Raw genomic sequence first — 114,164 nt, forward strand, 5'->3', positions numbered from 1 at the left:
CGACGCGGATGGCGTTCCTGGCGAGCCTCGGGTCGTGCTGGAGGAGGCTCACCACCTCTCCTACCCGCAAGTATTCGAGCGCGACGGCGCGATTTGGATGCTGCCGGAGGCGAGCGCCGGCGGCAAGCTCACGCTCTACCGCGCGTCGGGCTTCCCGGACAGCTGGCTTGCCGAGACCGTGCTGGTCGAAGGCGAGATTTCCGATGCCACCTTGCTCGAGCATGAAGGCATGCTCTGGCTGTTCGCCACGGACCGTGACGGCCATGGAAGCACTTCTGACACGCTGGTGATTTTCTCCGCCCCCGCGCTTGCCGGTCCGTGGCGGTCGCATCCGGTGAACCCGGTCCTAATCGACCATCGCATGGCCCGCCCCGGCGGAGCCTTCGTCCGCAACCGCGACGGCCGCGTGCTTCTTCCGGTCCAGGACGGAACGCTGGGCTATGGCGGCGGGCTGGGCCTTTCGGAGTTGCTGGAGCTCAATCAGCAGACGGTGCGGCTGTCGCCGCCGCGGCCGATCGATGCGGCTGGCGACTTTCCTTATCCGAAAATCCACACACTCAATCGGGCCGGGCGCCTGGAAGTGATCGACGGGATCGCCGCCGTGCGCAAGCGGTCAGGCAAGCAGTAGCGCCTCGTAGCCCGCGCACATCCTGGCCGGCGAATACTTATCCCGCAGCCGCCGTCCCGCCTCCGAAAGCCTGGTCTTGGCTTCCGGCCGCGCAAACAGATCGCCAAGGCCCCTGGCCATGCCGGCAGCGTCGGCCTCGACGAACAGTGCGGCGGGAGAGCCGTCCTCCGCGGTCAGCACCTCGCGCAAGACGTCGAGATTGCTCGCCACGACCGGCAGCCCGGAAATGGCGGCTTCGACGCAGGCGAGGCCGAAGGTCTCCGTCATCGAGGCAAACGCATAGGCATCGCCGGCCGCGAGGAATTCGAAGATGCGCGCCGGCGGAACCTCGCCCACGAGATGCAGGCGGTCGGCCACGCCGCGGCTTTCGGCAAAGGCGACGAGCGCCTCGCGCTCCGGCCCGGCGCCTGCCAGCGCGACGTGGACGTCGGGCAGTCGATCGAGCGCGCCGACAAGCGCGATCTGGTTCTTCATCCGCGTCAGGCGGCCCGATGATACGGCCAGCCAAACGTCCTGCGGTAAGCCGAAGGTGGCGCGCGCCGCTGCCTTGTCGAATTCCTCGCCCGGCGCGGGTACGCCGTGATCGATGCGACGCATGCGCCGCCGATAGGAGCGCGGATAGCGATCGAACTGCGCGTGCGTCCAGCCGGAATTGACGACATTCGCCTGGTAAAGGCCAACCGTGCCCATCAGCTTGTCGATCTGGGAGAGCAGCCCCATGACGCCGATGCTTTGCGGGGCGCCGCTTTGGTTTGCGACGATGTGCCTGACGCCCGCCAGCCGAGCGCCGATCGTGCCGAAGATGTTGCCATAGTGTTGGTAAGTGATGACTGCGTCGGGGCGTGCCGCGCGCAGATATCGAGCCAGGCCGATGGTCGCCCGGATCTGCCCGGGCAATCCGCGCGGTCTGTCCGTCAGGACGAAATCCACATTGGGATCGCGGTCGTAGGCTTCGGTCTTGCGGTACATGAAGACGGTGCGCACCTCGTGCCCCCGCGCCCGCAATCCCTCGCCCACCATGTCGGAGATCCGCTGCGCCCCCGCAGCCTCCGCCTGGGTCTGCACTTGGACGATCTTCACGTGCGCCCTTTCAGGAGGGCATGAGGCACCAGCCCGATCCTGTCCAGGGACAATCCGAGGATCGACGGGTTGATGCCGATTCTGCGCCGGGCGATCAATACCCCGAAAGCCGTCCATGCGATGACGGTTCCGGCAATGCTGAGGGCCGCTCCTATGGACCCGAGGTAGTAAGTTGCCACGGCCGTCACGCAAAGTCCGACAACGTTGACGATGACCAGCACCTTGAAGAGCGCATGCTGCAGACCCGTCAACTGCAACAGGACTTCGATCGGGCCGCAAGCGGTGCCGAACGTCGCCCCGATGCCGAAGATGACGAGCGTCGCCCTCATGGTCGGCGTCGCATAGGCCGGATTGAAGATGGACAGGATGAAGTCGCCGAATATCCAGAAGGACGCCAGCACGCACAGCGCAATGGCCGAGCCGCCAAGCGCGGCGAGGCTGGTGATGCGCTGAACGTGAGCCCTGTCGCCGCTGTAGAAGGCCGCCGATATCTGCGGCGCCAGCGCCTGGTTGATGCCGTTGAGGGCAAGGGTCACGAAGCGCGTGGTCCGGTCCGCCACGAAGATCGCGCCTGCCGCCTCTGGCCCGAGGATCATCGCCACGAGCAGGGTGCTGACCTGGCCGAGCGCGGGCGGCAGCGAGGTGACGCCCCACAGGCCAAGCGTCACCGTCTTGAATTCCTGCTTTTGCCCTTCCGTGAGACCACCGCGATCTGCCCGCGCCGTGTCGCGCAACAGCACAATTGTTTGCGGGACGACCGAGAGGATGAGCAGCAGCGCCGTCAGATATGTCGCCGCGATCGCATCGATCTTCACTTGCATGAAGTGCAGCGCCGCAACGGCGGCGATTGTCGCCGCGCGCCAAATGATGTCCCGCGGCAGCAGGCCCGATATCAGCGCGTTCTTGGCCCGGAAGGCGCCCGAGGTAAACTCCGACCAGCCGAGCGAGAACGACAGCACCGCCGCCGCCACGCATAGCGGCAGCCATTCCGGCGTTCCCCTGCCGACGAAGGGCAGGAATCCCACCACGATGATGAGCAGGCTGGTGCCGACAAGCCCGGCCAGCGCCACGAGAATGGCACGCGCCATCAGCCCGTGAGCCGAGCCGAGATCGCCCAGCCCGGCATATTGAGGCCAGAACCTGAGCACGGTGCTCTGCTGGCCCACCGAAGCGAAGAAGGAAACCAGGCTCGCGCCGGCATAGGTAGCGCTGTAAAGGCCGAACTCGCGTTCGTTCGTCACCATCGCCACGGCCACGAACATCAGGAAGGACAGGCCCGCGCTGGCAAGCTTGATGATGCCGGCCACGGCGCCGCTCTTGGCAAGCGCCGTGACCGACATGCGTATGTCGGTCGCCGGGCTGGCCCCTGCCCCGGGGGCGGCCTCGCGGTTCCCTTTAGTGTCCTTCAACCTCGCCTCCTGAGACGATCGGCGATGGGCTACCCGCACCTACGACGACGCTCAAAACCCGATCCTGCATAAGCAAAATGCCGCAACCGCGCCAGCGCGAACGCTTCGCATGGTTACCGGCATCGCCAGCGCCGAGCGCATCGTCACGCCGCCAAGCTTAACGGATGGCTAACGATAATCCTTAATACTGTGGAGACGAGTGAGGTCGTGAAGTCGCGGCTCTCGACGAGGAAAATCGATGAAGCCAGCCAGTATCGACGAGCGCACTCTAACGCCGTTGTTCGACATAGGTGCAGTGTGGGCCATCCTTTGGGCGCGACGCGTGATGGTGCTTGCCATCGCCGGCGCGGCAGTGCTGCTGGCGCTCTCCTATCTTGCGGTGACCAAACCAAGCTATACCGCAACGGCCTCGATACTGATCGACCCCCGCGACACGCGCGCGACCAATTTCAACAACGTGCTTCCGGGGATCGGCTCCGACAGCGCCGCTATCGCCAGCCAGGTCTTCGTCATCCAGTCGCCAGACCTGCTCGGCGCCGTCTTCAAAAGCCAGAAGCTCGACAGCGATCCGGAATTCGCCGGCGGCGGCCTTGCTTCACGTCTGTTCGGAGCCGGCGCAAGCGCGCCGCAGGACGCCGCCTTCAAGCGCTTCCAGAGCAAGGTTTCTGTCGAGCGCGAAGGGCTGACCTACGTCATCAATGTCAGCTTCACGTCGCCGTCGCCGGAAAAGGCCGCGCGCATCGCCAATGCCATCGTCGATCAGTACCGGGCAGGCCTGGTGGGAGAACGCGAGAGCGCCAACAGCGACGTGAATACGCTGCTCACGGACAGGATCTCCGGCCTGCAAAAGGACGTCAGCGACGCCGAGCGGACGGTCGAAGACTTCAAGACGAAACACAATATCGTCAATTCGACGGACGGCGGCACGCTGCAGTCGCAGCTCGATCAGCTGACGACGCAGTTGATCGCCGCCCAGGGCGACGCTGACCAGGCCAAGGACCGCTACAATCAGGCGCTGGCTGCGGGCAGTTCGCCGGCCGGGCTCGCCAAGCTTGCGGATATTCTTACGTCCACCTCGGCCATCAAATTGCGCGACGACTACAACCAGCGCGCCACCGAGCTTGCCAGCCTGCAAACCATGTACGGGCCGCGCCACCCCACCATCGGGCGGCTGCAGTCCGAGCTGGATAGGTTGAAGCGGCTGATGGCCGCCGAGGCGGATCGCATAAGGCAGCAGTTGAAGGCCAGCTATGATCTCGCCGTGCAGAATGTCGGCAAGCTGCAGGACAAGCTCGAAGCCTTGCGCCAACAGTCGACGAATTCGAACATCGCGCAGGTACAACTGCGGCAGCTGGAATCGAAAGCCCAGGCGGCGCGCGCCGTGCTCGACGACTATCTCAAGCGGGCGCAGGAAACGTCGCAGATGCAGGGCGTGCAGACTTCCGAAGCGCGCAAGATCGGCGTGGCTTCGCCGCCTGTCCAGCCGACATGGCCGAAGCCGGCCCTGCTTCTCTTGGTGAGCGCCGTTCTGGGGCTCCTCGCCGGATGCGGCCTCGCTCTGGCGCTTGGTCCGGTCCCGCAGCCGCAAGAGGACCCGCAGGCGCCGAAGGCGGCCGTGCCGGAGCCGGTCGTGGACCGTAAGGACAGCGCGCCGGTCAGCCCCCGGCCATTGCCGATGCCAGCCAATTTCGGCGAGTACCGTCTGCCCGGCGTCGCCGGTGGGACCGCCTACTCAAACATCAAGGCGATCAGGAAACAGCTCTTCCAGACCGGAAACGAAACGCTGTCGCTCGCCGTCCTGAAGATCATGCGGCAGATGGTCTTGCACCTGAACGACCACGGCAAACCGTTCGTCATCCTCGTGTCTTCGATCCACAGCAGTTTCGAGGCAAGGATTGCGGGCGCGATGCTGGGCATAGGCATGCAACGGGCCGATCAGAACGTGCTGATGGTGGAAATTGGCGATCGTCTGTCCAGCGCGACGACAGACGGCGCCGGATTGTTCATCGATGGCGCGACCGGTCTGCAGACGGTCGTGTGCAGCTCAGTGGCGGAAAAAAGTCCCGGCGTTGCCGATCGCAACTCGTTCCGCGGCATTCTGGCCGAAGCCGGGAGCGCGTTCGATTTCGTGCTCGTGATCGCGCCCTCGCTCAATGAGAACGGCTGGAATCCGGAGCTCTTCGCCAAGGCCGATCTTGCGCTTCTGGCGCTCAGCCCTTCCGAGCAGCCTTCGGAAGCCGCCAGGCTGCTCGCGCAAAAATTCGGTGCCGGCCAGATCGGCCGCAGTGCCACTCTTGTCGTCGCGTCGGCCGACGCGCGGCCAGCCGCGGCGATCGACAGTCCGCGAGCGGCCGGCGAGCAGCGCCGCAGCGGCGCCGTCCGGGGCTAGACCGTGGAGGCGGTGCATCGATGACATCGCCGCCCAAGGTGTCGAGGCGACGGGCGCTGGCCTTTGCCGCCGGAGCCGTTTTCGCGGCCTCCCCTCTGCCGCAATCCGCTGCGCTCGCGACGGCCGGCCACGTTCCGTCGCACGGCTTCAACCTTCCCGGATGGCTCGACCGAAACGATGGGCTTGCTCCCGCCACGGCCACGCTTGAGAAGCTGCGGCAATCAGGCTTCGAAACGATCCGGCTGCCGGTCAACGGCGATCTCGTCTCCAGCGGCGACCCGGCAACGCTTCGCCGCATCCAGAACGGGATCAGGGATCTTGTCGGGCTGGGCTTTTCGGTCCTCCTCGACATGCATCCTTCTGGCGAGCTCGTAGCGGCTTTTCGAAACGATGCCGAGGCGGCCGCAGGAAGAGTGCTTCAGGCCTGGATGACGTTGCGTGCCGTCGTTGCCGATCTGCCTGCGGAGTGGGTCTATCCCGAGCTGCTGAACGAGCCCCCGATGGAACGGAGCGCCTGGCTGGCGCTGCGGGAACGGATCGCCGCGGCGCTGCGGGCGAAATGTCCGCGCCACACGCTGGTCTGGGGACCGGCACGGTTTCAGGGCATTTGGGAAATCGCCGACACGCCGCCGCTCGCCGACGACAACCAGATTGCCGCCGTTCACTATTACGCCCCCCTGGCCTTCACCCACCAGTGCGAGACCTGGGATGCCTCGCCGCTCGCCCGCATCGCGGACCTGCCCTTTCCCGCAAGCAAGGAAATGGCCCAGGTGAGCCGGCTTATCTCCAAATTGCGGTCGGCCGGCGACGAAGAAGCCGCCAACCTCGTTGAAGAGGAATTGTCGGCGCCTTGGACGGGCGCGCGGATCGGCTCCGATTTTGCCGATCTGGCGCGCTGGTCCACCACCAACGGCTGCCCGGTCATGCTGAACGAATTCGGTGTGCTCAACTTCTGCGTGGATGCAGAAAGCCGCGCCTCCTGGGTGCGCGCCGTGCGCAAGGCGGCTGAAGCGAACCATGTGGCATGGACCTATTGGGAGCTCGATCAGGGCTTCGGCTTCATCAGGAGCAGGCAGAGCGTCGAGGGCTTCGACGGCTCGATGATTGCCGCGCTCCTTGGAGGTTAGGCCGGAAATGGACGACAGGCGCCATCTACGCTTGCTGGGACAAGTGACGAGCGGAGCGGATCAGCGATGAGCACGACGCAGGTCTCTTCGCCCGTCAGACTGAGTTTGCCGGGCAGGGATACGCCCGAAACCTTGCTGCATGTCGGCACGGCCTTGCTTGTCGTTGCGCTGGCAGTCTCCGCATTTGCCGTGTGGACGCCGTTCGGGATTGCCGCAACATTCGTGCTGACGCTGATCGTTTCGAACGCGATGCCGGCGGGCGTTCCGGTGCTGATCATCTGCGCCTTTCTCTTTCAGAACCTCGTGGTCGCCTGGTTCACCCCCTACATTCCCGACAACGACACGTTCGACGCGCTGCGCGGCACCAATTTCATCATCCTGATGACAGCGTTCGGCATTTTCCTGGCCGCCTCATTTCAGGACCGCGTCCGCGCGCTGACCGAGTTGCGCCCGTGGCTGCTGCTGAGCATGGTCCTGTGCGGAACGATTTGTTTCTATTTCGCTCTCGGCGTCGTGCATGGCGGCCCCAAGGACGCGGTCGTCTATTTCCGCAACACGATCACGCCGCTCGCCTGCTTCCACGTCGCGGTCCTCGCCGCCAGCCTTTATCCCGTCGATCTGCGCAAGAGCATGCTGTGGCTCGGCGCCGGCGCGATCGTCTATGGCTATGCGGAACTGACCTTCACCATGGATTTCCTCGGACTGTTCCACGGCGACCAATATGTCGAGCGCAGCATCTCGCGGCAGGTCGAGACCGGCGTGTGGGAAAAAGCGCTTCAGGAAACCGGTTTCGTTTACCGTGGGATCGAAGACGTGATGACCACGACATTCTTCAACACGCCCCTGTTCAACGACATCCTGCCAAGCGTCTTCCGCATCGGCGGCCCGAATTTCCATCCGATCAGCTATGCTTACGCCTTGAGCATCATTTCGGCCTGGCTGCTCTTCAAAGGACGATGGGTGCTGCCTCTCGCGGCTCTGCCGCTGCTGCTCGTCATCGGCTCCAAGGGCGCGACCTTCATGCTTTTCGTCGCAATTGCCGTGCGGCTGATCTACAGCCCCTCCCGCGCCGGTCTGGCGCTCATGGCCGCGATGGCCCTGGCAGTGGTCTGGACGACGGCGGCGATCGGCTATGGCGCCACCCATGGCGACTATCACGTCCTCGGTCTGATTGCCGGCATGCGCGATTTCCTGGCCGATCCGCTCGGCCAGGGCTTGGGTCTCGGCGGCAACCTGTCGAGCACCAGCATCAATCTCAACTGGCAAACCGCCCAGGCCGAAGGCGCCGCCTCCGTGCCGGTCGAGAGCGCGGTCGGTGTCATGCTTTACCAGATGGGCGTGGGGAGCCTCGTCTTCTTCGGCTTCCTGGCGGCGCTGGCCGTGGCATTGCGACGGCAGCTTATCCAGACCGGCGACCCGGATTTCCTGTTCGGCTTTGTCGGCATCGTCACCATTTCGGCCAATGCCGTATTGCAGGAGGAGGCTTTCTACTCCCCTCTTGCCCTCGCCTTCTGTCTGCTGCTCGTGGGCGTCTCGCTGGGAACACGCTGGCGCATGGCCGCGGCGGCAAGAGCCGAAGCGGCGGGCTGACTTCGGATCGGCTGATTCCAGACCGGCTTCCCGATTTCGTTCAGGAACCGAACAGCACCATTTCGGTGAACGTCAGGTCTCCCGGAGAAGGCGATTTCGGACCCTTGAAATATTTGATTCCCTTGTTCGGAAAATACCTGCCGGACAGACCGGTAACCGGCCCCATCGCATCGACGAGGCAAAGCAGTTGTCCGCGCCGCAGGAGAAAGCGGCCCACGACCCCGGCGCACCTGACCAGATCCGCGTGGGATCGGCAGTAGACGATCTGGCAGCACGGCACGAGGCCATGCAATATCCGGCGCGGCTTCAGAACAAGCGGCAACGCCAGACCGTGGCAGACGCAGATCAGCGAAAGACAGCCCAACGCGGCGTGCTCGAGCAATATGTATCTTTCGTTGTCGGTGAGTTCAGCCATTTCGGCGAGGTCCGCATGGGCTTCCAACACCCGGTCCGGACGCGGCATACCGTTCAGAATGGGCAAGAAGGCGATCTGTCCGCCGGAAAACAGGCGAAAACCGAAGGCTTTGTTGAGCCTCACTGTCCCGGGCGATGGAGAAATATTGGTGTAGACCACGTCCTTGCGCAGGATAACCGTCGCGATCATCCGGCTGGCATAGGGCCGGAATTCCGCGTCCACGGACCAGCTCGAGAGATTGCAGCGGATTTCATCGCCTTCCAGGCTTCTGTGCCTGGCATAGAGCGTAAGCACCGCGCCGACGATCCGGCCCGACTTCTCTAGGACGAACCCATATCGCGGAAAATCGGCGACCGCGGGCCGCTGCGACAGGCGGGTCAGCGCTTCTATCCAATAGCTCCTGCTGCGCTCCGGAAACCCTCGGTGCAGGCAATCCGCCACGCCTCCCCAATCCCTCTCGTCGAAGGGCCGGCAACCGATACCGGGAGGGAATGCGCCGAGAACCGCCATAGTCGACTCAAGAGAAAAGTACTGGATGTCGCCGAAGTCAGTATTATCCTTGGCGATCGATTACCAACGAATTGCATCGTCACAGAAGTCAATTTTACTGACCCGTTTGGCGATGCTACGTCACTCTGCGCCCGTGCAACCGGCAAGCCAAGCTTTACAACCTTTTGGCAGTTAATGCTTGTACAATTAGCTAATATGTCTTCCCCGGGATTTCTCGCAAACCCGTCACATGGAGCCTGCTCTGACCAGCCCTAGCCCGCCGCGACCCCTTGCGCTGGAGTGCAAATGCATTCCGCCGCGAGGCACGGCCGAAGCGCTCGCTACGCTTTCACGCTGCCGGCGAGCCGGTTCTGCCAAGGCGCAAAATTTCTACCTGACCGGCTTGTGCGCAAATCTCATATGTGAATATAGTATTCACAAAAGAAGATTGGAGGATCGATCGCGTCCGACTCCGGCTTGCCGGAGCGGTGCGGCCATTCTCCGGAGCGGACGAACAGCGCAATGACCAGCTTCCCGCCCACCGTCGGCGTCGCTTCGACCTGCCCTGCCGACATGCCGGCCGATCACGCCCTGCTGCCGGTATGGAATGCCGAAAACTGGTTCTTTGAGGATTGGCCGATCGGTCAGAAAATCCGCTCGCTCCGGCGCACTATGGCCGAAGGCGACAGCCATCTCTTCAACACCCTGGTGCTCGACATCCACCCTTATGTGCAGGACCAGATGTTCGCCGAGCGCGAAGGTATCTTCGGCAAGCGCCTCGTGGCGGGCGCCTTCGTTTTCTCGGCCGGGCTTGGTCTAGTCGCCACCAACTGCGTCAATGCCTTTTCCTACGGCTATGACAAGCTCCGCTTCATCAAGCCGGTCTTCATCGGCGACACCATCTATTCGATCCGCACCAACATGGAAAAGAAGCCCCGCTACAAGGACATGGGGCTGATCCGCGCCAGCTATGAAGTGTTCAAGGGCGAAGGCGAGCTGGTGCTCTACTGCGAGCATCTGCAGACGGTGAAATACAGGGACCCGGCCGACTTCGCCGGCAAGACGGAGAAGCAATGATGGTCGCCGACCTGCCGCTGTCCGGCCTTGTCGTCGTCGACATGAGCCAGTTCCTGTCGGGACCTTACTGCTCGCTGAGGCTCCTCGACCTTGGTGCCCGCGTCATCAAGATCGAGCGGCCCGATGGTGGCGACCTGTCGCGCCGGCTCTATCTAAGCGACACCGAGATCGGTGGTGATTCCACCATCTTCCACGCCATCAACCGTGCCAAGGAAAGCTTTGCGGTCGATCTGAAGAACGACGACGACCTTAAAGCGCTGCGCGGGCTGCTCGCCAAGGCCGACGTGCTGATTCAGAACTTCCGCCCCGGCGTCATCGAGCGGCTCGGCCTCGATTACGAGCATGTGCGCACGATCAATCCGCGCCTGGTCTACGCCTCGATCAGCGGCTATGGCGAGGAAGGACCGTGGGTAAAGCGTCCGGGCCAGGACCTGCTTGCCCAGGCGCGCTCCGGCGTCATGTGGCTGAACGGCGACGAAGATCAGGGTCCGGTGCCGTTCGGCCTGGCAATCGCCGACATGCTGGCCGGCGCCGCCTGTGCGCAAGGCATCCTCGCAGCACTGGTCCGGCGCGGCATCACCGGCGCGGGCGGCCATATCGAGACCAGCCTCTTCGAAGCGCTGATCGACCTCCAGTTCGAGGTGCTGACGACGCATCTCAATGACGGCCGGCGGCTGCCGCGCCGTTCGTCGTTCCATAGCGCCCACGCCTATCTGGCGGCGCCCTACGGAGTCTATCCGGCCAAGGACGGCTTCCTGGCGATCGCCATGACGCCGATCCCGAAGCTCGCCGACCTGCTCGAGATCGAGGCGCTGGCGCCCTATCGCGACAAGCCGGCGACCTGGTTCACGGCGCGCGACGAGATCAAGGCGATCATCGCGCAGCGCATCGCGCAGAAGTCGGTCGACGAATGGCTGGCGATCCTCGAGCCCGCCGACATCTGGTGCGCGAAGGTGCTGAACTGGAAAGAGGTGCTGGAAAGCGACGGCTTCAAGGCGCTCGACCTGCTGCAGACCGTGACGCGCGAGGACGGTGTTTCGATCGACACCACCCGGTCACCGCTCAGGATCGACGGCATGCGCGCCAAAGTCGAGCAGGCGGCGCCGCGCGTCGGCGAGCACAGCGCAAAAATCCGCAAGGAGTTCGGCCTGTGACGACGCTCAAGGGCATGACCTGGAACCATCCGCGCGGCTATGATCCGATGGTCGCCTGCTCCCGGCTTTGGCGGGAAAAGACCGGCGTCTCTATCGAGTGGGAGAAGCGCTCGCTGCAGGACTTCGAGTCCTTCTCTGTCGAAGAACTCGCCCGCGCCTACGACCTGATCGTCATCGATCATCCGCATGTCGGCCAGATCACCGCCGAGAAGTGCCTGGCCCCGCTCGACGTGCCCGGCCGCGAGGCGGAGCGCGAAGCGCTGGCGAAGGCAAGCGTCGGCCGGTCCTATCCGAGCTACACTTGGCAGGACCGGCAATGGGCCTTTCCGATCGACGCCGCGACGCAGGTGCAGGCCTGGCGACCCGATTTGATAGACGCCGCGCCGAAGATCTGGACCGAAGTGCTGGAGCTTGCCCAGCGGGGCCGCGTGCTCTTGCCGCTCAGGCCGCCGCACTCGCTGATGTGCTTCTTCACGCTTGCCGCCGATCTCGGCCGGCCATGTGCAGTCGAAAGCCCGAGCGATCTGATCGATCCCGATACCGGCGAGACCGTCTTCGAAATGCTGCGTGAGATCGCGGCACTCCTCGATCCCGAGTGCCTTACGATGGATCCGATTGCGGTGTTCGAAAAGATGGCCGAGGCCGGCTCGCGCATCGCCTGCGCGCCGCTGATCTATGGCTACGTGCCCTATGCCACTGCAGGCTTCCGGCCGAACCGGCTCTTCTTTTGCGACATGCCGACTGTGGGCGGCAACGGCCCGGTCGGCTCCGCGCTCGGCGGCACCGGCATCGCCGTCTCCGCCTTTTCCGCTGCCGGCGAGGAAGCGATCGACTTCGCCTACTGGATCGCCAACGGCGACGTGCAGCGCGGCCTCTATGCCGCCGCCGGCGGCCAGCCCGGCCATGCCGCCGCCTGGGAGGACGAAGCCGTGAATGTCGCGACGGGCGACTTCTACCGCGGCACGCGGGCGACGCTGGAAGGCGCCTGGGTGCGCCCGCGCCACGACGGCTACATGGCGTTTCAGCAGGCGGCGTCCGATCGCCTCGACGAGGGTCTTGCCGGCCGGCAGGACGCCCCCCGCGTCGTCGCCGACATCAATCGCCTGTTCCGGCAGAGCTTCGCGGCGCCCCGCTAATACAGTCGGGCATCGGCCTTGCGGCTCACAGCCGCCAGAGCTTCTTCGCGTTGCCGGAGAGCAGTTTCGCGCGCTCGGTTTCGCTCGCCCCGGCAAGGAGCGCGTGCGTCGCCGCTACCCAGCCGAGCAGCCCGCCACCGAGCGTGCAGACCGGCCAGTCGCTGCCCCACACGACGCGATCCCAGCCGAAGCTGCCGATCGTGTGCTCGACATAAGGCCGCAGGGTCTCGACGGTCCAGCTCGCCGGATCGGCATAGGCGACGACGCCGGAGATCTTGCCGACGACATTGGGGCGCCGGGCGATCTCGGCGATCTGCTCGCGCCAGGGATGCTCGGCCTTGCCCCGGATGTCGGGCACGCCGCAATGATCGAGAACGAATTGCACGTCAGGCGCCAGATCGACCAGCGCGATCGCTTGGCTCATCTGTCGCGGCAGGACGCAAAGATCGAAGGTCAGCCCGCTGCCGGCGATGCGCCTGATGTTCTCGCGGAACAGGGCGCCCTCGGAGACGTCGTCGGGCACGACATGCAGCACGCGGCGGAATCCTTTGACAAATGGATCGGCCTTCACCTTGTCCAGCCAGGCGGCGAAGCCAGGTTCTTCCGGCCGGCACGACACGATCGCGCCCCGCACCAGGCTGCCGGGCTTCTTCGACAGGCCTTCGACAAGGGCTGTCTCGGCCGCGATATCGGCCGGGTGGACGTCGACCTCCATATGGAGCGCCAATTCTATGCCTGCGCGGCGCGCCTCGGTGGCGTATTCGTCGTGGGAAAAATCGCGGTCGAGGGCCGGCACGCCGGACAGCCAGGGATAGCGTAGCGCCGCCCTGTCGATGAGATGCAGGTGGGTATCGACGATCATGGCTTCCTCCCTTGTCGCGCTATCCACGTGGCCCGAATTGCGCAGCGGCTTTTGCGCAAACGACATGCATCAGACATGGACTCGATCATCTCACCGGAGAATTCGCCATTCAAATAAGAATTATTCCTTTGACCTGACATCCGACCCGGCGAGTTGCGACAGGCGGGCCGCTGCTGCCTGGAGCAGCGTGATGGTCCTGGTGATATCGGGCGCTGCCGGCGCGTTGACCAGAGTGATATAGGGTATGGTGAGCGCGGCAATGCCGTGCCCGTCGGAACCGAGCACCGGCGCCGACAGATTGTAGACGCCGGCGGTCTGCAGCGAAGCCATCATCTCGTAGCCACGATCGCGCACCTGGTCAAGGCGGGCGAAGAAGTCGGGCGACAACTTCATCTCCTCGTTGCTGCGCAAATGCTCGGCGATCATCATCTCGCGCTCTTCCGGCGAGCGGAAGGCCAGCAGCACATGTCCCGAGCCGGTGTCGAACAGGCTGATATGCGAGCCGACGCGGATCGAGATGCCCCAGTATCGCGGCGCTTCCTGCTGGGCAATGACCACGGCGCTGCCGCGGTCGAACACGACGAGCTGGTTTGCCTGCCAGGAGGTCTCGGCCAGCTCGCGCATGATCGAGGTGGCGTAGGAGACCAGCCTGCGCACCGGTGCATGCAGCTGGCCAAGCCCGAAGAGCTTCAGCGTCAGCGAATAGCGGTCGCCGTCTGGCCGGGTGACGTAGCCGCGTTTCACCAGACGGTCGAGCATCCGGTAAAATTCGTTCGGGCTGCGGTCGAGCCGCTTGGCGATCTCGGCCTGGGTCAGGCCGCCATCGACGCTGGCGAGCAGTTCCAGAATGTCCAGCCCCTTGTCCAGTGCCGGCGCGCGATAGCGGTCTTCCTCGTCGTCCTGCACCCGATGCCCTCTGGTGAATTGTGATCTTCATATACGCAAGACAGCCTTCATAGGGAAGAAGTTTCGGCTTGACGACTTATGAATAATTTGTTTGCATATGAATGAAGCATGGAGCTTCAGCCATGACGGCCTGCGGCCGTTCCAGGGAGGATATTCATGAACAGACTGCTTTCCGGCGTCGCCGCCGGCGCATTGCTCATGGCATCGGGTGCGGTCTTTGCGGCCGACCTGCCGGGCAAGTTCACCGGCGTCACGATCGACGCCAAGCTGATCGGCGGCCAGCAATACGAAAAACTCTACGCGCGCATCGGCGAGTGGGAGAAGGCGACCGGCGCCAAGGTCAACGTCATCTCCAAAAAGAACCACTTCGATCTCGACAAGGAGATCAAGTCGGACATCGCCTCCAACTCGATCACCTGGTGCGTCGGCTCCAACCACACCTCGTTCGCGCCCCAATATCCAGGCATCTACACTGACCTCGCCAAGCTGCTGCCGAAGGAGGAGATCGACGCTTTCGTCCCGGCCAACATCGCCGCCGGTACGCTCGACGGCAAGCTGGTGATGCTGCCGCGCGCGCAGTTCGACGTCTCGGCGCTCTACTACCAGAAGAGCCTCTACCAGGACGAGGCCAAGAAGAGGGCCTACAAGGAGAAGTACGGCGAGGAGCTCGCCCCGCCGGACACCTTCGACGAGATGGCTCAGCAGGCGGAATTCTTCGCCAGCCCGCCCGACTTCTACGGCACGCAATATGCCGGCAAGGAAGAGGCGATCAACGGCCGCTTCTACGAGATGCTGATCGCCGACGGCGGCGAATATCTCGACAAGGACGGCAAGCCTGCCTTCAACTCCGAGGCCGGCGTCAAGGCGCTCGACTGGTTCGTCAAGCTCTACAAGGCCAAGGCTGTGCCCGCCGGCACGACCAACTATTTGTGGGATGATCTCGGCCAGGGGTTCGCGTCCGGCACGGTGGCGCTCAACCTCGACTGGCCGGGCTGGGCCGGCTTCTTCAACGACCCGAAGTCGTCCAAGGTCGCCGGCAATGTCGGCGTCAAGGTGCAGCCGAAGGGCTCATCCGGCAAGCGCTCGGGCTGGTCCGGCGCGCATGGCTTCTCGGTGACCGAAAACTGCGCCAACAAGGAGGCCGCCGCCTCCCTCGTCTGGTGGCTGACCAACGAGGACAGCCAGAAGCTGGAAGCCGCGGCTGGCCCGCTGCCCACCCGCACCAAGGTGTGGGAATGGGACCTCGAGCAGGCCAAGTCCGATCCTTACAAAACCGAAGTGCTGCAGGCCTTCCAGGAAGCCGCCAAGAACGCCTTCCCGGTGCCGCAGACGCCGGAATGGATCGAGATCTCCAACGCCGTCTATCCCGAACTTCAGGCCGCCATTCTGGGCGACAAGACCTCCAAGCAGGCGCTCGACGACGCTGCCGCCAAGGCGACGCAGATACTCGAGGACGCCGGCAAGCTCTAAGGACTATCCTCCCAGCGGCGCCGGTCTTCGCGACCGGCGCCGCTTTGACCGAAGCGGCCGCCCTGCGATTGGATCGCCGGCCGTGCAAATTATTCTGGGACACTGCATGACGGCCAAGCGGCTTTCCGCGCCAACGCTTCTTCTGCTGCCGGCCGTGCTCGTTCTGGCGGCGGTGGTGGTCGTGCCGCTCTGCCTGTCCTTCTATTCGAGCTTCACGCCGTTCAGGCTGACACGGCCGGAAACCTTCTTCACCTTCATCGGCCTGCGCAACTATCGCAACATTCTGTCCGACGCGAATTTCTGGTGGGCCTTCGGCCGCACCGTGCTCCTGCTCACCATCGCGCTCAATCTCGAAATGCTGCTCGGTCTCGGCCTCGCGCTGCTGGTCGAGAAGGCTAGCCGCGGCCAGCGGTTGCTGCGCACCATCATGATGTTCCCGATGATGTTCTCGCCGATCCTGGTCGGCTTCCAGTTCAAGTTCATGTTCAACGACAATATCGGCCTGGTGAACAACGCGCTGCAGTCGCTAGGCATAACGCGGGACGCCATCCCCTGGCTAATCGAAGGCCATCTCGCCTTCATCGCCATTTCAGTCGCGGAGATCTGGTCGTCGACCTCGATCTTCGCGATCCTGATCCTCGCCGGCCTGCTCGCCATGCCGAAGGAGCCGGTCGAAGCGGCGCGCGTCGACGGCTGCACGCCGTGGCAAACCTTCCGCTATGTGACCTGGCCCTTCATCATGCCCTTCGCCTATATCGCCATGACCATCCGCTCGCTCGACGTTGCGCGCGCCTACGACATCGTCAAGATCATGACCGATGGCGGCCCGGCCGGCCGCACGGAACTGTTGTGGACGCTGGTCGCGCGCACCGCATACAGTGACGCGCGCATGGGCGTGGCCAATGCGATGGCCTATTTTTCGATCCTGCTGTCGATCGTCTTCACCGTCTATTTCTTCAAGAAGCTCGCAGCGGCGCGGACCCAGATCGGCGCGGAGTGGTGACGATGGACGCCAACGCATCCGCCCGTCTGAGGCGCCGCGCCGGCGTCGTCGCCCACCGCGTCGGCCTGTTCCTCGCCATGCTTTTGATCTGTCTGCCCGGCATCTGGATCGTGCTGTCCTCGCTGCGGCCGACGGTCGAGATCCTTGCCAAGCCGCCGGTCTGGATCCCGCAGCAGGTCTCGCTCGATGCCTACGTCGCCATGTTCAGCGGTGTCGGCAAGGGCGGCATTCCCGTCCTCGACTATTTCCGCAATTCCCTGATCATCTCGGTGACCTCGACCGTCATTGCCATCGCCATCGGCATGGCCGGTGGCTACGCTTTCGCGCGCTACCGTTTCCGCGGCAAGTCGGCGATGTTCCTCGGCCTGATGCTGACCCGCACCGTGCCCGGCATCGCGCTGTCGCTGCCGCTGTTTTTCGTCTATGCGCGGCTCGACATCATCGACACGCATTTCGGCCTGATCCTCGCCTATGTCGCGCTCAATGTGCCGTTCACCATCTGGCTGATCGACGGCTTCTTCCGCCAGGTGCCGAAGGATCTCGCCGAGGCCGCGCAAATCGACGGCTGCACGCGCTGGCAGGCCTTCTGGCAGGTCGAGTTTCCACTCGCCGGGCCAGGCATCGCGTCGGCCGGCATCTTCGCCTTCCTTACCTCCTGGAACGAATTCGCGCTCGCCTCGCAGCTGACGCGCTCGATCAATTCCAAGACGCTCCCCGTCGGGCTGCTCGACTACACCGCCGAATTCACCATCGACTGGCGCGGCATGTGCGCGCTGGCGGTGGTGATGATCATCCCGGCGCTGCTCCTTACCTTCATCGTCCAGAAACACCTCGTCGGCGGCCTGACTTCCGGCGCGGTGAAAGGTTGATCCGATGGCGATTGTCTCGCTCAAGAAACTGACCAAGCGTTACGGCAACATGGAGATCGTGCACGGCATCGACCTCGATGTCGCCGACCGCGAATTCATCGCGCTGGTCGGGCCGTCCGGCTGCGGCAAGTCGACCACGCTGCGCATGATCGCCGGGCTGGAAGACATCTCCGGCGGCACGATCGAGATCGGCGACCGCATCGTCAACGATCTGCCGCCGCGTTCGCGCAACATCTCGATGGTGTTCCAATCCTACGCACTTTATCCGCACATGACGGTGCGCGAAAATCTTGGTTTCTCCCTGAAGATCGCCGGCGCGCCGAAGGAAGAGATGGACCGTCGCGTCGCCGAGGCCTCGGCCATTCTCGGCCTCGACGCGCTGCTCGAGCGCCGCCCCTCCCAGCTTTCCGGCGGCCAACGCCAGCGCGTCGCCATGGGCCGCGCCATCGTGCGCGATCCGGACGTCTTCCTGTTCGACGAGCCGCTCAGCAATCTCGACGCCAAGCTGCGCACGCAGATGCGCACCGAGATCAAGAAGCTGCACGCCAAGGTGAAGTCCACGGTTATCTACGTTACCCACGACCAGGTCGAGGCGATGACGCTCGCCGACCGCATCGTCATCATGCGCGACGGCAACATCGAGCAGGTCGGCACGCCGGACGAGGTCTTCCAGCGGCCGGCGACACGCTTCGTGGCGGGCTTCATCGGCTCGCCGCCGATGAACCTGCAAGAGGCGACCGTGGACGACGGCAAGATCGTCTTTTCCGGCGGACAGAGCCTGCCGCTGCCAGGCCGCTTCAAGGCCAAGGTGAACGCCGGCGACAAGGTAGTGTTCGGCCTGCGTCCCGACGACCTCTACCCCGTGGGCCACGGCCTGCATTCGGGCGATGCCGCTGACGTCCACGAGATCGAGCTGCCGGTGACGGTGACCGAGCCGCTCGGCAACGAGACGCTGGTGTTCGCCGAGTTCGACCGCCGCGACTGGGTTTCGCGCATGCTGAACCCGAGGCCATTGAGGGCGGGCGATCGCGTGGCGATGAGTTTCGACCTGTCGCAAGCGCATCTCTTTTCCGCGGAAACCGGCAAATCCTTGAGGGCCTGACGATGGCGAAGATCGAGAAAGTCGAGCTTGCAATGGTCGATCTGGTGCCGAAGGTGAAGCGCACCGACGCCATCCAGAGTTTCGTCAGCCAGGAGACGCCGATCGTCACCATCACCGACGTCGACGGGGCGGTCGGCATCGGCTACAGCTACACGATCGGCACCGGCGGCTCTTCGGTGATGCGGCTTCTGGCCGACCACCTCGCGCCGCGCCTGATCGGTGAGGATGCCGACCGGATCGAGGCCATCTGGCACGATCTCGAATTCGCCACGCACGCCACCACCATTGGCGCCATCACGGCCATCGCGCTCGCCGCCATCGACACTGCGCTCTGGGACCTTCGGGCGAAGAAGCAGAAGCTGCCGCTCTGGAAGCTTGCCGGCGGCGCCAAGCACCGCTGTCCGCTTTACACCACCGAAGGCGGCTGGCTGCACATCGAGACTGAAGCGCTTGTCGAAGATGCGCTGGCCGCCAAGGCGAAAGGCTTCACCGGCTCGAAGGTCAAGATCGGCAAGCCGCACGGCGCCGAGGATTTTGCCCGGTTGTCGGCCGTGCGCAAGGCGGTCGGCGACGGCTATGAGATCATGACCGACTGCAACCAGGGTTTTGCCGTCGACGAAGCCATCCGGCGCGCCGAGCGGCTGCGCGATCTCGATCTCGCCTGGATCGAGGAACCGCTGCCGGCCGACGACATAGACGGCCATGTGCGGCTATCGAATTCGACGGCGACGCCGATCGCCGTCGGCGAGTCGCTCTATTCGATCCGCCATTTCCGCGAATATATGCAGAGGGGCGGCTGCAACATCGTCCAGGTCGATGTCGGCCGCATCGGCGGCATCACGCCCTGGCTGAAGGTGGCACATATGGCGGAAGCCTTCGACATGCCGATCTGCCCGCATTTCCTGATGGAACTGCATGTCAGCCTGGCCTGCGCGGTGCCGAACGGCAAATATGTGGAATATATCCCGCAGCTGGATGAGTTGACGGGCAAGAAGATGGTGATCGAAAACGGCCACGCCCTGCCGCCGGACGAGCCGGGCCTCGGCATCGACTGGGATTTCGATGCGATCAAGGCGCTGAGCGTCGTCGAATTCAGCGTCACCGTCACGGAGCGGAGGAACTGAGAATGCAGCGAATTGGCATGGTGCTTGGCCTGAAGCCGGAAAAGGTCGAGGAATATGTGCGCCTGCACGCCGCCGTCTGGCCGGACGTGCTCGAGATGATCTCCGCCTGCAACATCAAGAACTACTCGATCTACCTCAAGCGGCCGGAGAACCTGCTGTTCTCCTATTTCGAGTATCACGGCACCGACTATGCCGCCGACATGGCCAAGATGGCCGCCGATCCGAAGACCCAGGAATGGTGGTCGGTCTGCATGCCATGCCAGGAACCCTTGCCGACAAGGCAGGAGGACGAGTGGTGGGCGACGATGGATGAAGTCTTCCACCATGACTGATGCCTTCGATCCCGCCTCGCTGGCGCAATCCTGGCCAAGGCCTGCAAAGCCGCGTCCGATCGTCACCTTCGGCGCCGGCTCGATCGTCGGCGATGCGCATTTCCCGGCCTATCGCAAGGCTGGTTTTCCAGTGGTGGGTCTCTACGATCCGGACCAGGCCAAGGCTCGGAAACTGGCCGAACAATGGGGCGTGACGGCATTCGGCTCGGTGGACGAAGCGGCCGCCGTCAAGGATGCGATCTTCGATCTCGCAACGCCGCCCGGCCGGCACGCCGAGGTGCTGAAGGCCCTGCCCGACGACGCGGTCGCATTGATCCAGAAGCCCATGGGCAACTACCTTGGCGAGGCAACCGAGATCCTTGAAATCTGTCGCGCCAAGAAGCTCAAGGCTGCAGTGAATTTCCAGCTTCGCTTCGCGCCGATGACGCTGGCGCTGAAGGACGCGATCGCCAAGGGCTGGCTTGGCGAGGTCGTCGACTTCGATGCCTGGCTGGCGCTCGCAACGCCGTGGCAGCTCTGGGAATTCCTGCTCGCGGCGCCGCGTGTCGAGATCGCCATGCATTCGATCCACTATCTCGACCTGATCCGGCAGCTTCTCGGCGACCCGAAGGGCGTGCATGCCAAGACGCTCGGCCATCCCAATCACAAGGTCGCGCAGACCCGTACCAGCGCCATCCTCGACTATGGCGACACGGTGCGCTGCGTGCTCTCGATCAACCACGATCATAAGTTCGGACGCCGGCATCAGGCCTGCGAGTTCCGCATCTGCGGCACCGAGGGCGCCGCCTACGTCAGGCTTGGCCTCAATCTCGACTATCCTCGCGGCGAGCCCGACGTGCTGGAAATCTACCCTAAAGGCGGCTCCGATTGGGTCGCCGTGCCGCTCACCGGCGAATGGTTCCCCGACGCCTTTGTCGGGCGCATGGCCAATGTGCAGCGCTTCGCCTCCGGGGAAGACAAAGAGCTGGTCAGCTCCGTCGAAGATGCCTGGAACACCATGGCACTGGTGGAAGCCGCCTATCGTTCGAGCGCCGCGCCGGCGACGCCGCTCACCGCAAAACCGTAAGGAACGGCATGGAACAGGTCACCTATTTCGAGGACTACGAGATCGGCTCGTCGCGGCTGACCAGCGGCCGCACCATCACCGAGACCGACTTTGTCGTCCATGCCGGCCACACCGGCGATTTCTTTCCGCACCACATGGACGCCGAGTTCATGAAGACGACGCCCTTCGGCCAGCGCATCGCGCATGGCACGCTGGTGTTCTCGGTCGGCGTCGGCCTGACCGCGAGCGTCATCAACCCGGTCGCCTTCTCCTACGGCTATGACAGGCTGCGCTTCATCAAGCCGGTCTTTATCGGCGACACGATCCGCACGCGCACGACGATCGCCGCGAAGGAAGACGATCCGAAGCGGCCGGACTCCGGGCGCGTCATCGAACGCGTCGAGGTTTTGAACCAGCGCGACGAAGTCGTGCTGGCCGCCGATCACATCTATATCGTCGAGCGGCGCCCCCGGCTCGGCTGAAGACGGAGACAAAACAACATGGCTGATCTGACAGGCAAGGTGGTGGTCGTAACGGCCGCTGCGCAAGGCATCGGCCGGGCTAGCGCGTTGGCTTTCGCCAAGGCTGGCGCGATCGTCCACGCCACCGACATAAATGAAGCGGCGCTGGCCGAGCTCGGCAACACCTCGGTCATCAAGACTCGCAAGCTCGACGTGCTGAACGACGAGGCCGTGAAGGCCGCCTTCGCCGAAATCGGCCGCGTCGATGTGCTGTTCAACTGCGCCGGCTTCGTCCATTCCGGCTCGATCCTCGACATGAAGGACGAGGACCTCGACTTTGCCTTCAACCTCAATGTGCGCGCCATGATCCGCACTATCCGCGCCGTGCTGCCCGGCATGCTGGAGCGCGGCGATGGTTCGATCATAAACATGGCATCGGTCGCCGGCGCCCCGAAAGGCGTGCCCAACCGCTTCGCCTATGGCGTGACCAAGGCGGCCGTGATCGGGCTGACCAAATCGATCGCCGCCGACTATGTCGGTAAAGGCATTCGCTGCAACGCGATCTGCCCCGGCACGGTGGAGAGCCCCTCGCTCGAAAGCCGCATGCGGGCGCAAGGCGACTATGAGGCCGCCCGTGCCGCCTTCATCGCCCGCCAGCCGATGGGAAGGTTGGGCACGGCGGAGGAGATCGCCGATCTTGCCGTCTATCTCGCCGGCGCCACCTATACGACCGGGCAGGCCTATAATATCGACGGCGGCTGGTCGATCTGATGAGGCACCGAGCATGACCTGCATTACCGATCTTCGCGTCTTCGATCTGCGCTTCCCGACGTCGCAGAGCCTCGACGGGTCGGACGCGATGAATCCGGACCCCGATTATTCGGCCGCCTATGTCATCCTCGACACCGATAGCGAGGGGCTCAGCGGCCACGGGCTCACCTTCACCATCGGCCGGGGCAACGAGATCTGCTGCGCGGCGATCGAGGCGCTGCGCCATCTTGTTGTCGGGATCGACCTCGACTGGGTCAAGCAAGATCCCAGCCGCTTCTGGCATCACGTGACCGGCGACAGCCAGTTGCGCTGGATCGGCCCGGACAAGGGCGCCATGCACCTCGCCGTCGGCGCGGTTGTCAATGCGGTCTGGGATCTGTGGGCCAAGGAAGCCGGCAAGCCGGTCTGGCGCCTTGTCGCCGACATGAGCCCGGAAGAGATCGTGCGCATCGTCGACTTCCGCTATCTCACCGATGCGATCACGCCGGCCGAAGCGCTGGAGATCCTGAGGAAGGCCGAGGCCGGCAAGGCCGAGCGCATCGCCAGCCTCGAGCGCGAAGGCTATGCCTGCTATACCACATCGGCCGGCTGGCTCGGCTATCCCGACGACAAGCTGAGGCGCCTCTGCCAGGAAGCAGTCGACGAGGGGTTCAATCACATCAAGCTGAAGGTGGGCCGCGACCGCGCCGACGACATCCGCCGTCTCAGGATCGCCCGCGAGGTGATCGGTCCGGACCGTTACCTGATGATCGACGCGAACCAGGTCTGGGAGGTCGACCAGGCGATCGACTGGCTGCGCGATCTTGCCTTCGCCAAGCCCTTCTTCATCGAGGAGCCGACCAGCCCGGACGATGTCGCCGGCCATGCCAAGATCCGCAAGGCGGTGGCGCCGATCAAGGTTGCGACCGGCGAGATGTGCCAGAACCGCATCATGTTCAAGCAGTTCATCGCCGGCGGCGCGATCGATATCGTGCAGATCGATTCCTGCCGCATGGGCGGCCTGAACGAGGTGCTGGCCGTGCTTTTGATCGCCGCCAAGTTCGGCTTGCCGGTATGGCCGCATGCCGGCGGCGTCGGCCTGTGCGAATATGTCCAGCATCTGTCGATGATCGACTATATCGCGGTGTCGGGCACCAAGGATGGAAGGGTGATCGAATATGTCGATCACCTGCACGAGCATTTCCTCGAGCCCTGTGTCATTGAGAATGCGGCCTACATGCCGCCGACGGCGCCGGGCTTCTCGATCGAGATGAAGCCGGACTCGATTGCCGCCTACCTATTCCACAGTTGAATGCGAGCCGTAACGCAGGTGGCCTTGGCGGCGTTACGGCGTCGCTTCTACCTGGCGCGCTTCAGTCAACCTCGACGGCAAGCACCGCGACACAATCTCCGGCCTTGACGAGGCCGGGGAAATGGCGCGCGGCCAGGAGCCCTGACATCCTAGCCTTGATCTCCTGGGGCGCGGTGCCGGTGCGACCGGTCGAATGGATGCGCGCCACGACCTGGCCTTCCTCCACCTTCTCGCCGAGATCGATCATGGTCTCGATCATGCCCTCGTCTTCGGCAAATGCAAAGCAGTCGCCCGAAGGCATGTCGAGCCATTGGGTTTGGCTCTTCTCGACGGCGCCATCAACGATGCCGGCATGGCGAAGCACATTGAGGATGCCACGGCGAGCGATGCGCACGGTCTCGGCCCGGGCCGTGCCGCCACCGCCGAGCTCGGTGGTGACGAAGACCTTGCCCATCTGCTCAGCCGCGGTGTCATACATGCCAACGGTATCGATCTCGGTCATGCGCATCGAGAACGGAGCCGCGAAGGCCTCGACCGCGGCGAAGGCCTTTTTCTCCTGCTCCTTGTCCAGCAGCGTATGCGCGGCGCAGAACGGCACGAAGTCCAGCGTCTTTCCGCCGGAGTGGAAGTCGAACACGATGTCCGCCCGCGGCAACAATTCGCGCTGGAAATAGTCGGCGATCTTTTCCGTCACGCTACCGTCCGGCCGGCCGGGAAAGCTGCGGTTCATGTTGCCCTTGTCGATCGGCGAAGTGCGGCTGCCGGCGCGGAACGCCGGATAGTTCATCGCCGGCACGATGATGACGGTCCCGGTGACATCCTTCGGGTCGAGCGTGCGAGCGAGCTCGTAGAGCGCCAGTGGCCCCTCATACTCGTCGCCGTGATTGCCGCCGGTAAGCAGCGCCGTCGGCCCCTTGCCGTTGCAGATCACGCAGATCGGAATCATCACCGAGCCCCAGGCGGAATCGTCGCGGCTGTAAGGCAGGCGCAGGAAGCCGTGCTGGACACCGTCGCGCTCGAAATCGACTGTCGGCGTGATCGGCGATGGAGGCAGAGCTGACATAGGCCTCAATCCTTGACGAACAGCTTGCGCGGCACATAGGCCAGGCACTCGACGCCGGTCTCGGTGATCAGGATCGATTCGGTGATTTCAAGTCCCATTGTCTCGAGCCACAGACCCGTCATGAAATGGAAGGTCATGCCGGGCTTGAGCTCGGTGCGATCGCCGGGGCGCAGGCTCATCGTGCGCTCGCCCCAATCCGGCGGATAGGAAAGACCGATCGAGTAGCCGGTGCGGTTGTCCTTGACGATGCCGTACTTCTTCAGCACGGCGAAGAAGGCATTGGCGATGTCCTCGCAGGCATTGCCCGGCTTGGCGGCGGCAAGGCCCGCCTCCATGCCCTCGAGCGTCGCCTTCTCGGCGTCGAGGAAGGCTTGCGTCGGCTTGCCGAGGAAGACGGTGCGCGACAGCGGGCAGTGGTAGCGGTTGTAGCAGCCGGCGATCTCGAAGAACGTGCCCTCGCCCGCCTTCATCGGCTGGTCGTCCCAGGTGAGATGCGGCGCCGAGGCGTCGGCGCCCGATGGCAAGAGCGGCACGATCGCCGGATAGTCGCCGCCGATGCCCTCAACGCCGCGCGTGCCGGCATCATAGATCTCGGCGACCAGATCGCATTTGCGCATGCCGACCTCGATCTTGTCGACGATACGCTGATGCATGGCCTCGACGATGCGGGCGGCCTTGCGCATATAGTCGATCTCGGTCGGGCTCTTCACGGCGCGCCGCCAATTGACCAGCGCGGTGGCGTCGACGAAGCGGGCGTTGGGCAGGTGCTTCTGCAGCGAGGCGAAGGCCGCCGCCGAGAACCAATAATTGTCCATCTCGACGCCGATGGTCAGCTTGTCCCAGCGGCGATCAGCAAGCACGCTGGCGAGATAGTCCATCGGGTGCCGCTCGGTCGACTGCACGTAGTGGTCGGCGTAGCCGATGATGTTGTCATGCGCGAGATAGGCGGTGCGCTTGGCGCCGTTGGCGTCCTGGCCGCGGCCATACCAGACCGGCTCGCCCGAAGGCGGCACGATGACCGCCTGATGCACATAGAAGGACCAGCCGTCATAGCCGGTCAGCCACGCCATGTTGGACGGATCGCTGACGATCAGCAGATCGACCCCCTTGGCCTCCATGGCTTTCCGCGTCTTGGCGAGGCGATCGGCAAATTCGCCTCGCGAGAATTTCAGGTTCGGCTGCATTTTGTTGGTCCTCGTTTGTTGGGCCTCACGGCCCTATTCAGCTTTCGAAAATCGTTCCCGTCTTCGCCGCCCCAGCGCGGTCGCGGGCTAAGGTGGCGATCGCGGTGTCCTGCACGCCGGTGCCGGTGAGATCCGCGATGGTGATGTCGCCGGCCGATCGTCGTCCGTGCTTTTTCCCGGCGATGACCTGGCCGAGCTCAGTGACTTCCGCGTCGGCCGCCATCGCCCCTGCCTCGATGGCGTGGTGAAGCTCGCCCAAGCGCCGCGTCTGCTTCGCGCTGTCTGCGACATAGAGATCTGCCAGGCGAAGGATCGCCGGCGCGATCTCGTTCTTGTGCTCGGCATCCGAGCCCATCGCGGTGATGTGCTGGCCGGCCGAGACGAACCCGGCCTTGATCAGCGGCTCGGTCGAAGGCGTGGTGGTGACGATGATGTCGGCGCCCGCTGCCGCCCTCGCCGCATCCGGCTCGGCACGCACCATGATGCCCAGTCTCTCGCGCAAGCGGGCCGCGGTCGCCTCGGCCTTGGCCGCATCGCGCGCCCAGACGCGCGCCTCCGCGATCGGCCTGACGAGGCGCAGCGCTTCCAATTGCAGGCCGGCCTGCAAGCCGGCGCCGAAGATCGCCGCTATGCTGGAGTCTTCGCGCGACAGATGCTTGGCCGCGACCGCGCCGGCTGCGGCGGTGCGCACATCGGTCAGATAGCCATTGTCGAGCAGCAGCGCCTCGACCACACCGGTCTTGGCCGAAAGCAGCACCATCATGCCGCCGCCGCTCGGCAGGCCGAGCTTCGGATTGTCGAAGAAGCCGGAGCTTATCTTGACGGCGAAGCCATCTATGCCGGGCACGTAGGCGGACTTCACGTCGACCTCGCCGCGATGCTCGTGAATGTCAAGCCTCAAGATTGGCGGCATCGCCACCGGCATTGTCACCAAAGCCCGAAACGCGTTCTCGACGCAGGCGACCGCATCCAGATCGAGCGTCACGATCTTGCGCAGCTCGGCTTCGGTGAGGATGGTCATGCGGCTCATGTGGGGCGCTCCGTCAGTGCAGCGTTGCCGCAGACGATGCGGCGATGCAGGCTCATGTCGATGTTGCGGCCAGACAGGATGGCCACCACCGGTCCTTTCGCAGTGACCTTCCCAGCAAGCAGCGCGCCGATGCCGACCGCGCCCGCGCCTTCGACGATCTCGCGCTCTTCCTCATAGGCATGCCGAATGCCGGCGGCGATCTCGTCCTCGGAAAGCAGGATGACGTCGTCGAGCAGCTCACGGCACATGGCAAAGGTCAGCCGGTTATCGAGGCCGATGCCGCCGCCTAGCGAGTCCGCAAGCGTCGGCAATTCCTCGATCTGCACGGGGCGGCCGGCATCGAGGCTCGCCTTCATCGCGGCACCGCGCGACATCGACACGCCGACGACTTTGGTGGCCGGGCTCACCCCCTTGACCGCCGCGGCAACGCCGGCTGCCAGGCCGCCGCCGGAGAGCGGCACCAGCACACTTGCTGCGTCCCGAACCTGCTCCATGATCTCCAGCCCCAACGTGCCCTGCCCGGCGACGATGTCGGGATGGTCGAAGGGCGGCAGCATGACCAGCCGCTCCTCCGCGACCAGCCTGTCGACCTCCTGCTGGGCATCGTCCTGGCTGTTGCCGACGATGCGAATATCCGCGCCGAGGCGGCGGATTGCGTCGAGCTTGTTCTCGGGCACCAGCCTCGACATGCAGATCACCGCGCGCATGCCCTCGAGCTTCGCCGCATGGGCCAGCGCGCGGCCGTGATTGCCGGTCGATGCCGCGACGACGCCGCGCGACCTTTCCTCCGGACTCAACGCGGCGATCGCGTTGGACGCGCCGCGCAGCTTGAACGCGCCGGTCGTCTGGTGATGTTCCAGCTTGAGGTGAACGGGATGTCCCGCCCGATCCGAGAGGCTTTGCGACAACACAGTCGGAGTCCGCTCGACCTTTCCGGCAATGCGTTCGCGCGCAGCGCGGATATGCTGAAGCGTGACTTCCGTTTTGGTCATTGGCATGCCCGCTCACCGGGCCAATGGCTTCGTCATCAGCCGGCCGAACTGCGGCCGCGCCGTGTCGTCCCCGCAAAGCCGCAGGCAGTTCCAGGCGCTCGCCTGGTTGCTGGTGACGACCGGGCGGCCGATTGCCTCCTCCATGCCTGGAACGGCGAGCGCCGCGCGTAGCGCGGTGCATGAAACGAACAGCGCATCCGCCTGCGCATGCGTCGCCTTGCGCGCCAGATCGACGAGCGAGGTAAGCTCGATGCGTGCCATCTCCCGATCGTCCTCGAAGCCGAGGCAGGTGACGCTCTCGATGTCGAAGCCGTGCGCGGCGAAATAGGCGGCCATCGGCCGGCTGGTCTCGACAGTGTAAGGGGTGAGAATGCTGATCCGCTTCACGCCAAAAGCGTTGAGGCCGCGCACGCCGGCCATGGGCGGCGTGACCACGGGAACATTCGGCTTGGCCGCCTGGATCGCCTGCTCGATCTCGGCGTCGCCGATCACCACGGAAGCAGACGTGCAGGAATAGCAGACGGCATCGAGCGTCTCGTCCGGCAGGATCAGTGCCGCGCCCGCCGAAAGCGAGGGCTGCATCTTGCGCAGATTGTCCGGCGTCGTCGGATTGGCGTAGGGGATGCGCGCGACGTAGACGCCGATCCGCTCGCTCGCCACCATGCGGCGGAAGTCGACCTCGCTGGTATGATCGGTGGCCAAAGCAATCAGCCCGACGCGCTTTTCGAGCGGACGCGCATCGAGTGCGGGCCGGGTCGATGCCAGCTCGATTTCGGGCAACAGTTTCATGACTTTCATCTCTCGATCCTGCCGTAACGACGCTCCAGCCAGCGCAACAGCACGACGGAGCAGAGGCTGATGACGAGGAAGAAGGCGCCAACCAGCGTCATCGGCTCGATGTAGCGGTAATAGGTATTGGCGACGCTCTTGGCTTGGTTCATCAGCTCCAGCACGGTGATCGCCGAAAGCAGCGGCGTCTCCTTGAACATGGCGATGAAGTAGTTGGCCAAGGCCGGGATCATCGGCGGGATCGCCTGCGGCAGGATGACATGCGTCCAGGTGTGGCGGCCGTTAAGATTGCAGGCCTTGGCGGCCTCCCACTGGCCGCGCGGCACATTGTCGATGCCGGCGCGATAGACCTCGGCCGTATAGGTGCCGTAGTGCAGTCCAAGCCCGATGACGCCCGCCACCAAGGGCGGCAGCAGGATGCCGATATCGGGCAGCACGTAGAAGATGAAATAGAGCTGCACCAGAAGCGGCGTGCCGCGGATGAATTCGGCGAACCAGCCGACGCTGCGCGACACCGTGCGGTTAGGCGAGCGCCGCGCCAGCGCGATCGCCAGACCGACGATCCCGGCCAGGATCGAGCCGAGCACGGTCGCCAGGATCGTGATCTTCACCCCCTGGATCATAGTCGGCATGATCTCCCAGACAAAGTTCCAATCCCATTCCATCAGCGGGCCCATTCCATCAGACACGCACTCCGTCGAGACCGCGCGCCATGCGGCGCTCCAGCGAGCGCACGCCCCAGGAGATGATCAGCGCGAGCGCGAAATAGATGACGAGAACGGAGAGGAAGGGCATCAGCGTGCTGCCCGTCTGCGAGCGCACCACTTGCGCCTGGAAGGTGAGATCGGCAAGCGAGATCAGCGATACGACCGAAGTCGCCTTGAGCAGCTCGATCGCGTTGTTGCCGAAGGTTGGCAGCATGATGAGCAGCGCCTGCGGCAGGATGACGTGGCGCATGCCTTGCCAGCGGCCGAGATTAAGCGCCGTGCAGGCCTCATATTGCTCACGGCCGATCGACAGGATGGCGCCGCGCACGACTTCCGCCGCATAGGCTCCGACATTGAGCCCCAGCGCCAGCACGCCGGCCTGCAAAGGCGTCAGCGACAGACCGGCGAAAGGCAGCACGAAATAGGCCCAGAACAGCTGCACGAAGATCGAGGTGCCGCGGAAGAACTCGATATAGGTCGTGGCAATCGCGCGCACGATGAAGAAGCGCGACACACGTCCCATGCCGGCGAGAAAGGCCATGACGAGCGCGAGCACCGACCCCATCAGCGTCAGCTCGATGGTGACAAGCGCTCCCTGCAATATCAGGCCGAGATAGCCGGACCACTGGGTCATTGAGTTTCAAATTTTCCTAACGTTTGCAGTCGTTGCGAGACGGCTCCGACAGCCTTGTCCCCGCCCACGGGGAGGAGATGACGGCAGGCAGATGAGGGGCAGCGCTGACCTTGAAATGCTGGCGCGCCGCCCCTCATCCGGCTCTTCGAGCCATCTTCTCCCCGCAGGTGGTAAGAAGGGAGATTACTTCGCCGCGCAGAGCTTCTCGCGCGTCGTCGACATCGCCGCCTTGGCCGAGAAGCCGTAGGGCTCGATGATCTTGGCGAACTCGCCGGACTTCTTCATCTTGGCGAGCTCGACGTCATAGGCATCGCGCAGCGCCTCGTCGCCCTTCTTGAAGGCGGCGCCGTCGCAATAGACCGGCGCGCCCTGCACCGGCGCGATCACTTCGAGATTCGGATCATTGGCCTTCTTGATGAGGTCGTTGATCGACAGAACGGGCAGCGAATAGGCGTCGATGCGGCCGTCCTGCACCATCTTCAGGCCGCTCTGGCCGTCCGGCACGACGATGACGCGGTCGCGCGGCACGCCGGCATTGAGCGCCAGCTTCTCCTCGGTGCCGCCGCCCGGCGCGCCGATAGTGGCCGACGTGTCCTTGGCGACGTCCTCATAGCTCTTGAAACCCTTCGGGTTGCCCTTCTTCACCAGCATCGCTTCCGCATCGCACAGCACCGGCTCGGAATAGGCGACAGCCGCGCAGCGCTCGGGCTTCATGAACAGGCCGGCGGTGACGACATCGAAGCGGCCGGCCTGCAGGCCGGGGATCATGGCGCCATATTCGGAGATGGAGGCGACGATATCGTTGACGCCGAGGCGCTTGAAGATCTCGCGCGCTACGTCGGGTGCGGCGCCCGAGACCTTGCCGTCCGCGGCGACCGCGGTGTAGGGCGGCTCGTTGGCAATGGCGACGCGGGCGAAGCCCTGCTGCTTGAGCTGCTCGAGCTTTGCGTCGTCTGCTGAACGCGCGCCGGAGGCGAGCAGCATGGTGCTTACGGCGAGACCGGCGACGCCAGCCAGGATGCCAAGTTTCTTCATCGTTCCCAACTCCTTGTTTCTCTTCTTGGTTCGCTCGGTTCGGATGGCGTACTTGCCACCCGTTTCTGGCTTTCGGGACGGCTTCGCCGCCCTGGCATGGCGGTCAGACGCGATGTCCGGCCGCGATGATCTTCTTCAGGAAGCCCTGCGTGCGTTCCTGCTTGGGATGGCGGAAAATCTCATCGGGCTTGCCCTCCTCGACGATCCTGCCGCGATCGAAGAACAGCACGCGATCGGCAAAGTCATGGGCAAAGCCCATCTCATGAGTGACGAGCAGCATCGTCATGTCGGTTTCGGCGGCGAGCTTACGCATGACATTGAGCACCTCCTCGACCAGCTCGGGGTCGAGCGCCGAGGTGACCTCGTCGAACAGCATGATCTTGGGCGACAGCGCCAGCGCGCGGGCGATCGCGACGCGCTGCTTCTGGCCGCCGGAAAGCTGTGCCGGCATGCTCTTCGCCTTATCGGCGAGGCCCACCATGTCGAGCAGTTCCATCGCCCGTTTTTCGGCGGCGGCTCGCGCCACGCCCTTGGTCAGCATCGGCGCCAGCGTGACATTGTCGATGACGCATTTGTGCGGGAAAAGATTGAAGAGCTGGAAGACCATGCCGATCTTCTGGCGCATCTTGGCCAAGTGCCGCTCGTCGGCCGGTACCAGCTGCCCGTTGCGCTCCATGTGATAGAGCTGCTCGCCGTCGATCTGGATATTGCCGCCGTCGATCTTCTCCAGCGTCATCAGGATGCGCAGGATCGTCGTCTTGCCCGATCCGGATGGGCCGATCAGCGCCAGCTTCTCGCCTGGCATGACCTGCATCGACAGGCCGTCGAGCACCTTGAAGGCGCCGAAGCTCTTCGAAATGGCGTCGACCTTGATGATGGGCGCGGGCAATCCATTTCCCCGTTCTGAAGCGGCCTATGCTCCTAACGATGCGAAACGCGCTAAATCATGTCAATTAGGAAAATAATATCATGACAATTTTTCGAGCGCTGCACAATTGGGGCAATTGGCGCTCCGCTTTTGCATCAGATGGCGAGCAGAAGATGCTCCGGATCGCCCAGCAGGAGCTTGGCGACAACGCTCAGGCCCGCGCGCAGTTCCCCTTCGGTGGTCGAGCCGAGCGAGATGCGCACGGCGGGATGCCACGGCGTGTCGGCGATGCGGAACGACGTGCCCGGCGCGATCGCCACGCCGCGCAGGCGCGCCTGCGCAACGAAGCTCTCCTCGGCGCGGTCGCCCGGCAATTGGAGCCACAGATGCAGCCCGTCGCGATGGGAGCGATAGTCGACGCCGGCCAGCATTTCGGCTGCGATTTCCTGCCGGCGTCTCAGCGCCCCGCGTTGCCAGTCGACCAACTCAAAAGCCGTGCCGTCGTTCACCCACCGGGTCGCGATTTCCGCCACCATCGGCGTCGCCATCCAATTCGAGACGAGATGGCGGTTGGCGACGGCCGCGACATAGCGGTCGGGCACCGCGAGATAGCCGATGCGCAGGCCGGGCACGGTGATCTTGGTGAAGGAGGTGACGTAGAGCGTCCGCTCGGGCGCGAAGGCGGCAACCGCCGGAGGCCGGCCTTCGACGAGCGGCCCGAGCACGTCGTTCTCGATGATGGCGATGTCATGTTTGCGCGCAACCGCGGCGATCTGCTCGCGCCGGCCGTCGTCCATCAAGCTCGCCGTCGGGTTGATGACCGAAGGCTGGACGAAAACGGCGCGAATGTCGGAGAGACGGCAGGCCTCATCCAACGCTTCCGGGATCAGGCCGTTGTCGTCGATCGGCAGGCCGTCGAGATTGAAGCCGAGATAGCGGGCGAGCGGCACCAGCGTGTGGTGGCCGATCGCCTCGGTGGCGACCGTCGAGCCGGGCGGTGCGACGCTCATCAGCGCTACCGTCATGCCGGCGGTGGCGCCGTTGGTGAGGCTGATGTTCTGCGGTGAGGCGTCGAGGCCGCAGAGCTTCAGCCATTCGACCGCCACCGTGCGATGACGCGGGAACACCATGTTCGGCCGGAACGACAGCGCCGAACTCGACGGCAGGTTCTCGGCCAGCCACCCCAACGCCTGCTTCAGCTTCTCCAGATGCATCGGCTCGCAGACCGGCTTCAGGATCGAGAGGTCGATGACCTCGCCCAACCGTTCCGGGAGGTAGGGCGGCTCCGGCTCCCGGCGCTGCGTCTGCACGAAGCTGCCGCGCCCGACCTCGCCGGCAATCAGACCGCGGCGGATCAGTTCCTCATAGGCGCGGCTGACCGTCTGGACCGAAAGTTTCAGGTCGTCGGCAAGCCGCCGGTGCGTCGGCAGTCGCGCGCCATTGGCGAGCTTTCCATCATGGATGGCGCGCGCGAACTGATCGGCCAGCGAGAGGTAGGCCGGGCGGCGGATGAGCGCAGGATCTGGCTGCCATAATGTCATGACTTTATTAGAGATCGAAATCAGTGCAATTGACAATCGAAATAATGCATCGTCATGGTGTCCGGAACAAAAAGGCGGAGCATGGCGGCAGCGAAACTCGATCCGATCGACCTCAAGATCCTCGACGCCATCCAGCGCGACGGGCGCATCACCAAGCTGGCGCTGGCCGAGAAGGTCGGCCTGTCGCCGACGCCTTGCTGGATGCGGCTGCGCAAGCTGGAGAAGGCTGGCATCGTCTCCGGCTACCACGCCGCAATCGCCATGCGCGCGATCGCGCCGGTGGCGACCGTGCTGATGGAGGTGACATTGGCCAGCCACCGGCAAGCCGATTTCGACCGTTTCGAGCGGGTCATCCGCGACGTGCCCGAGATCGTCGCCTGCTGGTCGGTCGGCGGCGGCGTCGACTATGTGCTGAAAGTGATGGCGCGGGACATCGACGCCTATCAGCGGCTGGTCGACGCCCTTCTGGAACGCGAGATCGGCATCGACCGCTACTTCACCTACATCGTCACCAAGACGGTGAAGGAGGAGTCCGTGGTGCCTGTCGCCGACCTGTTGCCAGGCTGAAGCCGGAGAGATCGTCTGGCCCGGCGGGCGATGGCAGACAATCTCTCTCCTGGCGGCTGCCGAAAAAGCCTCTCTGTCTCGATCGCGCGGCTAATCTCTCCGCATCGACTGGCACCGGGAGACAAACGATGTCCGCGCATTTTGCACGCCCACACCGCCACGAAGCACTGGATCGTCTCGCCGATCGCCGGCTGCTGCGCGATCTCGGCTATATCGGGGGACATTGGACGGCCGGCGACTCGGCCGCGAGCTTCGCAGTCACCGATCCGGCCACCGGCGCTACAGTCGCCTTCGTTGCCGCCCTCGGCGCAAGCCAAACGGCGGAGGCTGTCGACGCTGCAGCGCGTGCCCTGCCGGCCTGGCGCTCCGCGCTGCCGCAAGAGCGTTCCAGAATCTTGCGAAAATGGTTCGAGCTGATCGTCGCCGCCAAGGACGACCTGGCGCTGCTGATGACGCTTGAACAGGGCAAGCCGCTAAAGGAATCGCTGGGCGAGATCGACTACGCCGCCTCCTTCGTCGAGTGGTATGCCGAGGAAGCAAAGCGCCTCAATGCCGAAAGCGTCACCAGCCATCTGCCGAATGCTCAGATGACCGTTCGCCGCGAGCCGCTCGGCGTCGTCGGCGTCGTCACCCCATGGAACTTTCCGTCGGCCATGCTCACCCGCAAGGCCGCTGCGGCGCTTGCCGCCGGCTGCACCATGGTGGCGCATCCGTCCTCGGAAACGCCGCTTTCGGCGCTGGCGCTGGCCGAGCTCGGCGAGCGTGCCGGCCTGGCCGCCGGGGTCTTCAACGTTGTCACCGGGGATGCGCGCACCATCGTCGGCGCGATGTGCGCTGACGCCCGGGTGCGCGCCATGAGCTTCACCGGTTCGACCGACGTCGGCCGGCTGATTGCCGCGCAGAGCGCGCCGACGATGAAGCGGCTGGTCATGGAGCTCGGCGGCCATGCGCCGCTGATCGTCTTCGGTGATGCCGATATCGAAAAGGCGGTGACGATCGCGCTCGACGCCAAATTCGCCACCTCCGGCCAGGATTGTCTTGCCGCCAACCGCATCTATGTGCAGCGCCAGAGTTATGACCGCTTCTGCGCCGCCTTCGGCCGTCGCATCGAGCGCCTGCGCACCGGCAACGGGCTTTCACCCGACGCCGATATCGGCCCGCTGATGCATGAGCGCGCCGTCAAGAAGGTGGAGGAGCAGGTCGCAGACGCGCTGGCTCGCGGCGCGCGCTGCCTCATCGGCGGCAAGCGCCATGCGGCCGGGCCGCTGTTCTATCAGCCAACGCTGCTCGTCGATGTGCCGGACGAGGCGCTGATCATGCATGAGGAAACCTTCGGCCCGGTCGCCGCCGTCACCCCGTTCGACGAGGAAGCGGAAGTCGTCGCCCGCGCCAACGCTACCGAATATGGTCTCGTCGCCTATGTCGTGACCGAGAACGGCGCGTGCCAGGCGCGCATGGGTCGCGCGCTGGAATACGGTATGGTCGCGATCAACCGGGTGAAGATCACCGGCGCGCCGATCCCGTTCGGCGGCGTCAAGCAGTCCGGCATCGGCCGCGAAGGCTCGCGCCATGGCCTCGAAGCCTTCACCGATCTGAAATACCTTTGTCTGGACGTCGCCTAGCGCACGCCGGAAGAATTCCCTGCAAGGAGAAAAAAGATGCTCGAACAGTCCAACGAACTTTCGGCCTGGGATCGCGACCACTTCTTCCATCCCTCGACGCATATGGGCACGCATGCGCGGGGCGAGTCCCCGGCGCGCATCATGGCCGGCGGCGAAGGCGTCACCGTCTGGGACAACACCGGCAAGAAGAGCATCGATGCCTTTGCCGGGCTCTATTGCGTCAATGTCGGCTATGGCCGCCACAAGATCGCCGATGCCATTGCCGATCAGGCCAAGAACCTCGCTTATTATCACGCCTATGTCGGGCACGGCACCGAGGCCTCGATTACGCTCGCCAAGATGATCATCGACCGCGCGCCGAAGGGCATGTCGAGGGTCTATTTCGGCCTCTCCGGCTCCGACGCCAACGAGACCAACATCAAGCTGATCTGGTACTACAACAACGTTCTCGGCCGGCCGGAGAAGAAGAAGATCATCTCGCGCTGGCGCGGCTACCACGGCTCCGGCGTCATGACAGGATCGCTGACCGGGCTCGAGCTGTTCCACAACGCCTTCGACCTGCCGCGCGCGCCGATCATGCACACCGAGGCCCCCTATTATTTCCGCCGCGCCGACCGCTCGATGAGCGAGGAGCAGTTTTCGCAATATTGCGCCGACAAGCTCGAGGAGATGATCCTTGCCGAGGGCCCGGACACCGTCGCGGCCTTTATCGGCGAGCCGATCCTCGGCACCGGCGGCATCGTGCCGCCGCCCGCCGGCTATTGGGAAAAGATCCAGGCGGTGCTGAACAAATACGACGTGCTGCTTGTCGCCGACGAGGTGGTGACCGGCTTCGGCCGTCTCGGCACCATGTTCGGCTCCGACCATTACGGCATCAAGCCGGACCTGATCACCATCGCGAAGGGCCTGACGTCTGCCTATGCGCCGCTTTCCGGCGTCATCGTCTCCGACAAGGTCTGGCAGGTGCTGGTCAGGGGTTCCGACAAGCTGGGCTCGCTGGGCCACGGCTGGACCTATTCGGCGCATCCCATCTGCGTCGCCGCGGGCGTCGCCAATCTCGAACTGATCGACGAGATGGATCTGGTGAGGAATGCCGGCGAGACCGGCGCTTATTTCCGCGCCGAGCTGGCCAAGGCCGTCGGCGGCCACAGAAACGTCGGCGAGGTCCGCGGCGACGGCATGCTGGCTGCGGTCGAGTTCGTCAGGGATCGCGACGATCGCGTCTTCTTCGATCCGGCGCTCAAAGTGGGCCCGCAGATCGCCACGACGCTCGCGGCAAGCGGCGTCATCGGCCGCGCCATGCCGCAGGGCGACATCCTCGGCTTCGCGCCGCCGCTTTGCCTGACGCGCGAGGAGGCCGACACCATCGTCGCCAAGACCGCCGACGCCGTGAACAGCGTGTTTGCCAGCCTCTGAAGCAATCCAGGAAAGGTGTGAACGGTTTTCCGTCCGGAGTTGCGTGAAAGCAAAGGAACAGACCGACATGAATGCCATGACCAGAACCGTCCCCGCCACGATGGCCGCCGTGCAACTCACCGGCCACGGCGGCCTGGAAAAACTCGTCTACCGCACCGATGTGAAGGTGCCGTCGCCGGCTGCCGGCGAGGTGCTGGTCAAGGTCAGCGCCTGCGGCATGAACAACACCGACGTGTGGGTGCGCCAGGGCGCCTACGGCACGGAAGAAGATGCGGCTGCCGTGTCGACCTGGCGCCGGCAAAGCAACACGCTGACCTTTCCGCGCATCCAGGGCACCGATACGGTCGGCACCATCGTCGCCGTCGGTGACGGCGTACCCGCCGAGCGCATCGGCGAACGCGTCATGGTCGACTTCTCCATCTACAACCGTGACGACGATTCGCTCGCCGACATCGACTATATGGGCCACGGCCGTGACGGCGGATATGCCGAATACCAGGCGCTGCCGGCCGAGAATGCGCATGTCGTCGATACCGATTTGAGCGATGTCGAGCTCGCCACCTTCTGCTGCGCCTATCTCACCGGCGAGCAGATGCTGGAACGTGCAGGCTTGAAGGCCGGCGAACGGGTGCTGGTCACCGGCGCCTCCGGCGGTGTCGGCTCCGGCATCGTGCAGCTGGCGCGGGCGCGGGGCGCCATTCCCTATGCCGTGGTCGGCAAGGGCAAGGAGCAAGCAGTGCTCGACATCGGCGCCGAGAAAGTGGTCACGCGCGGCGTGGCCGACCTGCCTGCCGCCGTCAACGAAGCGACCGCTGGCCAACCCATCGACGTGGTCGCCGACCTTGTCGGCGGCGCCATCTTCAATGATCTGCTGCGCATCCTGCGGCCCGAGGGACGCTACACCACCGCAGGCGCCATCGCTGGGCCGGTGGTGCAGTTGGACCTGCGCACCATGTATCTCAAGCAGCTTCAGCTGCACGGCTCGAGCCAGGGCACCAGGGCCGATTTCCGCCGCATCGTGCGCTACATCGAGGAGAAGAAGATCCGCCCGCTGGTCGGCGGCGTCTACAAGCTGTCGGACTTCCACCGCGCCCAGACCGACTTCATGGCCAAGGACTTCGTCGGCAAGCTGGTGGTGGTGCCGGACGCGATTGCCGACACGAACAAGTAGCGACCGATGGCGGCGGCCGACCGGTTGACCTCGCGGTTAGCCCTTGCGCTCCTGAAGGATGTTGCCGCCATCCACGACGAGGACGGCTCCGTTGACATAGCTGGCGCCGTCGGACGCCAGGAACAGCACAGCCGCGGCGACCTCTTCCGGAGCGCCGGCGCGTCCAAGCGGCGTGTTTTGCGCGGCGACGAGCTCTTCCGGCGTCGAGGCGCCCGTCGCGATCCAGCCCGGCGCCACGGCGTTCACGGTGACGCCGCTGCGGCCGACCTCCAGCGCAAGCGCATGCGTCAGCCCGACCATGCCTGCCTTGGCGGCGGAATAGGCGGCCTCGCCTTCGTTGGAGACGTAAGGGCCGGTGACCGAGGCCATGTTCACCACGCGTCCATGACCGCGTCGGACCATGCCGGCCAGAAATGCGCGTGTGGCAAGGAATGTGGTCTTCAGGCTGACATCGATGCCGCGGTCCCAGTCGCTCTCGCTGAGATCGAGAAATCGCCGCTGCAGCGCCGGCTGGGCGACTGTTCCCATCCCGGCATTGTTGACGAGGATATCGATTTCGCCGACCTCCGAGCAGAGCCGCTCGACATCCGCTGCACGCGTCAGATCGGCCACCACCGCACGAACGTCGAGCCCCTCCGCCCGCAGCTCTTCGGCGCGCTGCTCGACGCGATGCGACGAGGCGGTGATCGCGACCGCAAGCCCGGCGTCTCCGAGCGCACGCGCCACCGCGGCGCCGATGCCGTCGGCGGCGCCCGCGCCGGTCACCAGCGCCGTGCGGGATTTGCGAAACGTGGTCATGAGCCCTCCAAGGCGATGACGCCAATGCCGCGAGTCAGTATCCGGCGCTGATGCCAAAATCGATCGAAAGCGCGGCCCCGGTGATCGGCGCCGCGCCGGGCTGGCAAAGATAATGGATGAAGGAGGCGATCTCTTCCACGCCGATGAACCGTGCTCTTTCCCCTTGCGGGTAGTGCCCAAGGAGCCGGCGCTTGTAGCCGTCCGGGTCATCTCCGCCATAGGTCCTTGCCTGATACTCGATCATCGGCGTCGCCGTGTCGCCAGGACAGACGGCGTTGACCCTAATGCCGTGCGGCGCAAGCTCCAGGGCGAGAGCCTTGGTCAGCAGCACCAGCCCGCCTTTGGAGGCGCAATAGACCGCCGCGCCGCTGTTGCCGACGATGCCCGCGTCGGAGGCGATATTGATGATAACGCCCTGCGCCGCCGACAGGTGCGGAATGGCGGCCGAGATCAGGAAGAAGGCGCCTTTGAGATTGACATCCAGCACCAGGTCCCATTGCTCTTCGCGGACCTCGCTTGCCGCTCCCTCGAGCCAGACGCCGGCGGCGTTGACGAGAATGTCCAGGCCGCCTCCCCACTCGCGCGCCTTGTCCACAACCTCCCGGCAGGCGGCGACGGAACGGACGTCGAGCGGCAGACCGATCGCGTTCGCACCGGTCGCAGCAATCTTTGACACGGCCTCGTCGAGTTTCGCGCCGGGAAGGTCGGCGAGCACGATCCGCTCGTCGTCAGCCGCCAGGCGCAGCCCCGTCGCAAGACCCATTCCCCCGGCGCCGCCCGCGATCAGGACGGTTCTTCCAGCCATTCGATAACCTCCGCTGTGCGATGAGCGTTGCGGCGAGACACAGTCCGGCATCCGAACCACGTCGGAGAGACATCTCGCATGCGCCACGCCGGACAAACGATGATCACAGCACCGAAGCCATTCGCTTCGCGATCACCCCAGCTCCAGCGTCGTGATGCCGAAAACCTTCGACGGCACATTGCCTGGTTTGCCGCCCCGATACATGCGGGTCGTCGTGAATCCGGGGACCATGCCGACAGCCTGAAGCACGGCGGTGAAGCCGATCTGGGTGGCCGGCACGTCGATATGCAGCGCCTCGCCTGCCGTCCTTCCCGTCAGTTCCGCCATCAAAGCCAGGGCTGTCTCCATGTCGTCCGCGAACAGCGGACCGATCTTGAAACCTTCGCGGCATCGGCGCGCCACGCCGTAGCCGGCAAGGCCGGTCGAGCCAGTGGACATCATCGCGATCCGGGGCGGCCGCAGCCATTCCCGCAGGAAGGCCTCCCGAGGCGCCGGGAAGCACTGGCGGTCATAGGCCAGGATCTCGGCTGTCTCGGCGGCGGCAACGGACCGGATTTCCCGACCCCCGGTCAGTCGGGCCGGACGACCGCTGAAGCGGACGGTCTCATAAGCCGGCACGAAGCCTTTGTGTTGGTAGTTGGCGCGCTGCTCGGCTACGCCGTCGAGGCCGACAATGCGGTCGCCGAGCCGAGCCATGCCGGCATCCCAGACCGCCTTGCCATGGCCTTCACCGCGCCGATCGGGCCGGCAGATATAGAGGCCGATGAAACCGAACTCCGCGCCATAGGCGACGGCCGAGATGCCGGCCACCATCTCGCCGGTGACGAAGGCGCCGATGAACCCTTCAGGATCGGCAGCCCTGAGCGCGGCGGCATCGTCGATGCCCGGATTCCATCCCTCCCTCGCCGCCCACTCGACGAGCGTTTCCACCTCGCTGGCGGTCAGCGTCCGGATCGTTCTCGGCATGGCTTCACTCGGCGCGGCAACGGATTTTAAGTCGCCAGGATAGGTCGCCGCCAGCAGGTTGCAAAGACCGGTTTTGGACGTTGCCGACCTGTCCACGCCACGAAGCCCAACCGTCGATGCTCCTTCGCCGATTCGGCGAAGAGGCCGCCCATTGAACGCTAGACCGTCGAGCGGATTACTATCCGGGTTTTTCGAATCGATGCAAAGGGTTAGCAAGAACACGCCCGAAACATCAGCCGTTGTTCCAATGGGCAACTGGACACGACCGTCGAAGGCGGGGAATCTTCTTTCGTCGTTGCTTGGAATCGAATGGAGTGCCGCAGGAAATGCCCTTGAGCGCCGAAGAAATCGCCAGTCATCCGGCAGCTCTGCGCGGTGTCAAGGAGCAGTCGCGCGCGCTCATCCATATCTACGAAACCAGCCCGCGCCTTGCCGCCGTTTTTGCCACTCAGCAGCGCTGGCTGCTCGGCCATGTCGGACTTGCGCTGCATTTCAGGCGCGACCCCGATGACCGTCGCACCGAAATGACCGTAGCGCGTTTCATCGAGGTCGTGCGCCGCAATTCAGTTGCCAGCCGCAACACCGCCGAAGCGTTCGTCAAGGAAATGCTCCGTTACAACGTCGCCGAATATATTTCGTCGCGTGGCGATGGCCGGGCTCATCCGTTGCGGGTGACCGCGGCCACCATCGAGACCTTTACCGGCTGGATCCATGCCCATTTGCGAACGCTCGACCGCATCGATGGCGGAGCCCGGCTGACGACTTTCCTCGGACACCCCGATATGCTGGCCAAGCTGCAGCCATTGATCTGCGACGGATTGCTCGCATCCATTCCGGTGCGGGAACCCCAGCAAACCTTCTCGTTGTTCATCTGGCTCAACAACGGCGGCATCGTCATGGACTGGCTGATGTCGGGTATCGATCCGGAGGACGCCAGCCTCGAGAAGATTCCGACCGGCGTCATCTCGATCAGCGAATTTGCGCATTGGCTGAAGCTGTCGCGCACGCATCTGGCGCGCAAGCTCCGCGACGCCGAGGCGCTCGGCAGCATCGGCTGGGTCGGCCAGCGCGGACATTCCGTCATGTGGGTGTCGCGGCAGTTCTTCGACGAATACATGGCCGTCCAGGCAGCCAAGCTCGCCATCGTCGACGCAGCCTTCGAGGCGAGTTTTTCCGGCGCGAGCGAAGGCTGAGCGCCGCGGCGCCTGCTCCGAGCTTGCCGTGACGGCGCGCAAAGAGACGCGCCGTTGAGCCGCTTCGACCATGACGCGGCGCTCAGAGCAATTCCAGGAAAGTGTGAAACGGTCTCCCGTCCGGAATTGTCAAATCAAAGAGATAGGGCGGCTTGCCGTTTCCGTGGAACGGTGAACCGCTCTATGTCCTCAGTCGATGTCGAACGACACGCCTTGCGCCAAGGGCAGGGCCTTGGAGAAGTTCACCGTGTTGGTGGCGCGCCGCATATAGGCCTTCCAGGCGTCCGAGCCGCTCTCGCGGCCGCCGCCGGTTTCCTTCTCGCCGCCGAATGCGCCGCCGATCTCGGCGCCCGACGTGCCGATATTGACATTGGCGATGCCGCAGTCCGAACCGTCGACGCCGAGAAAGCGCTCCGATTCCTGCAGGTCGCGTGTGAAGATCGAGGACGACAGGCCGGCGCCGACCGCATTGTGCAGGTCGAGCGCCTCGTCGAAATCGGCATATTTCATCACATAGAGGATCGGCGCGAAGGTCTCTTCCGTCACCGGCGAAACCTGCTTCGGCATTTCGACGAGCGCCGGATGCACATAGTAGGCCTCGGGATGGCCGTTCTCGAACCGCGTGCCGCCGGTCACCTTGCCGCCATGCGCTTCCGCTTCTTTCAATGCCTTCTGCATATTGTCGAAGGCGGCCTTGTCGATCAGTGGACCGACCAGCGCCGAGGTCTCCAGCGGATTGCCGACCGAAACGCTCTGATAGGCCTTCTTCAGGCGCGGCAGCAGCGCGTCATAGACGCTCTCGTGCACGAACAAACGCCTAAGCGTCGTGCAGCGCTGGCCGGCGGTGCCCATGGCGCCGAACGCAATGGCGCGCAGCGCCATGTCGAGATCGGCGCTCGGGCAGACGATGCCGGCATTGTTGCCGCCGAGCTCGAGCACCGCGCGTGCAAAACGCTTGGCCAGCCGCGGACCGACCTCGCGGCCCATGCGGGTCGAGCCCGTGGCCGAGACCAGCGGCACCTTCGGATGGTCGACCAGCACCTCGCCGACGGCGCGGTCGCCGATCAGCACCTGGAGCAGGCCTTCCGGCGCATCGGCGCCGAATCGCCTAGCGGCGCGCTCGAAGATCGCCTCGCAGGCAAGCGCCGTCAGCGGCGTCTTTTCCGACGGCTTCCACACCACCGCGTCACCGCACACGAGTGCAAGTGCCGCGTTCCACGACCACACCGCGACGGGGAAGTTGAAGGCCGAGATCACGCCGACGACGCCGAGCGGATGCCAGGTTTCCATCATGCGGTGTCCAGGGCGCTCGGTGGCGATGGTCAGGCCGTAGAGCTGGCGCGAAAGACCGACTGCGAAATCGCAGATGTCGATCATCTCCTGCACTTCACCGAGACCCTCGGACGGGATCTTGCCGACCTCGATCGACACCAGCCGGCCGAGCTCCGCCTTGTGAGCACGCAACTCCTCGCCGAGCAGGCGCACCAGCTCGCCCCGCTTCGGCCCCGGCACCAGCCGCCAGGCGTGGAAGGCCTTGTGCGCGGCATCGATAGCCTTGCCGGCATCGACCGCCGAGATCGACTTCAGTGCCGCGATCTGCTCGCCCGTCACCGGGCTGCGCACGATGAGGTCGCCGCCGGAAAGCGTATCCTTGGCGACGCCAAGTTTCTCCAGAAGTGAGGCCGTTTCCTTCGCAATCGTCATGTTTGTTCCTTTTCAGATCTCGCCTTGGATATGGCGAGCGTCGAAGCCTTGCGCCACGTCTTGTCGGCGCCCTGAGGCACGACGGCGCTTTCATGGCGTGGCATTACTCGTTTCAGGGAAAAACCGCCACCCCGGGATGGTCCCCGGCGCGCAAAATTGGGCCAGCAGTGAAAGTGGGATCAGCGCGCCTTCTTGGCCTGCGACGTCTCGGTGCTTTCCTTGATCAGCCGGTCGATATGCATGCGGATATGAGCGGCTTCGGCGGCGGTATTGGCTAAAGCGATCGCGCGGTCGAAGGCCACGCGCGCCTCCTCGCTGCGGCCAAGCTGCATCAGCAGGCCGCCCTTCAGGCCGAAGAAGTGGAAATAGCCTGCCAGCCGATCTTCCAGCGGCTCGATCATTGCCAGCGCCGCTTCGGGGCCGCGCACCTTGCTTACCGCGACAGCGCGGTTCAGCGTCACTACCGGCGACGGCTGCATCTGCTCGAGCAAGCCGTAGAGCAGGTCGATCTCGGTCCAGTCCGTATCCTCGGGTGTTGCCGCCCGCGCATGCAATGCCGCGATCGCCGCTTGCACCTGGTATGAGCCAGGCTTGCGATGACGCAGCGCCTTGTCGACCAGCGCCAGGCCCTCGTCGATCATCTTGCGGCTCCAGAGCGACCGGTCCTGATCCTCGAGCAGCACGATTTCGCCATGCGCGTCGAAGCGCGCCGGCGCGCGCGCATGCTGGAGAAGCAGCAGCGCCGTCAGCCCCATGATCTCCGGTTCCTGCTGAAACAGCCTGAGCAGCAGCCGGGCGAGCCGGATCGCCTCCTCGCAAAGCGGCGCGCGGGCCGGCGCCTCGCCGCCATTGGTCGAATAGCCCTCGTTGAAGATCAGATAGATCATGGCCGCGACCGCCGCCAAGCGCTCGGAACGCTCGACCGCGCCTGGGGTCTCGAACGGCACGCCGGCATCGGCGATGCGCGCCTTGGCGCGGGTGATGCGCTGCTCCATGGCGCTCTCGCCGACGAGAAAGGCGCGCGCGATCTGCTTGACCGTCAGGCCGGAGACGATGCGCAGCGCGACCGCGATCTGCTGCGTCGCCGGCAGATCGGGATGGCAGCAGATGAACAGGAGCCGCAGGATGTCGTCGCGATAATGCGCGCCGTCGAGCCGCTCGGCCATATCGCCTTCGGCATCCTCGAGATCGGAGATCTGATCCTCTTCCGGCATCGGCGCTTGCTTGGCGCGCTTGCGCACCGCGTCGATGCCGCTGTTGCGGCCGACGAAGATCAGCCAGGCCGCCGGATCGCGCGGCGGCCCGTTTTTCGGCCAGTTCTTCAGCGCCCTCAGGCACGCATCCTGGAAAGCTTCTTCCGCGGCGTCGAGGTCGCGGAAATAGCGCAGCAGCGCGCCCATCGCCTGCGGACGGGCGGTGCTGATCGCGTTGCTGATCCAGGCAAGTTCGGTCATGCGGGAACCTTTGTCGGATTGAAGACCGAGATCGGCCTGATCTCGTAGGAACCACCGCTCGGATTGACCTCGGAGAGTTCGCGGGCGAACTCGACGGCTTCGTCCAGGTGATTGCATTCGAGCGTGTAGAAGCCGAGGAACTGCTCCTTGGTCTCGGCGAACGGGCCGTCGAGCACCACCGATTCGCCCTTGACCTTGCGAAGCGTCGTCGCGGCTGTGGTCGGCAGCAGGCGCGCCACCGGCCCCAGCCGGCCTGCCCTGGCGTATTTGTCCTGTACGTTGAGGAGCTTTGCCATGACCTCCTCGTCCTGTTCCTTGCTCCAGGAGCAGACCACGTCTTCGGAGGCGTAGCAGAGAATGGCATAGAGCATGGTGCGTCCTTTCCGTATCAAAGGACGCAACAGTAGGACCCTTCCCGACACAAGGTCGACAAAAAGTTGTAGGGCTATCGAGGGTTTACGCTATCCTCCTGTGGTCAGGCTTCGCGTGCCTGCAGCCATCTGAGCACCAGCGTCTCCTCCTCGTCGAGGCCCGGTATAAGGCGCTTTCGTTTGTTGGCTTCGGCCATTTCGCCGAGCAGCTTCCCTTCGGCCCACGCCTCGAAGACGAGCGGGTGGATATAGCACCGGCGGCAGACGGCTCGCGTGTTGCCGAGTCGTTCGGCGACCTTGTCGACGATACTGTTCATCACGCGGTTTTTCTGGGTGATGCTCTCGGGCAACTCCGCCTGCGCGAACAGGGATGCCGCATGGATGGTGCCGCCCCAGGTGCGAAAATGCTTGGAGCTGAACTCCGGGCCAGATGCCTCGCGAATATAGCGATTGACGTCCTCCGACCGCAGCGGCCGGCGGGTCCCCTCGTCGTCCAGATACTGAAACAGCTTCTGGCCAGGCAGGTCCTGCGCGCCGCGCACGATCTTGGCAATGCGTCGGTCGACGAGCTTCAGCTTCCATTCCTTGCCGGACTTTCCCATGAAGGAGAAGCGCAGGCTGGAACCGGTGATTTCGACATGGCGGTCGCGCAGCGTGGTCAGGCCGAAACTCTTGTTGTCGCGGGCATAGGCGGCATTGCCGACACGGATCATGGTGTTGTCGAGCAGCCAGACGACAGAGGCGACAACGCGCTCCAGCGGAAGTCCATGACGGCGCAGGTCGGCATCGACCTGGCGCCTCAAGGAGGGCAGGCTTTCCGCGAAAGCAACGAGGCTGGAGTATTTGACGCCGTCCCGTTCCTCGGTCCACTGCGGATGATAGCGGTACTGCTTGCGTCCGCGCTGATCCCGGCCGGTCGCCTGGATATGGCCGTTCGGGTCGGGCGAGATCCATACATCCGTCCACGCCGGCGGAATGACGATCGCCTTGATACGGTCGAGCGTCGCCGCGGTGACCGCACTCCCGTTCGGGCCGACATAGGAAAATCCCTTGCCTTTTCTCAGGCGCCGGATGCCCGGATCGGCATCGCTGACATAGCTGAGCGCGGCGCGCTCGGCGGAACTCTGCGCGCCGTTCCCTTGTATTTCCAGACCACCCGCCAGGCGGCCGAAGGACGATTGTGCTCGTTGCAGCATGGTAACTCCACGGAACTGGTCCGTAGATAAGCCGCGCGACAGCGGCTGGTTCCGCCGGTCCCCAGAGAGCGTCCTTCAGCTCCGCCGGTCGGCGGACACCTCAGCCATCCAAAGCCTGCCGTCGTCGACATGGGTGGGAAAGTAGTCTCGCCCGGCCGGTATCGCTTCCAGAACCGCTCCCGACTCGTCCGTCAGATAGTCGTAGCCGATCTGCTGCAAACGTTGCTCCGGATCGAGATGATTGTAGAGGTCGCGACGTGCCGCGCGCCGTTTCGGCTCGATCATCTTCAAATGATAAAGGTTAAGGCCGCTGTCCCGAAGTTTGAAGCGCAGATGTTCGGGGAACCAGGCGTCATGCAGCCCTTGCGACCGGCTCAGATCCGGGTGATAGGCGGGGAAAAGCCTGTGCTGCATCTTTTGGCCCCAGACGCCGTCGATGCGATAGCTTGCCGGCGTATACATCTCCCTTAGGCGAAATCCCCAGGCATTGCGCCTCGACCCGCTGGTCAGTTGGCCGATCCGGCTGGCCACGGCATCTTCCAGCCTTTCGTCCGGATCGATCGCCAAAAGCCAATCGGCACCCGCCTCATAGGCCGCGGCAACAAGCGCGCGCCGCCTCTGCGGTTCATTGCTGAAGACCGCATCCGCCGCCCGATCGTCATAGGCGATCCACCCATCGACGATTGCATCGAGATTGGCGAGGAGGTCTGGCACCAGATGCGCATCGTAGCGATAGCTGAAAATGGCGACGATCCTTTGCCGCGACCCAAGCCATCGACCGCGCCGCCGGCGCGGCTGCTTCATCTCCATGGTGATCATGGCCGCGTGCCTGTCCTATCGCCATGCGTTACGCCGACGGCTGCCCCCAGCGATTTTGCGAACAATGCCGCCCATACGATCGGCAGCGATAACATCGCGAAACGTCTATCCTCTTCGGCCAGGCCTTCTTTTGCGAACTTGCCGACATTGCGCCGGTCCCGAAACACCCCTTTGAAAATCCGCAATGGCTTTCGGTGCCCAACGGATTTGAGGTAGGTCCCATATCGGTATCCGCGCAGATACTGGTCGACAATCACTCGGATCAGCCGTGTCTCGTTGCGATGGACGGTAAGCACCGCCGGCTCCCATAGCGGCGCTATCGCCTTCGGCAGTCTTTCCAGGAATTCCGTGTCTTCTCCCGTCGCCATTTGTTCGTCGAATAGCCCATACCGATCGAACAATTTTCGGTCGAAAGAAACACCGTAGCGAAGTGCCTTATGAGCGGGAAGACCTGGCAGGCGCCGCATATAGGTAACGAGATGGGCCGCGCACGCGACCAGATTGCGCGGATGACTGTTGGCGATGGCGCTTGCCACGGCCGCGACGCCTTCCCGGTGATGGCGCAGCCGGACCTCTGCCCATCGCGGGCATGCCAGGCAATCATCCGCGAGAAAGGCGATGAAAGGAGCTTTCGTCGCCGCTATGCCGCGATTTCTCGCGGCCCCGGCAAAGAGCCTTTCTTCGCACTCGATGACTGGCACGTCGAGTCCGGCATTGGCCAGAAGCGCCTGGGCATTCCCGCCGCCGGAATTCACGACCACCACCTCGAGCGGGATGTTCTGGCCGAGCACCGACCTGACCGCCGCGACCAGATCGGTCGGAGCCCGAAAACCTATTACCACGACTGCAAGTTCCGGCCCGTCGGCCATCAGGCACTTTGCAACTGGACGCGATGAGCCGGGAACCGGCGCCGCGCCGCGATCTTGAGCCGATAACGCATGCAACGCCAGATATCGGTCGAAACCTTGGGCGCGGCTTCGGCAACCGCCAGGAATCTTGCCGCCGTTTCGAGATCGCCGCGGGCGTAGTGAACGCGAGCGATCTTGAGCGCCACAAGCCCTTCCCTCGCTTTCAACGACGATTTCGCAATGCCGCAGTCGGCGAGTTCGCGCAGCGCCAGGCGCCATTCGAGGAAGCGTCGCGCAGGCTTTATCGCGAAGCGGTCATCCGAACGGTCCGACGATACGAAGTAGATCATGATCGGTTGTGTCGCGACCGCGAGCGATGCCTTGCTCATAACCCGCGCCCAGAACAACGTGTCCTCATCGTAGGCAAGCCCGGTCGGGAAGCGCGTGTCGCCGACCGTATGCCGCGACACCAGCGCGCTGCCGACGGCAATCGACCGTATCCTGCCTTCCACATAGGCGGAGGCATTGGCGAGCCCGGCAGCCATGTAGCCGGCCGGCGTTTTGAACTGTCGGTCCCGGCCATCGGTCCGCCGGCGGTAAGCGCCGACCACCATGTCGGCGCCTGGCTTGGTCCTGGTCTTGGACAGCAGCGTCCGCAACCCACCCTCGATATGCAGATCGTCGGCGTCGATCATGTAAATCCAGGGGAAGCGCGCCTCGGCCAGCGCAAGATTGCGGGAGCCGCCCGCGTCCCGACAATTGGACCGGATGACCCGGAACGGCAGCGCCAGCCGCGAGGCTGCGTCCGCGGCCACGGCCGCCGTGTTGTCCGTCGAGGAATCGTCGACCAGTATCACTTCGCCGATGACCTCGGCTTCCGAGCGCAAGGTTGCCAACGTGTCTGCAACGGTTGCCGACGCATTGTGTGCTGGAATGATGATGCTGACCGATGTCAACAATTGAACTCCGCGCAAGTGCCCGGCAGGCCGGTCCACGGTCCGGCGGCAAGATAGCGGCGGGATCGCGATTTGAGAAGCAGCCGCATCACCGATCGTGCGCCTTCAGGCAGCGACCGGGATGACGTCGACCGCCTGCTCGCCGATCTGCTCGCCGGTGGTTTTCAGGACGCCGACAATCGGCGCCACGTCGGAATAGTCGCGGCCGTATCCCACCGTGATATGGTCGTTGCTCGCCCGCATGCCGTTGGTCGGATCGAATTCCTGCCAGCCGGCATCGCGCCCGCACCAGGCCTTGACCCAGGCATGCATGGCGTCGGCGCCTTCGAGCCTCGGCTTACCCTTGGGCGGGATCGTGCGCAGGAAGCCGCTGACATAACCGGCGGGGATGCCAAGCCCGCGCAGCCCGGCGATCATGATGTGCGAGAAATCCTGGCAAACCCCACGCTGAAGCGCAAAGGCATCGCTGGCGCGCGTCTGCACGGTAGTTGCCTTGCCGTCATAGGTGAAATCGCGGTGGATCCGATTGCAGAGATCGACCGCCGTGGCGATCGCCGAACCGGCGAGGCTTTCCCGCGCATAATCCGTGATTACCGGATCGATGCTGGCGTGGTCGCTGGCGGCGAGGAAGTGATGCGGCGCGTCGGGGGACAGCGAACGCACCGCGTCGAGTTCCGCCCTCAAGCCGTGAATGTCGGGAGAGACGTCGAGGCCGGCTTCCGGCCGCGACACCGACACACGGGCGCTCATCCTGACGTGGAGCTCCTCATGCGCGTCGCGAACGGCGATCGCAGTGACGTTGTTGCCGAAGAAATCGGAAAAATCCGCGCGCTCGGCCGGATTCGGCTGGAACGACAGCGAGGCGGCGATAACCCGCTGCACGCCGGCGATCGTCTGCGGCAGCACGCGCACCTGGTGCCTGCCGCCGCCGGCTGCGGCCGCATAGCCGTAATGAAGATGAAGCCTGATGTCGTAGAGCATTTATCCGAAATAGGCCTTGGCGAGACTGTTGTAGAGATCGCCGATCTGAATGGCGAGATCGTCCAGCACCTTCGCGGTCATGTCCTGAGGCTCCATCACGGCGAGCGCCGTGTTGAGCTGCAGGATTTCTTTCGCCGCGGGCGACATATGTCCCTCGCCGCCGACGGAAGGCAGCATGCCGATCTCGGCCTTGAGCCGCTCGAGCTGGAACAGGATCGAGCGCGGGTTGAGCGGATCGAGCGCCAAGAGGTCTATAACCGTGCGCCGGCCTGACTGAACCGGATATTGCCGGCGGTGGGTCATGACGCTGTCGCCGATCTCCAGCATCATGTCGAGTGCGCCGTCGGGCGCGTCTGCCTTTGTCAGCCTGGCTAGCGTGCGCGCGATCTGGATGCCACGTTCCAGTCGGCGGCCGATCTCCAGGAAGCGCCAACCGGTGAAGCGGTACATGTTCTCGTGCAGCAGCCCCGAGAAGCCCGCAAGCTTTCGCAGCATCACGGTCATCGCCCGCGTCGCGTCGTCGCCCGGCGCGACCGTCTCAGCGAATTTGTGGATGGTCTTCGACAGATCCTTCAGCGCCAGCCAGCCATCCGGCGAGAAGCGGTCGCGGATCTGGCCGGCACTGTAGACCGCGCTGTCCAATGTGCCGATCAATCCAAGCGGGATCGCGGTTTCGACCTCGATGCCGAACGGTTCGAGATAGTCTCTGATGTCGGCGAGCAGCGGCATCTCGGGATCGGATGTCTCCGCCAGCCTGACGTGATAAGCGCGCAGCACCCGCACCGTGTCTTCCGAGCGCTCGATATAGCGGCCGAGCCAGGTCAGGTTTTCCGCGGCGCGGCTCGGCAGGCTGCCGGGCATGGTGCGGGTGAAGCCGTCGCTCTCCTGCGGCAGCAGCGTCTCCCGCTCGACAGGCCTGTCGCTGACTACCCAGACATCCGCAGCCTGACCGCCGCGCTGCATGGCCATCGCGGTCGGGTCGAGCGAGAAGCCGACGCGTGCAAAGCCGCCGGGCATCACCGTCCAGCCTTCGTGTGTTCGCGCCAGGTAGACGCGCAGGCTGGCGGGCCGCGGCTCCAAGCGGCCGCCGGCAAAGACCGGCGTAGTCGAGAGCGTGACCGCCTCCTGGCCGACGAAGCCAACCCCGTCGGCTTCGATCCGCGCGATAAGCTCCGCCCGCTCGCCGGCCGAAAGCGCCGAACCGAGCCTGGTCGCGCCATCGTCCTCGAAGGCAAGCCGTGTCGACAGCGCCGGGCCAACCACCATGCGGTCGATATTGGCCAGCACATGGTCGCGTTCGGCCTGCTGTCCGCACCACCAGGTCGCAATGTTCGGCAGCTTGAGTTCCTCGCCATGCAATTCCCGCGCGATCCGCGGCAGGAAAGAAAGCAGCGCCCGCGTTTCCGCCAAGCCGGAACCGAGCCCGTTGACGGCCGAGACGGTGCCGCGCCGGATCGCCTCGACCAGCCCCGGCGTGCCGATCTGCGAGTCCGGTTTGAGCTCCAGCGGATCGGCGAAAGCGGCATCGAGCCGCCGCCACAAAACGCCGATCGGCATCAGGCCCGAAACCGTGCGCACCATCAGCCGGCCGCTGGACACCGTCAGGTCCTCGCCTTCGAGCAGCATAATGCCAAGATAACGCGCGATATAGGCGTGCTCGTAATAGGTCTCGTTGAGCGGTCCGGGCGTCAGGATGGCGACGCGGCCGCCGGAATCCTTCGCCATGCCGTTCAGCGCATCACGGAAGCGGCGGAAGAAGCCGGCCAGGCGATGCACATGCAGCTCGCCATAGATGTCAGACAAGGCGCGCGTGGTGGCAACGCGGTTCTCCAGCGCAAAGCCGGCGCCCGACGGCGCTTGCGTGCGGTCGCCCAGAACCCACCAGCGGCCGTCGGGGCCGCGGCCGAGCTCGAAGGCGACCATGTGCAGGAAATGGCCGCTGGCCGGACGGACGCCGACCACCGGGCGCAGATATTCCGGGCTCGCCGCGATCAGCCCCGCCGGCAGGATTCCCTTCTCGATCAGCCGGTTCGACCCGTAAATGTCGGCCAGTATCGTCTCGAACAGGTCGGCGCGCTGGACGAGGCCGGCACTGATCTCGGCCCATTCCTTTTCGTCGATCAGCAGCGGGACATGCGCCAGCGGCCATTCGCGCTCGTTGGCGCCGGCTTTGTCGTAGACGCGGTAGTAGACGCCGGCATCGCGCAGATATTGGTCGGCGCGGGCAAAGCGCTGTCCGAGCGCCTCAGCCCCCAGATCGTCCAGCGCTCCGATGAAGGACTGCCAGGCCGGGCGCGGATTGCCCGACGCGTCGACCATCTCGTCGACGACGCCTTCGATCGGCCGGTAATGCTCCAACAGGCTCTGCGCCCGCGGCCTGCCGCCCGCCCGTTTCTGATTCCCCTTGGCCATGCTCGATCAGAATCTCGCCGGTCGCCTGAGGTCAAGGGTCATGGGAAACTCTTCAGAACCTTGTTCTTCACGCAGCACATAGGCACCCGGCGTATGGCCGCGCGGCTCGAAGCGGGCCAGCCGCCGCGCCTCCGCCTCGTTGCCATTGACCGGGAAGGTGTCGTAGTTGCGGCCGCCCGGATGCGCGACATGATAGACGCAGCCTCCCAACGAGCGGCCCGACCAGCGGTCGTAGATGTCGAACACCAACGGCGTGTTGACCGGAAGGGCCGGATGCAGGCCGGAGGCCGGCTGCCAGGCCTTGAAGCGCACGCCTGCCACCGCGACCTCTCTGCTGTCGGTCGCCTTCATCGGTACGATGCGGCCGTTGCAGACGACCGCGTGACGCTCCGGATTGAGGCCTTGCGTCCTCACCTGCAGCCGCTCGATGGACGAATCGACGAAGCGGACCGTGCCGCCGATCGCGCCCTGCTCGCCCATCACATGCCAGGGCTCGAGCGCCTGCCTGAGCTCCAGCTTGACGCCGCCATGCTGCACCTCGCCGCAGAACGGGAAGCGAAATTCGAGTTGGGCTGCGAACCATTCCGGGCGGAAGTCGAAGCCGTTGAGCTTCAGATCTTCCAGCACGTCGAGGAAATCCGCCCAGACATAATGCGGCAGCATGAAACGGTCATGCAGCGACGTGCCCCAGCGCGCGAAGCGGCCGTCGAGCGGGTTCTTCCAAGCCCGCGCGATGATAGCGCGGACCAGCAATTGCTGGGCGAGCGACATCCGGGCATTGGGTGGCATTTCGAAGCCGCGGAACTCGACCAAACCGAGCCGTCCCGTCGGACCGTCCGGCGAGAACAATTTGTCGATGCAGATTTCCGAACGGTGCGTGTTGCCGGTCACGTCGGTCAAGAGATTGCGGAACAGCCGGTCGACCAGCCACGGCAACGGCGCCTCGCCCTTGTCGGGATGCGGCACCTGGGCGAGCGCGATCTCGAGTTCATAGAGGGAATCATGCCGTGCCTCGTCGATGCGCGGCGCCTGGCTGGTGGGGCCGATGAACAGGCCGGAAAACAGATAGGAAAGCGATGGGTGCCGCTGCCATTGCAGCACCAGGCTCTTCAACAGGTCCGGCCGGCGCAGGAACGGACTATCGTTGGGCGTCGCGCCGCCGACAACGACATGATTGCCGCCGCCCGTGCCGGTGTGACGGCCGTCGATCATGAACTTGTCGGTGCCGAGCCGCGACTGCCTGGCTTCCTCATAGATCGCCGCGGTCGTCGCGACGCATTCCCGCCAGTCGGCGGCCGGGTGGATGTTTACCTCGATGACGCCGGGATCGGGCGCCACGCGGATGACGTTGAGGCGCGGGTCGTGCGGCGGCCCATAACCCTCGATATGCACCGGCAGGCCGATCGCCTTGGCCGCGTTCTCGGCCGCCGCCACCAGCTCAAGATAGTCCTCAAGCGCCTCGACCGGCGGCATGAACACGCAGAGCCGCCCGTCACGCGGCTCGACGGTGAGCGCCGTGCGCACCGCACCGCCGATCTCGGTGATCTCCTGCTCGACGCGGTCCTGCTGGCCCGTCGCCGCGGTGAAGGACACTGCCAGCTGGCGGCGCGCCATTTCGTCGGGGCCCTCAAGTTCTGCCGGGGCAGGTTCCGGCAAGATAGCGTCGCGCGCCGGCAGCGTAGCGCGCGGCAGCGACGGATCGACCGGCACGATATAGGGGAACTGCGCCGGCGGCACGTAAGGCAGCGCGCCGAGCGGCAGCCGATAACCGACCGGGGAATCGCCCGGCACCAGGAACAGCCGGCCGCGCCGCGTCTTCCACTTTTCCGAACGCCAGCGCTGCCCGGCGGCCTGGCTGTTCCAGCGCTGCACCGGCAGCACATAGCCTGACGGCTTGGTCAGGCCGCGCTCGAACACACGTGCCATGCGGCTGCGCTCTTCCGGATCCTCCAGCTTCGAGTTGGACGGGTCGACATTATCCGGCAGTTTGCCTTCCTTGAGCAGCCATTCGGCCGGATCCTCATAGGCCTCGCCGACCATCGCCTTGTCGATGCCGAGCTCGGCGGCGATCGCCGTGAGCAAGCTTGCGGCCTGCTCAGGCCCGACAGAGACGGTGCTCGTTTCGCGCGCGATCAGCGACGGGTCGCGCCAGACCGGCTCGCCATCGGTGCGCCAAAAGAGCGAGAAGGTCCAACGCGGCAGGCCCTCGCCCGGATACCACTTGCCTTGACCGTAGTGGAGGAAACCGCCCGGCGCGAAGCGCTCGCGCAGCCGGCGGATCAGCTGATCCGCCTTGTCGCGCTTGGTCGGCCCGACGGCAGCCGTATTCCATTCGGCAGCCTCGAAATCATCGATCGACACGAAGGTCGGCTCGCCGCCCATGGTGAGCCGCACATCCTGTTCCTGCAAAACCGCGTCGACCTTGTTGCCCAAGGCGTCGAGCGCCTCCCAGCTTTCATCCGAGAACGGCTTGGTGATGCGCGGGTGCTCGGCGATGCGATCGACGCGCATGTCGAAGTCGAAATCGACATTGGCGAAGCTCGCCATGCCGGAGATCGGCGCGGCATTGCGGAAATGCGGCGTCGCCGCCAGCGGCACATGGCTTTCGCCGGTGAGCAAACCGGAAGTCGGGTCGAAGCCGATCCAGCCGGCGCCCGGAATATAGACTTCGCACCAGGCGTGCAGGTCGGTGAAATCGACCGAAGTTCCAGGCGGTCCGTCCAACGAGACGAGGTCCGGCTTCAACTGGATCAGGTAACCGGAGACAAAACGCGCTGCGATGCCGAGGTTGCGCAGGATCTGCACCAGCAGCCAGCTCGAATCTCGGCACGAGCCTTTGCCGGCGGCCAGCGTCTCCTCCGGCGAATAGACGCCGGTCTCCATGCGCACGATATAGGCGATTTCGCGCTGCAGCCGCGCGTTGAGGCCGACCAGGAAGTTGACCGTGTTTGTCGGACTGCGGTCGATGGTTTTCAGGAAGGCCGACAGCAACGGGCCGGCCGGCTCGGGCGTGCGGTATATGGCGAGGTCTTGCCTGATCTCTTCCGGGTACTCGAACGGGAAATTCTCGGCCGATTCCTCGACGAAAAAATCGAATGGATTATAGACCGTCATATCGGCGACGAGATCGACCTGGATCTTCAATTCCGTCACCGGCTCCGGGAAGACGAAGCGGGCGAGGAAGTTGCCGTACGGGTCCTGCTGCAGGTTGACGAAATGGTTCTTCGGCTCGACCTTCAGCGAATGGCTGAGCACCTTGGTGCGTGAATGCGGCGCCGGCTGCAGCCTGATCACCTGAGGGCCGAGAACGACCGGCCGGTCGTATTTGTAATGGGTCAGGTGGTGGACGGCTGCCAGAATTGCCATGGTGCCCCGGGGAACGGCGTTTCAATCGCCGAACCCTGACATAAGTGCTGGGCATTCTCCAAGCAGAGATGTTGCGCTGCACCTAATTTAAGCAGCGTTGCCGGCTTAGAAAAACGCCTGAAGCCCCGTCTGCGCCCTACCCAGTATCAGCGCATGCACGTCATGCGTGCCCTCATAGGTATTGACCGTCTCCAGGTTCTGGGCATGACGCATCACGTGATAGCCGATCTGGATGCCGTTGCCGCCATGCATGTCGCGAGCCTGGCGGGCGATGTCGAGCGCCTTCCCGCAATTGTTGCGCTTGACGATCGAAATCATCTCCGGCGCCATCTTGCCTTCGTCCATCAGCCGGCCGACGCGCAGCGAACCCTGCAGGCCGAGCGCGATCTCGGTCTGCATGTCGGCGAGCTTCTTCTGGAAGAGCTGCGTGCCGGCGAGCGGCTTGCCGAACTGCTTGCGGTCGAGGCCGTACTGCCGCGCGCGGTGCCAGCAATCCTCGGCCGCGCCCATGGCGCCCCACGAGATGCCGTAGCGCGCGCGGTTGAGACAGCCGAAGGGTCCCTTCAGGCCCGAGACATTGGGCAGCAGCGCCTCCTCGCCGACCTCGACGCCTTCCATCACAACCTCGCCGGTGATTGAGGCTCGCAGCGAAAGCTTGCCGCCGATCTTCGGCGCCGACAGCCCCTTCAGGCCCTTTTCCAGCACGAAGCCGCGGATCTGGTTGTCATGCGCGGCCGACTTTGCCCAGACGACGAAGACGTCGGCGATCGGCGCGTTGGAAATCCACATCTTGGAACCGGAAAGCCTGTAGCCGTTCGCCGTCTTCTCGGCCCGTGTCTTCATGCCGCCCGGATCGGAGCCGGCATCCGGCTCGGTGAGGCCGAAGCAGCCGATCCATTCGCCGGAGGCGAGCTTCGGCAGGTACCTCTTGCGCTGCTCTTCCGAGCCGTAGGCATGGATCGGATACATGACCAGCGACGACTGCACGCTCATCATCGAGCGATAGCCGGAATCGATGCGTTCGACTTCGCGCGCCACCAGCCCGTAGGTGACGTAGTTGGCGCCGAGCCCGCCATATTCCTCCGGAATGGTAATGCCGAGCAGGCCCGCCTCGCCCATCTCGCGGAAGATCGAGGGATCGGTTTTCTCATCGGCATAAGCTTCCTCGATGCGGGGCGCCAGCTTGTCGGCGGCGAACGCCGCTGCGCCGTCGCGCACCATCCGCTCGTCTTCGGAGAGCTGGTCCTCGATCAGGAAGGGATCGTTCCAGACGAAGGCGTTCTTCTCGGCGGCCATGAGGTGGGTCTCCCGGTAAAATCTTGGATGGCCCGGCTTATCCGCCTCCATCTGGAAAAAATCAAACGAAATTGCATCAAGCATCAATGAGCGATAGTAATAGATCATGAACGTCCAGCGCCGCCTCTTGCCAAACATCAGCGCGCTTGCCGCCTTCGAGGCGGTGGCGCGTCTCAGCTCCTTCACCGCCGCGGCCCGCGAGCTCGATCTCACGCAAGGTGCCGTCAGCCGGCAGATCAATCTGCTGGAAGAGCAGTTCGGGCGCCGGCTTTTCGAACGCGACAGCCGCAATGTCAGGCTGTCCACGGCGGGCGAAATCTACGCCGGCGCGGTGCGCTCAGCACTCGCGCAGTTGCGCGATGCAGCGCTTGGATTGATGAGCAATCGGCATAGCGGTGTTCTCAACCTTGCCATCCTGCCGACCTTCGGCACGCGCTGGCTGATGCCGCTCATTCCGGATTTCGTCGCCCGTCATCCGGACATCACAATCAATTTCGCCACGCGCATTGGCCGCTTCGACTTCGCGCGCGAGCGGCTCGACGCCGCAATCCACCACGGCATGCCTGATTGGCCGGACGCTGATTGCACGCTTTTGATGCGCGAGACCGTGATGCCGGTCGCCGCGCCCGAATTCCTGGCGCAGCGGAAGGTCGCGACGCCGGCCGATATCGGCCGCCTGCCGTTGCTGCACATGGCAACGCGTCCCGACGCCTGGAGCGAATGGTTCGAGCATCAGGAGCTCGACGCGCCGACCGGCCCCGGCATGCAGTTCGAGCAGTTCGGTACGGTCGCGCAGGCCTGCATGGCGGGGCTCGGCGTGGCGCTGCTGCCGCAGATCCTGATCGCCGGAGAATTGCAGCGTGGCCAGTTGGTGCCGGCGCCGGGCAAGCCGATGCAGAGCCGCAGTGCCTATTATCTCGTCGTGCCGCACGCCAAGCGCGGCCATCCGCCGGTTGCCAGCTTTCGCGACTGGCTGCGGGGCCAGGTTGAGAAGGAGCCGGCTGTTCTGGCGTGGTAGCTATTTCCGCTTCATCGCCTCGGCGAGCGCCGCGCCGAACGCACCCTGTGACGGCTTTTCAGGCTGGCGCTGCGGCGCCGGCGAGCGCGGTACGGGCTTGCCGCCGCCGCTGTCGCGCTGGCCGACCCGAGGCGCCCCACCCTGGCCGCCATCCTTGCGCATCGAGAGGCCGATGCGATTGCGCTTGATGTCGACATCGACCACTCGAACTTTCACGACATCGCCGGCCTTTACCACCTCATGCGCGTCCTTGATGAAGCGGTCGGCCAGCTGCGAGACATGCACCAGCCCGTCCTGGTGCACGCCGATGTCCACGAAGGCGCCGAAGGCGGCGACATTGGTGACCGTGCCTTCGAGCAGCATGCCGGGCTTCAGGTCCTTGATGTCGTCGACGCCTTCGGCAAAGGTCGCCGTCTTGAAGCCCGGCCGCGGGTCGCGTCCGGGCTTTTCCAGTTCCGCGAGGATGTCGCGTACCGTCGGCAGGCCGAAGCGCTCGTCGACGAAGACACAAGGGTCGAGTGCCTTGAGCGCGGCACTGTCGCCCATCAGCGCGCGCACGTCGCGGCCGCAGGCGGCGACGATCTTCTTTGCCACGCCATAGGCTTCCGGATGCACGGATGAAGCGTCGAGCGGCTCGGAGCCGTTCAGGATGCGCAGGAAGCCTGCGCACTGCTCGAACGCGCGCGGTCCAAGCCGCGCCACGTTCAGCAGATCGCGGCGCGTAGCGAACGGACCGCCGACGTCGCGATGCGCGACGATCGCTTCGGCAAGCGATGGCCCCAGTCCCGACACGCGCGCCAAGAGCGGCGCCGATGCCGTGTTGAGGTCGACGCCGACGGCATTGACCGCATCCTCCACCACCGCCTCCAGCGAGCGGCCGAGCCGGTACTGGTCGACATCGTGCTGATACTGGCCGACGCCGATCGACTTCGGCTCGATCTTGACCAGCTCGGCGAGCGGGTCCTGCAGGCGTCTGGCGATCGACACCGCGCCGCGCAGCGACACGTCGAGGTCGGGAAACTCGGCGGCCGCCGTCGCCGAAGCTGAATAGACCGACGCGCCGGCTTCGCTGACGATCACCTTGATCGGCTTCGGCCCGCCGTCGGACGGCAGGCTGGCGAGCATGTCGGCCACCAGCTTCTCGGTCTCGCGGCTGCCGGTGCCGTTGCCGATCGAGATCAGCTCCACCTTGTGGAAGCGAATGAGCCTGGCAAGTTCCGCCTGCGTGCCGCGCACATCGTTCTTTGGCGGAAACGGATAGACGGTGGTCGTCGCCACCAGCTTGCCGGTACGGTCGACCACCGCCACCTTGACGCCGGTACGGATGCCGGGATCGAGACCCATCGTGGGCCGCGAGCCTGCGGGCGCGGCGAGCAGCAGGTCCTTGAGGTTGCGGGCAAAGACATGGATGGCCTCGTCCTCGGCCCGCTCGCGCAGGTCGCGCATCAAATCAAGCGTCAGATGGAGTGATAGTTTTATCCGCCAGGTCCAGCCGGCGACCTCCATCAGCCAGCGGTTGCCCGGCAGGGTGCTACCAATCGCATAGGCGTTGGCGATCATCCGCTCGACCGGTCTCACCTGCGATTGATCGTCGGCATCGACTTCGATGTCGAGCGACAGCACCTCTTCGTTGCGGCCACGCAGCATGGCCAAGGCGCGATGGCTGGGCACGTTCGCCCAGCGCTCGACATGATCGAAATAGTCGGAGAATTTCGCGCCCGCCTCCTGCTTGCCGTCGACGACCCTGGCGCGCAGGAAGGCGCGCTCCTTCATATAGGCGCGCAGCCTGCCGACCAGCTCGGCATTCTCGGCGAACTGTTCGGACAGGATGTCGCGCGCGCCTTCGAGCGCCGCCTTGGCGTCGGGAACCTCCTCTGTGAGATAGGCTAGCGCGAGTTCGGCAGGCACCGCCGAACGGTCGGCGAGGATCGCCTCGGCCAGCGGCACCAGTCCACGTTCCCTGGCGATCTCGGCCTTGGTGCGGCGCTTCGGCTTGTATGGCAGGTAGATGTCTTCGAGCTCGGCCTTGGTGGTCGCCGCCGCGATTTTTGCCTCGAGGTCCTCGGTCAGCTTGCCCTGCTCACGGATCGAACCGAGGATGGTGTCGCGGCGCGCATCCAGCTCGCGCAGATAGGCAAGCCGCTCGGAAAGGTCGCGCAACTGCGTGTCGTCGAGGCCGCCGGTGACCTCCTTGCGGTAGCGCGCCACGAAAGGCACCGTTGCGCCCTCGTCCAGCAGCCCGATTGCGGCTGCCGCCTGCTCCGGCCGCGAGCCGATCTCGGCCGCGATGATTGCTGCGATGCGCTTGATGTCCGATGCCATGCTGGTTCCTGCCGAAAAGAGCGGCGACAATAGGCCGGGACGACGGCTGCGCCAACCGCGCTGTCTCCACCCGACAGGAAAGCTCCACAGGAAAGAGCTGCGAGGAACGACCAGCCGAACGGCTCAAACCATCCGGCTCAGGGCCTCGAAGAAGGCGACGACATCGAGATCAAGCTGATCGTCGACCGGTTCCGGCTGCGACGACATCTTGGCGATGACCACCTCGTCGCTCGGGTTGACGTAGATCCACTGTCCGTGAATGCCGATGCCGCAGAAGGCGCCGCTTGGCGTGCCCATCTGGTACCATTTGTTGCGGTAGCGGCCCTTGGGGAAGAGGAACACCATCGTACCGCGCCGCCAGGCTTCATGGCTGCCGCCGCTGGCAACCGTGTCGCGCACCCAGGCCTCCGGCACGATGCGGCGGCCATTGGCCGCGCCGCCCTGCCGCATCATTTCGCCGATACGGGCAAGGTCGCGCGGCGTCATCGACATGCCGCCGGCGGTACGCGCGGTGCCTTCCATGTCGACCGTCACTGACATCTCGCTCGCGGCGCCCAGCGGCAGCCACAGTTTCTCGCTGAGCAAGTCGCTGACACGTTTGCTGGATGCCCGCTCCACCAGGATGCCCAGCATATCCGAATTGGGTGAGCGATAACGGTAGGTCTGCCCATGCGGCTCGGCGAGGCGCGGCAACGTCAACAGAAAAGCAGCGAGGCTTTCCGAGCCGCCGCCCGGATTCCACAGTGTCGCGCGGCGATAGCGGGCGAAGGCGCTTTCCGGATCGAGATAGGCCTCCTCGAAGTCGAGGCTGACCGTCATGTCGAGCACATTGCGCACGCTCGCATCGCCATAGGCCGAGCCCTTGGCTTCGGGGATGTATTCTGTCACCGGCGCTTCCGGGTCGAACACCCCCTCGCCTTGCAGGATGCCGGCGAGGATCGCCGTCACCGACTTGCTGATCGAAAAGATGATGTGGCGCTGACCGAACGCCATATGCGGCGCCGACCAATCGCCGGCCAGCCTGCCGCCCTTCAGGATCGTCAGTCCGTCAGTGTCGGAGCGCTTCAGGAATGCTTCGACTGTTTCGGCGCCGCCAGCCAAGGTGACTTTCTCCTCGAGCAGCGCGCCGAGCGATTTCACCTCTTCCTCGCCGCCGGGCGCGGCGGCAACGTGGACGCTCGGCACCAGTTCGCCGACATTCTGGAACGACCATTGGCTGAACGGCCTCAGCCGCCAATTGTCGAGCCGCACATCCTTGCGGGCAAAGCCGTATCTGGTCTCGAACGCGGTGTTGCCGGTCACGATTGTCTCCCGGTCGTCTATCTCTGACTTTCAGCCTAGCGCGGCGGCTATGGCGTGCACGGCCTTAAGCGTCGCCACCGAATAGGCGGCGTTGAGGAAATCCGGATAGGTCGAAAGCTTCACGACGACCATCCTGTGCTCCCAGCTGATATGGATCATCTGGCCGAACACGCCCTTGCACATCAGTGCGCGAGAGCGTGGATCCTCGATCCAGAACTGGTTGCGGTAGCTGCCGTCCGGAAGGCTCGGGCTGAAGTCCGGTCCGTGCTTGCCGCTGCGCGTCGCCTCGATCCACTCGGCAGGGATGACCCCGCCGCCATTGTCGAGGATCAACTGGCCGAAGCGGCCATAATCGCGCAGCGTCGCGTTGAAGCCGCCATCGGCCAGCGCATAGCCGGCGCTGTCGACGGTGAAACAGGCGCTCTCGTCGGCGCCGAGCTTTTGCCAGAGTTCCTCCGAGACCAGCTGCGCCAGGCGCTTGCCGCTCACCCGCTCCATGATGAAGGCAAGCACATCGGTCTCGATCGAGCGGTACTCGAAGGCCTCGCCATGTTCGCGCACCTTGTCCTTCAGCCGCAGGATCAGCTCGAACAGATGCGCGGGCCACCGGAAATCAGGATCGCTGCCCGGCGGTATCGGCTTCCAGCCGGTGGCGACATCGACCTGGCCGATCTCGGAATAGCGATCCGTGTACTCTTCCGAGAAGCGCACGCCGGTCGTCATGTCGAGCACTTGCTGCACGGTGGCCCCGGTCCAGGCGGTCTCGCCGAGCTCCGGAAGATAATCCGTCACCAGCCTGGCCGGGTCGATCAGGCCGCGCCCGACCAGGATGCCGAACACCGATCCGGTGACCGACTTTGCCATCGACTGCGACAGATGCAGCGTGCGTTCGTCCATGCCGTTGAAGTAGCGCTCATAGGCGACCCTGCCGTCCTTCAACACCAGCAAACCGTCCGTGTAGGTCTCATCGAGCAGGCCCGCGAGCGTTGTCGGACGGCCCTCGCTATCCGCCACGGCCAGGTCGTCGAGATCGACGTCGGCGCGATCGAGCCGACGGCGATGACCTTGGCCGCGCCAGACCTCGACGGTCGGCAAAAACTCACGCACGTGCTGGAAGGCCCAGCGGTTCCACGGTGGCCGATCCCAGTCGAGCTTCGGCAGAGCCATGGCCGGCGGCGAGCCCTGCATGATCGGCGGCCGCGGATCGGAGTTGCGGTAAGATGCCATCAATCCTCCCTGCACATAAGAAAGGGAGGCCGGAGCCTCCCCTCCCTTCATGCGTTCCCGCTCAGTTACTTGCGCAGGTTGGTCCAGATCTTGTTGTAGATCTCCACCACATCTGGCGGGCACGGCGGCACGAATTCCGGCGTCGGCGAGCCGGCCGGCGGGCTGATTTCCGGCGAGTTGGCGAACTCTGCCGGCAGAAATTTGTGGCTGCCGGCGATGCCGTTGTCGTAACCGGCATACTCGGAGATCAGCGCCGCGTTCTCAGGCGCCATGACGAAATCCTGGAAGAGCTTGGCGTTCTCCAGGTTCTTGGCGCCCTTCAGCACGGCGACATTGTCCATCCAGCCCTCGATGCCTTCCTTCGGATAGGCATATTTGATCGCCGGGATCTTCTGACGCGAGCGGTAAGCCGCACCATTCCACTGTTCTGTCACGATCACGTCGCCGGAAGTGATCTTGGTGATCGTGTCGTAGCTGAACGTCTTCCATGACGGCTTGGCGGCCATCAGTATATCGTTGATCTTTTTCAGGCTGGCCTTGTCTGCGCCGCAGCGCGGCACGCCGGCATAGCGCTCGGCCGCGTGCATGACGGTGTTGACGTCGTCGAGCACGTTGATCTGGCCCTTCAGTTCGTCCGGCGGGTTGAACAGGATGGCCAGCGTGTTGATGTCGCCCTTGAACTTATCCGTATTGACGGAGAACGCCGTCGTGCCGAATTGCCACGGCGCGGTGTAATGGCGTCCGGAGTCCCAGTAGATTTCGAGGAAGCGCGGATCGATGTTCTTGCCGTTCGGCATCGCGTTGGGCTCGGTCTTTTCGAGCAGGCCCTCCTCGATCATGATCTTCACGGTGTAGTCGGACGGCACGACGATGTCGTAGCCCGAATTGCCGGCGCGCACCTTGGACAGCATGGTTTCGTTGGAATCGTAGTCGTCCAGCGTCACCTTGACGTTGTACTGCTTTTCGAACTTCTCGATCAGCTTGGGGTTGGTGTAGTCGCCCCAGTTGTAGATATGCAATTCGCCGTCGGCGAGCGCCGGAACGGCCCATAACAGCACGGCCGCGGAAACGGCCGCCATCAGTTTTCCAGACATTTTAATGTTCTCCTTGCCTTCCCATTGTTTTGTGTTGGAGCTCACGGATCATTTGGCGCGTCTGCGCGCGATCAGGAACGAGACCGAGACGAAAAGGATCGACACCAAAAGCAGGATGGTGGAGATGGCGTTGATCTCCGGCGTCATCGGCCGCCGGATCTGGTTCCAGATATAGAGGGGCAAAGTCGTCTGGCCGGGGCCGGCGACGAGCTGGGTGATGGTGAAATCGTCGAATGAGACGATGAAGGCGAGTGCTGCGCCCGACATGATGCCGGGAACAAGCAACGGCAGCGTGATGCGCCTGAAGGCCTTCCACGGCGTCGCGTAGAGGTCTGCGGCGGCATATTCCAGCGTCAGGTCCATGTCTTCCAGCCGCGCCCGGATCGGCATGTAGGCGAACGGAATGCAGAACACGGTGTGGGCGAGGATCAGATTGCCGATGCCGAAATTCAGCCCGAACGTGCCGGCGATCAGCGCGAAGAAGGAGAGCGTCGCCACCGCCGTGATGATTTCCGGCACCATCAGCGGCAGGTTGATGACCATGAAGGCCGCCGCCAGCCCGCGCCACGGCTTCACTCTTGTCATGCCGATCGCCGCGAGCGTCGCGCACACGGTAGAGATTATCGTGGCGCTGATCGAGATGATCAGCGTGTTGCGGGCAGCGTTGTGGAATTCCTCGTTGCGCAACGCGCTGCCGTACCAGCCGAGCGTGACGCCCTCCCAATGCGTGACCAGCGAGCCGCTGTTCAGCGAGAAGATCATCAGGATCAGCACCGGCACGTAGAGCACCAGCAGGCAGATGACAGCAATCGAGCGGAAGCCCGGCTGCTCCTTGATGTCGATGCTGCGGGGCTCAGCCATGCTGCACCTTCCCCGACGTGTTGCGAACGTAGAAGAACAGCGCCACCAGCACCGCGGCCATCAGGATCAGCGCCTGCGCGCAGCCGAGCGGCCAGTTGCGCCCCGATCCGAATTGCTGGGCGATGAGATCGCCGATCATCAGGTGGACGCCCCCGCCGAGGATCAGCGGCGTGACATAGGCGCCGAGCGCCGGGATGAAGACGAGCAGGCAGCCGGCGATGATGCCGGGCTTCGACAGCGGGATGATCACCCGCCACAACACCTGGCGGCGCGTCGCATAGAGGTCGTAGGCCGCCTCGATCAGCCGGAAATCGAGCTTCTCCAGGCTGGAATAGAGCGGCAGCACCATGAACGGCAGAAAGGCATAGAGCAGGCCGAGCTGGATGGCGAAATTGGTGTAGAGCATGGTGATTGGCTTATCGATCACGCCGAGCCCCAGCAGCGCGTTGTTGATCAGCCCTTCGTCGCGGATGATGAACATGATCGCCAGCGTGCGGACCAAAAGGTTCGACCAGAACGGGATGGTGATCAGAAGCACCCACCAGTTGCGCTGCGCCGGCGGTCGCGTCGCCATGAAATAGGCGGTCGGAAATCCGAGCAGCAGGCAGATGATCGTCGTCACCACCGCGAACAGGAACGAGCGCAGATAGATGATCAGGAAGTCCGGCGTGAACTGCAGGGTGTCGTCGAAGATGTCGCGCTGGAACAGGAAGTTCAGATAGGCGTCGGTCGAGAACCGCCACTGTACGCCGCCATAGGGCGCGGCGGCCAGAAACGAATACACGCAGATGATCAAAAGCGGCAGCACGCCGAAAATGCCGATGATAAGCAGCGCCGGCAGCGACAGCAGGCGGTTGCGTCGCGCGCCGGCTTTCACCGCCTGGGCTTCGAACAACGCGGCCTTGGAAGGCATGGTCGGGGAGAGCGTGGCTGTCGTCATCAGTCTTTCAGGACGCGCGCGGCGCCCTCCTCGAACTGGATGCCGACCTTGGCGCCGCTCTCGTAGGTCACCGGAGACGACCGGCTGTTCTGATGACGCACGATGAAGTTTTCACCGCCATCGAGCCTCACGTGGTAATGCGTATCGGTGCCGAAATAGACGATGTTGGAGAGCGTTCCAGCGATCGTGCCCTTGGTCGGATCGGGCACCAGGTCGGCATGCTCGGGGCGCACCACCAGCGTCACCTCGCCTGTCGGATCGAAGCCCTCCGGATAGCCGGCGGCGATCGTCGCGTTGCTGGCGAATTTGACCGTGGCCGCCCCTGGCTTCTTCGACACCACCGTGCCGGCCAAGAAGTTCGTCTCGCCGATGAAGTCGGCGACGAAGCGTTCCGCCGGCTTGTCGTAGATGTCGCGCGGCGTGCCGACCTGGAGGATCTTGCCGGCCGACATCACCGCGATGCGGTCTGACATGGTCAGCGCTTCTTCCTGGTCGTGAGTGACGAAGATGAAGGTGATGCCGGTCTCGTGCTGCAGACGCTTCAGTTCGATCTGCATCTCCTTGCGCAGCTTGTAGTCGAGCGCCGAGAGCGGCTCGTCGAGCAAGAGCACCTTCGGCTGTGGCGCGAGCGCCCGGGCGAGCGCCACGCGCTGCTGCTGGCCGCCCGATATCTGGCTGGTGCGGCGCGCCTTGAGCGTCTCCATCTTGACCAGTTTCAGCATCTGAGCGACCCGTGCCTCGATTTCGCCCTTGGGCTTGCCGAGCATCTCCAGCCCGAAGCCGATGTTCTGCGCCACCGTCATATGCGGGAACAGCGCGTAGCTCTGGAAGACAGTATTGACGGGTCGCTTGAACGGCGGCAGCGGCGCGATGTCATGGCCGTGCAGCATGATTTCGCCGGCGCTTGGGAAATCGAAGCCGGCAATCAGTCTCAAAAGCGTCGTCTTTCCGCATCCGGACGGGCCGAGCAGCGTGAAAAACTCGTTCTCGCGGATCGAGACGGACACCGTGTCGAGAGCCGCTACCTGGTTTTCACCGGTTCCAAAAACTTTGCGTACGCCGCGAACTTCGATCGCGTTCTTACCCGGTTGTTCCGGCACGATTACCCCATTGAGAGAGCCTGCTCTTGGCGGCAGGTGCGTTCCTGTTTGATTGTCACCATAAGCCGGCCGGCTTGGCAACTGCGGAGCTGCTACTCGTTTTTTTAACGCAATACCCATGCCAGCCTCAGGCCTGGACAATCCTAAGCTTGGAAAGTGATCTTGCCGCCACAGATGGTGGTAACCGGCCGCACGGTGTGCAGCGCCTCCGGCGCCGTCTTCTCGATATCGGCCGACAAAACCACGATATCGGCGAGGTATCCGGGCTTCAGGCGCCCCTTGCGGTGTTCCATGAACTCGGCATAGGCGCCTTCGACCGTGTAGCCGGCAATCGCTTCATGCAGCGAGAAGCTCTGGTCCGGCAGGCCTTCTGCCCAAGGTTTGCGCATCACCGCCGCCTGGATGCCCAGGATCGGGTCAACCGGCGAGACCGGCCAGTCGGATGCGAAGACGACCCGCGCGCCGGCATTCTTCAAGGTGCGCCAGGCATAGCTCAGCGGCCACTTATCGCGGCCGATGCGCGAGATCGTCGGCTCCAGCGGGAAATTCATCGCGCCCGGCGGATGCGGCGGCTGCATCGAGGCGAGCACGCCGAACTCGGCGAAACGCGGCACATCGGACGGGGTGATTACTTCGATGTGCTCGATGCGGTGCCGGCTGTCGCGCCTGCCGTTTTTCTTCACTGCCGCCTGGTAACCGTCGAGCACGGCGCGCACCGCTCCGTCTCCGATCGAATGAACGGCGATCTGCAGGCCGCGCCTGTCGGCTTCGGCCGCAACCTCGGCGAAATGCTCGGGGGAAAAAAGCGGCTCGCCGCGCCAGCCCGGACGGTCGGCATAATCGTCGACCATCACCGCGGTCCAGGAATCCAGCACCCCGTCGTAGAAGACCTTGACCATGCCGGACGACAGCCACTCGGAATTGTACGCCGCCGCCATGCGCGAGGCTTTTTCCAGCATGTCCAGCTTCATGAAATTCTTGAAGTGGAACGGGATCTTGGTGCGGCAGATGAGCCGTCCTTCCTCTTGCAGCCCGGCGAGCAGCTCGAGCTGGTAGAGGTTGCCGTCCATGTTCTGGATCGAAGTGATGCCGTGCTTTGCGCACCACTCGAGCCCGCGGTGCATGAGATCGCCGTCGGCGGCAAGCTCCGCTGCCGACGGATAGGGATCCGGCTCCGCACCTTCGAGGCCGAGCCGTGTCCGGTTCGCGCCGAAATGGTCGAGCACGGGACCGAACGCCTCGCCTTCGCGCAACTCGCCGGCGGCAAGCCCGTCCGCGCCCATGACGATTTCGTTGCCTGGTCCCACCTGCTTGCCATGCAGCAGGCCGGCCTCTTCCAGCGCCTTGGTGTTCGCCCACATCGTGTGATGGTCGGAGGCCGACATGGCGAAGGGCCGGTCGGGAATGATGCGGTCGAGGTGATGGCGGGTCACCGGCTCGGGCAGGATCGCATAGTCTACACCGGCGCCGATCAGCAGCCCAGCTTTCGGACGCTTCGCCGCAAAGCCTTGAATCGCGTCGCGAAGCGCGTCGAAGCCCTGCACGCCTGCAAGATGCAGATTGTCGAGCTCGGCCGCGCCGCCGAACAAATGCATGTGCGCTTCGATGAAGCCCGGCAGGACGGAGCCGCCCTGAGCATCGACGACACGAGTGGCAGGGCCTTTGCAGTCGCGGACGCTATCGCGATCTGCGATCGCAATAATCTTATCACCTTTGATGGCAATGGCCTGGGCGGCGGGGGTATCCGGATCCATCGTCAATATGCTGGCGTTCTCGACGATAAGATCGGCCGTTTGCGGCATCATTTTCTCCCATTTGTGCCTAGGCTAGCAGAGTATTGGCGCCTGGCAAGCCGTCCCATGCTGGCCCGAACGACAAATTTGAAATGCCCCTTGGCGGCGCCGGAACTCTCTGCCACAAAGCTGTTTGAGGCCCCGTAACCAGAACTCGAACAGCGAGCCAACTCCCAAAATGAAGACAGTTTTTTCGCCGCTTCACGCCGGTCACGCCGGCCAGATGGAACTGGTCACCTCGGCGATCGTGCCGGGTTTCGAGAAGCCCTCGCGGGCCGAATTCATCAAGGCAAGGGTGGAAAGCGAGAAGCTGGGGCCGATCATCGGGCCGGTCGAGCACGACCTTGCCGCCGCCAAGCGCGTGCATGAAGCGCACTACATCGATTTCCTGCCGACGGTTTGGCCGGAATGGGTCGCCGCCGGCTTCAAGGGCTCGGCGATGGGCTTCACCTGGCCGACGCGCGGCCTGCGCGGCGATGTCCCGCCGAAGCGCATTGACGCCCTGCTCGGCTACTATTCCTTCGATGCCGGCGCCACTTTCGTCGAAGGCACATGGAAGGCGATCAAGTCATCCTATGACGTCGCGCTGACGGCGGCCGCACTGGTCAAGGGCGGCGAGCGGACCGCCTTCGCGCTCTGCCGCCCGCCGGGCCACCATGCCGGCGCTGCCTTCATGGGCGGCTACTGCTTCATCAACAACGCCGCCGTCGTCGCGCAACGGTTCCGCGACCAGGGCGCAAGCCGTGTCTCGATCCTCGATGTCGATTACCACCACGGCAATGGCACGCAGGAGATTTTCTATCGCCGCGGCGACGTCCAGGTGCTCAACCTGCATGGCGATCCGATGGTCGAGTACCCCTTCTTCCTCGGCCATGCCGACGAGCGCGGCGAGGATGAAGGCGAAGGCTTCAACATCAACTACCCGATGCCCTTCGGCACCGACTGGGACGGCTGGAACGCGGCGCTGGAAGACGCCTGCACCAAGCTTGCCGCCTATGCGCCGGACGTGGTCGTGGTCTCGCTCGGCGTCGACACCTTCGAGAAGGATCCGATCAGCCAGTTCAAGCTGAAGAGCGAAGACTATCCCAAGATCGGCCGGCGCATCGCCAAGCTCGGCCTGCCGACGCTGTTCGTCATGGAAGGCGGCTACGCGGTTGAGGAAATCGGCATCAACGTCGTCGGCGTGCTGACCGGCTTCGAGGTCCGCTGAGCCATATCTGATCAAAAGGACGCGCTCCACCTGCAACGGAGCGTTATTTTTTCGATTTCACCGGGAAATCATCGGCTCGATGCAGCTCTGAAGCCACCCCCAAGCAACGCGATGAGCAGCCGCTGAGTCGCAACAAGAGTCCAGCGGATTCGATTTTGTCAAATCGCGTTTGATGTCGGATTCATCTGCGGGTAGATTAGACCCGAATCAGCCGGTCCACGGGGGGGCGCGGCGACCACCCAAAGTCTCAAGTTCCGGCGTCCTGCCGGTACCAGACGCGGACGGCTTCGCGTTCCCTGTAAGGATTCGGCTCGTTTGGGCGCTGTGCGCGCCCGTGAGTGTGTCTTCGTAAACGTGACGCGTTTCGGGTCCGAGCGCTGGCCAATGCCAGCACCGGGCGCAAGGATCGATTCCGGTCAGAATATCAAAATGAGCAGTCCCGCCGTGCTTCTTCAATCCGACGCTTCAGGCTCGCGCCTGGCGTCGCGCGGCGATCTCACCAGTTTCTTCATGCAGCTTTCAGCCGATATCGGCGCCGACAGCTATATGCTGGTCGCCATGGTGCACGATCAGGATCGAAACGACGCGCGTATCGTGTCGTCGAACTGGATTTTCGACGCCATCGAGCTGATCGGCAAGAGGCTGATCGCCAATCTTGCGCTCGGCCCGCTGACGGCAGCGCCGGGCGTACGTCCCAAGCCATTGGTCGCGGCTCATGCGCCCGATGCCGGCGCGCTACTGAACGGCGAGGAAGCGCGTCTGCTCGATGTGCTCGGCCACGCCGAGATCTATTCGCTGAGGTTGAATGTCGGCCGCCAGCGTCTTTTCGTGCTGTTTTCCGCCGCCGAGCCCGGCAAGATCGACCTTACGGCCCTGATGAAGGCGCAGCTGAAATGCTGCTACGCGCTGTCCAGCATCCCGCAATTGATCGCCGCGGCATCCATGCAGGATCCGCTGTCGGACCGCGAGCGCGAATGCCTGTTCTGGGTATCGGAGGGCAAGACCACCGACGAGGTGGCCCTCATCCTTGGCGTCTCGTCGAACACCGTCAACAGCTACATCACGCATGCCATCCAGAAATTCGCGGCCTCGAACCGGGCGATGGCGATTGCGACCGCGATCAGGAGCGGCATCATTTGAAGCACGCACAGATCAAAGAGGCCGCTGCCGCCCTTTTCAACGAGCAGCGCAATCCGTTCGGCGCCTTCTCGCTCGGATCGGAGACGCATCACGCGGTGACCATTCCGGACGCCGTGCGCCGCTGCCGCTGGATCGCGGTCGATATCAACGCTTCTGGTTTCGGACTGTTCTTCGTCAGCCCCTCGCTGGAGCGAGCGCGCCTGGTCGCCTGCTTCGATTCGGATTATCCGTCGACCGGCCTCACCACCAAATTCATCTCGGGCGCCAGCGGCGAGGAAATGGTGCGCCACAGCCGCATCTCGACGACGCCGCGCTGGTGGGCCGACAGCGGCATGGCCGTTTCGCAGCAGAGGTTGGAGAGCCTGGCATGGTCCGAACCGACCGCGCCGCTGGCGCCCGGCACCGACGGCATCGCCTTTCCGGTGCATGCGGAGCGCGGCCAGTGCGGGCTGGTCGTCTTCCTGGGGCCGGATATGACCCTTTCGGACGACACGCTATGTGAAATCCACGCGCGCTGCTTTGCCCTGTTTGCGTCGGTCGCCCGCATCCGTCCGAGCGAAACCGGCAGGACGCGCGCCATTTCCAAGCGCGAACTCGAATGCCTGAAGCTGACCGCCAACGGCAACACCAGCGAGGAGATCGCGAAGCTCCTGAAACTGTCGGTGCACACCGCCAACCAGTATCTCACCCAGTCGACGCAGAAGCTCAACGCTGTCAACCGCAACCAGGCGGTCGCGAAGGCGCTGCGCCTTGGCCTGATCGAGTAGCTCGCCCAGGCCAGGCGCCGAGACCTGAAACATCGTCAGGGAAAAGCGAGCGGCTCGGTCCTCCGGATGCGCGCCTCGTCGATCGCGTCCTCGAGCAGGGCGGTGTTGTGCTCCGGCGTCTCGCCCGGCTTCTCGAAAGAGACGTAATTGACGATTACGGACGTGCCCTGCCCGGTCAGCATCAGCTGGAAATAGACGGTTACGCCGCGCGGCCGAAGCTCGAGATCGAGCACGATGCGCGGGCTGCCGCTCCAGTCGACATGCGCTTCGCCGCCATGACCGAGCCTGAGCGTGCCCGGCTGGAAATAGAGCTCCGCAGCCGAGTCCACCAGGTCCGACAGGCAGGCGAAATGCTCCAGCCGGATAAAGGCGATATAGTCAGCGACCTCGATCAGGCGCAGCTCGCCCACCACGTCCTGGATGGCATTGGCGACGATCTGCTCGCGTGAATTGGCGTGTGGTTGCCGGTTCATGGATAGAAACAGCGTCCGATCATTGGGTTACTTTTCGCTCGGCCTTCTTCGAGTAGACGATCCGCACCAATTCGGCGACCGCCTGGTAGAATTGCGACGGGATCACGCTATCAACTGAAACTTGCTTGTACATGGAGCGGGCAAGCGCCACGTCCTCGAAGATCGGGATGTTGTTCTCTCTCGCGATCTCGCGGATTTTCAGCGCCACCAGATCCTGGCCCTTGGCGAGCACCAGCGGAGCGGAGTCCTCTTCGCGCACATATTTCAGCGCGATGGAATAGTGCGTCGGATTGGCGATGACGAGCGTCGCGCGCGGCACCGCCGTCATCATGCGCCGCCGCGCCCGGTCACGCGCCAGCGAGCGCAGGCGCGACTTCACGATCGGATCGCCTTCCGACTGCTTCAGCTCGTCTTTCACTTCCTGCTTGGTCATGCGCAGGTCACGCCGCCAGTGGAAGCGCGACCAGACGATGTCGGCGACCGCGATCACCCCCATGACGAACACGATCGCCACCAATATGTCGACGAAGATGCCGCGGATGACCATGCCGAACGACACCGGGTTGGTGATCATGCCGGCGAGCAGCCTGCGGTGATCTTCCGACAGCGTGAAGGCCAGCACGGCGATGGCGAAGGCAAGCTTGGCCAGCGACTTCGCGAATTCGACAAAGCCTTGCGCGCCGAACAGGCGGCTCCAGCCCTTGGCGATCGAAATGCGCGACAGCTGCGGCCGGATTCGTTCGCCGACGAATTGCGGGATGTTCTGGAACACCGAAGCGCCGACGCCGGCGACCACCAGCAGCACCAGCAGGCTGACGACGGCTCGACCGATTTCGAACAGCACGGTCTTGTAGAGCTCGATGACGTCGGTCTCGGTGTCCATCGGCCAAGCTTCCGGCTTTTCCAGGAACATGGCGAGGAACATGCCGAGATTGACGATGGCGTCCTTGGCGTAAAAGACGCTGAACACCAGTATGGCGAGGAAGGAAGCAAAGATCGCCGTCTCGCGCGAGTGAGGCAGCTTGCCCTGCTCGATCGTGTCGCGGATCTTCTTTTCTGTGGCTTCCTCGGTTTTGGAATCCTTGTCGACCGCCTCAGCCATGATGCCCTGACCGCATTGCTGTCGTCAGGCGGCTTCGGCAGTGGTCTGCATCGAGGGAAGCTCGAATGCTCCCTGCCGCGAGAGACGAATGGTCGCCACGGCGATCGTCTTTCGCGCCGCCATGATGTCGGCCAGCGCGATACCTTCCGATCCCTGTCCGAGCTCGGATTCGATCATGCGGCGCGAGCGTGCGCCGATCGCCGACAGCACGGATTCGGTAAGCTCCGCCGGCGCGCCGCGCAAAGCCAGTGTGACGAGCTCCGTCGACAGTCCGTCGAACAGAAGCACGCGCGCCTTCTGGGCGAGCAGCGGCAAGTCGTCGAAGGCAAACAGCCGCGACCTGATCCCGGCCAGATCCGGCGTGCCGGCTTCCTCCAGGTCCTGCATGAGTTCGTCGAGCTCGGGCTTGGCCATCTCGTTGAGCACGCTGGCGACGCGCTCCTGGCCGACCGACGTGTCCCTGGTCGCTTTTTGCGAAAGCACGTTGGCGCGCAACTGGTTCTCGACGATCCTGGCTGCCGCTTCCGGAATGTTGGCCATCGTCACCATGCGCTTGATGATCTGGCTGCGTATCGGCTTTTCCATCGTCAGCAGCACATTGGCCGCGGTCTGCGGCGCAAGCTTCGACAACACCATGGCGGACGTTTGCGGGTGTTCGCCGGCGAGGAAGGTGCCCAGGCGCGTCGGCTCGAGCTTTTCCAGATCCGGCCAGATCGGCGGCGGTCCCTCAGGAGCGGGCTCGAACTTCTTCTCGCCCATGATGGCGCTCATTTCCTCCGGCGACAGCGATTCGTTGAGGATCGTGTCCATCCGGTCCGCCGAATCCAGCAGGCCTGCGCCCTCGGTGAACTCGGCCTCGAATTCCGCAACGATGCGCTCCAGATCGGTTTGCGGAATGGTGCGCAGCAGCCGCGCGCCCTCGATCAACGCCTTCAGCTCCTCCTGCTTGAAGAATTTGAGCAGCCGGCTGGCCGAGGGCTTGCCCATCGCCACCAGGATGGCGGCGGCCTTTTGCGGGCGCGTGAGCGTCAACGACGTCATTGGGCCTGGCTCCGCTGCCGGTGAATGCTCTCGCCGTCCATGCTCAGGCGCTCTTGGTAGCAGCGTTGATTTCGGTAAGCCTGATGCCGAAGCGCGTCGGATCGTGTTCCAGCACCGTGATCTCGCCGCGCGCGATTCTGCGGCCGTTGACCACCACGTCGACCGGCTCGCCTATGCGGCGGTTGAGCGCTACCGTCGAGCCCTTCTGCAGCGCCATCAGCTCCGAGACCGGCATTTCGGTGCTGCCCAGAATGATCTGCACATCGACCGGGATCGTCATGATGATCGAGGAATTGGCGCCGGCCTGCAGGGCGGCTTCGGGGCGGTTCTCCTCCTCCCGCAGCACGCCGCGCAATTCCTCGATGGCGCGGTCGAGCTGCTCGTCCGGCTGGTCGGCTTCGGGTTCGGCTTCCAAGTTGGTCTTTGCCATGCCTCGTCTCCAATAATCCCAAGCCAGGCCTCAGCCCGGCACCAATCCGTCGATGAAATCCTGCCCGCCATCGTGGGGATGCCGGATGCGGACCGTGTAGTTCTGTCCGAGCTTGCCGAACTCGCAGACAAACAGCGTCTTGTCGCGCGCGCTGAGCTTTGCCTGCAGCTGCGCATCTTCCTCGAACTCGATCACCTGTCCGGGCTGGAAGGCGGCGAGATCGCCAAGCGACAGCCGGGCGAGCGGCATGGTGGCCTCGAGCCGCACGGCCGAGCGCATCACTTCTTCCGAAAAGCGGGCTCGCCAGTCGAATTCCGTCGTCTGGTCGCCGCCGTGATCGGCGGTGGCGCCGCGGGTCGCCAAAAGGATTCGCTGCGGGATCATCACCGTCACCGTGCCGGTGTCGGTCGGCGTCGAGATGCCATAGATGATGCGAACCGCCGCCCCGTCGCGCAGCACGCGCCGTTTCGCCTCGTTGCCGGACATCGCCCTCGGGAGAGGCTGGCGCAGCTCGAGAGAACGCCGGCCCGATCCGTTCAGCGCCATCGCGACCTCTTGGAAGACGGTGGTGGCGACGTCGGTCTCGATCTGTGACAGGTCGCGCTCGATCGGCGCCACCGGCTGATCCGGGTCGCCGCCGAACAGCGCCTGGACCATGACGGCGATCGCCGACGCGTCCATGACGAGCGTCATAGCGTCGGCCGACGTCGGCGACGGAACGATGGTCATGGCGAAGGTTTCGCCCGCGCGCATACGCGCATCGGGGACACGTCCCACTTCGACCGCCTGCAGGTCGACGGTGACCGGCGCGCCAAGCTCTCCAAGGGCTTTCTGCAGCAGCGGCAGCGAGCGCTCGGCCATGCCGCGGCCGACGCCGATCACCTGCGCGGCCTCGCCGCTGTCGCCGACGAGACGCTCGATGATGAGAGCCCGGGTTTGCGACGGACTTGCCGGACTGGTCATGACGCCAAACGGCCCCGGCTGAAGTTCTGCATGCTCAGGCCGCCTTCTTCTCGGCGGTGCCGGTGTTCATCGTGCTCTGCTCGACGGCATCGATCGTCGGACGCTCATAGGACGAGATGGTCTTGCGGCCGAACTCGATCGCGACCTGCGGCAAGGCGCCGTTCATGTAAGCGAGCAGCGTCTGCTTGACGATGATGTAGAGGCGGTTCTTCTTCTCGCGCACCGTCTTGATCTTGGTGGCGACCGGACCGACCACGGCATAGGACAGGAAGATGCCGAGGAAGGTTCCGACGAGCGCAGCACCGATCAGCCCGCCGAGAATTTCCGGCGATTGGTCGAGCGCGCCCATCGCCTTCACCACGCCGAGCACGGCCGCGACGATGCCGAGTGCCGGCAGGCCGTCGCCGACCGCGACCATCGCGTGATAGGCCTTCAGCTTGTCGGTGCGGATAGTCTGGATCTCCTCATCCATCAGCGCCTCGATCTCGTGCGAGCGCGCATTGCCGATGATTATGATGCGGCAATAGTCGCAGATGAAATGCGTCAGGTCGTGGTTCTTGAGCACGGTCGGGAACGCCTGGAAGATCGCCGACTCTTCCGGATTGTCGATATGCGCCTCGACCTCGCTGCGCGACTTCGATCGCAACTCGCGCATCAGGCTGTGCAGGACGCCCAGCGTTTCGAGATAGTCGCGCTCCTTCGGCACGGCCTGCTTGAAGGCCTCGAGAATGCCCTTGCCGGTGTCCTTGACCGTCTTCATCGGGTTGGCGACGAGGAAAGTGCCGAGCGCTGCGCCGCAGATGACCACCGCTTCCCAAGGCTGGATCAGCACATGCAGATGCCCACCCATGGCCATGAAGCCACCGAGCACGCAGCCAAGCGTCACCACAAGTCCGATCAGAATACCCACGACAGGTCCTTCCGCATGTCACGTCGGGGATCAGGGATAGTCCTCGTGCCTTGTGTGAGGCTTGAATCGCGATGCGGAAACCGATTCAGCCTCGCACAAGGAAGCATCGCTATCGTCACCGGAAAGCTTCGGCCGGAGGCGCAGATGTTGAACACCTATACGAGCTATCAGCTCATCGCCAAGGACATCCCAAAGGCAATCGACCAGGTCGAGTCGCAGCCCGTCGTCAAGCGTGAGACCGACTACTATTTGGCCAATATCGGCAACGTCAAAAGCATCGACGATTTCGTCAATAATACTCGGCTGTTCAACTACGCGATGAAGGCGTACGGGCTGGAAGACATGGCCTATGCCAAGGCCTTCATGGTCAAGGCGCTCAAGGAAGGCGTGTCCGACTCCGACAGCTTCGCCAACAAGCTGAGCGACAAGCGTTACGCCGACTTCGTCAAAGCGTTCAACTTTGCGGCTTACGGCTCGACCGCCACGCTCTATCCTTCCGCCCAGCAAGGCGCGGTCGACAAATACATGCGCCAGACGCTGGAGGAGAATGCCGGCGAGACCAATCAGGGCGTGCGGCTGGCGCTCTATTTCCAGCGTAAGGCGCCTGACATCAACAGCTGGTATGACGTGCTCGCCGACACGGCCCTTTCGAGCGTGGTGCGCACCGCTCTCGGCCTGCCCGACTCCATCGCGTCCGCCGACATCGACAAGCAGGCGCAGATGTTCGAGCAGAAGCTCGATATCGCCGACTTCAAGGATCCCGACAAGCTGAACACGTTCCTTACCCGCTTCACCAGCCTGTGGGAGATCAACAATCCGACGACCACTGCCGTGACCTCGGTCAGCGTGCTGTTCGCGCAACCGACCACGGTCGGCATCTCGACCGATCTGATGATGGCCATGCAGAAGCTGAAGTTCTGAGAACACCATGCAGGACAGTCTCTACGTCGCCCTCTCCTCGCAGATTGCGCTCGAACGCCGTCTCGACACCATCGCCGACAACGTCGCCAACGCTTCGACCATCGGCTTTCGCGCCACCGGCGTGAAATTCGAGGACGTGGTCTCCGGCACCGGGCCGAAGTCGGTATCCTTCGCATCCTCCGGCAAGACCTATCTTTCCAGCGCGCACGGGTCGCTGACCGAAACCGGCAATCCTTTCGATTTCGCCATACAAGGCGACGCCTGGTTCGCCATCGAGACGCCGGCCGGCACGGTGATGACCCGCGACGGCCGTTTCTCTATGAACGAGAACGGCGAGCTGATGTCGATCGAAGGCTATCCGGTGCTGGACAGCGGCGGCGCACCGATCCAGCTCGATCCGCGCAACGGTCCGCCCAAGGCCGGCGCCGATGGCTCGCTACGCCAAAACGACCAGCTCGTCGGCGCCATCGGCCTCTACGATTTCGACCCCGGCGCCAATTTCGTCCGCTACGGCAATTCGGGCATCGTTCCCGCGCGGACCCCGGAACCGGTCACCGACCGCTCCGATGTCGGCGTAGCTCAAGGGTTTCTCGAGGAATCCAACGTCAATCCGGTGCTGGAGATGACCCGGCTGATCCAGGTGCAGCGCGCCTTCGAGAATACGGCTGCGCTGATCCGGCAGAGTGCTTCGTCCACCGACGATGCGATCAAGACGCTCGGCGACAAGTAACGGGATGGCGAACGGCTCGTCCCTGCTCCGCGCGCCCGAGAAGCTTGCAGACGCCGGTCCCACGGATCGGCTGGCCGCGCTGGAACGCATCTGGCGGCGGTTCGACAACCCGGAAACGCTGCTCAGCCGCGGCGGCCGCGTCGTCGAGATCTCGCCCACTCACTACAAGGTGCACGGCCTTTCGGACATTGCCAGGCTCGGCGACATCGTCGAGCAGCGCGGCAAGACCGGCACGCGCCGCGGCGAGATCGTCAGGATAGGCCGCGACGAGGTGGTGGTCGCGCCGTTCGAGCGCCACGCCGATGCCGGCATCGGCGACACCGTTTTCCGGCGCGGCCCACTCGCGGTCGCGCCGGATGTTTCCTGGCGCGGGCGCGCCATCGACGCTTTGACTCGCGTCATCGACGGCGGCCCGCCGCTGGTCAGGCCGAATGCCGCCGGCAGCGCCGACACATTGACGCCCGGCGCCATGTCGCGGCAGCGGGTCGACACCGGCTTCCTGACCGGAGTGCGGGTGATCGACATCTTCACGCCGCTCTGCTTCGGCCAGCGGCTCGGCATTTTCGCCGGCTCCGGCGTCGGCAAGTCGACGCTGCTTGCCATGCTCGCAGGCGCCGAGGCCTTCGACACGGTGGTCGTGGCGCTGATCGGCGAGCGCGGCCGCGAGGTGCGCGAATTCCTCGAGGACACCATCGGCGCCGACAGCATGGCCAAGACCGTCGCGGTCGTCGCCACCAGCGACGAGAGCGCCATGATGCGCCGGCGCGCGCCCGACACAGCCATGCGCGTGGCCGAGCATTTCCGCGACCAGGGCCATCGCGTGCTACTGGTGCTGGATTCGATCACCCGCTTTGCCCATGCGCTGCGCGAGGTGGCGACGGGCACCGGCGAGCCGCCGGTCGCGCGCGGCTACCCGGCATCGGTCTTCACCGATCTGCCGAAGCTGCTCGAGCGCGCCGGACCAGGCGCCGAGGGCAAAGGCTCGATCACCGCCATCATCTCGGTGCTGGTGGACGGCGACGACCACAACGATCCGGTGGCCGATTCGGTGCGCGGCATCCTCGATGGCCACGTCGTGCTCGACCGCGCGATCGCCGAGCAGGGACGCTACCCGCCGGTCAATCCGCTGTCGTCGATCTCACGTCTCGCCGACAAGGCCTGGAGCGCGGAGCAGCGCATGCTGGTGACAAGGCTGAAAGCGATGATCGCGCGCTTCGAGGACACGCGCGACATCCGTCTGCTCGGCGCCTATCAGGGCGGCGCCGACGCCGAGCTCGACATCGCCGTGCGCCAGGTGCCGCTGATCTACGACGCGCTCACGCAGTCGCCGAGGGACCGCGCGTCGGCCGATCCGTTCACCGATCTCGCCCGCCATCTCAAGGGGAAGCAGAATGGCGATCAAGGAGACTGACCTGCAACAGACCGAGCGCATGCTGCGTGAGATGATTGCCGAGGCCAAGGCCGCCGAGGAGGCCGACGCCAGCCGCGACTCGCTCATCAACGGCCTGTTCCCGAAAAAGGTGGAGTGGCCCCAGCCGCCGCCGGCCCAGTTCCCCCGCCTGGCCAACAGGAAAGCGGACCGGCGCAGCGATTTCGTCGTCGCAGCGCTCGGCATCACGCTGGGCCTGATCTGCGCGCTGTTTCCCTGGTATATCTTTTTCAACCAGGAGCAGTTCGGCGTCCAGACCATCAAGTTCGGCGGCAGCGGCAGCAATTCGGGACGCGAGGGCGGCGGCGTCGCGGCCGAACGCAGCGGACCGCTGACGGCCAAGGACGTTCCCAACGCCGATATCGACCTCCTTGCCACTGGAACGGTGCAGGACGAACCCCCGCCGGCGCCTGGCGACCAGCCCTTCCCTGCGGCCGCGGCGGAATTCAGGATGGTGCATGTCGCCAATGGCCGCGCAATGATCGAGGACGACACCGGCCTGTGGATCGTCCAGCGCGGCTCCGTCCTGCCGGACTCCAGCCGCGTCGCCGCGATCGAGCAGCGCGGTGGCAAGTGGGTGATCGTCACCGATGCCAACAAGGTGATCCAGCTTTCCAGGTAATGGCCTCGTAACGGGCCGCGGGCTCGCTCCGCGCAAGGTCCGCGCAAGACTGGCGGCCTAGTCTTGTGCGTACTCGCCCGGAGAGTCCCATGGAATCCGTCAACCTCTTTGACCTCGCCACCCGGCAGTCGCAATGGCTGGCCGTGCGCCAGTCGGCAATCGCATCCAACATCGCCAATGCCAACACGCCGGGCTACACGGCAAACGACGTCGAACCGTTCGAAAAGGTCCTCGACCGGACTGCGGTGACGCTGGCGGCCACCCAGACCGGCCATCTGGGCGCCGAGGGGACCAATGCCGGCTTCAATCTCAAGCCGGAGGATGTCACGGGCTCGATAATGCCGTCGAAGAACACGGTGGTGCTCGAGGACGAGCTGATGAAGGCCGGCGAAGTGCGCCGCTCCTTCGAGCTCAACACGGCGATCGTCAAAGCCTTCCATTCGATGATGACGATGGTGGTGAAGAGCTGACCATGGACGCCCTGACCGCAGCCCTCAAAGTCGCGGCATCCGGCCTTGGCGCCCAGTCGGAGCGTCTGCGCGTGGTGTCGGAGAACCTCGCCAATGCGCAATCGACGGGCAACACGCCTGGCGCCGATCCCTATCGCCGCAAGACGATCAGTTTCCAGTCCGAGCTCGACCGGACGAGCGGTGGTTCGCTGGTCGAGGTGAGCTCGATCGCGCGCGACCCGTCGGACTTCCCGATCGAGTTCCAGCCCGGCAACGAGGCCGCCGACGCAAAAGGGTACGTGAAGATGCCCAACGTCAACGTGCTGGTCGAAATGGCCGACATGAGCGAGGCGAACCGCTCCTATGAGGCCAACCTGCAGGTCATCAAGCAGGCTCGCGATCTGATTTCCATGACCATCGACCTGATGAGGAACCAGCAATGATCGGCGGTATCGGGGCACTACAGTTCAAACCGGCAATCGACGGCGCGGAGGCCGCCTCGCCGGGCCTGCTTCAGGGCGGCGTCGGCACCAAAGCAGGCGAAAGCGTCGGCAGCAGCTTCGCGGAGGCTCTCGGCCAGGCTGCGACCAAGACCGTCAACACGCTGCAGAACGCCGAACAGATGTCGATCCAGGCGCTGAAGGGCGACGCCGACACCCGCCAGGTGGCCGATGCGGTGTTGAGCGCCCAGCAGGCCCTGCAGACGACGATCGCCATCCGCGACAAGGTCGTCTCGGCCTATCTCGAAATCAGCCGCATGAGTATCTAGGACCGCGTCATGAAAGCCCTTGCCATCGCCGCGACCGGCATGAACGCCCAGCAGACCAATCTGGAAGTCATCGCCAACAACATCGCCAACATCAACACCACCGGCTACAAGCGGGCGCGCGCCGAATTCTCCGACCTGCTCTATCAGGTCGATCGCACCCAAGGGGTGCCCAACCGCTCCAACACCTCGCTGGTGCCCGAGGGCGTTTCGATCGGCCTCGGCGTCAAGACGACGGCCGTGCGCAACGTCCACACACAGGGCGAGCTGACCAGCACGGGCAACAGCTTCGACCTGGCGCTGACCGGCCGCGGCTGGTTCCAGATCGAGGGCGCCGACGGCAGCACGCTCTACTCCCGCGCCGGCGCCTTCAACACCAATGCCACCGGGCAGCTGGTCACCGCCGACGGCGCCACCGTCATTCCGGCGATCACCGTGCCGACCGACGCGGTCGAGGTCATCGTCAACAAGACCGGCCAGGTCTTTGCCCGTATCGACGGCCAGACCGACCTTCAGCTTCTCGGCCAGCTTCAGATCGCCAACTTCGCCAATGAGGCGGGCCTGGCGCCGCTCGGCGACAATCTGTTCCAGGAGACGGCGGCCTCCGGCCCGGCCAATGTCGGCGTTCCAGGCGATCCGGGCTTCGCCACCATCGAGCAGGGCTATCTGGAGTCCTCCAACGTCGATCCGGTCAAGGAAATCACCGAGCTGATCTCGGCGCAGCGCGCCTATGAAATGAACTCGAAGGTCATCCAGGCCGCTGACGACATGGCCTCGGTGGTCTCAAAGAACATCAGGTAACCGACGATGGCCATGCCGGCTTCCTGCCCTGCTTTTCGTCGCGTCGTGCTGGCCCTTGCGCTGGTGGTCGTCGGCGTGCCGGCACTTGCGCAAGAGACGGGCCCATCTCCCTTGCGATCCGGGGAGTCGGCCAACCAGCTCGCCGCCAATCAAGCGGTCGGCGAAGCCGTGCTGATCCCCAACCGGGTCATCTATCCCGGCGAGACGATCGAACTTGCGGCGCTGAAGCAGGTGACGCTTGTCCCGGGCAAGCACAAGCCGGACGGAATGGCGACGCGCTCCGAGGAACTTCAGGGCAAGGTCGCCAAGCGCACCCTCGTGCCCGGCCGCTACATTCCGGCGGCCGCGATCCGCGATGCCTGGCTGGTCGAGCAGGGTGCCTCGGTGCAGGTCTATTTCACCGCCGGAGCGCTGACCATCTCGGCCGCCGGCGTCACGCTGCAGCCGGGCGCCGCCGGCGATCTCATCAAAATTCGCAATGTCGACAGCGGCAAGATCATTTCCGGCACGGTAATGGCCGACGGCACGATTCGGGTCGGCGCATCGTGAGGCGCGTCTTTGCCCTTCTGCTGAGCGCCGCGATCGGTCTTCAGCCCGCATTGGCGGATGGGCTCACGTCCAAGGCCAAGCGCGAACTTGCGCAGAAAAATGGCGGCGTCTACGACGACCCGGAATACGATCCGGCGACCACCACCCGCATGTTCCGCGTCTCGACGGGACCGAGCACGCTGCCGCCCGGCCAGGTCGCCGCGCGCATCAAGGACATTGCCCAGCTGCAGAGCGCGCGCGACAACCAGCTCGTCGGCTACGGCCTGGTCATCGGCCTGGCGGGAACCGGCGACAGCCTGCGCAACTCGCCGTTCACCGAACAGTCGATCCGCGCCATGCTGGAGAACCTCGGCATCGCCACCGAAGGTGGCAGCGCGCGCGCCAAGAACGTCGCCGCCGTCATCGTCACCGCCAACATGCCGCCCTTCGTCCAGTCGGGCGCGCGCATCGACATCGACGTCTCCTCGATGGGAGATGCCACCTCGCTTGCCGGCGGCACGCTGGTGATGACGCCGCTCAAGGCCGCGGACGGCGAGATCTACGCCGTCGGCCAAGGCTCGGTGATCGTGGGCGGTTTCACCGCCCAGGGCCAGGCCGAGCAACTGACGCAAGGCGTGCCCACCGCCGGCCGCGTGCCGAACGGCGCCATCGTCGAGCGCTCGGTGCCCGCCGAGTTCGACGACCAGGGCGTGCTGACGCTGCAATTGCGCAATCCCGATTTCTCGACCGCCATCCGCATCGCGGACGCGATCAACGATTACACCTCGCAGCGCTTCGGCATGCGCGTTGCGGCCGAGCGCGATGCCCGCACCGTGCAGATCAGACGGCCGAAGAACATATCGGCCGCGCGCTTCTATGCCGAGATCGAAAACCTGGTCGTCGAGTCGGATGCGCCTGCCCGGGTCGTCATCGACGAGCGCACCGGCACCATCGTCATCGGCAACAACGTCAAGATCTCGCGCGTCGCGATCAGCCACGGCACGCTCACCGTGCGCATCACCGAGGCGCCGAAAGTGGTTCAGCCGGAGCCCTTCTCCAAGGGCGAGACGGCGGTCGAGCCCTTCACCGCCATCGAGGCCTCGCGACCCGACGCCCGCGTCGCCGTGCTCGACGGCCCCGACCTTGAAACGCTCGTTTCCGGTCTCAACCGTCTCGGCGTCAAGCCCGACGGCATCATCGCCATCCTGCAAGGCATCAAGTCGGCCGGCGCCCTGCAGGCCGACCTGGTTCTCCAATAGGCATGCCGATGATCGAGCTCTGCTCCTCAAACCCGCATCGTCGCCCGAGACTTCATACGACCATGAAGCTGCTAGCCGCTGTCGCGATCGCTGCGCTGATGGGCGGCACTCCGGGTCGCGCGGAAGAAGTCCGCCAGGTGCTGCCCGGACAGGCCCCGGCCCAGCCGGCTGATCTCGCGCGCGGGAAGGCGCCGGACGAGAGCGAGATCCAGCGCTTCTGCTCCAACATCGCCGATGCAGCTCGCGACCGCCGCTACGCCTTGCAGGCCGAGGAGCTGAAGCAGCTCCAGGCAGGCATCGACGAGCGCATGAAAGCGCTGGAGACAAAACGCGCCGAGTACGAGCAGTGGCTGAAGCGCCGCGAGGTATTCCTGGCGCGCGCCGAAGATAGCGTCGTCAAGATCTATGCCGGCATGAAGCCAGACGCCGCAGCCGAGCGCCTGGCAATGGTCAACGCCGAGCTCGCTGCGGCCATCCTGATGAAGCTCGATGCGCGCAAGGCCGGCGTCATCCTCAACGAAATGGACCAGAAGGCGGCGGCGACGCTCACCGGCATCATGGCCAGCGCGGCGCGAAGGGTTGATCCGTCATGAAGTTGCAATTGCTCGTCCTTGTCGCGGCGGCGGCACTGTCCGGCTGCGGCACCGACCTCAAGGAAGTCGGCCGGGAGCCTGCGCTCTCACCGGTCGGCTCCGGCATCGGCAATGGCGGCGCTGCCCCCTACTCCTATCCGGAGCCGCCGGCGAGACCCGTCAAGAAATTCTCGCTTTGGGATGATCGCCAGAGCAGGCTTTTCACCGATCCGCGGGCGCTGCGCGAGGGCGATATCCTGACCGTCAACATCAAGCTCAACGACAAGGCTAATTTCAAGAACAAGAACGACCGCAGCCGCACCGCCGCGCGCAAGCTCGGCTACGACGTGACGCTCGGTTGGGACGGCAAGAGCACCAGCGGCAAGGGCGATGCCGGCTTGAGCTCCAGCACCGAGACCAACGCCGACGGCGAGATCAATCGCTCGGAGAATCTCGAGCTCAATGTCGCCGCCGTCGTCACCGAAGTGCTGCCCAACGGCAATCTGATGATCAGGGGGTCGCAGGAAGTGCGCGTCAATTACGAACTTCGGGTCCTCACCATCGCTGGCATGGTGCGTCCCTCCGATATCGGCGCCGAAAACACCATCCCCTACGAGCGCATCGCCGAGGCACGCATCTCCTATGGCGGACGCGGACGCGTGAGCGAGGTCCAGCAGCCGGCCTACGGTCAGCAGATCCTCGACCAGGTCCTTCCTTTCTAGGCCGGGGAGATCGCTGTCGTGGCAAATGTCGAGCAGGCTCAGTCCAAGAAGGGACCTTCCCTTGTGGTCCAACTCGCCATGCTCTTGGCCATGACGGGCGCGGCCGTCGGCATGGGCTGGTTCTCGGGCGGCTATCTCAAGCAGGGAGAAGCCCCGGCGCCGGTTCCTGCCGCACCCGAGAACGCTGGCAACCCGGAGAAGTCGGCCGAAGTGGGCAAACAGATCGCCGGACCGACGGTGGTCCAACTGGCGCCGATCACCACCAATCTCGCCGCACCCAGCGAAGTCTGGATAAGGCTGGAAGCATCGGTGCTCTACGACGCGCCGCAGCCGCAGGATATGACCGAGCAGATCCATCAGGACCTGCTGGCGTTCGTGCGCACGCTGAAGATGCATCAGATCGAAGGCGCCAGCGGTTACCAGCATCTCAAGGCCGATCTCGACGAGCGTGCGGCGCTGCGCAGCGGCGGCCACGTCAAACAGGTTCTCATCAGGACGATGCTGCTCGAATGAGAAAGTTCCTCATCGCCACGGCGCTCATCGTCGTCACCACCTCTGTCGCCGCGGCCCAGCAGCTCGATCTCGGCGGCATAGGCAAGGCCGACGGCACCACGGTCGGTTATCTCATCCAGATGTTCGGGCTGCTCACCGTGCTTTCGGTGGCGCCGGGCCTGCTGATCATGGTGACGAGCTTCACCCGCTTCGTCATCGCCTTCTCGATCCTGCGCGCCGGCATCGGCCTGCAGTCGACCCCGGCCAACCTGATCCTGATCTCGCTGTCGCTGTTCATGACCTTCTATGTCATGGCGCCGACCTTCGACCAGGCCTGGAACACCGGCGTCAAGCCGCTGATGGACAACCAGATCACCCAGGCCGAGGCCTTCGAGAAGATCTCGGATCCGTTCCGCAGCTTCATGCTGCACAATGTGCGCGACAAGGATTTCGATCTTTTTGCCGATCTCGCCCGCGAGCGCGGCCAGACCGTCTCGCGCGACACCGTGGACCTGCGCATTCTGGTGCCCGCCTTCATGATCTCGGAAATCAGGCGCGGCTTCGAGATCGGTTTTCTGATCGTGCTGCCGTTCCTGGTGATCGATCTCATCGTCGCCACCGTGACCATGGCGATGGGCATGATGATGCTGCCGCCGACGGTGGTTTCCCTGCCGTTCAAGATCCTGTTTTTCGTGCTGATCGACGGTTGGAACCTTCTGGTCGGCAGCCTGGTGCGATCCTTTACCTGACCGCCCCGCCGGGCTCTAGGAGGGCATTCAAAGCGCTTAAGGCTTCGCCTGCTAAAGCCCGCGCGAATTATTTTGGATTAACCGTCCAGTTTAGCCGTTTGGTAGGAAGTTGCCCGCATAGTCCGCTCCAGATGGCGGGTGATCGGGTCTCAGCGATCATTGGCATGATGCCGCACCGTCATACCGGACAAGCCGGTATGTCAAAAAAATCCGTGTAAAAACCAAGGTACGAGTATCATGTCCAGTATCATGACCAATTCCGCTGCGCTGACCGCGCTGCAGAGCTTGAACAACACCAACAAGCAGCTCGAGACCACCCAGTCCCGCATTTCGACCGGTTACCGCGTCGCCACCGCCAGCGACAACGCCGCTTACTGGTCGATCGCCACCTCGATGAAGTCGGACAACAAGGCGCTCTCGGCCGTTCAGGACTCGCTCGGCCTCGGCGCCGGCAAGGTCGACACCGCCTACACCGCCATCAACGACGTCAAGGATCAGGTGGACCTGATCAAGACCAAGCTGGTTACCGCCCGCGGCGCCAGCCAGGAAGACCAGCAGAAGATCGCGACCGAAATCAAGGCCATCCAGGATCAGATCAAGTCGTCGGTCACCAACGCCAACTTCGCCGGCTCGAACCTGCTGCAGAACGACGGCACGGCTGCTTCCGATCTGAACATCGTTGCTTCGTACAACCGCACCGGCTCGACCGTCACCATCGACACCATCAAGGTGGCCTCTGCCGACACGCAGGTCCTCGACACGGCGGGCACCGGCGGCATCGTCGGCGGTCTGCTTGCGACGACCTTCTTCGATCCGAGCTCCGCCGCCGTCGCCGACACCGCTATCGACACCGCGCTCGGCACCGTTGAAACGGCGCTCGGCAAGCTGTCCACCGGCGCCGCCTCGCTCGGTGCCGCAAAGTCGCGCATCGATACCCAGCAGAGCTTCCTGTCGAACCTGTCGGACTCGATCGACAAGGGCGTCGGCGCTCTGGTCGACGCCGACATGAACAAGGAATCGACCCGCCTGCAGGCCCTCCAGGTGCAGCAGCAGCTCGGCATCCAGGCGCTGTCGATCGCCAACGGCAACTCGCAGCAGATCCTGTCGCTCTTCCGCGGCTGATCGCCCAGCGAACTTCAGGCATCTTTGTCGGGTCGCGCCACCAGCGCGGCCCGATTTTCATTTTTGATGCTGCTGCCCCTCCGAGGCGCGCCTCTTCCCTCGAGAAATATTACCGCACCGCGGTTTCAAGGCTGGCTTTTAACGCGCCGTTAACTGTGACGCGCTAGCTATGGTTAACCAATCGCTATGACGGGCCGACCGACGGTCGACAGGCATGACCGCCCCCGCCAGAGAGTTGACCGGCATGCGCGAGGCATGCCTGCTTTGAGAAGGGGTGTATCTTGGCAAGCATCATGACCAACGCCGCCGCGCTCACCGCGCTGCAGAGCCTCAACGCCACCAACAAGGCGCTTGAGACGACGCAGGGCCGCATCTCGACCGGCTACCGTGTCGCCACCGCTTCCGACAACGCCGCCTACTGGTCGATCGCCACCTCGATGCGGTCCGACAACAAGGCGCTCTCGGCCGTCCAGGACGCGCTCGGCCTCGGCGCCGGCAAGGTCGACACAGCTTACACCGCCATCACCGACATCAAGGACCAGGTCGACGCGATCAAGGCCAAGCTGGTCACCGCGCGCGGCGCCAGTCAGGACAACCAGCAGAAGATCGCGACCGAAATCAAGGCCATCCAGGACCAGATCAGGTCGTCGGTCACCAATGCCAGCTATGCCGGTTCGAACCTGCTGCAGAATGACGGCACGGCCGCCTCGGATCTGCATGTCGTGGCTTCGTACAACCGCACCGGCACGACCGTCTCTATCGACACCATCGACGTAGCAGCGACCGACACGCAGGTTCTTGACACCGCCGGCACAGGCGGCATCGTCGGCGGGCTGCTTGCGACGACGTTCTTCGATCCGAGTGCCGCGGCCGTTTCCGACACCGCCGTCGACACCGCGCTCGACAGCGTTGAAACCGCGCTTGCCAAGCTCTCCACCGGCGCTGCCTACCTTGGCGCCGCCAAGTCGCGCATCGACACCCAGCAGAGCTTCCTGTCGAACCTGTCCGATTCGATCGACAAGGGCGTCGGTGCCCTCGTCGATGCCGACATGAACAAGGAATCGACCCGCCTGCAAGCGCTCCAGGTGCAACAGCAGCTCGGCATCCAGGCGCTGTCGATCGCCAACGGCAACTCGCAGTCGATCCTGGCTCTGTTCAAGAGCTGATATTTCCGCTGAGGCAACCCTTCCATCGCAAGGCCGCGTCTCGGGCGCGGCCTTTTTCTTGCGCGTTGGACTGCTGCCTCCGGGCCGTTCGGGCCTAGCATAGCCCCTGGCCGCGCGCACTATCATCCTCGCACAAGCTTCGCGGTCTAGTCTTCCGGCGGAAAGTCATGCTGGGAGCGGTTGAATCGTGCCGGAACAGATCCAGAGCCTCATCGCGAACCTCCGCGGCTTCGGCGTCAGGCGTCTCGCTCTCATGGGCGGCATCGCCGCGCTGGTCATGGCCGTCATCGGCGTCGGCTCGGTCTATCTCAATCGCCCGGCCTACGAGACGCTCTATGTCGGGCTCGACCGCAGCGACGTGAACCAGATCGGCCTGGTGCTGGGCGAGGCCGGCATCGGCTTCGATGTCGGCGCCGACGGAACATCGGTGCTGGTGCCGGCCGGCACCACCGCGCAGGCGCGCATGCTGCTGGCCGAAAAGGGCCTGCCGACCAGCGCCAACGCCGGCTACGAGCTGTTCGACAATGTCGGCTCGCTCGGCCTCACCTCGTTCATGCAGCAGATCACCCGCGTGCGTGCGCTGGAAGGCGAGATCGCGCGCACCATCCAGTCGATCGCCGGCGTCAAGGCGGCGCGCGTACACATCGTCATGTCCGAGCGTGCCAATTTCCGCCGCGACGAGCAGCAGCCCTCGGCCTCGGTGGTCATCCGCTATGCCGGCGTCGATGCCGAGAAGAGCGCCCAGTCGATCCGCCACCTCGTCGCCGCAGCGGTTCCCGGCCTGTCGGCCGACAAGGTGACCGTGCTCGATTCCAACGGCAATCTGCTCGCCGCCGGCGACGACACTTCGAACACAAGTGCTGCCCGCACGCTCGGCGTCGAGCAGACGGTCGAGGCGCAGATCGGTGACAACATCCGCCGCGCGCTGACGCCTTATCTCGGCCCCGACAATTTCCGCGCCAGCGTCAAGGCCGACGTCAATACCGACACCCGTCAGACCGAAGAAACGATCTTCGATCCCGAATCCCGCGTCGAGCGTTCGGTGCAGTCGGTGCGCACCAACGAGGCCAGCAACCAGAAGCAGGCCTCGAACCCGACCAGCGTCGAGCAGAACTTGCCCGAGACGCAGACGACCACGACTGAAGGGCCGCAGTCCTCCTCGCAGAACGACCGCAAGGAGGAGATCACCAACTACGAGATCAACTCCAAGAAGATCGCCACCGTTTCCAACGGCTACTCGGTGACCAAGATGTCGATCGCCGTCGTCGTCAACCAGGATCGGCTGAAGACCATCCTCGGCAAGGACGCCACCCCCGAGCAGATTGCCAAGCGCGTCGCCGATATCCAGAAGATGGTGGCCTCCGCCACTGGCTTTGAGGAGAAGCGCGGCGACGTCATCGATGTCTCGGCGGTCGAGTTCATCGACGGGCTGGACGGTGAGCCGATCGACCAGCCGGGCATCCTCGCCTCGATCGGCACATACACCGGCACGCTGATCAATGCCGGCGCCTTTATCGTCGTCGTGTTCCTGGTCGCCTTCTTCGGCCTGCGACCGATGGCGGCCGCGCTGACGGCGTCGGCCAAGCCCGCGGCCCTCTCCGGCCCGAGCTTCGACGATGTCCAGCGCTCGCTCCCGACGCCCGACGCGCCGGTGGCCGCAATCGCAGCCGACACGGCCGTCGGCGCGCTGCCGGGTGCCCGGCCGGGCGCCACTCCGCTCGACGACCTGCGCCAGAAGATCAGGCCTGCGCCGCAGGAACGGCTAGCACGCATGGTCGACCTCAACGAGGAACGCACCGCCCAGATCCTGCGCAAATGGGCGGCCGCCCCGGAAGCCGCGGGTTAAGCCATGGCTTCGGCGGCCCTTTTCGATCTCCTGCCCGATTTCGGTTCGCGCGCCCCGCGCGCCGGCCAGGCACCGTCAGCGCCTGACATCGAGCGCAAGCCAGACGTATCGCCACCGCAGGCCGACATCGGCGCGCTGATCGCCGAGGCGGTGGCCGATGCGGAAGCAGCACTCGGGGCGCGGCTCGCGGCCGCCCACGAGGCGGCCCTCGAGGCCGAACGCCAGGCCAATGACGATGCGGCAAAGGCGTTCCTCAAAAGCTTCGGCGGCGATCTGGGGGCGGCGGTCGCGACACGGATCGATGCCATGGAAGCGCGCGTGGCCGAGCTCACCGCCGCCACCGTCGCCCGCATCATCGGCGGCGTGGTCAGCGATGATCTGCAGGAGCGCTCGATCGAAGCTCTTGCCCGTACCGTAAGCGCCGCGATTGCCGACAGTGAGGCGGTGCGTATCGGCGTGCGCGGGCCGCTGTCGCTGTTCGAGCCGCTGAAGGCGTCGCTTGGAGATCGCGCGGCCAATCTCGATTTCACCGAGGCCGCCGGCTTCGACCTGACCGTGACCATCGATGAAACCGTCTTCGAGACGCGCATCGCCGAATGGTCGGCTTCCCTGTCGGAGGTCCTGTCATGAGCGCCATCGACCACGGCGAGGCCAGGCATGAGATCATCATCGTCAAGCGGAACCACGACGGTCATGACGACGGCCATCATGGCGGCGTCTGGAAGATCGCCTTTGCCGACTTCATGACCGCCATGATGTGCTTCTTTCTCGTCATGTGGCTGATCAACGCCGCCAACGAGCAGACCAAGGCGGCGGTCGCCAGCTATTTCAACCCGGTCGAGCTGATCGATCGCAATTCCAGCCGCAAGGGCTTGGAAGATCTTGGCGACGGCCCGAGCAAGGTTGGCCTCACCGCCGACAATCCGCAGGATGGCGCGAGCAAGGCCGGCGAGGACGGCAAGGGCGGCGCCGGCTCCTCCGACCGCAGGCAGACGAAGGAGGCCTCGCAGAAATCCGATCTCTCCGACGAGCATCTGTTTGCCGATCCCTATGCCGTGCTGTCGGAGATCGCCACCGATACCGGCGTGATGCAGAATGTCAGCGCCAAGGGTGAAGGCGGTGCTCAGAACGCCGGTCCGGCGACCGGCGCTTCCGGCGGCGAATCCTATCGAGATCCTTTCGCGCCGGACTTCTGGTCGCAGCAGGTTGCGACGCCCGGCGCCGAAGCCAGTGCCGAGCGCAGGAGGATCGAAGGCGATCCCGCCAGGCCCGGCGAGAAGGTCGCCGAGACCGATGTGCCGAAGGTCAAGGCCGCTCCGCCGGCACCGCCGCAGTTGGATGCGCCGCTCGAGCCGTTGGCGACACCGGAAAAACCCGGTGCCAAGGTGGTCGCCGGATCGGACGGCGACACGAAAGTCGGGAAGGCCGAAGGCAAGGCGATCAAGGGCGAGAAAGCCCAAGCTGAAAAGGCAGAAGCCGAAAAAGCGGAGGCTGCTGCGACCGATGCTGCGATGCCGGGAGCCGCAGGGGCCGAAGCGGCGACGGCCGAGCCGGCAAAGGCGGAGCCGGAGCAAGCCTCCGACAACGGAAAGAAGGTCCCGAGCAGCGCCGCCCTCAAGGCGGCCGCCGAAATCAAGCAGGAACTGGCCAAGGCTTTCGCGCCCGGTGACAAGCTGGCCGAGGGCGTCTCCGTCGAGGCAACCGACAAGGGCGTCGTCATCTCGATCACCGATCAGCTCGACTTCGGCATGTTCGAGATCGGCTCGGCCGTGCCGCGCCGCGAGATGGTGCTGGCGATGGAGAAGATCGGCCGCATCATCAACGAGAAGAAGGGCACCATCACCATCGGCGGCCATACCGATGCGCGGCCGTTCCGCAGCGGCGCCTACGACAACTGGCGGCTGTCCACCGCCCGCGCCCACTCCGCCTATTACATGCTGGTGCGCGGCGGCGTCGACGAAAGCCGCATCACTGAGGTCGCGGGCTTCGCCGACCGCCAGCCCAAGATCGCGTCCGATCCGCTGGCCGCCGCCAACCGCCGCATCGAGATCCTGATGGCGACCGGCGGATGAGGGGCAGGACCGCCATCGGCCGCGCAGTCGGGCTGCTGCTGCTCGCCGCAGGATCGCCCGCTGCCGCTTTTGCACAGGATGACGGCCTGCAGCCTTATCAGCTGGTGCGCTCGCTGCAGTTGGTCCAGGACCGCATCGCCGGAGGCGATCATGCGGCGCTGCCGATGCAGGCCAAGCTGCTGGAAATGACCGATGCGAGGCTTCGCGCCGCCGATGCCGGCGATTTCAAGGACCCGAAGAATTTCCGCGCTCTGCTCGTCTATGGCATGAGCGGCGGCAATCCCGTCACTGTCAAGGCGGCGGCTTCGCGCGCGGCGACCGACCCGCAAAGCCTCGCCATCGCCAAAGGGGTCGTCGCCTATCTCAACGGCAGGCCGGCCGCGGCAATCGAAATCCTGAAGCCGATCGACCCGATGAGCGTGCCCGCCGACCTCGGCGCCTTCCTGGCGTTGGTCAAGGGCTCGCTGCTTGCGACCGATGAACCCGCAACGGCGCTGACGCTGCTGGACGAGGCCCGCCTGCTCAGCCCCGGCACACTGGTCGAGGAGGCAGCGCTTCGCCGCTCGGTCGGCCTCGCAGCGACGCAAGGCGACGCCGCGCGCTTCGCGCTTGCCTCGACGCAATATGTCGCCGGCTATCTCTATTCCCCCTATGCCAGCCAGTTCGCCGATTCCTTCGTCTCCGGTGTGATTGCGCTGCACATGTCGATCAGCCAAGACAAGCTCGCAGACATCACCTCGATGATGGACCCCGAGCGCGAGAAGGTGATTTATCTGCGCATCGCGCGCCGCGCCGCGATCGACGGGCTGAGCGACCTCTCCGCCTTCGCCTCGGCCCGGGCCGAGCAGGGCCGCAACGGCAAAGGCAATCAGGACGACCCGCGCGCAGTGCTCTATTCGAGCCTCTCCACGGTGACATCGGCCACGATCGACGATGTGCGCGCGAGGCTCGGCACGATTGATCGCGGCAAGCTTTCAGAGAGCGACCGCGCTTTGCTCGATGCAGCACAAGCCGTTGCCGGCGAGGTCGTCGCTCCCGTGCGTGCGGCCGCCATGAATGAGACGGAGGCCGCAGGTCCGGCAAAGAGCGATGCCGCGAAACCCGCTGAAACCGAGGCTGCGAGCCGGGCCGACGCCGAAGGGTTGCCACCAGTGGAGGGCGCGATGGCCGAGCAGCCGGCCCCGGTCAAGCTGGCGGACGCGCCGGCCGCAGCATCCGCGCCGCCGGCTCCGCCGATGACGGCTCAGGCCGCGGCCGAGGCTCAAGCCCCCGCTCCTGCACAGCCCGAAACGCCATCCGTGCTGCCTGCACCCGCGCCGGCGGCCGCAGCAAGCCTCGATCCGCACGATCCCACCGATGCCGCGATGCTCAAAGCGCGCCGCCAGCTCGACCAGATCGACCAGCTACTCGGAGCCGCTCCCAAATGACCAGCGCCCAAATGAACAGCGTGAGCCAGGCCACGCCGGGACTTGCATCCGCCCAGGTCCAATCGCGGCAGCATCCTGCCGACGGCAAGGAAAACGGCTCGAATTTTGGCGAGATGGTGCATGGCGCCGAACAATCGGCGCGGCAGGCAAAGCAGCCGGCCGAGCCTGTGTCTTCCGATGCGCAGCCGGCGCGGCGCACCCTCGCCGGTCCGCCCAAGCCACCACCCGATCAGGATGGCCAGAACAAGACTGCCGCGCCGAAGCCGGCGGCCGGAAAGGGCGCGAAGAATGGCGCCGAGGCTGACCATGTAAAGGCCACGGACGATGCCGATGCGGCGGCGCAATCGTCAGATAGCGCTCTGCTTCAGGACGGTTTGCCCCTGCTGATGGCGCTGGGCGACATCCGCCACTTCGCAACGTCGACAAATGCCGAGCGCGGTGGATCTTCTGTCGAGGGAGAGCCCTCGATCGGCCAGGCCGCGTCTTCGCAGCTGGCGATCCGTCAAGGCAAACGCATGTTGGCCGACGCTTCCGAAGGCAGCGAGCCGTTGCCGCGATCCGGTCGCGCGACGATGGCGACCGAGAAGCCCGGGCAGGATTTCGGACAGAAACCGGCCGGTGCTGGTCAGGGCCCGGACATGTCGATCCGCAAGGACGACGTCCTGTCTGGAACGCAAGGAGCCGCAACCGACGCAACGACGCCGCAAGGCTGGCGTCCGGCGGCCGCCCAGAAGACCGCGCAAACGGCGCAAGCCCTCGCATCGAACAATCAAGCCAAGCCATCCTCTGCCGCCGCGCGCATGGATGTGGTCAGCCAGCAGAGCTTCCCCGCGCCGGCCCAAAACGCCTTCGGCCAGACGGTATCGGCGCTGGCCGAGGCGATCGCCTCTGACAGCGGGGTTCAGCAGGCCTACTCGAGCGCTCCGATCGGCTCGCACGCGACCAACTCTGTTGCCGTTTCGACACGTGTCCTGAAGATCGAGCTCCACCCGGCTGACCTCGGCACGGTCACCGCCAGCCTGCGTCTTTCCGGAGAGCAGCTTTCGATCGAGATGAAGCCGGAAACGCACGAGGCGTACCGCCGTCTGACCGCCGACAGCGACGCCATCGTCAAGTCGCTCCGCAGTCTTGGTTTCGACGTCGATCACGTCACCATCATGCAACCCTCGATAGCGGTCCATTCGCCCGGTCGCGTCGAAGCGAGCGGCGCACCGCCGATGTCCACGGGCCGCGAACAGCCTTCGTTCCAGCCCGGGAGCTCGGGCGGCAACAGCGCCGGCGGCGATCGGCAACCGGGAAGGAACGACGGCAATGGCGCACAGGAATTCGGCCGCGCTGCTTCGCCTCTTCGCGAGCGCGCTGGCGACGATATCTATATCTAGTCTGGCCGCGACCGTCGCCGCCAAAGCCGCGCCCAATCCTTGCGAGCCGGAAATCCTGCGCGCCGCCGATCGCTATGGCGTGCCGGCCGGTATCCTTTACGCGGTCGGCCTAACCGAAACGGGAAAGAAGGGCAGCCTTCAGCCCAACGCTTTGAATGTAGAAGGAAAGGCTCTTTTTCCGCGCAGCCGAGGGGAGGCGCTGGCGACGTTCGAGAATGCCCGCCGCGAGGGCAAGACGCTGATCGATCTCGGCTGCATGCAGATCAATCATCGCTATCATGGCGCGCAGTTCCGCAGCGTCGAGGACATGCTAGACCCGCACCAGAACGTCGACTACGCGGCGCGCTTCCTGGCGAGCCTCCACGCCCGCCACATGACCTGGTCGATGGCCGTCGCCCGCTATCATGCCGGCCCCGACAACGACCCGGCACAGAAGGTCTATGTCTGCCGCGTCATCGCCAACATGGTCGCCACCGGCTTCGGCAAATGGACGCCGAACGCCAGCGCGTTCTGCAACCAATAGTTGCCAAACCATTTGCCTTTGGTCCGCCGCGATGGGGTTCACCGCGGCCGCCGGCAGCCCTCTATCCAGTGCCGCGAGTAGACCCTTCACGGTCGGCTTTATTACGGCCCCCAAAAAAACTCCCAAGAAAATAGCTACAAGAAATGACGGTTTTTCAGGATTCACCGCACCGGATACCGCTTTCCGCACGGGGCAAATGAGATGATTCGGAGGGCGGGCCGATGATCGTGATCGTTGATGAGCGCGAGCTCGTAACTGAGGGCTACAGCTCACTTTTCGATCGCGAGGGCGTTGCCACCGCGGGCTTCGCGCCGGGCGAGTTTGGCGAGTGGGTGAACTCTGCCGGCGACACGGACTTGAGATCGGTCAGGGCGTTCCTTATCGGCGACTGCCGCGAGGGCTCCATCTCGCCGCGCCAGATCCGCGACCGCACCGGGGCGCCGGTGATCGCGCTCAGTGAACAGCACTCGCTGGAACACACGCTCAGGCTCTTCGAGAGCGGCGTCGACGACGTCGTCCGCAAGCCCGTGCACATCCGCGAGATCCTCGCCCGCATCACCGCCATCCGCCGCCGCGCCCGCGAAGAGGCCGCCTACACCGAGGTCGGCTCGATGCGCATCTTCATGGATGGGCGCGACCCGGAGATCGACGGCGAGCCGCTGCCGCTGCCGCGTCGCGAGCGGCGCATCCTGGAGTATTTGGCCAGCAATCGCAGCCGGCGCGTGACCAAGACGCAGGTGTTCAACGCCATCTACGGCATCTTCGACGAGGAGGTCGAGGAGAATGTGGTGGAGAGCCACATCTCGAAGCTGCGCAAGAAATTGCGCGAGAAGCTCGGCCACGACCCGATCGATTCCAAGAGGTTCCTCGGCTACCGGCTGGTGTTTTGATGGCCGTCGCCGGCACTCCCGCGCCAGCCTCGCGCAAGACACGAGGCTTAGTTTTGTAGCCTCTCAGAAAGGCACCGAGGAGATGTATCGATGAGCCTCTACGGAATGATGCGCACCGGCGTCTCCGGTATGAACGCCCAGGCCAACCGCTTGTCCACGGTGGCCGACAATATCGCGAATTCCGACACAACCGGCTACAAGCGCTCCTCCGCCGAATTCTCGACGCTGATCATGCCCAGCACCGGCGGCGCCTATAATTCGGGTGGCGTCACGACGACGATCCGTTCGGCCGTCAGCTCGCAGGGTGTTCTGCAATACACCACTTCGGTCTCCGACCTCGCCGTCAACGGCGACGGCTTCTTCGTCGTGCAGGACCCGAGCGGCACACCCTATCTCACCCGCGCCGGCGCCTTCGTTCCGGACGCTCAAGGACGCCTCGTCAACGCCGCCGGCTACCAGCTGATGGCCTACAGCTACGCCAATGGCGATCCGGCCGCCACCGCCAACGGCTTCGAAGGCCTCGTGCCGGTGCAGATTTCCGATCAGGAGATGACGGCGACGCCGAGCACGGAAGGGACATTCACTGGCAACCTGCCGGCTGGCGCCACCGCTGTCACCGCCGGCAACCTACCCACCGACAACAGCACCTCGTCACAATACACGTCGAAATCGTCGCTGGTCGCCTACGACAATCTCGGCAACAAGGTGTTGCTCGACGTCTATTTCACCAACACCGGCACCGGCACCTGGCAGGTCTCGGTGTTCGATCAGTCGAAGGCCACGGCCGGCACGTCGTTCCCCTATGCGGGCGGCGCGCTGGGTTCGGCCAATCTCACCTTCGACACCACCACCGGCAAGCTCACCGGCGCGACCACCGGCGTGTCCTTCACGGTGCCGAACGGGTCGACTCTCAACCTCGACCTCTCCAAGCTAACGCAACTCGGAACCGGCTTCACGGTCTCCGACGCCAACGTCAACGGCAATGCGCCGAGCACGATCGAAAAGATCCAGATCAGCCAGGACGGCGTCATCTACGCCCAATTCGAGGACGGCTCCACCAAGCCGCTCTACAAGATCCCGCTGGCCGACGTTCAGAGCCCCGACAACCTCACCGCGATGCCGGGCAACGTCTATGTGCAGAGCGCGGACTCAGGTGCTGTTCGCATCGGCTTTGCCAATGAAGGGAAGCTTGGCTCGGTCGTCTCGGGCGCGCTCGAAAATTCCAATGTCGATATCGCCGAGGAACTGACCAACATGATTGCGGCGCAGCGCAGCTACACCGCCAACTCGAAGGTCTTCCAGACCGGTTCCGACCTGATGGACGTCCTGGTCAACCTGAAGAGATAACCCCATCGGGCGCCAGCCCGTGAAAGACCCGCATGTCGCTTTCCACCGCATTAAGCATCGCCCAGTCGGCGCTCCTGGCCACATCCAAGCAAACCAGCGTCGTGTCGCGCAATGTGGCCGACGCGTCCAACCCGGACTATGCCCGTCGCGTCGCCGTCGTCACCAGCACGGCGCCCGGCGCGCGATCGGTGGAGATACAGCGCGCCGCCAATGATCTTCTGTTCCGGCAGAACCTTTCCGCGCTGTCGGCATGGAGCGGCCAGAGCGCGCTTTATAGCGGCATGGATCAGCTCGACCTATCGGTTAATGGTGTCGACAATGCGTCGTCTGCGTCGACTGCGATCGGCAATCTGCAGCAGGCGCTGCAGCTCTACGCCACCACGCCGTCGAACCAGAATCTCGGCGCCAGCGTCATCGACGCAGCCAAGCAGGTGGTGAGCTCGCTGAACGACGGCACCACGGCGATCCAGGATTTCCGCACCCAGACGGACGGCCAGATCGCCACCGCCGTCGACGACCTCAACTCGCTGCTCAGCCAGTTCCAGGACGCCAACAAGGCCGTCATCGCCGGCACGCGCTCCGGCACGGATATGTCGGACGCGCTCGACCAGCGCGACGCGCTTCTCAAGAAGATCGCCGAATATGTCCCGGTCTCGACCTTCACGCGCGGCGACAACGACATGGTCATCACCACCAAGGACGGCACGACGCTGTTCGAGACGGTGCCGCGGTCGGTGACCTTCACGCCCTCGGCCGGCTACACCGCCGGTACGCCCGGCAACACGATCTATATCGACAATGTGCCGCTTTCTGCAGGCACCGGCGACAATACCAGCGCCGACGGCAAGCTTGCAGGCATGCTGAAGCTGCGCGACGGCGTTGCCGCGACCATGCAGAGCCAGCTCGACGAGATCGCGCGCGGCCTGATCACGGCATTTGCCGAGACCGCGCCGTCTCAGCCCAACGCCGCAGGCCTGTTCACCTGGTCCGGCGCGCCGGCTGTTCCCGCTGCCGGCACCCTGGTCGACGGCCTCGCCGGCTCGATCAGCGTCAACGCCGCGTTTGACCCGAGCGCCGGCGGCAGCGCGGCGCTGCTGCGTGACGGCGGCGCCAACGGCGCGGCCTATGTTTCCAACACCGGCGGCGGCGCCTCCTATTCTGACCTGCTGATCGCCTACGGCAACAGGCTCGACCAGCCGATGGCATTCGACACCTCCGCCGGCATCACGGTCAGCTCCGGCGTCTCGGATTACGCGGCCAACACCATCGGCTGGTTCGAAGGCGTGCGCCAGCAGGCATCGACCAACGCCGACGCGAAGGAAGCGCTGTCCACGCGCACCGCCGAAGCGCTATCGAACGATACCGGCGTCAATGTCGACCAGGAAATGTCTCTGCTTCTCGACCTCGAGCATACCTATCAGGCGTCGGCGCGCATGATGAAGACCGTCGACGACATGCTGGACGCCTTGTTGGGCGCGGTGGGATAATCGATGAAAGCGACAGCCGTCTCCTCAGCCGCCATCTCCAACGCCCTGCGCTATCAGCAGATGCGCATGCAGGCCGATCTCGTCAAGGCGACCACGGAATCCCAGACCGGCAAGGTAGCGGATGTCGGCCTGGCGCTCGGCGGGCGCACGACACAGGCCGTCACCTTCCAGCGCGATCTCGACCGGTTGAACGGCATCGTCGATTCGAACTCGCTGGTCGCCGCACGCCTGACTTCGACACAGGATTCGCTGGGTCAGCTCTCCGATGTCGCGCAGGATCTGCTGACGGCGCTGACCAGCGCCGTGTCGGGCGACTCCTCGACCAGCATCACCCAGACCGCCGGCGCCACGGCGCTGCAGCAGATGACGGGCATCCTGAACACCAGCGTCAACGGCGAATACCTGTTTGCCGGGACCAACACCGACGTCAAGCCGATCGACGATTTCAGCGCCGCCGGCTCGCCCGCCAAGGCGGCGTTCGACGCCGCCTTCACCAGCTATTTCGGCTTCACCCAGAACGACCCGGCGGCCGCCAACATCACCGCCGCCCAGATGGACGACTTCATCACCGCCGCGGTCGAGCCGCAGTTCCTGGGGTCCGGCTGGCAGGCCAACTGGTCGAACGCCACCGACGACCAGATCACCAGCCGCATTTCATTGAACGAGACCACGCAGACGTCGGTCAGCGCCAACGAGCAAGGCATCCGCAAGCTCGCCATGGCGGCCGCCATGGTCGGCACGCTCTTTGCCGGCAACATCAGCGAGGCCGGGCAGAACACGATCGTCAGCCGCGCGCAAAAGCTGGCCGGCGAGGCCATCGGCGGCATCGTCCAGGTGCAGTCCGAAGCCGGCCTCACCCAGAAGCGCGTGTCCGACGCCAGCGATCGCATGAAGACCCAGGTCGATCTGTTCGAGAAGCACATCATCGACCTCGAAGGCGTCGATCCCTCGGAGGCCGCCACCCGCGTGGCCGACCTGACGCAGCATATAGAAACGTCCTTCGCATTGACCGCGCGACTGCAGCAACTGAGCCTGTTGAACTATCTCACCTGAACACTCTCACCGGAACGCCAGAGCTCCGACGATGTATCAATTCTCCTACGCCGACATCCAGACTGACTCCGTCGCCGACGCCAAGGACCGGGAGCGGCAGTTGCTCACCCGATCGATCGACATGTTGTCCACGGCTGCTTCCGTTGGGCCGGAGTCGATTGAGGCGGTCGAGGCGCTGCACTTCACCAACCGCATCTGGACCACCTTCGTCGAGGATCTCGGCTCCAGCGACAATGCGCTGCCCAAGGAACTGCGCGCCAATCTGATCTCGATCGGCCTGTGGCTGCTGCGCGAAACGGAAGACATCCGGCAGGGCCGCACCAACAATTTCGAAGGATTGATCGAGGTCTCCCAGATCATCCGAGACGGCATCCAATGAGCAACACGCTGAAGATCTCGCTGAAGCCGAACGAGAAGATCTACATCAACGGCGCCGTCGTCCGGGTCGACCGCAAGGTCACGATCGAGCTGATGAACGACGTTCAGTTCCTGCTCGAAAGCCACGTCATCCAAGCCGAGCAGGCCTCGACGCCGCTCAGGCAGCTCTATTTCATCGTGCAGATCATGCTGATAAACCCGCCGGGAGCCTCCGAGGCCCGCGACATGTTCCGCCGCTCGCTGCCGATGCTGATCGCAAGCTTTGACAACCAGGAAATCTGCAGCGCGCTGAAGCAGATCGACCGCATGGTCGGCGAGGATCATATCTACGAGGCGCTGAAGGCGATCCGCGCGCTCTATCCGCTCGAGCGCCAGGCGCTTGGCGGCAATGACGACATTCCGGATGCGCCGCGCGCGCTGGCTGTGGGAGCATAAAGATGGCCGTGGACATGACAACGACGATCCCGGTTGGCGCCACCCAGGCCAGCAGCCAGCAGACCTCGAAGACGGCGGTCGACTACCAGTCGTTCCTGAAGCTTCTGATCGCCGAGATGAAGAACCAGGATCCGACCAAGCCGATGGATTCGACGGAATATGTCGCGCAGCTCGCGACCTTCTCGCAGGTCGAGCAATCGGTGCAGACCAACAGCAAGCTCGACCAGATCATGCAATCCTCGGCGCTGTCGCAGGCGGACGCGCTGATCGGCCGTTCGATCACCGCCGCCGACGGCAAGACAACAGGGACCGTGGCTTCGGTGAAGCTCGCCAGCAGCGGCCTGATCGCGGTGCTGCAGGACGGCACCGAGGTCCCTGTCGGCCCAGGCGTATCGATCAAGCCGGCCGCCTAGAGTTCGCATAGGGTCTGCCCATGAACGAGGCCGATGCCCTCGATATCGTGCAATATGCGGTGTGGACGGTGCTTACCGCCTCCGCGCCGGTGGTGCTCGTGGCTATGGCCGTCGGCATCGGCATCGCGCTCATCCAGGCGTTGACCCAGATTCAGGAAATCACCCTCACTTTCGTGCCCAAGATCGTCGCCATCATGCTGGTCGTGGCGCTCACCGGCCCGTTCATCGGCAGCCAGATCTCGGCCTTCACCAACGTCATCTTCGAACGCATCGAGCACGGCTTCTGACCTGCGGCCGCGGGCATCCCGCCCGAGCGGACCGGCAAAAGTTTGGTCCACACCGGCAAGATGCTTGGCTTAAAGCTTCGCCGACGCATTTTCGCCTTTGCCTTCTTGTTGTTGGACCTGGATGCTTTGGCGAGTCGCCCGCGCGATGATGGCGCCGCGCGAGCACAAGACAGCAAGATGAAGGCGGGACAGCGACCATGATCGACGACGAGCCGGAAAGCGAACGCGTCTCGGCGCTGGCGCCGTTCCGGCACGGCATCTTCCGTGCCGTCTGGTCGGCGAGCCTTGTGTCGAATTTCGGCGGCTTGATCCAGGGCGTGGGCGCCGCCTGGATGATGACGACGATCGCCACCTCATCCTACCAGGTGGCGCTGGTGCAGGCCTCGACCACCTTGCCGATCATGCTGTTCGCGCTTGTTGCCGGCGCCATTGCCGACAGCTTCAACCGCCGCAAGGTCATGCTGGTGGCGCAGAGTTTCATGCTGGTGGTCTCGGCACTGCTCACCGTATTCACCTGGTTCGGCTGGATGACGCCGTGGACGCTGCTTGCCTTCACCTTCCTGATCGACAGCGGCACGGCGCTGAACAGCCCGTCATGGCAGGCGTCGGTTGGCGACATGGTGCCGCGCGCCAAGGTGCCGGCGGCGATCGCGCTCAACTCGATGGGCTTCAACATCACGCGCAGCGTCGGCCCGGCGATCGGCGGCATCATCGTCGCCGCCGCGGGGGCGGCGGCGGCCTTCGCCGCCAACGCCATCAGCTATATCGGCCTGATCGTCGTGCTTTTCCGCTGGAAGCCGGAAGTACCCGCGCCGACCCTGCCGCGGGAATCGCTCGGCGCCGCGATGGGAGCCGGCCTGCGCTACGTCGCCATGTCGCCGAACATCGGCAAGGTGCTGGCGAGAGGCTTCGCCTTCGGCTTCAGCGCCGGCGCGGTGCTGGCGCTGCTGCCGCTGGTGGCGCGCGATGTCGTCAAGGGCGACGCGCTGACCTACGGCATCATGCTCGGCGCATTCGGCATAGGCGCGGTCGGCGGTGCGCTGATCAGCGTCAGGCTCAGACAATTGCTCTCCAGCGAAACGATGGTACGCGCCGCCTTCGCCGGTTTCGCGCTTTGCGCCTTCAACGCCGCCGTCAGCGACAATGCCTGGCAGACGTCGGCGGGCCTGCTCATTGGCGGTGCCTGCTGGGTGATCGCGCTCTCGCATTTCAACGTCACGGTGCAGATGTCGACGCCGCGCTGGGTGGTCGGGCGCGTGTTGTCGATCTACCAGACAGCAACCTTCGGCGGCATTGCGCTGGGCAGCTGGATCTGGGGCGTCGTCGCCGACGCCCATGGCGCGGAGACTGCATTGATGGTTGCCGCTGTCACCATGCTCGTCGGCGGCGCCATCGGCCTGATCCTGCCGCTGCCGCAGCACACCGCTCTCAACCTCGATCCGCTCAACCGGTTCAAGGAGCCGATGCTGGCGCTCGATTTGAAGCCGCGCAGCGGCCCGATCGCCATCATGATCGAATACATCATTCGCGAGGAGGACGTGCCGGAATTCCTCGCAACCATGGCCGAGCGTGGCCGCATCCGCCGCCGCGACGGCGCCCGCAACTGGACGCTCGCCCGCGATCTCGAAAATCCGGGCATCTGGATCGAGCACTACCACACGCCGACCTGGGTCGAGTATATCCGCCACAACCGGCGTGCCACCCATGCCGACGCCGTTGTCGGCGAGCGCATCCGCGCGCTGCACAGCGGCGAGAACCCGCCGCGTGTGCGCCGCATGATCGAACGCCCGACCACCGCCGGCACGGCCCTTGTCTCGCCCAAGGGGCCGATCGATCACTAACCCGAGTCTTTTGGCCCGGAATATCTAGTTCCGATCAGCCAGCGCTGTGGATCATATAGAGCTTGCGCGTCGTCTCATGAATCAGCCACTCGCCCTTCCAGCCCTTCGGCAGGACGAGCAGATCGCCAGGCCCCAGCTCACGCATCTCGCCGTCGGCGCGGCTCACTTCCACGCGACCGGAGATGATGTGGCAGATCTCGGATGAACCCGAGCGGTCGGCGGTGAAGCGGCCGGGCGTGCATTCCCAGATGCCGATATCGACGGTCCCGTCCGGCGATTGGAAGAACGAGCGCACCGCTTCGACCTGATCGCCTTCGATCGAGGTCGGCTTCGGTGAAAAGACGCCGATATCGGCCGTGGCGAGGTCGCGGAAGGTCGAAAGGTCGATCAAGATAGGCTCCAGTGTCAAAAGCAATTCCAGGAAAGTGCAATGGTTTTCCGTCCGGAATTGCGCGAAAACAAAGAGTTAGAGCGGTTCGGCGAACGCCGAACCGTCTCAGTGGCCTGTGATGCTGTCGGCCAGGGCGGCCAATTTCGAAGTGTAATTGAGCCCGGCGGCCTCGCGTTGGTCGGCGATGCGGTAGAGCTGGTACATCGAGTGGACGCCGAGCCAGCGGAACGGTTCCGGCTCCCACGGTCTGACCTTGCGGTTGACCCAGGGCAGTCGCGTAAGATCCGTGTCATTGCCGAGGATCAGATCGGCAAGCGTGCGCCCCGAAAGGTTTGAGCTCGACACGCCCAGCCCGACATAACCGCCGGCCCAGCCGATGCGCGTCCTGGGGTCGAGGCCGACCGTCGTGCACCAGTCGCGCGGCACGCCGAGCACGCCGCACCAGGCGTGGTCGATGCGGCACCCGGCCGTCTGCGGCAACAGCGTCGTCAGGATCGTGTGCAGCTGGTCGATCGTCGCCTGCTGCGTCCGGCCGTCGACGTCGGTGCGCGAGCCATAGCGGTAGGGCACGCCGCGACCGCCCATGGTGATACGGCCCTCGCGCGTGCGCTGGGCGTAGCAATAGGCGTGCGCCGCATTGCCGAGGAGCTCATGCCCGTCCCAGCCGATCTCGCGCCAGAGTTCTTGTGGCAGCGGCTCGGTCACGATCTGCGCGCTGTTGAGCGCCAGCCATGTCCGCTCTTCCCCGGGAATGCCGGCCGTGAACCCCTCCGTCGCGCGAATTATCGTTTCCGCCAGCACCGTGCCACGGTCGGTGGCCACGCTGCCCTTGGCGATCGACGTCACGGTCGTCTTTTCGTAGATCGGCACGCCGAGCCGCTCGACCGCTTCCGCCAGCCCGCGCACCAGCTTGGCCGGCTGCACCCGCGCCTGGCCGTGGATGATGAAGCTGCCCATGACATTCGCGATATTGATGCGCGCGCGTGTGGCTGCAGCGTCGAGCAATTCGATGCGCTCGGGGTCGGCGTCCCAGGAGCGGATCGTCTCGCACGCCTCGCGCACACGTTCGAGCTGTGCGGCATTGGTGGCGACCGTCAGATTGTCGACGCGGCGGATGTCGGCGTCGATCTCTTCTGCCGTCGCCACCCGGATCACCTCGTCCACGCAGCCCGCCATCGCTGCCTGCATGGCGCTGACAGCTTGCCGGGTCGAGGTCTTCAGATATTTTTCGCGCGACCAACCGAAGCCGCCCGAAAGCCAGCCGCCATTCCGCCCCGAGGCACCGAAGCCGGCGAATTCGCGTTCGAGCAAGACTATGCGAAGCGAGGGTTTCGCCTTCTTCAGATAATAGGCGGTCCAGAGCCCGGTGTAACCGGCGCCGACGATCGCAACATCGGCTTCGATGTCGCCGGGCAAGGGCGGACGCGGGCTTGGGACCGCGCCCAGATCCGCATACCAGAACGAGATGTCGCCGTTGCGCTTGACTTGCATGGGATGGCTTCCAGGAGACCGGAGAGAGGGATCAGGTGAGCGTCGTGTCTGCCGTGCTGTCGTCGGGCAGAAGCTTGGCGTCGGCGCCGTCAAAGCAGAGTTCCACCTTCTCGCCGAGGGCGAAATTCTCGCCCGTCAGCGGCGACCGCACGATCGCGGTCGAGCCGTCGCCGAGCTTCACTTCGTATTTCGATCCCGAGCCAAGATAGATCGCCTCCGCGATCGTTCCCGCCAGGCGGTTCTTGCCGTCGGCTTGCCCCGGCCGGCGAATGGCAAGTTTCTCGGGCCGCAGCAGCATCACCGGGCTGGTTTCTCCGGCAAGCCGGCGCGGCGCGGCGACCGTCTCGCCGGCGATGGTCAGCGCAGTGCCGGTGCCGTCACTTCTGGCTTCGCCGCGCAGCACCGTGGAGTCGCCGATGAAGCGGCCGACGAACAGCGTTGCCGGCTCGTCATAGAGCTGCCGTCCGGTGCCGACCTGCTCGATGCGGCCGCGGTTAAACACGGCGATGCGGTCCGACAGCACCAATGCCTCCTCCTGGTCGTGCGTGACGTAGACGAAGGTGGTGCCGAGCTCGCGATGGATGCGCTTGATCTCGAGTTGCAGCCATTCGCGCAGCTTCTTGTCGAGCGCGCCGAGCGGCTCGTCCATGAGGAGCAGCGGCGGGTCGAAGACGATGGCCCGCGCCAGCGCCACGCGCTGCTGCTGACCGCCTGACAATTCGCTCGGATAGCGATGCGCGAAGTCGCCCATCTTGACCATGTCGAGCGCCTTGGCCACGCGCCTTTTCCGATCCTCCTGGCCAACGCCGCGCAGCGTCAGCGGATAGGCGACGTTGCGGCCAACCGTCATATGCGGAAACAGTGCGTAGTGCTGGAAGACGACGCCGATGTTGCGTTTGTGCGCCGGCACGCCGACTACACTTTGTCCTCCGACCAGCAGCTTGCCGCTCGACACATCCGTGAAACCGGCGATCACATTGAGCGTCGTCGTCTTGCCGGAGCCGCTCGGCCCAAGCAGCGTCATGAACTCGCCGGGCTCGATCCTGAGCGACACGCCGTCCAGCGCCTTGAACGCGCCATAGGCCTTGGTGACGGATTCGAGGTCGATCGCCGCGCCGCGATTGTCCGGTCTTGGGTTCATAGGCGTCCCTTCCGCTCGCGGCCAAGAAGAAGCATGCCGCCGCCGATCAGGATCGTCGTGGCGCACAAAAGGATCGTGCCGACGGCCGCGACGGTCGGGTCGGCGTCGCGCGTGATCGAAGAGAAGATCTGCACCGGCAGGGTCTTGAGATAGGGGTTGGTGATGAACAGCGAGACGATGATCTCGTCGAAGGACGTCGCGAAGGCGAATAGCAGGCCCGACAGGATGCCGGGCAGGATCAGCGGCAGCGTCACCGTCCGGAACGTGGTGAGCGCGCCGGCGCCGAGGCTCGCAGCAGCCGTCTCCAGGCGCCTGTCGAACACTTCGAGATTGGCCGACACGGCGATCAGCACGAAGGGCAGCGCCAGGATGGTGTGGGCGAGCACGAAGCCGGGCAGCGTGCCGACGAGTTGCGCATCGAGATAGACGGCATAGATGCCGATGGCCAGAACCACGCCCGGCACAACCATCGGCGTCAGCATCAGCATTCGCAGCAAATTGGCAGGCCGTGCCTTCATACGGTCGAGCCCGAAGGCGGCCAGCGTGCCGAGCACCGTTGCCAGCACCGCCACGATCGAGGCGACCTTCAGGGAATTGAGGAAGCTGGTCGACCATTCTGGATTCGTGACGAAATTCTCGTACCACTGCCAGGAGAAGCCTTGCGGTGGGAAGGAGAGCGACTTGTTGCCGTTGAACGACATCGGCACGACGACCAGCGTCGGTGCCACCAGCCAGATCGCCACCAACAGGCAGACAAGGCCGAGAACGACACGGGTGAGCGGCTTCATTTCCATCAGCGCCGCCCCGCTTCCCGGTGCCGCGACCGCATCACCGGCGCTGCAAGCGCCAGCAACAGGAAGGTCGTGACCAGCAGCACCACGCCCATCGCGCCGCCGCGTCCCCATTGCAGCAGGCTGAGCACCTGGGTCTGCACCAGTGTCGACAGCATCGTCGAGCGCGGCCCGCCGAGCAGTGCCGGCGTGATGTAGAAGCCCAGCGCCAGGATGAAGACGATGATCGCGCCGGCATAGACGCCCGGCAGCGACAGCGGCAGGTAGACTGTGAAGAAAGCGCGGGACGGCCGGGCGCCAAGGCTTCGCGCCGCCTGCACCAGCCTGAGGTCGATGCCTTTCATCACCGAATAGAGCGGCAGGATCATGAAGGGCAAAAGCACCTGCGCCATGCCGATCACCACGCCCGTCTGGGTGCGGATCAGCCGGATGCCCGCGAAGCCAGCTGATCTCAGCAACGAGTTGATGACCCCGGAATCCTGCAGCAGGATCACCCAGGAGAGTGTGCGCACCACGCCGCTCACCCAGAATGGGATCAGCACGCAGAGAACCAGGATGAGCCGCACGCGGGGCCCGACCGCGGTCATGAGGTAAGCATAAGGATAAGCGCAAACCACGCAGACCAGCGTCACCCACGCCGAGATGGTGAAGGTGCGCTGGAGCACCGCGAGATTGACGGGCGCACCAAAGAACCAGGCATAGTTCTGCACGCCCCATTCCGGCTCCGACAGGCTGCGCAGCACGATGGTGAGCAGCGGATAGCCGATCACTGCGGCGAGCAGAACCAGTGCCGGCAGCGAGAGCGCGAACGGCCGCCAGGCCCATCCTGCCCGCTTTTCGGCAGTCTGGATCGTCGGTTCGAGCGCGCTCACGGGCCTTGCCTCCGTCAGCTCAGTTGCCGGCCATCAGCGCGGACCACTTCTCCTGCGCCACTGGGAAGTTCTCGACCCAGAACTTGATGTTCTGCTTGTAGCCTTGCTTCTGGCGCTCGGGCGTGTTGGTCAGGAAAGCTGCGACCGACTCGTCAACCTTCGGCTTCGCATCGTTGTTGATCGGCGTGTAGGAGGTCTGCTGCGTGAGAATCTCCTGCGCCTGCTTGCCGAGGTAGGCATTCAGCAGCGCATAGGCGGCATCCGTATCCTTGACACCGACGGGGATCGTCATCTGGTCCATCACCACCAGCCAATCCTGCCAGGCGGGCGCGTATTTGGCGCCGTTCTTGACCGCCGTCATGGCGCGGCCGGTCCACATCATCAGCATGTCGGCTTCACCGGACTCGGCGAGCTGCTGCGATTCAGCGCCCGTCTTCCAGTAGATCGTGTCCGGGCCGAGCTTGCGAATCACGTCGAGGGCCTTGTCGATATCGGCAGCGGTCATCGCCTTCGGATCGCCGCCCGCCACCTTGAAGGCCTGTTCGAGCAGGCCACCGGTCGGATCGCCGGATCCGTCCAGGGCGCGCACGCCGGGGAATTTTTCGGTGTCGAAGAAGTCGGCCCAGTTCTTGGGCGGGTTATCTTTGTACTTCTCCTTGTTGTACATCAGCACGACGCCGTAGTTCATCGCCGGAACCGAGCACTCGCCGACCTGTCCTTCGGGTATCTTCGAGACGTCGAGCTTCGAGAGATCGAGCTTCTGGAACAGCTTTCCGCAATGGACGTAAGGCGGCAGATCGCCGGTATCGACCACGTCCCAGGTGACGTTGCCGGATTCGACCTGGGCCTGCAGCTTGGCGATCTCGGTCGGCCCGTCATTGAGCAGCTTGACGCCGGACTTCTCGACGAACTCCTTCAGCGCCGCCACCTGGCCATCCTGATAGATGCCGCCATAGGAGACGAAGGTCAGGGTCTTGCCCTTGAGCGAGCCTTCCTTCACCTCGCCCGCGACAGGCTTTTCCTGTGCGAAGGCGGTGGTTGTCAGCATTCCGAGCGCCAACACGGCGCCAAGACCTGCAAGTTTCGACTTCAACATAACTCTGACTCTCCCATTATGCCCGCGTTTAATCGGACTACCTGGCCGCGAGCGGTTTCCAGGGCTTGTATTGATCGAGCTCGGCGCGTGCCGAGGTCGGCGGTGCGATGATCCACATCACCTCGGCCCGACCACTGCCGATGTTCTCGCTGCGATGTGGTGTCGATGTCGCGTATTCGATGCTGTCGCCTTCTTCGAGGACGTGGCGGGCGTCGCCAAGAGAGACCTCGACGACACCGCGAAGGACGATCAGCATCTCCTGCGCGTCGCCATGCGTGTAAAGCGCGGAGCCGGTCGAGCCGCCGATATCGAACTCGCCGACATAGACCTCCATGTCGCTCAGCGGCGGGCGGGAAAGCAGCATCTTACGGCAGCCGTTGCTGGGCGGAAGACTTGGCCGCTCGCTGCGCCGGAGCACGCCATGGTTCTGTGTCGCGCTTTCCTCGAACAGCATCGCGACGCTCACGCCCAACGCCGAAGCCATCTGGTTGAGCGAGGCAGTACTGGCGCCGGTCAGCCCGCGTTCAAGCTGGCTGATGAAGCTGGCGCTGGTCCCGGTCGCTTCCGCGAGGTCACGCAATGACAGGCGGCGAGCGAGGCGCAGGGCCTTGAGCCGCACGCCCAGCACCTGCTGCGCATGAGCTGCAGCCGTGCCGGCACCGTTCGCCGCCGGAGCCTGGCCGTCCTCCGAAGCCTCGCGCATCCCGTTTTCCTCCACTTAACACCTTGTACAGTACCACTGTACAGCTGGCAATAGGGGCGGATGCCATTTCCGCTGTCCCATGACTCGAAACGGAAGCCGACCAAAAAATTAAGCATTCAACGGCAGTATCGAATGTCGGCCGGCAAGATGTCGTACAGCAAGGGCCATTGTCGGTCAGCTGAGCGGGAAGGGATCGCGATATGTCATCCTGGCTAAGAAACGGACCGTTAATGCTCATGCGCAGCCTGCTGATGCTGGCTGTCTTGGCGATCGGCACTCTGACTGCAGGGGCGTTGGAACCGGCCAGCTATCCGGAGCCGCCAGACTCCGTAGCTTTCACCGTTCAGAAGGACGGCAAGCAGATCCCGCTCACGCTGCGGCAGTTGGAAAAGCTCGGCCTCTATAAGGTCATCACCACAAGTCCTTTCGAGCAAGGGCAATTGACGTTTGAAGGCGTCCTGTTCCGAGACGTGCTCAAGTCCGTGGGATTGGCGGATAGGGATTCCGTCACTCTAAGGGCCGCGGACGATTACGTGCAGGTGATTCCGCACGAGGATTGGACGGAAGGTCCTCTGCTTCTCGCAACGCGCCAGGACGGGGAGTTGCTCACCCGACGAACACAAGGTCCGACCCGCTTGGTCTATCCTCTCAAGGACTATCCCGCCTTCGACACGCCGATCCGCAAACCGCGATGGATTTGGCTGATCAAGACGATCGAGTCCGACAACTGACCGGCTGGCAGGCCTCCATGGTGGGATCTCGATTGAGAGGCTGGCGAATTCCGCTTTCCTACGGCAGTGCCATAGGGCTTGCGGCGGTCGGTTCCGCGATCCTCATCGTCATGCTGTTTGTCAGTATCAGCAAGATCGAGTCCTCGCTGCCCCGGTTCGGGTTCTTCGCGATCCGCGAATTCCATATTGCCATACGCGACGTGACCCACCTGAGGGATATGACCTCGCTCGCTGAGGTCGCGCCCAACTCTCAGGCGAGCCTAGATCATCTGGCCGCTGCCAACGACCTGGTCTACATCCGCTTCAAGCGGATCGACGGCGGCGAAACGATCAGCGCAATTCCCGCATATGCAGGCATCGTGCCGCGCGTGAACGACGCGGTAACGCGGCTCGACGCCGTAATCGCGGCGGGACTCCCGTTCGATCAGCAGCGCTTGAAGGAACTGGGTCTGGAACTCGAGCAGATCGTCGGCCGGATGAACGACGAGTACTACAAATACGGCGAGGGCGTTAACGCCGATCTCTATGCGTCGGAAGTCAGCCTGAATCGGTTCAACTATCAGATAGCCTTTGCTCTGACGATCCTGTCGCTGCTGGCAATCGGGACGGCGGTTCTGTTCATCGGTCGCCGGGAAACGATAAAGAAGCTGGAATTTCTCGCCTGGCGCGACGCGACCACCGGACTGAAGAATCGTGCCTGGATGGCAGCCAACAGGGACGCCATGCTGGACCGGGCGAGGGAGACCGGTAGGCAGCTTCAGCTGCTCCTGATCGATCTCGACCATTTCAAGAGCGTGAACGACACTTTCGGCCATCACGTCGGCGATCTGCTGCTGAAGGCGGTTGCCGAGGTCCTTCAGTCGGTCGAGCGGCCCGGCGACGTAGCCGCCGTGCGATTGGGCGGAGACGAATTCGCCATCATGGCTATTGCCGATCGGAATGATCATGACGATTTGGGGCAACGTCTGCGCGAACGGCTGAACAGGTTCGCAGAGTTGGAGGGCCATCAGGTGCGCATTGGCGCCAGCATCGGCATGGCATGTTTCCCTCAGCACGGTTCCGACATTTCCACGTTGCTGCACAGTGCCGATAGCGCTCTCTACACGGCAAAGGCCGAAGGGCGGTCCGGTTTCGTGACGTTTTCGCCCGCGATCCTCAGTCAGATCGACATGCAGCTCGGTGAAGAAGCGGCCATCAAGCGGGCCCTCAATTGCGACGAGTTCTTCCTGGTCTGGCAATCCCAGTTCGAGCTGGCGACCGGCCGCATGATCGGGGCCGAGGCGCTGGTCCGCTGGCACGACCCGGTCTCGGGAGCGGTTCGTGCGCCGGCATCGTTCATTCCGATCGCGGAACGAAGTGAGCTGATACTGGAACTCGACAAGATGGTTCTGGGCAAGGCTTGCGAGCAAGCCGCCCGATGGATGCCTATTTCCACCGAAGAGTTCATCTGCTCGGTCAACGTCTCCGGAAGAAGCCTCCAGACCGATGCCTATCTGACGCATCTCACCGAGACGCTGCGGCAAACGGGGTTGCTGCCATCGCGTCTGCAGTTGGAGATCACCGAAGGAATATTCATCCAGAACAGCCGCAATGCCTTGGAGAGCATCGGCAAGATTAGAAACCTCGGGGTGAGCCTGGCACTCGACGATTTCGGGTCAGGTTATGCGAGCTTTGGATACCTTGCCGATTTCGACTTCAACCAATTGAAGATCGATCGCTCGTTCCTCAGCGACCTGGCTTCCTTCACGAAGAAACAGAACGTGGTCCGAGGCATCATCGCGCTGGCCAATTCGCTAAGCCTGACCGTTGTCGCGGAAGGGGTGGAGAACGAAGCCCAACTCGACTTCCTGATCCACGAACACTGTCACGGCGCACAAGGGTTCTTTATGTCGGAGCCTGTTGAGGCAAGGTTGATGACCAACTATCTCGTCGCAAGGCAGGGTGGCGCCAAAACAGATGGAAAAGCTCGGGCCGAGTCTCTTCGCTTGGGCCCATCCATGCTGCGGAAAGTCGCCAAGCAGGGCCGCAAGAC

Annotated in this window: 109 protein-coding genes (2 of these 109 only partly in view); 59 read left to right on the forward strand and 50 right to left on the reverse strand. The window is 64.4% G+C overall.

Going from position 1 to position 114,164, the window contains the following annotated elements:
- Positions 1-628, forward strand: the 3' end of a protein-coding gene (locus CK215_RS08635; protein WP_095830698.1) for a hypothetical protein. It extends 848 nt beyond the left edge of the window; 628 of the gene's 1,476 nt are visible here — the last part of the coding sequence; its start codon lies beyond the left edge, outside the window; its stop codon occupies positions 626-628.
- Here the strand turns inward: CK215_RS08635 and CK215_RS08640 are convergent.
- Together CK215_RS08640 and CK215_RS08645 are read right to left on the reverse strand one after the other, a co-directional pair.
- Positions 614-1,708, reverse strand: coding sequence for a glycosyltransferase family 4 protein (locus CK215_RS08640; protein ID WP_095830699.1), 1,095 nt, complete (start codon positions 1,706-1,708; stop codon positions 614-616). The two genes, CK215_RS08635 and CK215_RS08640, sit on opposite strands and share 15 nt — an antisense overlap.
- Complete coding sequence (locus CK215_RS08645) at positions 1,705-3,117, reverse strand: lipopolysaccharide biosynthesis protein (protein ID WP_245418647.1); 1,413 nt, start codon at positions 3,115-3,117, stop codon at positions 1,705-1,707. The genes CK215_RS08640 and CK215_RS08645 overlap by 4 nt, the downstream gene beginning before the upstream one ends.
- Positions 3,118-3,355: 238 nt before the next feature.
- Between CK215_RS08645 and CK215_RS08650 the strand changes: the two genes are divergently transcribed.
- From CK215_RS08650 to CK215_RS08660, 3 genes are all read left to right on the forward strand, one after another.
- Positions 3,356-5,506, forward strand: coding sequence for a GumC family protein (locus CK215_RS08650; RefSeq protein ID WP_095830700.1), 2,151 nt, complete (start codon positions 3,356-3,358; stop codon positions 5,504-5,506).
- 20 nt (positions 5,507-5,526) lie between these two features.
- Positions 5,527-6,633, forward strand: a complete 1,107-nt coding sequence (locus CK215_RS08655; RefSeq protein ID WP_095830701.1) for a cellulase family glycosylhydrolase — start codon at positions 5,527-5,529, stop codon at positions 6,631-6,633.
- Between the two features lie 66 nt (positions 6,634-6,699).
- Positions 6,700-8,223, forward strand: a complete 1,524-nt coding sequence (locus tag CK215_RS08660; RefSeq protein WP_095830702.1) for a hypothetical protein — start codon at positions 6,700-6,702, stop codon at positions 8,221-8,223.
- 40 nt (positions 8,224-8,263) lie between these two features.
- On the opposite strand, the gene CK215_RS08665 is transcribed toward CK215_RS08660, so the two are convergent.
- Positions 8,264-9,148, reverse strand: coding sequence for a hypothetical protein (locus CK215_RS08665; RefSeq protein ID WP_245418648.1), 885 nt, complete (start codon positions 9,146-9,148; stop codon positions 8,264-8,266).
- A 501-nt stretch (positions 9,149-9,649) separates the two neighbouring features.
- On the opposite strand from CK215_RS08665, the gene CK215_RS08670 reads away from it, so the two are divergent.
- From CK215_RS08670 to CK215_RS08680, 3 genes are read left to right on the forward strand one after another with little or no spacing between them, the layout of a single operon-like run.
- Positions 9,650-10,204 (forward strand): MaoC family dehydratase, encoded by a 555-nt coding sequence (locus tag CK215_RS08670; protein ID WP_095777219.1) that lies wholly within the window; start codon positions 9,650-9,652, stop codon positions 10,202-10,204.
- Entirely contained in the window at positions 10,201-11,358 is a 1,158-nt protein-coding gene (locus CK215_RS08675; protein WP_095830704.1) for a CaiB/BaiF CoA-transferase family protein, read from the forward strand. The genes CK215_RS08670 and CK215_RS08675 overlap by 4 nt, the downstream gene beginning before the upstream one ends.
- Positions 11,359-11,372: 14 nt before the next feature.
- On the forward strand, positions 11,373-12,494 hold the full coding sequence (locus CK215_RS08680; RefSeq protein WP_095830850.1) for an extracellular solute-binding protein: 1,122 nt from the start codon (positions 11,373-11,375) through the stop codon (positions 12,492-12,494).
- 25 nt (positions 12,495-12,519) lie between these two features.
- Here CK215_RS08680 and CK215_RS08685 read toward each other — a convergent pair whose 3' ends face one another.
- Together CK215_RS08685 and CK215_RS08690 are read right to left on the reverse strand one after the other, a co-directional pair.
- Positions 12,520-13,356 carry an amidohydrolase gene (locus CK215_RS08685; protein ID WP_067002721.1) on the reverse strand — a complete coding sequence of 279 codons (837 nt, stop codon included), beginning with the start codon at positions 13,354-13,356 and terminating at the stop codon, positions 12,520-12,522.
- A gap of 120 nt (positions 13,357-13,476) precedes the next feature.
- The gene (locus tag CK215_RS08690) at positions 13,477-14,262 is read right to left on the reverse strand and encodes an IclR family transcriptional regulator (protein WP_095781194.1); all 786 of its coding nucleotides are present in this window, start codon (positions 14,260-14,262) and stop codon (positions 13,477-13,479) included.
- 156 nt (positions 14,263-14,418) lie between these two features.
- Between CK215_RS08690 and CK215_RS08695 the strand changes: the two genes are divergently transcribed.
- The 10 genes from CK215_RS08695 to CK215_RS08740 all read left to right on the forward strand — a co-directional run bounded on the left by CK215_RS08695 (position 14,419) and on the right by CK215_RS08740 (position 23,730).
- Positions 14,419-15,732, forward strand: coding sequence for an extracellular solute-binding protein (locus CK215_RS08695; protein ID WP_095830705.1), 1,314 nt, complete (start codon positions 14,419-14,421; stop codon positions 15,730-15,732).
- A gap of 106 nt (positions 15,733-15,838) precedes the next feature.
- Positions 15,839-16,735 (forward strand): sugar ABC transporter permease, encoded by an 897-nt coding sequence (locus tag CK215_RS08700; RefSeq protein WP_095777216.1) that lies wholly within the window; start codon positions 15,839-15,841, stop codon positions 16,733-16,735.
- 2 nt (positions 16,736-16,737) lie between these two features.
- A complete protein-coding gene (locus CK215_RS08705) occupies positions 16,738-17,604 on the forward strand; it encodes a carbohydrate ABC transporter permease (protein WP_095777215.1) in 867 nt (288 codons plus the stop codon).
- A 4-nt stretch (positions 17,605-17,608) separates the two neighbouring features.
- On the forward strand, positions 17,609-18,706 hold the full coding sequence (ugpC, locus tag CK215_RS08710; protein ID WP_095777214.1) for a sn-glycerol-3-phosphate ABC transporter ATP-binding protein UgpC: 1,098 nt from the start codon (positions 17,609-17,611) through the stop codon (positions 18,704-18,706).
- A gap of 2 nt (positions 18,707-18,708) precedes the next feature.
- Positions 18,709-19,830: a mandelate racemase/muconate lactonizing enzyme family protein gene (locus CK215_RS08715; RefSeq protein WP_095830706.1), complete on the forward strand. Its 1,122-nt coding sequence runs from the start codon at positions 18,709-18,711 to the stop codon at positions 19,828-19,830.
- 2 nt (positions 19,831-19,832) lie between these two features.
- The gene (locus tag CK215_RS08720; protein WP_095830707.1) at positions 19,833-20,162 is read left to right on the forward strand and encodes an L-rhamnose mutarotase; all 330 of its coding nucleotides are present in this window, start codon (positions 19,833-19,835) and stop codon (positions 20,160-20,162) included.
- A complete protein-coding gene (locus CK215_RS08725) occupies positions 20,155-21,228 on the forward strand; it encodes a Gfo/Idh/MocA family oxidoreductase (protein WP_095830708.1) in 1,074 nt (357 codons plus the stop codon). The genes CK215_RS08720 and CK215_RS08725 overlap by 8 nt, the downstream gene beginning before the upstream one ends.
- Before the next feature lie 8 nt (positions 21,229-21,236).
- Entirely contained in the window at positions 21,237-21,689 is a 453-nt protein-coding gene (locus tag CK215_RS08730; protein WP_095781190.1) for a MaoC/PaaZ C-terminal domain-containing protein, read from the forward strand.
- 18 nt (positions 21,690-21,707) lie between these two features.
- Entirely contained in the window at positions 21,708-22,439 is a 732-nt protein-coding gene (locus tag CK215_RS08735; protein ID WP_095781189.1) for an SDR family oxidoreductase, read from the forward strand.
- Between the two features lie 13 nt (positions 22,440-22,452).
- Positions 22,453-23,730 carry an L-fuconate dehydratase gene (locus tag CK215_RS08740; RefSeq protein WP_095830709.1) on the forward strand — a complete coding sequence of 426 codons (1,278 nt, stop codon included), beginning with the start codon at positions 22,453-22,455 and terminating at the stop codon, positions 23,728-23,730.
- A gap of 61 nt (positions 23,731-23,791) precedes the next feature.
- Here the strand turns inward: CK215_RS08740 and doeB are convergent, their stop codons facing one another.
- From doeB to CK215_RS08790, 10 genes are all read right to left on the reverse strand, one after another.
- Complete coding sequence (gene doeB, locus CK215_RS08745; RefSeq protein ID WP_095830710.1) at positions 23,792-24,793, reverse strand: N(2)-acetyl-L-2,4-diaminobutanoate deacetylase DoeB; 1,002 nt, start codon at positions 24,791-24,793, stop codon at positions 23,792-23,794.
- 5 nt (positions 24,794-24,798) lie between these two features.
- The gene (gene doeA, locus CK215_RS08750) at positions 24,799-25,977 is read right to left on the reverse strand and encodes an ectoine hydrolase DoeA (RefSeq protein ID WP_095781186.1); all 1,179 of its coding nucleotides are present in this window, start codon (positions 25,975-25,977) and stop codon (positions 24,799-24,801) included.
- A gap of 37 nt (positions 25,978-26,014) precedes the next feature.
- Positions 26,015-27,007, reverse strand: a complete 993-nt coding sequence (locus CK215_RS08755) for a cyclodeaminase (protein ID WP_095777205.1) — start codon at positions 27,005-27,007, stop codon at positions 26,015-26,017.
- Complete coding sequence (gene eutB, locus CK215_RS08760; protein WP_095830711.1) at positions 27,004-27,999, reverse strand: hydroxyectoine utilization dehydratase EutB; 996 nt, start codon at positions 27,997-27,999, stop codon at positions 27,004-27,006. The genes CK215_RS08755 and eutB overlap by 4 nt, the downstream gene beginning before the upstream one ends.
- Before the next feature lie 12 nt (positions 28,000-28,011).
- On the reverse strand, positions 28,012-28,788 hold the full coding sequence (gene eutA / locus CK215_RS08765) for an ectoine utilization protein EutA (protein WP_095830851.1): 777 nt from the start codon (positions 28,786-28,788) through the stop codon (positions 28,012-28,014).
- 5 nt (positions 28,789-28,793) lie between these two features.
- Positions 28,794-29,453, reverse strand: a complete 660-nt coding sequence (ehuD, locus tag CK215_RS08770) for an ectoine/hydroxyectoine ABC transporter permease subunit EhuD (RefSeq protein ID WP_095830852.1) — start codon at positions 29,451-29,453, stop codon at positions 28,794-28,796.
- A 16-nt stretch (positions 29,454-29,469) separates the two neighbouring features.
- Entirely contained in the window at positions 29,470-30,129 is a 660-nt protein-coding gene (gene ehuC / locus CK215_RS08775; protein WP_095777203.1) for an ectoine/hydroxyectoine ABC transporter permease subunit EhuC, read from the reverse strand.
- Between the two features lie 183 nt (positions 30,130-30,312).
- Complete coding sequence (gene ehuB, locus CK215_RS08780) at positions 30,313-31,113, reverse strand: ectoine/hydroxyectoine ABC transporter substrate-binding protein EhuB (protein WP_245307596.1); 801 nt, start codon at positions 31,111-31,113, stop codon at positions 30,313-30,315.
- 154 nt (positions 31,114-31,267) lie between these two features.
- Positions 31,268-32,053, reverse strand: coding sequence for an ectoine/hydroxyectoine ABC transporter ATP-binding protein EhuA (gene ehuA, locus CK215_RS08785; RefSeq protein WP_095830712.1), 786 nt, complete (start codon positions 32,051-32,053; stop codon positions 31,268-31,270).
- Positions 32,054-32,187: 134 nt separating this feature from the next.
- Complete coding sequence (locus tag CK215_RS08790; protein WP_095830713.1) at positions 32,188-33,573, reverse strand: PLP-dependent aminotransferase family protein; 1,386 nt, start codon at positions 33,571-33,573, stop codon at positions 32,188-32,190.
- 81 nt (positions 33,574-33,654) lie between these two features.
- On the opposite strand from CK215_RS08790, the gene CK215_RS08795 reads away from it, so the two are divergent.
- The 4 genes from CK215_RS08795 (at position 33,655) to CK215_RS08810 (ending at position 38,349) form a co-directional block, all read left to right on the forward strand.
- Positions 33,655-34,140 carry an Lrp/AsnC family transcriptional regulator gene (locus CK215_RS08795; RefSeq protein ID WP_095781181.1) on the forward strand — a complete coding sequence of 162 codons (486 nt, stop codon included), beginning with the start codon at positions 33,655-33,657 and terminating at the stop codon, positions 34,138-34,140.
- A 128-nt stretch (positions 34,141-34,268) separates the two neighbouring features.
- On the forward strand, positions 34,269-35,762 hold the full coding sequence (locus tag CK215_RS08800; RefSeq protein ID WP_095830714.1) for an NAD-dependent succinate-semialdehyde dehydrogenase: 1,494 nt from the start codon (positions 34,269-34,271) through the stop codon (positions 35,760-35,762).
- A gap of 36 nt (positions 35,763-35,798) precedes the next feature.
- On the forward strand, positions 35,799-37,178 hold the full coding sequence (locus CK215_RS08805) for an aspartate aminotransferase family protein (protein WP_095830715.1): 1,380 nt from the start codon (positions 35,799-35,801) through the stop codon (positions 37,176-37,178).
- A gap of 67 nt (positions 37,179-37,245) precedes the next feature.
- Positions 37,246-38,349, forward strand: coding sequence for an alcohol dehydrogenase family protein (locus tag CK215_RS08810; protein ID WP_095830853.1), 1,104 nt, complete (start codon positions 37,246-37,248; stop codon positions 38,347-38,349).
- Between the two features lie 36 nt (positions 38,350-38,385).
- On the opposite strand, the gene CK215_RS08815 is transcribed toward CK215_RS08810, so the two are convergent.
- The 3 genes from CK215_RS08815 to CK215_RS08825 all read right to left on the reverse strand — a co-directional run bounded on the left by CK215_RS08815 (position 38,386) and on the right by CK215_RS08825 (position 40,918).
- A complete protein-coding gene (locus CK215_RS08815; protein ID WP_095826663.1) occupies positions 38,386-39,147 on the reverse strand; it encodes an SDR family NAD(P)-dependent oxidoreductase in 762 nt (253 codons plus the stop codon).
- Positions 39,148-39,181: 34 nt separating this feature from the next.
- Complete coding sequence (locus CK215_RS08820) at positions 39,182-39,952, reverse strand: SDR family oxidoreductase (RefSeq protein WP_067002323.1); 771 nt, start codon at positions 39,950-39,952, stop codon at positions 39,182-39,184.
- Positions 39,953-40,084: 132 nt separating this feature from the next.
- A complete protein-coding gene (locus CK215_RS08825) occupies positions 40,085-40,918 on the reverse strand; it encodes a GNAT family N-acetyltransferase (RefSeq protein ID WP_095830854.1) in 834 nt (277 codons plus the stop codon).
- 326 nt (positions 40,919-41,244) lie between these two features.
- Here CK215_RS08825 and CK215_RS08830 point away from each other — a divergent pair, with 326 nt between their 5' ends.
- Positions 41,245-42,111: a hypothetical protein gene (locus tag CK215_RS08830; RefSeq protein ID WP_095800417.1), complete on the forward strand. Its 867-nt coding sequence runs from the start codon at positions 41,245-41,247 to the stop codon at positions 42,109-42,111.
- 189 nt (positions 42,112-42,300) lie between these two features.
- Here CK215_RS08830 and CK215_RS08835 read toward each other — a convergent pair whose 3' ends face one another.
- From CK215_RS08835 to CK215_RS08885, 11 genes are all read right to left on the reverse strand, one after another.
- Entirely contained in the window at positions 42,301-43,815 is a 1,515-nt protein-coding gene (locus tag CK215_RS08835) for an aldehyde dehydrogenase family protein (RefSeq protein WP_095830716.1), read from the reverse strand.
- 179 nt (positions 43,816-43,994) lie between these two features.
- Positions 43,995-45,269, reverse strand: coding sequence for an RNA polymerase sigma factor (locus CK215_RS08840; RefSeq protein WP_095830717.1), 1,275 nt, complete (start codon positions 45,267-45,269; stop codon positions 43,995-43,997).
- A complete protein-coding gene (locus CK215_RS08845; RefSeq protein ID WP_067002334.1) occupies positions 45,266-45,640 on the reverse strand; it encodes a YciI family protein in 375 nt (124 codons plus the stop codon). The genes CK215_RS08840 and CK215_RS08845 overlap by 4 nt, the downstream gene beginning before the upstream one ends.
- A 104-nt stretch (positions 45,641-45,744) precedes the next feature.
- Positions 45,745-46,836, reverse strand: coding sequence for a DNA topoisomerase IB (locus CK215_RS08850; RefSeq protein ID WP_095830718.1), 1,092 nt, complete (start codon positions 46,834-46,836; stop codon positions 45,745-45,747).
- A gap of 75 nt (positions 46,837-46,911) precedes the next feature.
- Complete coding sequence (locus tag CK215_RS08855; protein ID WP_095830719.1) at positions 46,912-47,655, reverse strand: hypothetical protein; 744 nt, start codon at positions 47,653-47,655, stop codon at positions 46,912-46,914.
- Positions 47,652-48,524 carry a glycosyltransferase gene (locus CK215_RS08860; protein WP_095826669.1) on the reverse strand — a complete coding sequence of 291 codons (873 nt, stop codon included), beginning with the start codon at positions 48,522-48,524 and terminating at the stop codon, positions 47,652-47,654. Before CK215_RS08860 ends, CK215_RS08855 begins: the two co-directional genes overlap by 4 nt.
- Positions 48,524-49,459 (reverse strand): glycosyltransferase family 2 protein, encoded by a 936-nt coding sequence (locus tag CK215_RS08865; RefSeq protein ID WP_095830720.1) that lies wholly within the window; start codon positions 49,457-49,459, stop codon positions 48,524-48,526. The genes CK215_RS08860 and CK215_RS08865 overlap by 1 nt, the downstream gene beginning before the upstream one ends.
- A gap of 105 nt (positions 49,460-49,564) precedes the next feature.
- A complete protein-coding gene (locus CK215_RS08870) occupies positions 49,565-50,440 on the reverse strand; it encodes a transglutaminase family protein (RefSeq protein WP_067326134.1) in 876 nt (291 codons plus the stop codon).
- Positions 50,441-52,852: a circularly permuted type 2 ATP-grasp protein gene (locus CK215_RS08875; RefSeq protein WP_095826671.1), complete on the reverse strand. Its 2,412-nt coding sequence runs from the start codon at positions 52,850-52,852 to the stop codon at positions 50,441-50,443.
- Positions 52,853-52,858: 6 nt separating this feature from the next.
- Complete coding sequence (locus CK215_RS08880) at positions 52,859-56,218, reverse strand: transglutaminase family protein (RefSeq protein ID WP_095830721.1); 3,360 nt, start codon at positions 56,216-56,218, stop codon at positions 52,859-52,861.
- A 105-nt stretch (positions 56,219-56,323) separates the two neighbouring features.
- Positions 56,324-57,514: an acyl-CoA dehydrogenase gene (locus CK215_RS08885; protein WP_095830855.1), complete on the reverse strand. Its 1,191-nt coding sequence runs from the start codon at positions 57,512-57,514 to the stop codon at positions 56,324-56,326.
- Between the two features lie 106 nt (positions 57,515-57,620).
- Here CK215_RS08885 and CK215_RS08890 point away from each other — a divergent pair, with 106 nt between their 5' ends.
- Positions 57,621-58,532: a LysR family transcriptional regulator gene (locus CK215_RS08890; protein WP_095830722.1), complete on the forward strand. Its 912-nt coding sequence runs from the start codon at positions 57,621-57,623 to the stop codon at positions 58,530-58,532.
- On the opposite strand, the gene CK215_RS08895 is transcribed toward CK215_RS08890, so the two are convergent.
- The 8 genes from CK215_RS08895 to CK215_RS08930 all read right to left on the reverse strand — a co-directional run bounded on the left by CK215_RS08895 (position 58,533) and on the right by CK215_RS08930 (position 69,180).
- Complete coding sequence (locus CK215_RS08895) at positions 58,533-60,854, reverse strand: Tex family protein (RefSeq protein ID WP_095830723.1); 2,322 nt, start codon at positions 60,852-60,854, stop codon at positions 58,533-58,535.
- A gap of 123 nt (positions 60,855-60,977) precedes the next feature.
- The gene (locus tag CK215_RS08900) at positions 60,978-62,156 is read right to left on the reverse strand and encodes a serine hydrolase (protein WP_095830724.1); all 1,179 of its coding nucleotides are present in this window, start codon (positions 62,154-62,156) and stop codon (positions 60,978-60,980) included.
- Between the two features lie 30 nt (positions 62,157-62,186).
- Entirely contained in the window at positions 62,187-63,383 is a 1,197-nt protein-coding gene (locus CK215_RS08905; protein ID WP_095830725.1) for a serine hydrolase, read from the reverse strand.
- Positions 63,384-63,448: 65 nt separating this feature from the next.
- A complete protein-coding gene (locus CK215_RS08910; protein ID WP_170950261.1) occupies positions 63,449-64,477 on the reverse strand; it encodes an extracellular solute-binding protein in 1,029 nt (342 codons plus the stop codon).
- Between the two features lie 48 nt (positions 64,478-64,525).
- On the reverse strand, positions 64,526-65,338 hold the full coding sequence (locus tag CK215_RS08915) for an ABC transporter permease (RefSeq protein ID WP_067002359.1): 813 nt from the start codon (positions 65,336-65,338) through the stop codon (positions 64,526-64,528).
- On the reverse strand, positions 65,331-66,278 hold the full coding sequence (locus tag CK215_RS08920; RefSeq protein ID WP_082953946.1) for an ABC transporter permease: 948 nt from the start codon (positions 66,276-66,278) through the stop codon (positions 65,331-65,333). The genes CK215_RS08915 and CK215_RS08920 overlap by 8 nt, the downstream gene beginning before the upstream one ends.
- Positions 66,278-67,378 (reverse strand): ABC transporter ATP-binding protein, encoded by a 1,101-nt coding sequence (locus CK215_RS08925; RefSeq protein ID WP_095830727.1) that lies wholly within the window; start codon positions 67,376-67,378, stop codon positions 66,278-66,280. The genes CK215_RS08920 and CK215_RS08925 overlap by 1 nt, the downstream gene beginning before the upstream one ends.
- A gap of 143 nt (positions 67,379-67,521) precedes the next feature.
- On the reverse strand, positions 67,522-69,180 hold the full coding sequence (locus tag CK215_RS08930) for an amidohydrolase (RefSeq protein WP_095830856.1): 1,659 nt from the start codon (positions 69,178-69,180) through the stop codon (positions 67,522-67,524).
- Positions 69,181-69,349: 169 nt separating this feature from the next.
- Between CK215_RS08930 and CK215_RS08935 the strand changes: the two genes are divergently transcribed.
- From CK215_RS08935 to CK215_RS08945, 3 genes are all read left to right on the forward strand, one after another.
- A complete protein-coding gene (locus tag CK215_RS08935) occupies positions 69,350-70,381 on the forward strand; it encodes a histone deacetylase family protein (RefSeq protein WP_095830728.1) in 1,032 nt (343 codons plus the stop codon).
- A gap of 429 nt (positions 70,382-70,810) precedes the next feature.
- Positions 70,811-71,521 carry a helix-turn-helix transcriptional regulator gene (locus tag CK215_RS08940; RefSeq protein WP_095830729.1) on the forward strand — a complete coding sequence of 237 codons (711 nt, stop codon included), beginning with the start codon at positions 70,811-70,813 and terminating at the stop codon, positions 71,519-71,521.
- Positions 71,518-72,288, forward strand: a complete 771-nt coding sequence (locus CK215_RS08945; protein WP_067326107.1) for a helix-turn-helix transcriptional regulator — start codon at positions 71,518-71,520, stop codon at positions 72,286-72,288. The genes CK215_RS08940 and CK215_RS08945 overlap by 4 nt, the downstream gene beginning before the upstream one ends.
- Positions 72,289-72,323: 35 nt before the next feature.
- Here the strand turns inward: CK215_RS08945 and CK215_RS08950 are convergent, their stop codons facing one another.
- The 6 genes from CK215_RS08950 to motA are packed head-to-tail and all read right to left on the reverse strand — an operon-like array spanning position 72,324 to position 77,207.
- Positions 72,324-72,761 (reverse strand): hypothetical protein, encoded by a 438-nt coding sequence (locus CK215_RS08950; RefSeq protein ID WP_067002370.1) that lies wholly within the window; start codon positions 72,759-72,761, stop codon positions 72,324-72,326.
- 19 nt (positions 72,762-72,780) lie between these two features.
- The gene (gene flhB, locus CK215_RS08955; RefSeq protein ID WP_095830730.1) at positions 72,781-73,863 is read right to left on the reverse strand and encodes a flagellar biosynthesis protein FlhB; all 1,083 of its coding nucleotides are present in this window, start codon (positions 73,861-73,863) and stop codon (positions 72,781-72,783) included.
- A 24-nt stretch (positions 73,864-73,887) separates the two neighbouring features.
- Positions 73,888-74,904 carry a flagellar motor switch protein FliG gene (locus CK215_RS08960; protein ID WP_095830731.1) on the reverse strand — a complete coding sequence of 339 codons (1,017 nt, stop codon included), beginning with the start codon at positions 74,902-74,904 and terminating at the stop codon, positions 73,888-73,890.
- 43 nt (positions 74,905-74,947) lie between these two features.
- Entirely contained in the window at positions 74,948-75,334 is a 387-nt protein-coding gene (gene fliN, locus CK215_RS08965; protein ID WP_095781163.1) for a flagellar motor switch protein FliN, read from the reverse strand.
- 30 nt (positions 75,335-75,364) lie between these two features.
- Positions 75,365-76,297, reverse strand: coding sequence for a FliM/FliN family flagellar motor switch protein (locus CK215_RS08970; RefSeq protein ID WP_095830732.1), 933 nt, complete (start codon positions 76,295-76,297; stop codon positions 75,365-75,367).
- Between the two features lie 34 nt (positions 76,298-76,331).
- On the reverse strand, positions 76,332-77,207 hold the full coding sequence (gene motA, locus CK215_RS08975; RefSeq protein WP_067002381.1) for a flagellar motor stator protein MotA: 876 nt from the start codon (positions 77,205-77,207) through the stop codon (positions 76,332-76,334).
- 144 nt (positions 77,208-77,351) lie between these two features.
- Between motA and CK215_RS08980 the strand changes: the two genes are divergently transcribed.
- The 31 genes from CK215_RS08980 (at position 77,352) to CK215_RS09130 (ending at position 104,916) form a co-directional block, all read left to right on the forward strand.
- Positions 77,352-78,128, forward strand: a complete 777-nt coding sequence (locus CK215_RS08980) for a DUF1217 domain-containing protein (RefSeq protein ID WP_067002383.1) — start codon at positions 77,352-77,354, stop codon at positions 78,126-78,128.
- A 7-nt stretch (positions 78,129-78,135) separates the two neighbouring features.
- Entirely contained in the window at positions 78,136-78,858 is a 723-nt protein-coding gene (gene flgF / locus CK215_RS08985; protein ID WP_067002386.1) for a flagellar basal-body rod protein FlgF, read from the forward strand.
- Positions 78,859-78,862: 4 nt separating this feature from the next.
- A complete protein-coding gene (gene fliI / locus CK215_RS08990; protein WP_095830733.1) occupies positions 78,863-80,269 on the forward strand; it encodes a flagellar protein export ATPase FliI in 1,407 nt (468 codons plus the stop codon).
- Positions 80,250-80,909 carry a hypothetical protein gene (locus CK215_RS08995; protein WP_095830734.1) on the forward strand — a complete coding sequence of 220 codons (660 nt, stop codon included), beginning with the start codon at positions 80,250-80,252 and terminating at the stop codon, positions 80,907-80,909. Before fliI ends, CK215_RS08995 begins: the two co-directional genes overlap by 20 nt.
- Before the next feature lie 89 nt (positions 80,910-80,998).
- A complete protein-coding gene (gene flgB, locus CK215_RS09000) occupies positions 80,999-81,379 on the forward strand; it encodes a flagellar basal body rod protein FlgB (protein ID WP_067002392.1) in 381 nt (126 codons plus the stop codon).
- A 2-nt stretch (positions 81,380-81,381) separates the two neighbouring features.
- Positions 81,382-81,801: a flagellar basal body rod protein FlgC gene (gene flgC / locus CK215_RS09005; protein WP_067002393.1), complete on the forward strand. Its 420-nt coding sequence runs from the start codon at positions 81,382-81,384 to the stop codon at positions 81,799-81,801.
- The gene (locus CK215_RS09010; RefSeq protein ID WP_095781157.1) at positions 81,798-82,127 is read left to right on the forward strand and encodes a flagellar hook-basal body complex protein FliE; all 330 of its coding nucleotides are present in this window, start codon (positions 81,798-81,800) and stop codon (positions 82,125-82,127) included. The genes flgC and CK215_RS09010 overlap by 4 nt, the downstream gene beginning before the upstream one ends.
- A gap of 9 nt (positions 82,128-82,136) precedes the next feature.
- A complete protein-coding gene (gene flgG, locus CK215_RS09015) occupies positions 82,137-82,925 on the forward strand; it encodes a flagellar basal-body rod protein FlgG (RefSeq protein WP_067002397.1) in 789 nt (262 codons plus the stop codon).
- Between the two features lie 6 nt (positions 82,926-82,931).
- Positions 82,932-83,474 (forward strand): flagellar basal body P-ring formation chaperone FlgA, encoded by a 543-nt coding sequence (gene flgA / locus CK215_RS09020; protein WP_095826687.1) that lies wholly within the window; start codon positions 82,932-82,934, stop codon positions 83,472-83,474.
- Positions 83,471-84,712: a flagellar basal body P-ring protein FlgI gene (locus CK215_RS09025; protein WP_095830735.1), complete on the forward strand. Its 1,242-nt coding sequence runs from the start codon at positions 83,471-83,473 to the stop codon at positions 84,710-84,712. The genes flgA and CK215_RS09025 overlap by 4 nt, the downstream gene beginning before the upstream one ends.
- Before the next feature lie 62 nt (positions 84,713-84,774).
- Positions 84,775-85,305: a MotE family protein gene (locus CK215_RS09030; RefSeq protein WP_095830736.1), complete on the forward strand. Its 531-nt coding sequence runs from the start codon at positions 84,775-84,777 to the stop codon at positions 85,303-85,305.
- Complete coding sequence (gene flgH, locus CK215_RS09035; protein WP_095777166.1) at positions 85,302-86,006, forward strand: flagellar basal body L-ring protein FlgH; 705 nt, start codon at positions 85,302-85,304, stop codon at positions 86,004-86,006. The genes CK215_RS09030 and flgH overlap by 4 nt, the downstream gene beginning before the upstream one ends.
- Positions 86,007-86,024: 18 nt before the next feature.
- A complete protein-coding gene (locus CK215_RS09040) occupies positions 86,025-86,519 on the forward strand; it encodes a flagellar basal body-associated FliL family protein (RefSeq protein WP_095800441.1) in 495 nt (164 codons plus the stop codon).
- On the forward strand, positions 86,516-87,247 hold the full coding sequence (fliP, locus tag CK215_RS09045; protein ID WP_095777164.1) for a flagellar type III secretion system pore protein FliP: 732 nt from the start codon (positions 86,516-86,518) through the stop codon (positions 87,245-87,247). The genes CK215_RS09040 and fliP overlap by 4 nt, the downstream gene beginning before the upstream one ends.
- Positions 87,248-87,484: 237 nt before the next feature.
- A complete protein-coding gene (locus CK215_RS09050) occupies positions 87,485-88,369 on the forward strand; it encodes a flagellin (RefSeq protein WP_067002410.1) in 885 nt (294 codons plus the stop codon).
- Positions 88,370-88,650: 281 nt separating this feature from the next.
- Positions 88,651-89,535 (forward strand): flagellin, encoded by an 885-nt coding sequence (locus tag CK215_RS09055; protein WP_067002412.1) that lies wholly within the window; start codon positions 88,651-88,653, stop codon positions 89,533-89,535.
- A gap of 187 nt (positions 89,536-89,722) precedes the next feature.
- Positions 89,723-91,381, forward strand: coding sequence for a flagellar basal-body MS-ring/collar protein FliF (gene fliF, locus CK215_RS09060; RefSeq protein WP_095830737.1), 1,659 nt, complete (start codon positions 89,723-89,725; stop codon positions 91,379-91,381).
- Positions 91,382-91,384: 3 nt separating this feature from the next.
- Positions 91,385-92,011, forward strand: a complete 627-nt coding sequence (locus CK215_RS09065; protein ID WP_095781153.1) for a hypothetical protein — start codon at positions 91,385-91,387, stop codon at positions 92,009-92,011.
- Positions 92,008-93,453, forward strand: a complete 1,446-nt coding sequence (locus CK215_RS09070) for a MotB family protein (RefSeq protein ID WP_095830738.1) — start codon at positions 92,008-92,010, stop codon at positions 93,451-93,453. The genes CK215_RS09065 and CK215_RS09070 overlap by 4 nt, the downstream gene beginning before the upstream one ends.
- Complete coding sequence (locus CK215_RS09075) at positions 93,450-94,880, forward strand: chemotaxis protein MotC (protein WP_095830739.1); 1,431 nt, start codon at positions 93,450-93,452, stop codon at positions 94,878-94,880. Before CK215_RS09070 ends, CK215_RS09075 begins: the two co-directional genes overlap by 4 nt.
- Positions 94,881-95,266: 386 nt before the next feature.
- Entirely contained in the window at positions 95,267-96,262 is a 996-nt protein-coding gene (locus CK215_RS09080) for a flagellar hook-length control protein FliK (RefSeq protein ID WP_170950262.1), read from the forward strand.
- Positions 96,192-96,785, forward strand: a complete 594-nt coding sequence (locus CK215_RS09085) for a transglycosylase SLT domain-containing protein (protein WP_245418649.1) — start codon at positions 96,192-96,194, stop codon at positions 96,783-96,785. Before CK215_RS09080 ends, CK215_RS09085 begins: the two co-directional genes overlap by 71 nt.
- 221 nt (positions 96,786-97,006) lie before the next feature.
- Positions 97,007-97,675, forward strand: coding sequence for a response regulator transcription factor (locus CK215_RS09090; RefSeq protein WP_095830741.1), 669 nt, complete (start codon positions 97,007-97,009; stop codon positions 97,673-97,675).
- Between the two features lie 90 nt (positions 97,676-97,765).
- The gene (locus CK215_RS09095) at positions 97,766-99,022 is read left to right on the forward strand and encodes a flagellar hook protein FlgE (protein ID WP_067002423.1); all 1,257 of its coding nucleotides are present in this window, start codon (positions 97,766-97,768) and stop codon (positions 99,020-99,022) included.
- 32 nt (positions 99,023-99,054) lie between these two features.
- A complete protein-coding gene (gene flgK / locus CK215_RS09100) occupies positions 99,055-100,509 on the forward strand; it encodes a flagellar hook-associated protein FlgK (RefSeq protein ID WP_095830742.1) in 1,455 nt (484 codons plus the stop codon).
- Between the two features lie 3 nt (positions 100,510-100,512).
- On the forward strand, positions 100,513-101,562 hold the full coding sequence (locus CK215_RS09105) for a flagellar hook-associated family protein (protein WP_095777155.1): 1,050 nt from the start codon (positions 100,513-100,515) through the stop codon (positions 101,560-101,562).
- Positions 101,563-101,593: 31 nt separating this feature from the next.
- Positions 101,594-101,941: a flagellar biosynthesis regulator FlaF gene (flaF, locus tag CK215_RS09110; RefSeq protein ID WP_067002429.1), complete on the forward strand. Its 348-nt coding sequence runs from the start codon at positions 101,594-101,596 to the stop codon at positions 101,939-101,941.
- The gene (gene flbT, locus CK215_RS09115; RefSeq protein ID WP_095777154.1) at positions 101,938-102,375 is read left to right on the forward strand and encodes a flagellar biosynthesis repressor FlbT; all 438 of its coding nucleotides are present in this window, start codon (positions 101,938-101,940) and stop codon (positions 102,373-102,375) included. Before flaF ends, flbT begins: the two co-directional genes overlap by 4 nt.
- A gap of 2 nt (positions 102,376-102,377) precedes the next feature.
- A complete protein-coding gene (gene flgD, locus CK215_RS09120) occupies positions 102,378-102,788 on the forward strand; it encodes a flagellar hook assembly protein FlgD (protein ID WP_095830743.1) in 411 nt (136 codons plus the stop codon).
- Between the two features lie 20 nt (positions 102,789-102,808).
- Positions 102,809-103,075: a flagellar biosynthesis protein FliQ gene (fliQ, locus tag CK215_RS09125; RefSeq protein ID WP_027165133.1), complete on the forward strand. Its 267-nt coding sequence runs from the start codon at positions 102,809-102,811 to the stop codon at positions 103,073-103,075.
- Between the two features lie 197 nt (positions 103,076-103,272).
- Entirely contained in the window at positions 103,273-104,916 is a 1,644-nt protein-coding gene (locus tag CK215_RS09130; RefSeq protein WP_095830744.1) for an MFS transporter, read from the forward strand.
- A gap of 34 nt (positions 104,917-104,950) precedes the next feature.
- On the opposite strand, the gene CK215_RS09135 is transcribed toward CK215_RS09130, so the two are convergent.
- The 7 genes from CK215_RS09135 to CK215_RS09165 all read right to left on the reverse strand — a co-directional run bounded on the left by CK215_RS09135 (position 104,951) and on the right by CK215_RS09165 (position 111,401).
- On the reverse strand, positions 104,951-105,307 hold the full coding sequence (locus tag CK215_RS09135; protein ID WP_067002437.1) for a cupin domain-containing protein: 357 nt from the start codon (positions 105,305-105,307) through the stop codon (positions 104,951-104,953).
- Positions 105,308-105,412: 105 nt separating this feature from the next.
- A complete protein-coding gene (locus tag CK215_RS09140; RefSeq protein WP_095830745.1) occupies positions 105,413-106,798 on the reverse strand; it encodes an FAD-binding oxidoreductase in 1,386 nt (461 codons plus the stop codon).
- 31 nt (positions 106,799-106,829) lie between these two features.
- Positions 106,830-107,939, reverse strand: coding sequence for an ABC transporter ATP-binding protein (locus CK215_RS09145; RefSeq protein ID WP_095830746.1), 1,110 nt, complete (start codon positions 107,937-107,939; stop codon positions 106,830-106,832).
- On the reverse strand, positions 107,936-108,733 hold the full coding sequence (locus tag CK215_RS09150; RefSeq protein WP_095826696.1) for an ABC transporter permease: 798 nt from the start codon (positions 108,731-108,733) through the stop codon (positions 107,936-107,938). Before CK215_RS09150 ends, CK215_RS09145 begins: the two co-directional genes overlap by 4 nt.
- The gene (locus CK215_RS09155) at positions 108,733-109,602 is read right to left on the reverse strand and encodes an ABC transporter permease (RefSeq protein ID WP_095830747.1); all 870 of its coding nucleotides are present in this window, start codon (positions 109,600-109,602) and stop codon (positions 108,733-108,735) included. The genes CK215_RS09150 and CK215_RS09155 overlap by 1 nt, the downstream gene beginning before the upstream one ends.
- 19 nt (positions 109,603-109,621) lie before the next feature.
- Complete coding sequence (locus tag CK215_RS09160) at positions 109,622-110,698, reverse strand: extracellular solute-binding protein (RefSeq protein WP_095781142.1); 1,077 nt, start codon at positions 110,696-110,698, stop codon at positions 109,622-109,624.
- Between the two features lie 37 nt (positions 110,699-110,735).
- A complete protein-coding gene (locus tag CK215_RS09165) occupies positions 110,736-111,401 on the reverse strand; it encodes an XRE family transcriptional regulator (protein WP_095777362.1) in 666 nt (221 codons plus the stop codon).
- A 230-nt stretch (positions 111,402-111,631) separates the two neighbouring features.
- Between CK215_RS09165 and CK215_RS09170 the strand changes: the two genes are divergently transcribed.
- Entirely contained in the window at positions 111,632-112,132 is a 501-nt protein-coding gene (locus CK215_RS09170) for a molybdopterin-dependent oxidoreductase (RefSeq protein ID WP_067002450.1), read from the forward strand.
- Positions 112,093-114,164, forward strand: partial view of a bifunctional diguanylate cyclase/phosphodiesterase gene (locus tag CK215_RS09175; protein ID WP_095830748.1) — the 5' portion only. 10 nt of this gene lie beyond the right edge of the window; 2,072 of the gene's 2,082 nt are visible here — the first part of the coding sequence; its start codon is at positions 112,093-112,095; the stop codon falls past the right edge of the window. The genes CK215_RS09170 and CK215_RS09175 overlap by 40 nt, the downstream gene beginning before the upstream one ends.

Origin of the sequence: Mesorhizobium sp. WSM3864, from assembly GCF_002294955.1 — a bacterium.
In the GTDB taxonomy this organism is placed as follows: domain Bacteria; phylum Pseudomonadota; class Alphaproteobacteria; order Rhizobiales; family Rhizobiaceae; genus Mesorhizobium.

What these genes read in the sequence shown, in the direction of transcription:
- CK215_RS08650 (WP_095830700.1), top strand. Translation starts at nt 3,356, where the DNA reads ATGAAGCCAGCCAGTATCGACGAGCGCACTCTAACGCCGTTGTTCGAC.
- CK215_RS08655 (WP_095830701.1), top strand. Translation starts at nt 5,527, where the DNA reads ATGACATCGCCGCCCAAGGTGTCGAGGCGACGGGCGCTGGCCTTTGCC.
- CK215_RS08660 (WP_095830702.1), top strand. Translation starts at nt 6,700, where the DNA reads ATGAGCACGACGCAGGTCTCTTCGCCCGTCAGACTGAGTTTGCCGGGC.
- CK215_RS08665 (WP_245418648.1), bottom strand. Translation starts at nt 9,148, where the DNA reads ATGGCGGTTCTCGGCGCATTCCCTCCCGGTATCGGTTGCCGGCCCTTC.
- CK215_RS08670 (WP_095777219.1), top strand. Translation starts at nt 9,650, where the DNA reads ATGACCAGCTTCCCGCCCACCGTCGGCGTCGCTTCGACCTGCCCTGCC.
- CK215_RS08675 (WP_095830704.1), top strand. Translation starts at nt 10,201, where the DNA reads ATGATGGTCGCCGACCTGCCGCTGTCCGGCCTTGTCGTCGTCGACATG.
- CK215_RS08680 (WP_095830850.1), top strand. Translation starts at nt 11,373, where the DNA reads ATGACCTGGAACCATCCGCGCGGCTATGATCCGATGGTCGCCTGCTCC.
- CK215_RS08685 (WP_067002721.1), bottom strand. Translation starts at nt 13,356, where the DNA reads ATGATCGTCGATACCCACCTGCATCTCATCGACAGGGCGGCGCTACGC.
- CK215_RS08695 (WP_095830705.1), top strand. Translation starts at nt 14,419, where the DNA reads ATGAACAGACTGCTTTCCGGCGTCGCCGCCGGCGCATTGCTCATGGCA.
- CK215_RS08700 (WP_095777216.1), top strand. Translation starts at nt 15,839, where the DNA reads ATGACGGCCAAGCGGCTTTCCGCGCCAACGCTTCTTCTGCTGCCGGCC.
- CK215_RS08705 (WP_095777215.1), top strand. Translation starts at nt 16,738, where the DNA reads ATGGACGCCAACGCATCCGCCCGTCTGAGGCGCCGCGCCGGCGTCGTC.
- ugpC (WP_095777214.1), top strand. Translation starts at nt 17,609, where the DNA reads ATGGCGATTGTCTCGCTCAAGAAACTGACCAAGCGTTACGGCAACATG.
- CK215_RS08715 (WP_095830706.1), top strand. Translation starts at nt 18,709, where the DNA reads ATGGCGAAGATCGAGAAAGTCGAGCTTGCAATGGTCGATCTGGTGCCG.
- CK215_RS08720 (WP_095830707.1), top strand. Translation starts at nt 19,833, where the DNA reads ATGCAGCGAATTGGCATGGTGCTTGGCCTGAAGCCGGAAAAGGTCGAG.
- CK215_RS08725 (WP_095830708.1), top strand. Translation starts at nt 20,155, where the DNA reads ATGACTGATGCCTTCGATCCCGCCTCGCTGGCGCAATCCTGGCCAAGG.
- CK215_RS08730 (WP_095781190.1), top strand. Translation starts at nt 21,237, where the DNA reads ATGGAACAGGTCACCTATTTCGAGGACTACGAGATCGGCTCGTCGCGG.
- CK215_RS08735 (WP_095781189.1), top strand. Translation starts at nt 21,708, where the DNA reads ATGGCTGATCTGACAGGCAAGGTGGTGGTCGTAACGGCCGCTGCGCAA.
- CK215_RS08740 (WP_095830709.1), top strand. Translation starts at nt 22,453, where the DNA reads ATGACCTGCATTACCGATCTTCGCGTCTTCGATCTGCGCTTCCCGACG.
- doeB (WP_095830710.1), bottom strand. Translation starts at nt 24,793, where the DNA reads ATGTCAGCTCTGCCTCCATCGCCGATCACGCCGACAGTCGATTTCGAG.
- doeA (WP_095781186.1), bottom strand. Translation starts at nt 25,977, where the DNA reads ATGCAGCCGAACCTGAAATTCTCGCGAGGCGAATTTGCCGATCGCCTC.
- CK215_RS08755 (WP_095777205.1), bottom strand. Translation starts at nt 27,007, where the DNA reads ATGAGCCGCATGACCATCCTCACCGAAGCCGAGCTGCGCAAGATCGTG.
- eutB (WP_095830711.1), bottom strand. Translation starts at nt 27,999, where the DNA reads ATGACCAAAACGGAAGTCACGCTTCAGCATATCCGCGCTGCGCGCGAA.
- eutA (WP_095830851.1), bottom strand. Translation starts at nt 28,788, where the DNA reads ATGAAACTGTTGCCCGAAATCGAGCTGGCATCGACCCGGCCCGCACTC.
- ehuD (WP_095830852.1), bottom strand. Translation starts at nt 29,453, where the DNA reads ATGGAATGGGATTGGAACTTTGTCTGGGAGATCATGCCGACTATGATC.
- ehuC (WP_095777203.1), bottom strand. Translation starts at nt 30,129, where the DNA reads ATGACCCAGTGGTCCGGCTATCTCGGCCTGATATTGCAGGGAGCGCTT.
- ehuB (WP_245307596.1), bottom strand. Translation starts at nt 31,113, where the DNA reads ATGCTGCTCGCCTCCGGCGCGCGTTCAGCAGACGACGCAAAGCTCGAG.
- CK215_RS08790 (WP_095830713.1), bottom strand. Translation starts at nt 33,573, where the DNA reads ATGACATTATGGCAGCCAGATCCTGCGCTCATCCGCCGCCCGGCCTAC.
- CK215_RS08795 (WP_095781181.1), top strand. Translation starts at nt 33,655, where the DNA reads ATGGCGGCAGCGAAACTCGATCCGATCGACCTCAAGATCCTCGACGCC.
- CK215_RS08800 (WP_095830714.1), top strand. Translation starts at nt 34,269, where the DNA reads ATGTCCGCGCATTTTGCACGCCCACACCGCCACGAAGCACTGGATCGT.
- CK215_RS08805 (WP_095830715.1), top strand. Translation starts at nt 35,799, where the DNA reads ATGCTCGAACAGTCCAACGAACTTTCGGCCTGGGATCGCGACCACTTC.
- CK215_RS08810 (WP_095830853.1), top strand. Translation starts at nt 37,246, where the DNA reads ATGAATGCCATGACCAGAACCGTCCCCGCCACGATGGCCGCCGTGCAA.
- CK215_RS08815 (WP_095826663.1), bottom strand. Translation starts at nt 39,147, where the DNA reads ATGACCACGTTTCGCAAATCCCGCACGGCGCTGGTGACCGGCGCGGGC.
- CK215_RS08820 (WP_067002323.1), bottom strand. Translation starts at nt 39,952, where the DNA reads ATGGCTGGAAGAACCGTCCTGATCGCGGGCGGCGCCGGGGGAATGGGT.
- CK215_RS08825 (WP_095830854.1), bottom strand. Translation starts at nt 40,918, where the DNA reads ATGCCGAGAACGATCCGGACGCTGACCGCCAGCGAGGTGGAAACGCTC.
- CK215_RS08830 (WP_095800417.1), top strand. Translation starts at nt 41,245, where the DNA reads ATGCCCTTGAGCGCCGAAGAAATCGCCAGTCATCCGGCAGCTCTGCGC.
- CK215_RS08835 (WP_095830716.1), bottom strand. Translation starts at nt 43,815, where the DNA reads ATGACGATTGCGAAGGAAACGGCCTCACTTCTGGAGAAACTTGGCGTC.
- CK215_RS08840 (WP_095830717.1), bottom strand. Translation starts at nt 45,269, where the DNA reads ATGACCGAACTTGCCTGGATCAGCAACGCGATCAGCACCGCCCGTCCG.
- CK215_RS08845 (WP_067002334.1), bottom strand. Translation starts at nt 45,640, where the DNA reads ATGCTCTATGCCATTCTCTGCTACGCCTCCGAAGACGTGGTCTGCTCC.
- CK215_RS08850 (WP_095830718.1), bottom strand. Translation starts at nt 46,836, where the DNA reads ATGCTGCAACGAGCACAATCGTCCTTCGGCCGCCTGGCGGGTGGTCTG.
- CK215_RS08855 (WP_095830719.1), bottom strand. Translation starts at nt 47,655, where the DNA reads ATGATCACCATGGAGATGAAGCAGCCGCGCCGGCGGCGCGGTCGATGG.
- CK215_RS08860 (WP_095826669.1), bottom strand. Translation starts at nt 48,524, where the DNA reads ATGGCCGACGGGCCGGAACTTGCAGTCGTGGTAATAGGTTTTCGGGCT.
- CK215_RS08870 (WP_067326134.1), bottom strand. Translation starts at nt 50,440, where the DNA reads ATGCTCTACGACATCAGGCTTCATCTTCATTACGGCTATGCGGCCGCA.
- CK215_RS08875 (WP_095826671.1), bottom strand. Translation starts at nt 52,852, where the DNA reads ATGGCCAAGGGGAATCAGAAACGGGCGGGCGGCAGGCCGCGGGCGCAG.
- CK215_RS08880 (WP_095830721.1), bottom strand. Translation starts at nt 56,218, where the DNA reads ATGGCAATTCTGGCAGCCGTCCACCACCTGACCCATTACAAATACGAC.
- CK215_RS08885 (WP_095830855.1), bottom strand. Translation starts at nt 57,514, where the DNA reads ATGGCCGCCGAGAAGAACGCCTTCGTCTGGAACGATCCCTTCCTGATC.
- CK215_RS08890 (WP_095830722.1), top strand. Translation starts at nt 57,621, where the DNA reads ATGAACGTCCAGCGCCGCCTCTTGCCAAACATCAGCGCGCTTGCCGCC.
- CK215_RS08895 (WP_095830723.1), bottom strand. Translation starts at nt 60,854, where the DNA reads ATGGCATCGGACATCAAGCGCATCGCAGCAATCATCGCGGCCGAGATC.
- CK215_RS08905 (WP_095830725.1), bottom strand. Translation starts at nt 63,383, where the DNA reads ATGGCATCTTACCGCAACTCCGATCCGCGGCCGCCGATCATGCAGGGC.
- CK215_RS08910 (WP_170950261.1), bottom strand. Translation starts at nt 64,477, where the DNA reads ATGTCTGGAAAACTGATGGCGGCCGTTTCCGCGGCCGTGCTGTTATGG.
- CK215_RS08915 (WP_067002359.1), bottom strand. Translation starts at nt 65,338, where the DNA reads ATGGCTGAGCCCCGCAGCATCGACATCAAGGAGCAGCCGGGCTTCCGC.
- CK215_RS08920 (WP_082953946.1), bottom strand. Translation starts at nt 66,278, where the DNA reads ATGACGACAGCCACGCTCTCCCCGACCATGCCTTCCAAGGCCGCGTTG.
- CK215_RS08930 (WP_095830856.1), bottom strand. Translation starts at nt 69,180, where the DNA reads ATGCCGCAAACGGCCGATCTTATCGTCGAGAACGCCAGCATATTGACG.
- CK215_RS08935 (WP_095830728.1), top strand. Translation starts at nt 69,350, where the DNA reads ATGAAGACAGTTTTTTCGCCGCTTCACGCCGGTCACGCCGGCCAGATG.
- CK215_RS08940 (WP_095830729.1), top strand. Translation starts at nt 70,811, where the DNA reads ATGAGCAGTCCCGCCGTGCTTCTTCAATCCGACGCTTCAGGCTCGCGC.
- CK215_RS08950 (WP_067002370.1), bottom strand. Translation starts at nt 72,761, where the DNA reads ATGAACCGGCAACCACACGCCAATTCACGCGAGCAGATCGTCGCCAAT.
- flhB (WP_095830730.1), bottom strand. Translation starts at nt 73,863, where the DNA reads ATGGCTGAGGCGGTCGACAAGGATTCCAAAACCGAGGAAGCCACAGAA.
- CK215_RS08960 (WP_095830731.1), bottom strand. Translation starts at nt 74,904, where the DNA reads ATGACGTCGTTGACGCTCACGCGCCCGCAAAAGGCCGCCGCCATCCTG.
- fliN (WP_095781163.1), bottom strand. Translation starts at nt 75,334, where the DNA reads ATGGCAAAGACCAACTTGGAAGCCGAACCCGAAGCCGACCAGCCGGAC.
- CK215_RS08970 (WP_095830732.1), bottom strand. Translation starts at nt 76,297, where the DNA reads ATGACCAGTCCGGCAAGTCCGTCGCAAACCCGGGCTCTCATCATCGAG.
- CK215_RS08980 (WP_067002383.1), top strand. Translation starts at nt 77,352, where the DNA reads ATGTTGAACACCTATACGAGCTATCAGCTCATCGCCAAGGACATCCCA.
- flgF (WP_067002386.1), top strand. Translation starts at nt 78,136, where the DNA reads ATGCAGGACAGTCTCTACGTCGCCCTCTCCTCGCAGATTGCGCTCGAA.
- fliI (WP_095830733.1), top strand. Translation starts at nt 78,863, where the DNA reads ATGGCGAACGGCTCGTCCCTGCTCCGCGCGCCCGAGAAGCTTGCAGAC.
- CK215_RS08995 (WP_095830734.1), top strand. Translation starts at nt 80,250, where the DNA reads ATGGCGATCAAGGAGACTGACCTGCAACAGACCGAGCGCATGCTGCGT.
- flgB (WP_067002392.1), top strand. Translation starts at nt 80,999, where the DNA reads ATGGAATCCGTCAACCTCTTTGACCTCGCCACCCGGCAGTCGCAATGG.
- flgC (WP_067002393.1), top strand. Translation starts at nt 81,382, where the DNA reads ATGGACGCCCTGACCGCAGCCCTCAAAGTCGCGGCATCCGGCCTTGGC.
- CK215_RS09010 (WP_095781157.1), top strand. Translation starts at nt 81,798, where the DNA reads ATGATCGGCGGTATCGGGGCACTACAGTTCAAACCGGCAATCGACGGC.
- flgG (WP_067002397.1), top strand. Translation starts at nt 82,137, where the DNA reads ATGAAAGCCCTTGCCATCGCCGCGACCGGCATGAACGCCCAGCAGACC.
- flgA (WP_095826687.1), top strand. Translation starts at nt 82,932, where the DNA reads ATGGCCATGCCGGCTTCCTGCCCTGCTTTTCGTCGCGTCGTGCTGGCC.
- CK215_RS09030 (WP_095830736.1), top strand. Translation starts at nt 84,775, where the DNA reads ATGAAGCTGCTAGCCGCTGTCGCGATCGCTGCGCTGATGGGCGGCACT.
- flgH (WP_095777166.1), top strand. Translation starts at nt 85,302, where the DNA reads ATGAAGTTGCAATTGCTCGTCCTTGTCGCGGCGGCGGCACTGTCCGGC.
- fliP (WP_095777164.1), top strand. Translation starts at nt 86,516, where the DNA reads ATGAGAAAGTTCCTCATCGCCACGGCGCTCATCGTCGTCACCACCTCT.
- CK215_RS09050 (WP_067002410.1), top strand. Translation starts at nt 87,485, where the DNA reads ATGTCCAGTATCATGACCAATTCCGCTGCGCTGACCGCGCTGCAGAGC.
- CK215_RS09065 (WP_095781153.1), top strand. Translation starts at nt 91,385, where the DNA reads ATGGCTTCGGCGGCCCTTTTCGATCTCCTGCCCGATTTCGGTTCGCGC.
- CK215_RS09070 (WP_095830738.1), top strand. Translation starts at nt 92,008, where the DNA reads ATGAGCGCCATCGACCACGGCGAGGCCAGGCATGAGATCATCATCGTC.
- CK215_RS09075 (WP_095830739.1), top strand. Translation starts at nt 93,450, where the DNA reads ATGAGGGGCAGGACCGCCATCGGCCGCGCAGTCGGGCTGCTGCTGCTC.
- CK215_RS09080 (WP_170950262.1), top strand. Translation starts at nt 95,267, where the DNA reads ATGGCGCTGGGCGACATCCGCCACTTCGCAACGTCGACAAATGCCGAG.
- CK215_RS09085 (WP_245418649.1), top strand. Translation starts at nt 96,192, where the DNA reads ATGGCGCACAGGAATTCGGCCGCGCTGCTTCGCCTCTTCGCGAGCGCG.
- CK215_RS09090 (WP_095830741.1), top strand. Translation starts at nt 97,007, where the DNA reads ATGATCGTGATCGTTGATGAGCGCGAGCTCGTAACTGAGGGCTACAGC.
- CK215_RS09095 (WP_067002423.1), top strand. Translation starts at nt 97,766, where the DNA reads ATGAGCCTCTACGGAATGATGCGCACCGGCGTCTCCGGTATGAACGCC.
- flgK (WP_095830742.1), top strand. Translation starts at nt 99,055, where the DNA reads ATGTCGCTTTCCACCGCATTAAGCATCGCCCAGTCGGCGCTCCTGGCC.
- CK215_RS09105 (WP_095777155.1), top strand. Translation starts at nt 100,513, where the DNA reads ATGAAAGCGACAGCCGTCTCCTCAGCCGCCATCTCCAACGCCCTGCGC.
- flaF (WP_067002429.1), top strand. Translation starts at nt 101,594, where the DNA reads ATGTATCAATTCTCCTACGCCGACATCCAGACTGACTCCGTCGCCGAC.
- flbT (WP_095777154.1), top strand. Translation starts at nt 101,938, where the DNA reads ATGAGCAACACGCTGAAGATCTCGCTGAAGCCGAACGAGAAGATCTAC.
- flgD (WP_095830743.1), top strand. Translation starts at nt 102,378, where the DNA reads ATGGCCGTGGACATGACAACGACGATCCCGGTTGGCGCCACCCAGGCC.
- fliQ (WP_027165133.1), top strand. Translation starts at nt 102,809, where the DNA reads ATGAACGAGGCCGATGCCCTCGATATCGTGCAATATGCGGTGTGGACG.
- CK215_RS09130 (WP_095830744.1), top strand. Translation starts at nt 103,273, where the DNA reads ATGATCGACGACGAGCCGGAAAGCGAACGCGTCTCGGCGCTGGCGCCG.
- CK215_RS09140 (WP_095830745.1), bottom strand. Translation starts at nt 106,798, where the DNA reads ATGCAAGTCAAGCGCAACGGCGACATCTCGTTCTGGTATGCGGATCTG.
- CK215_RS09145 (WP_095830746.1), bottom strand. Translation starts at nt 107,939, where the DNA reads ATGAACCCAAGACCGGACAATCGCGGCGCGGCGATCGACCTCGAATCC.
- CK215_RS09150 (WP_095826696.1), bottom strand. Translation starts at nt 108,733, where the DNA reads ATGGAAATGAAGCCGCTCACCCGTGTCGTTCTCGGCCTTGTCTGCCTG.
- CK215_RS09160 (WP_095781142.1), bottom strand. Translation starts at nt 110,698, where the DNA reads ATGTTGAAGTCGAAACTTGCAGGTCTTGGCGCCGTGTTGGCGCTCGGA.
- CK215_RS09165 (WP_095777362.1), bottom strand. Translation starts at nt 111,401, where the DNA reads ATGCGCGAGGCTTCGGAGGACGGCCAGGCTCCGGCGGCGAACGGTGCC.
- CK215_RS09170 (WP_067002450.1), top strand. Translation starts at nt 111,632, where the DNA reads ATGCTCATGCGCAGCCTGCTGATGCTGGCTGTCTTGGCGATCGGCACT.